A 96,448-nucleotide genomic window follows, 5' to 3' on the forward strand; every position below is an offset into this window, starting at 1 on the left:
CGCCCGCCGCGACGGCGACCGCCGCGAGCAGCCCCAGGGGGGCGAGTGACGACCGGGCCGGGTGCCGACGGCGCGGTCTGGGTACGACAGGCACTGACATTCCGCGATCCCTCGGGGTTGGGTGCGCTCGGATGTGGCGGTCATGCAACCACGGGCGATCGGCCCTGTACGCCGGGAATGCGCCGGGGCCACACGTCGGGGGGAGTTCGTACGGGAACGTGTGCGCGGCGGACGGGGCGCGTGATACAGGTCCGGGTCCTGGGCGCGCCGCCGGCCGGGTGCGCCCGCTCCTCTACCGTGTGCCTGTGCGGAAAAGCGAGAACGTGTACGCGGCGCTGACCGCCCTGGGGCGCCGCGCGGCGACGCGTGCGGTGCACCGGGGCTGGCGCTGGGTCCAGGAGGCGGGCGCCGTCACCGCCGGACACCCGGGGCGGCTGCGGTTCCGGCGGATCGGCGAGGGCACCAGGCTGGCCTTTCCGCAGGGGACGGTGTTCGGCGAGCGGTGGATCGAGCTGGGCGACTACTGCGTGGTGGGGGAGCAGGTCACGCTGACGGCGGGGCTCGTGCCCGGCCTCGACCTCGGCCCCGACCCGTATGTCACGATCGGCGACGGCGTGGTGCTGGGCCGCGGCAGCCATGTCATCGCCGACACCCGGGTGACCATCGGCAGCGACACGTACTGCGGGCCGTACGTCTACATCACGACCACCAACCACAGCTACGACGACCCCGCCACCCCCGTGGGCAAGCAGTGGCCGCGCATCGCGCCGGTCGCCATAGGCTCCGGCTGCTGGCTCGGGACCGGAGCGGTGATCCTGCCGGGCGCGGTGCTCGGCAGGAACGTGGTGGTCGCGGCGGGCTCGGTCGTACGGGGCGACGTGCCCGACCACGCCGTGGTCGCGGGCGCCCCGGCCCGGGTCGTCCGCAGCTACGACCCCGCGGGCGGCTGGCAGCCGCCGCTGCGTACGCCGCCGCCCGTACCGGTCCGGGGCGGCGCGCCGGAGGAGGGCCGGCCGCCCGCGCGCGGCACCGGGGGCTGAGCACCCGTCAGGGCACCGCGAGCAGCAGGGCGCCGGCCAGCGCGAGCCCCGCGCCCGCGGCCTGCACCGTGCGCAGCCGCTCGCCGAGGACGCCGCGCGCCGTCAGCGCGGTGACGACCGGATAGAGGGAGGCGAGCACGGCGGCGACGGTGACGGGGCCGCTGTGGGCCGCGACGCTGTACGTGCCGTTGGCCGCGACGTCCGCGAGTCCGACGACGGCGAGCGCGGGCAGTGCCGCGAGGAGGACCCGCCGCGCTCCCGCGCCCTCCGGCCCTGCGGGCAGGACGGCGGCGCCCCGGCGGCTCGCCGCCCACAGTGCGCCGCCGCCGACCGCCACGTTCGTGAGGCGCTGCGTGCACAGCGCGAGGAACAGCCCCGGCACCGTGGACGACGCCTGAGAGATCAGCGCCATCACCGCCCCGAAGCCCAGTGCCGCGAGAAGGGTGAGCGCCAGGACGCCGCGCCGCACCGGCGTGCCCCGCAGCTCGGGGCCGCCCGCGAGGACGACGCCCGCGACGGCGACGCCGGCCCCCGCGAGCTGGACGAGCCCCGGGCGCTCGCCGACCGCGATGCCGACCGCGACCGGCACGGCGACACCCACCGAGCCGAGCGGGGAGACCACGCCCATCGGGCCGAGCGCGAGGGCCCGGTAGAAGCAGAGCATGGCGGCGGGCCCGATCGCGCCGGCCGCGACCGCGTACCAGAGGCGGGCGTCGGCCGCCGTCCAGGCGCCGGTGGCCGCGACGACCGCGCCGAGTACGACGACCGTGACCGCCTGGGAGGCGACGACGACCGTGAGCGCGGGGATGCGGCGGGCGAGGAGCCCGCCGCCGAAGTCGGCGAAGCCGATGAGCAGGCTGGTGGCCAGGGCGAACAGAACACTCATCGTGCCTCGAAGTACAGTGTGGTGCACGATGAGGTGCACTGCGGACGACCGGCTGGACGCCGTCCACCATAGTGCAGTCTCCTGTCCTGTCTAGTCGAATGTATTGGACCAACTCGTCGTGGACCTCGACCAGCTCACCCAGGCGCTCGCCCGCAACCTCAAACACTGGCGCGCCGACCGGGGGCTCACCCTCGACGCCCTCGCCGAGCGCGCGTCCGTCAGCCGCGGCATGATCATCCAGATCGAGCAGGCGCGCACCAACCCCAGCGTCGGCACCACCGTCAAGCTCGCCGACGCGCTCGGCGTCAGCATCGCCACCCTGCTCGACTTCGAACACGGCCCGCAGGTCCGCGTCGTCCCCCGCGACCAGGCCGTCCGCATGTGGTCCACCCCCGCAGGCAGCCAGGCCACCCTGCTCGTCGGCGGCGAGGGCGAGGGCCCGCGCGAACTGTGGTCCTGGACCCTGATGCCCGGCGACGAGAGCACCTCGGAAGCGCACCCGCCCGCCACCACGGAGCTCCTCCACGTCACGGCCGGCGTGCTCACCCTCGTCGTCGACGGCACGGACCACACCGTGCCCGCGGGCAGTTCCGCCGCCTTCGAGGCGAACGTCCCGCACGGCTACCGCAACGACGGCGCGGAACGGGTGGAGCTGATGATGTCCGTGTCCGTCCCCGCGCTGCGCTGAGGCCCGCCGCGGGGCCACGGCGCGCGGCCTCAGCCGAGCCGGGGGATCTCGATGGCGGGGCACCGGTCCATCACCATGTCGAGGCCCGCAGCCCTGGTACGGGCGTACGCCGCCTCGTCCACCACGCCCAGCTGGAACCAGACCGCCCTGGCGCCCTTCGCGACCGCCTCGTCCGCGACCGCGCCCGCAAGCCGGCTGTTGACGAACACGTCCACCACGTCCACGGCGAAGGGCACCGCGTCGAGCGAGGCGTACCCCGGCTCGCCGAGCACCGCCTCCGCCCGCGGGTGCACCGGCACCACGCGCTTGCCGAACCGCCTGAGCACCGCGGCCACGCCGTACGCGGCCCGCGCCCGGTTGCCCGAGAGGCCCACCACGGCCCACGTGTCGCCCGTGCCGGTCAGGATCCTGCGGACCGTCGCGTCGTCCGCGTACCCGGTGGAGCGGGTGGAACCGGCTGGGGAGTCGTCCGCGTCTGCTTCCATGCTGCGGCAACGGACCCGCCCGGCCCCGGCATTCCCGCCCCCGGCCCGCCGGGCGCCCCCGCATAGGGTGGGGTGATGCCCGAGCAGTACCTGACCGTCGCACGCGCAGGCGTCCACGAGACCGAGATCAACAGGTCACGCTTCCTGTGCGCCCTCGCGCCCTGCGCCACCGAGCGCGAGGCCCAGGAGTTCGTCGCCCGCGTCCGCGCCGAGCACCCCGCGGCCCACCACAACTGCTACGCGTACGTCATCGGCGCCGACGCCTCCGTCCAGCGGGCGAGCGACGACGGCGAACCCGGCGGCACCGCCGGAGCGCCGATGCTCCAGATGCTGCTGCGCCGTGAGGTGCGCTACACCGCCGCCGTCGTCACCCGTTACTTCGGCGGGGTGAAGCTCGGCGCCGGCGGCTTGATCCGGGCCTACGGCGGCGTGGTCGGCGAGGCGCTCGACGCGGTCGGCACCCGGACGAGGAAGCGCCTGCGGCTCGCCACCGTCACCGTCGGCCACCAGCGCGCCGGACGGCTGGAGAACGACCTGCGCACCACCGGGCGCACCGTGCTCGGCGTCCGGTACACCGAGGCGGTCGCCATCGACCTCACCCTCCCCGACGCCGACGTGGCCGCCTTCCGCGGCTGGCTCGCCGACGCCACCGCGGGCACCGCCCGCCTCGAACTCGGCGGCGAGGCCTACGGCGACGCGTGACGCGGGGCGGGCGACGCGGGGCGGGCGGGGCGTACCGCGGCGCCCGGGGCGCGGAGAGCCCCTTCCGGCGCCCGTGGCGGCCGTCTTCCCCCGGGACCCCGCACATGCTGTCGCACCCCGCGGATACGCTCAGGGATCATGAGATTCCTGCACACGTCGGACTGGCACCTGGGGCGGTCGTTCCACCGGGTGAGCCTCCTCGACGCCCAGGCCGCCTTCCTCGACCACCTGGTGGCTGCGGCCCGCGAGCACGCCGTGGACGCGGTACTGGTCGCGGGCGACGTGTACGACAGGGCCGTACCGCCGCTCGCGGCCGTCGAGTTGTTCGACCGCGCCCTGCACTGGCTCGCGGACGCCGGGGTGCCCACCGTGATGATCTCCGGGAACCACGACTCGGCCCGCAGGCTCGGCGTCGGCGCGGGGCTCATCGGGCGCGCCGGCATCCACCTGCGCACCGACCCGGCGGCCTGCGGCACCCCCGTGCTGCTGTCCGACGCGCACGGCGAGGTCGCCTGCTACGGGCTGCCCTATCTCGAACCCTCCCTGGTGCGCGACGACTTCAAGGTCGCCGCCGCGCGGCACGAGGCGGTGCTCGGCGCCGCGATGGACCGGGTGCGCGCGGACCTCGCCGCCCGGCCGGCCGGCACCAGGTCCGTGGTGCTCGCACACGCCTTCGTCACGGGAGGGACGCCCAGCGACAGCGAGCGCGACATCGCCGTCGGCGGTGTGGCGTCCGTGCCCGCCGCGGTCTTCGACGGCGTCGACTACGTGGCGCTCGGGCACCTGCACGGCGCCCAGCGCCTCACCGACCGCGTCCGCTACTCGGGTTCGCCGCTCGCCTACTCGTTCTCCGAGGCCCGCCAGCGCAAGTCCACCTGGCTCGTCGACCTCGGCCCCGAGGGGGCAGTCGAGGCCGAGCGCCTCGACTGCCCCGTCCCGAGGCGACTCGCGCGGATCAGAGGCACCCTGGAGGACCTGCTCGCCGACCCGGCCCTCACCCCGCACGAGGACGCCTGGGTCGAGGCCACCCTCACCGACGCGGCACGCCCGAAGGAGCCCATGGCACGCCTCGCCGCACGGTTCCCGCACACGCTCAGCCTGGTCTTCGAGCCCGAACGCGCCGAGGAGACCGGCGCCGCCTCCTACGCCCGGCGCCTGCGCGGCCGCACCGACCAGCAGATCGCCGAGGACTTCGTCGCCCACGTGCGCCCAGGATCTGGCGCCGACGAGGCCGAACGCGCCGTGCTGCGGGACGCGTTCGAGGACGTACGGGTCGACGGGGCGGTACGCGAGGTGGCGCTGTGAGACTCCACCGCCTCACCGTCAGCGCCTTCGGCCCCTTCGCCGCCACCCAGGAGATCGACTTCGACGCCCTCTCCCGCGCGGGCCTCTTCCTGCTGCGCGGCCAGACCGGCGCGGGCAAGACCTCCGTACTCGACGCGGTCTGCTTCGCCCTCTACGGCGGGGTGCCGGGCGCCCGGCAGAAGCCGGGCGTCGTCCTGCGCAGCGACCACGCGGACCCCGGCACCCTCACCGAGGTCACCCTCGACCTCACCGTCGCGGGCCGCCGCCTCGAAGTCACCCGCAGCCCCGCCCAGCAGCGCCCGAAGAAGGGCCGCGCCGGCTTCACCACCGTCAAGGCCGCGAGCGCGCTGCGCGAGTACGACGCGCGGACGGGCGCCTGGCGCGCCCTGAGCCGCACGCACCAGGAGGTCGGCAAGGAGATCACCGAACTGCTCGGGATGAGCCGCGAGCAGTTCTGCCAGGTCGTTCTCCTACCGCAGGGCGACTTCGCCCAGTTCCTCCAGGCCGACGCGGAGCAGCGAGCACGACTGCTCGGCCGGCTGTTCGACACGCGCAGGTTCGCCGCGGTCGAGGAGCGCCTCGCCGAGCTGCGCCGCGGCGCGGAGGCGCGGGTGCGCGCGGGCGACGAGCGACTGTACGCGACGGCGCAGCGCATCGCGCAGGCCGCGGGCCCCGAAGGCGCCCCGCCCCTGCCGGAGCTGCGGCCCGGCGATCCGGGGCTCGCGACGGCCGTGCTCATCTGGGCGGCCGTCGCCCGCACCGTCGCGGCCGAGCGCCGCGACATCGCGGAGCGCGCGCTCACCGAGGCCGCCCGCAGACAGCGGACCGCCCGCGACGCGCTGGACGCCGAGACCGAACTGGCCAGACTGCAACAGCGGTTCGCGGAGACCCGCAAGCGCGCCGACGCAGTCGGGGAGGGCCGCGCCGACCGCGACCTGGCGCAGGCGCTGCTCGACGCCGACCGCAGGGCCGAGCGCGTCCAGGAGGCCCTCGCGCTGCGGGACACGGCCGCCCGGCAGGACCGCGGGGCCGCGGACGCCTGCGCCGCGGCCCGCCGCCCCCTGCCCGCCGACCTCGCGGACGCCGGTGCCGAGGCGCTCACCGCGGCGGAGCGCACCGTCAGGGAGGAGCTCGGAGCCCTCGCGTCCGCGCGCGCCGCTGAGGCGCGCGAGGCCGAGATCAGCAGTGAACGCGCCGAGCTAAAACGCCAGTTGAACGCCGACGAGGAGGCCGTAAGGGAAGCCGGGAGCTGGCTGGAGGGCTGGGAGGAGCGGCAGGCCAGGCTGCGCGAGGCGATCGAGGAGGCCCAAGCGGCGGCCACCAGGGCCGAGCGCCTCGCCGGGCTGCGGGAGCCAGCCCGGCGCAGGCTCGCGGCGGCCCGCGCCCGGGACGCGTCGGCGCGCGAGGCAGCGGAGGCCGAGACCCGCGCCCTCGCCGCGGCCCGCGCGGCGGCCACCGCCCATGAGACCTGGCTCGACCTGCGCGAGCGCAGGCTCCGGGGCATGGCGGCCGAACTCGCCGCCGCCCTGCGGCCCGGCGCCCCCTGCGCGGTCTGCGGCGCCACCGAGCACCCGGCCCCCGCGAGGCCCGCGGCGGGCCACGTCGACCCGGCCGTGGAGGACGCGGCGCAGGCCGCCCACCGGCGCGCCGAGGAGGCGCGCCGCACCGCCGACGACGCCTGCACCCGCGTCCGCGAGGCGCACGCGGTGGCCGCCGCGGAAGCGGGGGAGGCACCCGTGGCCGACCTCGCGGACGAGCTCGAACGGCTCACCCGCGAGCACGAGGCGGCACGCGCGGCAGCCGCCCGCGCCCACCCGGCCAAGGAGGCGCTCGACCGGGCCGAGCGCGAGTACAGGGACCGGCAGGACGCCAAGCGGCAGGCCGAGCGCGCCGTCGCGTCCCGCACCTCGCAGCGCGAGGCCCTCGACCGCGAACAGGCCAACCTCGCGGCTGAGTTGTCGCGCGCCCGCGGCGCGTCCTCCACCGTGGCCCAGCGCGCCGCGGACCTGGAGGGGCGGGCCGCCCTGCTCGCCGCGGCGGCCGACGCCGTACGCGCCGCCGACAGCGCGGCGAGCCGGCTCAAGGACGCCGCCGCCCGCCTGGCTGACGCCGCGTTCCGCGACGGCTTCGACACCCCGGCGGCCGCGGCGGCCGCGTTGCTCGACCCGCCGGCGCGCCGCGACCTCCAGCAGCGCATCGACGCCTGGCAGCGGGAGGCCGCCGTCGTCGCCGAGCACCTCGCCGAGCACCGCGCGGACGGCGCGGCGGCCCGCCCGCCCGCGGAGACCGCCGCCGCACGCGCCGCGCACGAGGCGGCGGAGGACGCGCTGCGGGCGGCGACCACCGCGCTCGCCGCGGCAGGTGAACGCGTCACCGCGCTCGCCGGCCTGTCCGCCCTCGCCGACGCCGAGGCCCGCTCCCTCGGCCCGCTGCGCGCCGCGTACGACCGGGTCGCGGGGCTCGCCGCGCTGACCGCCGGCACGTCGGCACAGAACGAACGGCGGATGCGCCTGGAGTCGTACGTACTGGCGGCGCGGCTCGAACAGGTCGCGGCCGCGGCCACCGCACGCCTCCAGCACATGTCGTCCGGACGGTACGCGCTGGTGCACACGGATGCCCGGGTCGGCCAGCGCCGCTCGGGCCTCGGCCTCGAAGTCGTGGACGCGTGGACGGGCAGCGCGCGTGACACCGCCACGCTCTCCGGCGGCGAGACGTTCTTCGTGTCCCTGGCGCTCGCCCTCGGCCTCGCGGACGTGGTGAGCGACGAGGCGGGCGGCGTGCGGCTCGACACCCTCTTCATCGACGAGGGGTTCGGCACCCTCGACGACCAGACCCTCGACGAGGTGCTCGACGTGCTCGACGGGCTGCGCGACCGCGACCGCAGCGTCGGCATCGTCAGCCATGTCGCGGACCTGCGCCGCCGCATCCCGGCCCAGCTCGAAGTGGTGAAGGGCCGGCAGGGCTCGACCGTACGGCTGCGCACGGCTCCCCTCGACTGAGCCCCGGCGGGCCCCGGGCACCCGCCCCCGCCGCCCAGCGGGTGCCCGGGGCGGGCGCGTGCGTCAGAGCCGCGACAGTACGTCGACCAGGTCGTCGAGGCCGAGCGAGCCCTGGGAGAGCGCCGCCATGTGCCAGGCCTTGAGGTCGAAGGCGTCGCCATGCCGCTCCCTGGCCTTCTCCCGGCCGAGCAGCCAGGCCCGTTCGCCGAGCTTGTAGCCGATGGCCTGCCCCGGCATCGAGAGGTAGCGGACCAGTTCGCTCTCCACGAAGTCCGCGGGCCGTCCGCTGTGCATGCCGAAGAACTCCTGCGCGAGCGCGGGCGTCCACCGCTCGCCCGGATGGAACGGCGACTCGGCGGGGATCTCCAGCTCCAGGTGCATGCCGATGTCGACGATGACCCGGCAGGCGCGCATCATCTGCGCGTCCAGGTAGCCGATCCTGCGCTCGGCGTCCGGCAGGAACCCCAGCTCGTCCATGAGCCGCTCCGCGTACAGCGCCCAGCCCTCGACGTTGGCGCTCACCGTGCCGACGGTCGCCTGGTAGCGGGAGAGCCGGCTCGCGACATGGGTCCACTGCGCGAGCTGGAGGTGGTGGCCCGGCACCCCCTCGTGGTACCAGGTCGAGACCAGGTCGTAGACGGGGAAGCGGGTCTCGCCCATCGTCGGCAGCCAGGTGCGGCCAGGCCGGGAGAAGTCCTCGGAGGGGGCGGTGTAGTACGGTGCCGCCGCCCCGCCGGGCGGCGCGATCATCGCCTCCACCGCGCGCACCCGCGGCGCGAGTTCGAAGTGCGTGCCGTCGAGCGCCTCGACGGCCTCGTCCATGAGCCCCTGGAGCCACTCGCGGACCTCGGCCACGCCCTCGATGTGCCTGCCGTGCACGTCGAGGTGGGCCAGCGCCTCCCACGGCGTCGCGCCGGGGAGGATCTTGGCGGCCTCCGTCTTCATCTCGCCGAGCAGCCTGTGGTACTCGGCCCAGCCGTACGCGTACGCCTCGGACAGGTCCAGGTCCGTGCCGTTGAAGTAGCGTGACCAGCGCGCGTACCGCTCGGCGCCCACGGTGTCGGGGGCGCCCGCGACGGCCGGCGCGTACACGTCCCGCATCCAGTCCCGCAGCGCCCGCACCGAGGCGGTCGCCGCCTGCGCGGCCACGGCCGCCTCCTTGCCCAGCGACTCGGGCGCCCCGGCCGCGAACTCGTCGAACCAGCCGTGTCCCTCGCCCGCCCACTCGGTGAGCTGCTCCACGAAGGTCGCGGTGGGGCGCGGCCCGCCCGTGAGCCCGCGCTCCAGACCGAGGCCGAGCGAGGCCCGATAGCCTTCGAGCGCGGCGGGCACGGCCCCCAGCCGGGCGGTCACCGCCTCCCAGTCCTCCTCGGTCGCGGTGGGCGTCAGCGTGAACGCCTCGCGGACGCTGTGCGCGGGGGAGTGGATGTTGCTCACCGCGCGCAGGTGCTCGTCGGCCTCGTACACGGCGAGCCCGGCCGTGAGCCGCTCCCGCAGCAGCCTGCCGCACAGCCGCTCGGCGTCGCCTTCCGCGCCCGGCTGCCGCTCGGCCTCGTCCAGCCGGGCGAGGGTGGCCCGGTCGAGTTCGGCCCGCGCGTCGTACCCGGCGGGTGAGAAGTCGGGCAGTCGGCTGTTGCTCTCCCGCACGCCGAGGTACGTGCCGGTGAGGGGGTCGAGTTCGATGAGTGCGTCGACGTAGGCGTCGGCGACCTGGCGGGGCAGCGCGCTGCCGGGAGTCTCTGACATGCGGACATCCTCTCCGACGAGGGTCCGTCTGTGACACCCCGCACCACCGCGCCCCGGCGGCCGCGCACCGGTCGGCAGCGGGGCCGGCCGGTGCGCGTGCGCGCCCGTGCGGCTGCGGCGGGCCTGACGGGCCGCCACGGGAAACGGGAAGGCGCGCGGGTACGGTCAGCGCTCCGGGCGGCCCGCCTCGAACAATCCGGCGTCCCCCTCGGGGGCCAGCGCCCGCACCGACTCCGGGTCCAGCGTGGCGGTGATCACCACGGTGCCGTCCTCGACCTGGTAGTCGAGGGGGAGCCCGAGCCCCCGCATGGACGCGACCATCGCCCTGTTCTGCCGGCCCGTCACCGCGTACAGGCCGGTGCAGCCGTCCCGCACCGCGAGCACCGCGAGCCGCGTGAGCAACGCGGAGCCGATGCCCCGCCGCTGCCAGGCGTCCTCGACCAGCAGGGCGGCCTCCGCCTCCTCGCCGTCCCAGAGGAGGTGGCCGAGCCCGACCAGCCGGCCGGTCGGCGTGTACGCGCCGAGGGTGCGGCCGAAGCGGGGGCTGAGGAGATGGCCGAGGTAGCCGTCCGCGTCGCCCATCGGGCCGTGGTAGCGCATCCGGAGCGTGTCCTCGGAGCAGCGGCCGTGCAGTGCGACGGCCGCCGCGTGCGCCTCTTCGCCCACCCTGCGCAGGGTGATGCCGCCGGACGACGCGGGCAGGACGACGGCGGCGTCCTGCCAGCGGGCGCCGCGCGGTCCGAGGCGCGCGTCGAGCGCGACCAGGGCCCGTGCCCTGGCGAATTCGGTGGGGGTGAACGGCAGCGACGGGCGCTCCGCGATCAGCGTGCCGCCGGTGCCGTCCCGCAGCCGCATCGACGTGCCGTCGAGCACGCCCTCCGGGGGCACCGTCTCGGTGGACGGCGCGCCCGTCAGGGAGTACGCGGGGACCGACCGCACGGAGCACCTGCCGAGCAGGGACCGCAGGGCGAGCGGGAGTTCCGCGGGGTCGAGGGCCGTGCAGGCGGCGAGGGCGAGGGCCCGCGCAGGAGCGTCCACCAGGTCGTGCGCGTCGGCCCGCTCGGCCCAGGCCTCGCCGCCGCCGCCCCTGCGCACGGTCCGCAGGAGGCCCTCGGCGTGCAGCGCGGCGGGGGCGCGGAGGAGGAACTCGTCGACCGTTCCGGTCGCCAGCGGGTGGGTCTGGAGCGTGAGGATGTCGATCCGGCACTTGGCGAGTGCGGCGCACAGCTGCGCCAGGCTGCCCGGCTTGTCCTCCACGGTCGCCCGCACACGCCACAGGGACGTTCCGTCCCCTGTGGTGCCGGGTGAGCCGTCGGTCCTGGAAAGATGCAGGAATTCGGCGATACGGCGGGGCCATGGGTGGGGTCCCCGCGCGCTCGTGCCGGACGTCGGATCACTCATGGGACCACTCTGGCCGCCAGGTGTTTCGTGATCACGAACGGAGTATGTCTGGTGGGTTAAGGATGGTTTTGATTGGCTTTGCGTCATTTTTTGGCCGTTCCTGAACAGCTCGCTGATGAACTCAGGGACGCGGGGCGGGCGGTGGGCGGTTCGCCCGGGTCGCCGTCCGGAGAGTCCCCGTTCCGCTCCCGCGTCGCGGCGGGGCCGGCCGCCCCGCCTCCGGTGCGGCCGGCCCCGCCGCGTCTCCGGCTCCGCGGGCTGCGCACCCCTGGCGTGGCAGGCGGCCACGGACAGTATCCCCTCCGCTCGCCGGAGTGACGAGGGGTCGGCGGGAATTCCCGGCAACGCACCGGCGGGCACGTCCCGTGGGGCGGCGCGCGCGCCGGTGCGCGAGGCCTGCGGCGGGCCCTTCCCGGGGTCTGGCCGTCCGTGTCCGGTCCAGTCCCTGAGACGGGGGCGCCCTCGGTATGACAACTCCATGAACAGCGCGGGGACCGTGGGTGATCGGATCGCGCGGCGCCCGCACCATGGTGCCGTGGCCCCGCGCCGGCCCCGGGAGGCCCGCCCACCTCGTGCTGTACGGCTTCCGGGCCGTGGGCGTGCGACGGTCCGTGCGGCCGTGCGGGCGCGCGAGTGCGGCCTGCGGCGTCCGTGGACGGTCTGGGAACGCTCCCAATCCCCGGGCATTGGTCTTGACCAAGTCCGGCGGGAGTCCTATCGTCGCGTTTAGTGCAGGAACCTTTAATAAACAAGGGCATGGAATCCTGCCGCAGATGGCGATCGTGGAGGCGCAGGGTGGGGACCACGCAGCTGGAGACAGTGCCGGAGCCGAAGTACTGGCACCTCAGGAACGTGCTCGGCGAAGCCCTCGACTCCGAGTTCCATGTCGGGGAGATCCTGCCCAACGAGCGCGACCTGGCCGCCCGTTTCGGGGTCGCCAGGGCCACGCTGAGGCAGGCACTTGAGCAACTGGAGCTGGAGGGCCGCCTCCAGCGCCGCCGCGGCGTCGGCACGACGGTGGCGCCGCCCCGCCTCGGCGTCGACGTCTCCACGACGCACGCCGGCGGGCCCGGCGCGTCCGACGACGCCTGGCAGCCGCTGGACTGCACGGCGGCCGTCCCGCCGGCCGCGGTCGCCCGCCTCCTCGGCGCGGACGCCTCGGCCGAGGTGCACACGATCCGCCGCGTCCGCTCCACCCAGGGGCAGTGCGTCGCCGCCGAACTGCTGTACGTCCCGGACGCGTCGGTGCCCGACCTCTCCGCCATAGACGCGCCGTCGGGCCCCGCCCGCGCCCGGAGCGTGCTGCGCGAGCTTCAGCGCTCCGGCATCGAGGGGCAGGACCGCTCGGTCGAGCTGGGTTCCGCCCGGGCCGACGACGCCAAGGAACTCGACCGGCTGCCCGGCGCGCCCGTCCTCGTGGTCACCACGCGCTACCTGGCCGCGGGCCGCACGGCGGCCGTCTCCGTCGCCACCTACCGCGCGGACACCTGCCGGCTGACCTTCGGGGACGCCGGCGAGGTCGAGATCAGCGAGGAGCCGGCGCGCGCGGCCTCCTGACACGCCGCGACCGGTTCGCGGCGCCAGGTCGTGTCTGGCGCATACCGCCTGGCTGACGGCGCCTGGCACGCGCTCTCGCCGCGTTGTCGGAGTCGGCCTGGTACGTCCGGTACACGGCCGGTCCTCCGCCGTGCGACAGCACGCACCGGACGCCGTCAGCCCCGCCCTTCGGGCGGCCGACGGTGTGTGTCGGACACTCCCCAGGATTCGCCGCCAACCCGCGTACCCGACCCGGCCCTTGACGTACCGTCACCGGCCGCCACGCTGCCGGCGGTCTCGCGGCCCGACCCCTGCGGCCCCGACCCTGTGGCCCGTCGCTCAGCGGCGGGCCGTCACCGTGCGCTCCACCGCGAAGAGTTCCTCCTCGACGTGGTCGAGCGCGAGCCGCAGCGCGCCGGTGGCCACCGCGGCCTCGCCCAGCATCGACAGCTCGACCCGTGGCGCCCGCAGGCAGAAGCGGGACAGCTCCCCGCGCAGCGGCTCCAGCACCCCGTCGAGCCCGGCGGCCCAGCCGCCGATCACCACCAGCTCCGGGTCGAGCGCGAGCGACAGCGCGGCCACGTCGTGCACCAGGCGCCGGGTGAAGCGCTCCATCGCCTCGCGGGCCCGCGCGTCGCCCTGCTTGGCCAGGGCGAAGACCTTCGCCACCGCGTGCTCGTCGAGCGGGTGCAGCGGCTCGCCCGTGGTCGAGAGCAGCGCCTCGGGCGTCGCCTCCCGCCCCAGCAGGTGCAGTGCGCCGATCTCGCCCGCGGCGCCACTGAACCCCCGGTGCAGCCGGCCCCCGATCAGGGCGCCCGCCCCCGGGCTCAGCCCCGCGAGGACGAACACGACGTCGTCGGAATCGGCCGCGACGCCCTTCCAGTGCTCGGCCACGGCCGCCGTGTTCGCGTCGTTCTCCACCACCACGGGGCACTTGAAGGACCTGCGCAGCCGCTCTCCCAGCGGTAGGCCCGTCCAGCCCGGCAGAGCCGTGCCCAGCCTGACCGTGCCGTCGGCCTCCACGATGCCAGGGCTGCCGACGCCGACCGCCCGCAGCGAGCCCCTGGCCACCCCCGTGCGGCGCAGCACGTCCGCGACCACCTGCCGCACCCGCTCGATCCGTTCGTCGGCGTCCGCCTGCTCCGAGACCTCGCGGCGGCCCGCGCCGATGATGCGGCCGTCGAGCGCGGAGATCAGCGCGGAGACGCGGTGGGCGCCGATCTCCACCCCCAGCAGATGGCCCGCCTCGACCCGGAAGCGGAACCGGCGGGCGGGGCGGCCCTGCTTGCGTGCCTCGTTGTCGTCGGGCGGCACCTCGACCACGAGGCCGCCCTCCATCAGGCCGTCCACCACGCCCTCGACGGTCGGCCGGGACAAACCGGTGATCCTGCTCATGTCGGTCAGGGTGAGCGGGGTGCTGCCCCGCAGGGCGTGCAGGACCACGGCGGAGTTGATCCGCCGCAGCAGCGAAGGGTCCCCGCCGGTCAGCCGCCCCACGATGCCCTCCCTGCCCGTACGCGTGTGAGCCGGATGCTACTCGCTGGTTGCGCACCGGGCGAGTGCCGATGGAGGCTGGAGCCCTACCCTTCTGAGATCGACACGGAGGCACATCGATGGCTCAGCAAGACGACGTGGTGGTCAGCCCGTCGGACTGGGTGGCCGACCAGGCCAGGGAGTATGCGGAGTCCGGCGGCACCCGGGGCACCGACATGAACGGCTCGCCCTGCCTGCTCCTCGACTACAAGGGGCGCAAGTCGGGTGTGTGGCGCCGCACCGTCCTGATCTACGGGCTCGACGGCGACGACCCGCTGATCGTGGCCTCCAAGGGCGGCGCGGACGAGCACCCGCTGTGGTACCTCAACCTCCAGGCCAACCCGGAGGTGCGGGTCCAGGTGGGCCCCGAGCGCTTCGAGGCGACGGCCGAGACGCTCACGCCCGAGGAGAAGGCCAGGGTCTGGCCCCACCTGCTCGACGTCTACCCGCCGTACGCCGACTACCAGGCCAAGACGGAGCGCGACATCCCCGTCGTCCGCCTCCGCCGCGCCAAGGCCTGACGGGTGGCCATGTCGGCGCCCGGGGCGGGTTTACTGGGGGCATGACCTTCCGCGCCCCGGCCGCCGACCGTGCCGCCGCCGTCGAGGAGTTGCGTACCCGGGCCTTTCCCGCGCAGCGGGTGCGGACCGGGGCGGTCGTCAGCGATCCGGTCCACCACTGGGCCGAGCTGCTTCGAACGCCCGTGTGGGAGGGCGACGTTGCCGACCGGGATGCGGCCGAGGAGCGGGCGGCGGCCGAGCGGCTCGCGCTCAGCGGCGAACTGGCCGCGCGCTGGGAGGCGGAGCCGCAGACCGTCGGCCTCGCGAGCCTGCTCCTGCGGGAGGCAGGGGGCGAGGAACTGCCGGAGCCGTGGCGCCTGCTCGGGCGGAGTGTGCCGGACGTCGACCTGTGGCAGGTGGACGGGCGGTGGATAGCGATAGGGGTGTCGGGGCTGCCCGGCGACCAGGAGCGTGTCCTGGTCGCGGTGGTCACCAGCACGGACCCGCCCTGAACAGCGCGAACCCGCCCGGCCTGCGGACGGGCCCGCGCCGGCCCGGGTCAGGGCAGGTCCGCCGCCACGCGGAGCCTCGCGAACTCCTCCGCCATGGTCTCGACCGTCCAATGGGCGTTGAGCCCACTGGGGTTGGGCAGCACCCAGATGCCGGTGCCCGCGAGGGTGCGGCCCTGGCGGCCGACCGCCGCCCTCTTGTCGCCGAAGGCGGTCCGGTAGGCGGTGATCCCGGCGACCGCGAGCCACCGCGGCCGCAGCTCCTCGACCTTGGCGCGCAGAACCTCGCCGCCCGCGCGCAGCTCGGCGTCGGTCAGCTCGTCGGCGCGGGCGGACGCCCGCGCCACGACGTTGGTGACGCCCAGGCCGTACGCGAGCAGCTCGTCCTGCTCGTCGGGGCGCAGCTGCCGCGGGGTGAAGCCCGAGCGGTGCAGCACGGGCCAGAAGCGGTTGCCCGGCCGGGCGAAGTGGTGGCCGACCGCCGCCGACAGCAGGCCGGGGTTGATGCCGCAGAACAGCACCCGCAGGCCGGGCGCCGTCACGTCGGGGACGAGGCGGCCGCGCGCGGCCTCCAGTTCGGCGGGGGTGACGCGCGGGGCGCGCTCCTTGCGGGCCACCGCGGTCAGAGGATCGAGCCGGGGGTGTATCCGGCCGCGTCCGGGTGCTGCCCCGCGATCTCCTCGACGCGTGCCACGACGGCGGCGATCTGGCTTTCGGCGGCGCCGGTGAAGGAGAGCTTGTCCGCCATCAGGGCGTCGAGCCGCGCCCGGTCGAGCGGCATGCGGTCGTCGGCGGCGAGGCGGTCGAGGAGTTCGTTGCGCTCCGCGCCCTGTTCGCGCATGGCCAGTGCGGAGGCGACCGCGTGCTCCTTGATGACCTCGTGCGCCGCCTCCCGGCCGACACCCGCGCGCACGGCGGCCATCAGGACCTTCGTGGTCGCGAGGAACGGCAGGTAGCGGTCGAGTTCCCGCGCCACCACGGCGGGGAAGGCGCCGAACTCGTCGAGCACCGTGAGGAAGGTCTCCAGCAGCCCGTCGAACGCGAAGAACGCGTCGGGCAGGGCCACCCTGCGCACCACGGAACAGGACACGTCGCCCTCGTTCCACTGGTCGCCCGCGAGCTCGCCCGTCATGGACGCGTAGCCCCGCAGGATCACCATCAGGCCGTTGACCCGCTCGCAGGAGCGGGTGTTCATCTTGTGCGGCATCGCCGACGAGCCGACCTGGCCCGGCTTGAACCCCTCGGTGACCAGCTCGTGCCCGGCCATCAGCCGGATCGTCTTGGCGAGGGAGGAGGGCGCGGCCGCCAGCTGCACCAGCGTCGAGACGACGTCGTAGTCGAGGGAGCGCGGGTAGACCTGTCCGACGGAGGTGAACTCCCGTGCGAAGCCGAGGTGTCCGGCGATCCTTCGCTCCAGGTCGGCGAGGCCCGCCGCGTCGCCGCCCAGCAAATCGAGCATGTCCTGCGAGGTGCCGACCGGGCCCTTGATCCCGCGCAGCGGGTACCGGCCGAGCAGGTCCTCCAGCCGCCCGTACGCCACGAGCAGCTCGTCCGCGGCGGTCGCGAAGCGCTTGCCGAGCGTGATGGCCTGCGCGGCGACGTTGTGCGAGCGGCCCGCCATCACCAGCGCCCCGTGCTCGGCCGCCAGCCTGCCGAGCCGCGCGAGCACCGCGACGGTGCGGTCCCGGACCAGTTCGAGCGACACCCGGACCTGGAGCTGCTCCACGTTCTCCGTGAGGTCCCTCGAGGTCATGCCCTTGTGGATCTGCTCGTGCCCCGCGAGGGCGTTGAACTCCTCGATCCGCGCCTTCACATCGTGCCGTGTGACCTTCTCGCGCTCGGCGATCGACGCCAGGTCCACCTGGTCGAGGACGCGCTCGTAGTCGGCGACCGCGGACGCCGGGACCTCGATGCCGAGGTCCCGCTGCGCCCGCAGCACGGCGAGCCACAGCTGCCGCTCCAGCCTCACCTTGTGCTCGGGGGACCAGACGACGGCCAGCTCGGTGGAGGCGTAGCGGCCGGCAAGGACATTGGGGATGCGTGGCTTCGCGGAGAGTGTCACAGTGACGATTTTACTGTGGCACCGGTCCTGCCCCGGTCCCGGCCTCGTACGGCAGCAGTTCGGGGCGCTTGGGCGGCCGTCCGTCGCCCGACGAGCGGCCGGTCGCGCGCCGTACGATCCACGGCCACAGGTACTCCTTGGCGAACCGCAGGTCGCTGCCGCGCCGCAGCAGCCAGCGCGGCGGTACGTGCGGAGGCAGCGCGGCGCGCCAGTCGTGCCGCGCCTCGTAGCCCAGGGTCTCCCACACCGCCTCGGCGATCCGGCGGTGCCCTTCGGCGGTCGGGTGGAGCCGGTCCACGCCCCACATCCGCTGGTCGCCGAGGACCGGCGTGCCGTACAGGTCGACGACGAGCGCGCCGTGCCGGGCCGCCAGCGCGTCGATGTGCGCGAACAGCTCCTCCATGCGCGGCCGCACGCGCTCCATCACAGGCCCGTTGCGGCCGGGGCTGCGCATCAGCACCAGCTGCTTGCAGGCCGGGCGCAGCCGCTCCACGGCCTCGTCGAGCAGGCCCCGCACGCGGCCCATGTCCACGGTGGGGCGCAGCACGTCGTTGAGCCCGCCGACCAGGGTGATCAGGTCGGGCGTCATCGACGCCGCGAGGCCGACCTGCTCCTCGACGATCTGGCCGATCAGCTTGCCGCGCACCGCGAGGTTCGCGTACCGGAAATCGGGGTTCCGCTCGGCGAAGCGGGCCGCGAGGAGATCGGCCCAGCCCCGGTACGAGCCGTCGGGCAGCAGATCCGACATGCCCTCGGTGAAGGAGTCCCCGACCGCCGCGAAGCTGGTGTATTCGTCCGTCGTCTCCATGACGCGGACGATCCTACCGCGCGGTAGCAAGCCGCGGAGGCTGCCCTGGCCCGGTCCGCGGGGGCCGCCGGTGCCGCCTGCGACCGGTCCGCGGGGAGGCCCCCTGGCCCGGGGGCCGGGCCACGAAAGCCTCCCCACCGGGCGGGCCCGCGCCGTCGTCAGGAGTGCCTGCCGACCAGCTCGCGCAGGACGTCCTCCATGGTGACCAGTCCCTTGAGGCGGCCGTCCTCGTCCAGGACCGCCGCCTGGTGGGTACGGCTGCGGCGCATCGCGGTGAGCACGTCGTCCATCGGGGTGGCGTCCCGCACCCGGGCGATCTGCCGCATGTCGGCCACGGCGAAGGGGCGGTCGCGGTCGACGGCGTCGAGCGCGTCCTTGACGTGCAGGTAGCCGAGGATGCGCCGGTTCGAGTCGACCACGGGGAAGCGGGAGAAGCCGGACTCGGCCGAGAGCCGTTCGAGCCCGTCGGGCGACACCCCGAGGCGCGCGGTGACCACGCGGGCCAGCGGAGTCACCACGTCGCGCACCGGCCGCCTGCCGAGTTCGAGCGCGTCGTGCAGCCGCTCGGACGCCCGGTCGTCGAGCAGCCCGGCGTGGCTGGTCTCCGTGACAAGGCGTCCCAGCTCGTCGCCGGAGAACGCCGCCGCCACCTCGTCCCTCGTGTCGACCCGCAGCAGCCGCAGCAGGCCGTTGGCGAAGGAGTTGACCGTGAAGATCACCGGTTTCAGCGCCCGCGCAAGGCCGACGAGCGGCGGCCCGAGCAGCAGCGCGGCCCGCGCGGGCTCGGCAAGGGCGACGTTCTTCGGCACCATCTCACCGAGCAGCATGTGCAGATACGTCGCCAGGACGAGTGCGATCACGAACGCGATGGTCCGGCCGGCGCCGTCCGGCAGACCCGCCGCGTGGAAGACCGGTTCCAGCAGGTGCTCGATGGCGGGCTCCGCGACGATGCCGAGTACCAGGGTGCACAGGGTGATCCCGAGCTGCGCGGCGGCCAGCAGCGCCGAGACGTGTTCGAGCCCCCACAGCACGGTGCGTGCGCGCTTGTCGCCCTCTTCGGCCAGCGGTTCGACCTGGCTGCGGCGCACGGACACGAGTGAGAACTCGGCGCCGACGAAGAAGGCGTTCACCACCAGCGTCAGCAGGCCGATGATCAGCTGGAGGGCGGTCACCGCGCTTCCCCCTCGCCGCGCCCGAGCGGGCCGTCCCCCGGCTCCCGGGGAGGCAGCGGCGCCCGCAGCGTCACCCGCGCCGCGCGCCTGCCGCGCGCGTCCGACACCTCGAAGCGCCAGCCGTCCTCCGTGTCGACCACGTCGTCCTCGGCGGGGATCCGGCCGAGAGCGGCGGCGACGAACCCGGCGAGCGTCTCGTAGGGGCCCTCCGGCACCCGCAGCCCGATCGCCTCCAGCTGGTCCGTACGGACGGCGCCGTCGGCCGACCACAGCGCGCGGCCGGCCGCGTCGTCGCCGACGCGTGCCAGGTCGGCCGTCTCGTGCGGGTCGTGCTCGTCCCGCACCTCGCCGACGACCTCCTCGACGATGTCCTCAAGCGTCACCACCCCCGCCGTGCCGCCGTACTCGTCGATCACGACGGCCATGGTGCGCCGCCCGGTGAGCCGGTCGAGCAGCCGGTCGACGGTGAGTGTCTCCGGCACGAGCAGGGGCTCGCGCATCAGTGAGGTGACGGGGCGGCGGGGCCGCTCCTCGGCGGGCACCGCGAGCACGTCCTTGATGTGGGCCGTGCCCACCACCGTGTCGAGGCCGCCGCGGTGCACGGGGAAGCGGGAGAGGCCGGTGGCCCTGGTGGCGTTCGCGACGTCCTCCGCACTGGCCTGCGCGTCGAGGGCGACGACCTGGACGCGGGGCGTCATCACGTTCTCCGCCGTCAGCTCCGCCAGGCTGAGGGTCCGTACGAACAGCTCGGCGGCGTCCGGTTCGAGCGCGCCCTCCTTCACGGAGTGCCGGGCCAGCGCGACCAGCTCCTGCGGGGAGCGCGCCGACGCCAGCTCCTCGGTCGGTTCGAGGCCGAGGCGGCGCACGATCCGGTTGGCCATCGCGTTGAGGTGCCCGATGAACGGCCGGAAGACGGTCGTGAAGTACGACTGGGGCGTCGCGACCACCTTCGCCACGGCGACCGGGGAGGAGATCGCCCAGTTCTTGGGCACGAGCTCGCCGACGACCATCAGGAAAACGGTGGACAGCGCGGTGCCGATCACCAGGGCGAGGGACGCGGCAGCGGACGGCGAGAGCCCTGCCGCCTCCACGGGCCCGCGGATCAGCCGGGCCACGGACGGCTCCGCCAGCATGCCGACGACCAGGTTGGTCACGGTGATGCCCAGCTGGGAGCCGGAGAGCTGGAAGGTCAGGCTGCGCACGGCCCGCAGCGCCCCCGCAGCGCCGCGCTCGCCGCGCTCCACGGCGCGTTCCAGGTCGCTGCGCTCCACGGTGGTCAGCGAGAACTCGGCGGCGACGAACCCGCCGCACAGCAGCGAGAGCAGCACGGCCACGGCGAGCAGGAGGACCTCGGTCATCGGTTCACCTCGGTCCCATGATCGGTCAGGAGGCCGGTGCGCGCGCGGCGCCGGGTCCTCTCCGGCATGGCTCGGCCGCGGCTGCAGAGAGGCTCGCCCATGGGCGGACGCTCACACCTTCCAGGGGTCGGGGCCTGTCGGCCCTGGGTCGGTACGGTGCCCGCGTGCCGGCCGGGCACGGCCGGTTCGTACGGACAGAGCACGCATGCCCCCTCATGGTAAAGGAAAGGCAAAGCGGCGCGGGTTGTCAGCCGGTCAGCGGCTTGACCCAGCGCGTCCACTGCGGCTCGGGCGCGTATCCGGCGGCCCGCCAGGCGCGGTGCGCCGGGCCGTTGCGGTCCAGCACCATCGCGTCGCCGCGCCGCCCGCCGAGCGCCGCGAAGCGCTGCTCGGCCGCCGCGAGCAGCGCGCCCGCCACGCCCTGCCTGCGGTGCTCCGGGTGCACGGCGAGCCGGTAGAGGTGGCACCGCCACCCGTCGAACCCGGCGATGACCGAGCCGACGAGCAGCGGCGGGCCCCCTCCCTGTTCCGCGCCGCCCGTGCGCTCGGCCAGCAGCAGGGCGCCGGGATCGCGGTCCAGCAGCCGCGCCACGCCCGCCCTGTCGTCGCTGATGCTCGTTCCCTCGCTGCGGCGCGCCAGAAGGCGAGCACGGCATCGAGGTCGGCCGCTCCTGCGGCCCGTATCCGGGGGCCGCTCATGCGGTGGCCGTCGCTTCCGGGGGCGTCCATGGGGCCATCCCAGCACCGCGCGGCCCGGCGGGCGAGCGCAATCCGGGGCGGGGCCGCGAGCGGCCGGGCCTGCCGGTACCGGCGCCCGCCCGCGGGGGCACCGGACGCGGGGGAAGCACGGGTGACCGACCGCGCGCGCCGGCCGCCGACCCGGGAAGGAACGGTTCCTTGATCGTGACGGTCCGCCATGACCGGTCGTGGACGCCTGCGGCTACGATCCGTTGCGGGGACTGCCGCCGGCGCGCGCCGGCGGTCAGGGCCGACATCAGGATGCGCACCTCGGACGGCACGGCCGTCCGCGAGACGCGGCCCCCGTGCGGGGGCACGGCCGGGCCGGAGGAGGGGACATGATCACACTGACCAAGGACGACGGCGCCGCCGACCTGACGGGCGTGACGAAGATGGGGGTCGGCGCCTCCTGGGACACCTCCTCGGGCGGCAGCGGCGGGATCGTCGGCTGGGCGAAGAAGCAGCGCGGTGTCGACCTCGACGCGATCGCCGTCCTCATGCAGGGCGCCGAGCCCGTCCGCTACGCGGGCCTCGGCTCCCTCGACCCGCTCGGCAACGGCGCGGTCGTCCACTCCGGCGACAACCAGACCGGGCGCGGCGACGGCGACGACGAGACCATCAACGTCACCTTCGCCGACGTGCCGTCCAACGTGACGTCGATCGTCTTCGTGTGCGCCGCGTTCAAGAAGGGCAGCGCACTGGAGAAGGCGGCCAACATCTCGTTGAAGATCTACGACTCGACGGGCGGCAGCACGCAGCAGGTCGCCGACATCTGGCCCTCGCTGCTCGGCGACGGCAACGCGGTGGCCGTGGCCAAGGCGTTCAGGGACGGCGCGTCGTGGAAGCTGGAGGTCGTCAACCGCCGCGGCAAGGTCAAGCAGGGCGACACCGCCTCGCTGATGCGTTTCGCCATGGGGAGCTGACCCGGGCCCCGCACCAGGGCCCCCGGGGCGTGTCCCGGCGCGCAGAACGGCGCGGTCAGGAGCCGACGAAGCAGAACTCGTTGCCCTGGGGGTCCTGGAGCACCTGGAAGCGCCCGTAGGCGTCGACCACCAGCTCGCCGAGCGCGGTCGCGCCCAGCGCCACGGCCTCCGCCGTCGCCCCGGGGATGTCGTCGGGCGCCAGGTCCAGATGGAGCCTGTTCTTCGCCGCCTTCGGCTCCTGCACCCGCTGGAAGGCGAGCCGCGGCAGGTCGGGCGGGTCCACGTACGACCAGTGCGGCTCCCGGTCCACCGGCTCCGCGCCGAGCAGCGCCGCCCAGAACCGGGCGAGCGCCGCCGGGTCGGCGCAGTCGAAGACGATCTCGTCGAGGCATGCACGCATACGCCGAGTCTACGAGCGCCCGCGGCGCCTGTCCGGCGCTCCCGGCCCCCGGCCGCTACGCGCCCTCCGCCTCCGGCGGCGCGAAGCGGGCGCGGAAGGCGTCCGCGTCCCAGGTCCCGCCGAGCCCGGGGGCCAGCCAGCCGGCCGCCGCGGCGCGGAACTCCGCGGGCGCGAGCGCCCCGACGCCCTGCGGGAGGGCGCCGAGCAGCGGCATGCCGGAGACGGCCGGCAGGTCCGCGAGGTTGCACCGCTGCGCGAGGTCCGGGGCCTTCGGCCAGCTGCCGATGACCGCGCCGAGCGCGCCGACGCCCCGGCGCTCCAGCGCCTCGGCCGTCAGCGCCGCCGCGTTGAGCGTGCCGAGCCCGGCCCGTACGACGACGAGCACCGGCGCGCCGAGCAGCCTGGCCGCGTCGGCGAGCGTGCCGCCGTCCCCGTCGAACCGTACGAGCAGCCCGCCGGCGCCCTCGACAAGGACCAGGTCGTGCCCGGCCGCCAGCTTCCGCGCCGCCTCGGCGACGTCCGCCGGTCCTACCGGCTCGGCGCCCGCCCGCCTGGCCGCCGTGTCCGGCGCCAACGGGTCGGGGAACCTGGCCAGTTCGAAGGTCGCGACCGGACCTGCGAGCCGCCCGGCGAGCGCGACGTCGCCCTCCTCGCCGGGCGCGAGCCCGGTCTGCGCGGGCTTGAGCAGCGCGACCGAGCGCCCGGCACGGGCCGCGAGCGTCGCGACCGCCGCCGTCACCATCGTCTTGCCGATCTCCGTGTCCGTGCCGGAGACCACCACCACCGGCATGTCAGCCCTCCCGAGCCGCCGCGGTCACCGCGCGGCAGATCGTCGCCAGGTCGTCGTCGCCCGTCACGTAGGGCGGCATCGTGTACACGAGGTCGCGGAACGGCCGCAGCCACACGCCCGCACGGACCGCGGCGGCCGTCGCGGCCGCCAGGTCCACCTCGTGGTCGAGCTGCACCACCCCGATGGCCCCGAGCACCCGCACGTCCCGCACGCCGGGCAGCCCGGCAGCCCCGGCGAGACCCTCGCCGAGGCCCGCCTCGACGCGCTTGACCTCACCCGCCCAGTCCTGGCCGAGCAGCAGGTCGAGGGAGGCGCAGGCGAGGGCGGAGGCGAGCGGATTCCCCATGAACGTCGGGCCGTGCGCCAGCACGGGCACGTCGCCGCGCGAGATGCCCGCGGCCACCCGCTCCGTGCACAGCGTCGCCGCCATCGTCACGTAACCACCGGTCAGGGCCTTGCCCACGCACATCACATCCGGCGCGACGGGCCCCTGGTCCGCGGCGAACAGGGTGCCCGTGCGCCCGAACCCGGTGGCGATCTCGTCGAACACCAGCAGCACGCCGTGCTCGTCGCACGCCTCCCGCAGCACCCGCAGGTAGGCGGGGGAGTGGAAGCGCATGCCGCCCGCGCCCTGCACCACGGGCTCCACCACCACGGCGGCCGCCTCGTGCGCGTGCCGCGCGACCGTCTCCCGCAGCGCGTCCGCGTACGTCTCCTCGTACGCGGCGGGCGGCGCCTCGGCGAAGACCTGCCGCGGCAGCGCACCCGACCACAGCTCGTGCATGCCGCCCTCGGGATCGCACACCGACATGGGGTGCCAGGTGTCCCCGTGGTAGCCGCCGCGCCAGGTCAGCAGGCGGTGCTTCTCCGGGCGGCCGAGCGAACGCCAGTACTGCAGGCACATCTTGAGGGCCACCTCGACCGACACCGAGCCGGAGTCGGCCAGGAAGACGTGGCGCAGCGGCTCCGGGGTGATCTCCACCAGACGGGCCGCGAGCCGCACGGCGGGCTCGTGCGTGAGCCCGCCGAACATCACATGGCTCATCCGGCCGAGCTGGTCGCGCGCCGCCTCGTTGAGCACCGGGTGGTTGTAGCCGTGGATGGCCGACCACCACGACGACATGCCGTCAATCAACTCCCCGTGGCCGTGGGCGGGTTCGGCGAGCCGCAGCCGCACCCCTGAGGCGGAGGTGACGACGAGCGGGTCCGCGCGACCGGGCATCGGTCCGTAGGGGTGCCACACATGGGCCCGGTCGAGCGCGAGGAGTTCGGGCACCGCGAGGCCGCCGGGGGCGAGCGGGTCAGGCATTCGGCGCCAGGTCCGTCCCCGCGCCCCTGCGCCGTACCGCCACCAGGTCCGAGCGCGCGGCGTCCGCCGCGGCCCCCTGCGCCGGTACGTCCTGGCCGCGGCCGGAGCCCGCGGCTCCGCGGCCGGCCGCGGCCGGCGCGCCGTCGGGTGAGCCCTCCTCCGCGCACGCGCGGCCCTCCCCGCAGGCGTGGCCCGCCGCCTGCGCGCGGTGCGCGGGCAGCGTCGTCTCGTCCGCGCCCTCGACCGTGAACCCGGCGTCCGCGATCATCTCCAGGTCCTTCCTGCCCTCCTGGCCCTCACTGGTGAGGTAGTCGCCGAGGAAGATCGAATTGACCAGGTGCAGCGCGAGCGGCTGGAGCGAGCGCAGGTGGACCTCCCGGCCGCCCGCGAGCCTGACCTCGACGTCCGGGCAGACGAACCGCACCATCGCGAGGATCCGCAGGCACCGCTGCGGCGTCAGGTTCCACTCCTCGGCGAGCGGCGTGCCCTCGAAGGGGATGAGGAAGTTCACCGGCACCGAGTCGGGGTCGAGCGCGCGCAGCGAGAACACCACGTCGACCAGGTCGGCGTCGCTCTCGCCCATGCCCGCGATCAGTCCGGAGCACGCGGAGAGCCCGGCCGCCTGCGCGCGGTGCACCGTCTCCACCCGGTCCGCGTAGGTGTGGGTGGTCGTGATGTCCCCGTACGTGGATTCCGAGGTGTTGAGGTTGTGGTTGTAGGCGTCGGCGCCCGCCGTCCTGAGGCGCTCGCCCTGCCCGGCGGAGAGCAGTCCGAGGCACGCGCACACCTCGACGCCCTCGTTCTCCTCCTTGATCGCCTCGATCGTCTTCGACACCCGGTCGATGTCGCGGTCCGTGGGACCGCGTCCGCTCGCCACCAGGCACACCCGCTTCGCGCCGCCCGCGACCCCGGCCGCCGCGGCCCGGGACGCCTCCTCGGGCTTCAGCCAGGTGTACTTGAGGATGTCCGCGGTCGACCCGAGCCGCTGCGAGCAGTACGAGCAGTCCTCCGGGCACAGCCCGGACTTGAGGTTGACGAGGTAGTTGAGCTTCACCCGCCGCCCGAACCACTGGCGGCGCACCTTCCCGGCCGCGGCCACCACGTCGAGCAGCTCGTCGTCGGAGGTCGCGAGCACCGCGAGGGCCTCCTCGCGCGTCGGCTGCTCGCGCCGCAGCCCCTTCTCCACCAGTGTCTTCAGCAGGTCCATGGACCGATCCTCGCGGACGGCCGCCGCACGGTGCCAGGGCGGAAGTCACCAAAACGACCACCGCGAAGTGTGGACATGACCACACCTCGGGCCGGTTTGCCTCCGGTTAGTGTCTGTGCACTGCCTACAAAAGGACCCGACGCCATGGCACACGACCCCTTCGCCTGGACCGAGGAAGCGGCGCGCGACCGGGAGGCCTCAGGACTCGTACGGGCCCTGCGACCGCGCCCCGAGCGGACCGACGTGCTCGACCTGGCGAGCAACGACTATCTGGGCCTCGCCCGCCGCCCCGAGGTCACCGGCGCGGCAGCCGACGCGGCACGGCGCTGGGGCGCGGGCGCCACCGGCTCGCGCCTGGTGACGGGGAGCACCGCGCTCCACGCCGAGCTGGAGCGCGAACTCGCCGCGCACTGCGGCTTCGAGGCCGCCCTCGTGTTCTCGTCCGGATACGCGGCCAACCTCGCGGCGCTCACCGCGCTCACCGCGCGCGGCTCCCTGCTGCTCTCCGACGCGGGCAACCACGCCTCGATCGTGGACGGCTGCCGCCTCTCGCGGGCACAGACCGCGGTCGTGCCGCACGCCGACCCCGACGCGGTCGACAAGGCCCTCGACACGTACGGCGCCGGGCGGGCCCTCGTCGTCACTGACGCGGTCTTCTCCGTGGACGGGGACGCGGCCCCGCTGCGCGCGCTCGCCGGTGTCTGCCGCACGCGCGGCGCCGCGCTCCTGGTGGACGAGGCGCACGGACTCGGCGTGCTCGGCCCCGGCGGGCGCGGGGCGCTGCACGCCGCGGGCCTCGCGGACGCCGGGGGGCGGCTCCCCGGAGGCGTCGTCGCCACGGTGACCCTCTCCAAGTCGCTCGGCAGCCAGGGCGGCGCGGTCCTCGGCCCCGCGGGGGTCGTCCGGCATCTGGTCAACACCGCGCGGACGTTCATCTTCGACACCGGGCTCGCGCCCGCGGCCGCCGGGGCGGCGCTCGCCGCGCTGCGCTGCCTGCGGGCCGAGCCGCACCTCGCGGACCGCGCCAGGGAAGTGGCCCGTACCCTGCACACCGGGCTGACCGAGGCCGGACTTGAAGCGGTACGCCCGGACGCGGCGGTGGTCTCCGTGCGGGCGCCCTCGCCGCGGGCGGCGGCCGGGTGGGCCGCGGACTGCCGCCGCGCGGGCCTCGCGGTGGGGTGCTTCCGGCCGCCGTCCGTACCGGACGGGATCTCCAGGATCCGGCTCACCGCCCGCGCCGACCTCACGGACGGCCAACTCGCCCGGGCCGTCCGTACGGTCGTCGAAACCGCGCCCGAACGCTGAGCGTGCGCCGCCCGGGACGGGCCCGGCCGGTGTGGCGGGTCCAAAACCGGCTGAGTATCGAACAGTTCACCGCTTCGGGCGACAGATACGGCATATCCCGGCGAATGGGCCGGCCCGGCGGCACCATGGACCGCACGCCGACGCGGGGCGGAGCAGGTCCGTCCGTCCGCCCGTGCCGCGCGTTCGACCCCGTGCCCGCTCTCGCACCCGGGCCCCGCCCGGTGGAAAAGGGACAGCCCCGCCATGGCAGACCACCAGGAAGCATCCGTCACACTGCCGAGCGAGCCCGCCTCGGTTCCGGTGGCCCGCAGATATGTCGCAGAACTCCTCACGGAGTGGGGCCTCCCGGTGGAGGCGGAGACTGCTGAAACGGTCCGCCTGGTCATCTCCGAACTCGTCACCAACGCGGTGCTGCACACCTTCGGCACCTCGCCCACCTTCACCGTGGACGTGGCCCTCGACCGCCACGAGCGCCTCAGGATCGGCGTCACCGACAGCCATCCGCGCTGGCCGAGGCGGCTGCCGGCGGCGGTGCAGCAGGACAACGGACGCGGCATGGTGATCATCCGCTGGCTGGCCGCCGAGTGCGGCGGGCGGCTCTCGGTCACCCCGACGCCCGAGGGCGGCAAGACGGTCTGGATCACCCTGCCCTGGGTGGCGGCGGCCTGAGGTCCGCCGAGCGGGCCGCCGCCACCGCGCGGGCGGCCGGTCAGGCCACGCGCCCGTACCAGACGTCCTTCGTCCAGATGTGTTCGAGCCGCACCGTGGAACCGGTCTTGGGCGCGTGCCAGATGCGGCCGCCGCCCGCGTAGATGCCCACGTGGTAGGCGTTCGACCCGCTGTGGAAGAAGACCAGGTCGCCCTTGCGCCTGGCCGCGGATGAGATGTGCTCGGTGCCGTTGTACTGCTGCTGCGTGGTGCGGGGCAGCGACTTGCCCGCCTTCTTGTACGCGTAGGCGGCGAGCCCCGAGCAGTCGAAGCTGTCGGGGCCGGCCGCGCCCCAGTGGTACGGAGATCCTGCCTTGGAGGCGGCAACGCTCACCGCCCTGACGGCGACGGCGGAGGCGGCGTGCGCGTCGGGCTGGGCGCCGGGTGCCGCCAGGGTGCCGCCGACGGCCACCAGCGTGAGGGCCGATACGGTGCCGGCCCGGGAGAACAGAGACGGGACATGAACCTGCGCAGTCATGCGCAACCCTTCGTCAGCCGCCTGTGAAGGATGGCCTGTCGGGTTCGGGCGCGAAGGTGCCCGGCCGCCGAAGCGGCTTCACCCCGAGGAGCGGTCGCGTCGCCGCGCCGTTCCGTAACGCTCGGGTCCTCCACTCCTGCCGATCCACTCGTGTCCGCACGAAGTCCGGTACGGCGGCAGGACTCGGCGTCCGCCCGGACCGCCTCGCCAGGTGACGAGGGCTTGCGACCTGTCGCAGGGATCGTGGCAAGCGGTCCGCGGATTTCCGAGCCGAAACGGCGATATGTGAAACTCGTCACAGTTGGTCTGTTTGTGTGGATCGGGCGGACGGGCGGCGGTCGGTGCGGGCCCGATCCGGGCCGCGTACCTGCGGCGCCATCGATCGCACAGGGTTCTCACCCGGTCACGTTCCGCAACCGGGGCGGGTCCCGTGCGGCCGGGGCCGACTGGTCCGAACGGGGCCGGGCCCGACCCGCGGACTGCGCCGTCCGGGGCATGCCCGTCCGGGGCGGCGGTCAGGGACCGACCGGCCGGAGCGGAGGCCGGGAGCTGATGGCCAGGGGGTGACGGTCGGAGGGGCGACGGTCGGAGGGGCGGCCGGGGTTGGCGGCGGAGCCGGTGGCCGGGGAGCCCCGGGGTCAGGCAGAGGGGTCGCGCGGCAGTGCCGCCCGCCCGGCCCGCCGCTCGCCGTCGAGCACCCGCAGCGCCCTGGCCGGCGTGCCCGCGTGCAGCTCGGACTCGCCGCGCGCGTGCATGCGCGCCAGGGCGTCGCGCAGCTCCAGAGCACGGGCGGGCAGCGCCTGGGCGGCGCGCAGCGCGGCGTACGTGTCGCCCGCCCGTGCGGGGTTGAGGCGGCCGACCAGGTCCACGACGGCGAGATAGCCGTCCACCACGTCGCACTCGGCCCGGGTCGGCGCGGGCAGCGGCGGCAGCTCGGGCGGCAGCACCGTCCGCTCACCGCCCGGCGACGGCGCCCGGCCCCGCCGCTGGGCCGGCGGCGCGGCGGTCGACGACGTGGTCCACGAGCCCGAACTCCAGTGCGCCCGCCGCGTCGAGGAAGGTGTCCCGGTCGAGGCTCGCCTCGATGTCGGCGGCGCCCCTGCCGGTGTGGTGGGCCAGTGTCCGGGTCAGGAACGCGCGCTGCCTGACCAGTTCCTCCGCGTGGATCAGCAGGTCGGACGGCTGCCCGCGGACCGGCTCGGGCATGGAGGGCTGCTGGAGCACGATCCGCGCGCCGGGGAGCGCCGTGCGCTTGCCCGGCGCGCCCGCGGCCAGCAGCGCGGCGGCGACCGACGCGACCTGGCCGAGGCAGGTCGTGCTGACGTCGCAGGAGATGGTCCGCATCGTGTCGTAGACGGACGACATCGCCGTGACCGAGCCGCCGGGGGAGTTGAGGTACAGCGCGATGTCCTGGCCGGGTGCCGCGTACTCCAGGTGCAGCAGCTGGGCGATCACGTCGTTGGCCGCGGCCTCGTCGACGGGTGTGCCCAGGAAGACGATGCGGCCTTCGAGCAGTTTCGAGTACGGGTCGAGGGTCCTGGTCCCGAGGCTGGTGCGCTCGGTGAACTCCGGCAGGACGTACCGGGCCGAGGGTGGCTGCTGCATGGCTCCTCCTGGGACGAAGAACGCAAGGAATGTACAGGATGTACAGAACTATGATGGGGACTATGGCCCACGAGATTCCGGTGACGCAAGCCCGCGCCGAGTTCGCCGAACTGATCAACCGCGTCGTCTACGGCGGGGAGCGCGTGGTGGTCACCCGGCACGGAAAGCCCCTGGTCGCCCTGGTCTCCGCCGCTGACCTGGACTTCCTCGAAAGCGCCGAGGAGGGGACGGGGGAGCGGGTGACCAGGTCCGTCTCCACGGTCCGCGAGGTGCCGTCCGCCGAAGGCGAACGCCCGCGCTTCGGCATCGCCGCCCACCACACGTCCGGGCACCGGAGGGAATGACCGCGCCCCGGACCGGCGCGTGCGCGCGGGACCGGGGCGGCGGGCATCGTCAGGGGCGCGAGGCGAGCCAGGCGTCCTCCGCCGCGTAGTCGAAAAGACCGTCGCCGTACGCCCGCGCCATCGCGGGGAAGGCGTCACGCCAGTCGGCGTGCGCGGCGAGCCGCTCGGTCAGGTGGGCCACCGTCGCAGGCAGCGAGTCCGCGTACGACGTCACCGGCCGGTAGCCCAGCGCGCGCTCGGCCGCGCCCATGTCGAGGACCACGGGGTGGGGCAGCGACCAGGGGGTGTCCCCGACCCCGCCGGCGGGCGGCGGCCCCGGCACGAGCACGGTCTCCGGCGCGCCGCCCGTCACCGCGTCCACCGCCGCCGCGATCCCGGCGACGCTCGGCGCCTCGGGATCCGCCGCGTTGAGTACCCGGGAGCCTGGGGTACGGGCGGCCAGCCTGATCAGCTCGGCCAGGTTCGACGTGTGCACCGGGTGGAAGCGGCTCTCGCCGCCGTACGCGAGGACGCGGCGGGTGCGGCCGTCCAGCGCGCGCTTCACGAAGTACAGCTCGCGCGGGGAGCGGGAGTGCGCGCCGTGCACCGCGCCCGCCCGCAGCACGGTCGCAGGCAGCACGTCCCCGGCCGCCGCGAGCCGCTGTTCGAGCCGCACCTTGCGGGTCCCGTACGAGCCGTCTCCCGGCGCCACCGTCCGCTGCGACTCGGGGACGGGCACCGGGTAGCGGGGGAAGCCGCCGGGCTCGCCCTGCGTGTCGAAGCTCCGGCCCGCGTCGTCCTCGTAGACCGCCGCGGTGGAGACCACCACGGCGGAGCCGATCCGCCCGGCCGCCGCCAGCGCGGCCAGCTGTCCGGCGTGCCCCTCGTCGTACGCCACCAGGTCGACCACCACGTCGCAGCCGCCGCCGACGGCCGCTGCGAGCGCCGCGTCGTCGGCCCGGTCGAGCGCGGCGGCGCGCACCTCCGGCGGCCATGCCGCGTCCCGGCCGCCGCCGCGCGAGGCCGCCGTCACCTGCCAGCCGTCCTCGGCGAGCACCCGCACCGCGGCGCGCCCGATCTGTCCGGCGGCGCCGATCACCACCACGTCTCCTTGTGTCATGCCGGGCACGCTAGGTGGGGCGCCGGGCCCGCGACCAGCGCCGTTCGCCCGCCGCGGATACGCTAACGGCGGCGCCGCGGCGGGAACCGCCGGGACGGTCCCGGGAGTTCCGCCTTGACGTCCGCCGCGTAGCGGTCCACGTACTCCTGGCCGGAGAGCCGCAGGACGGCGTACATGATCTCGTCGGTCACCGCGCGGATCGCGGCCTTCTCGGCGTCGAGGCCCGCGTAGCGGGAGAAGTCCAGCGGCTCGCCGAACCTGATCGTGACCCGTCCCGCGCCGAGCCGCGGCATCTTCCGCCCGGCGGGCTGGAGTTCGTACGTCCCGACCATGGCGCACGGCACCACCGGCACGCCCGCCCTGATCGCCATCACGGCGACGCCCACCTTGCCCTTGTAGAGGCGCCCGTCGTGCGAGCGGGTGCCCTCCGGGTAGATGCCGAGCAACTCGCCCCTGCCGAGCACCGCGAGGCCCTCCTCGACCGCCGCGCGGCCGGCGTCGCGGCCCGACCTGTCCACCGGGATCTGCCCTGCGCTGCGGAAGAAGAACGCGGTCAGCCGGCCTCCGGGGCCGCGGCCCGTGAAGTACTCCGCCTTGGCAAGGAAGGTGATGCGCCGGCGCAGGACCGCCGGCATCAACAGGTGGTCGGCGAAGGACAGGTGGTTGCCCGCGACGATCGCCGCGCCCCGCGCGGGCACCCGGCCGAGGCCCTCCACGCGCGGCCGGAAGACCAGCCGCAGCAGGGGGCCGAGCAGGACGTACTTGAGCACGTAGTAGAACACGATCTCTCCCTCGCTCCACGGGATCGGCTCCGCAACCGCGTTCTGTCCCGGCCGTCCTCCGGCGGCCCGTCGATCCGGCTGTGTCCTGGAGTATGGCCGCCCGCGCGCGTCCCCATGTCTGCCCGGCGAGGCTTCGCGGCCCGGAGGGCCGGGCACAGAGTGGGGGCACGCATCCACGGGACGAGCACCAGGGAGCACCCCATGCCGCAGATCGCCGTCGACTACTCCGCCGTACTGACCGACGCCTTCGACCGGCCCGCCTTCGCGTCGGCGATGCACGCCGCGGTGGTGGAGATCGCGGCCTCGGCGCTCTCCGACTGCAAGACCCGGTTCACACGGTGCGAGGAGACCGTGGCACGCGCGGGCGAGACGGGGCACGGGGTGGTGCATGTGAGCATCGGCCTCCAGCCGGGCCGCAGCGCGGAGGTCAAAGCGCGGCTCACGCGGAAGGTCGTCGAGCTGCTCGGCCGGCACGTCCGGCCGGTGGCGGGCCTCACGCTGCACGCATCGGCCGAGGTCAGGGAGCTCGACCCCTCCTACCTCAAGGTCGTCCGCTGACGGCAGGGGCGAAGACAGCGCCTTGCGATAGGCGGCGTGTGCAAGTATTGTCTATGCATGTAAAGCGCGTACGCATTTAATGTGCGCGCGGTCGGGACGGGGCCTGCGGGACAGGCCCTCCGGCACGCACACCCACCCCCCTGCGAAGGCACTGTCATGTCCCTCAAGGAAGTACTCCCCGGCCGTCTCGGCTTCGGCACCGCGCCGCTCGGCAACATGTTCCGCGCGATCCCCGACGACGAGGCGCGCGCCACCGTCGAGGCCGCCTGGGACCACGGCGTCCGCTACTACGACACCGCCCCCTTCTACGGTGCGGGCCTCGCGGAGGAGCGCCTCGGCGAGGTGCTCGCCACCAGGCCCCGCGACGGCTACGTGCTCTCCACCAAGGTCGGCCGGGTCGTCCTCGACGAGCGCGAGACCGCCGCAGCCGACTTCGGCGAGAAGGGCGGCATCTTCGCCCACGGCAACCCGAACAAGATGCTCCACGCGTGGACGGCCGACGCCACCGAGCGCTCCATCGAGGGCAGCCTCAAGCGCCTCGGCGTGGACCGCCTCGACGTCGTCTGGGTCCACGACATCGCCCAGGACTTCCACGGCGACCTGTGGGTGCGGAAGTTCGAGGAGGCACGCACCGGCGCGTTCCGCGTCCTGTCCAGGCTGCGCGACGAGGGCGTCATCAAGGCCTGGGGCCTCGGCGTGAACAAGACCGAGCCCATCGAGATGACCCTCGCGCTCGACGAGCCGCAGCCGGACGGCTTCCTCCTCGCGGGCCGCTACACCCTCCTCGACCACGGACACGCCCTCCAGCGCCTGCTGCCGCTGGCCGAGGAGCAGCACGTCGGCATGGTCGTGGGCGGCCCCTACAGCTCCGGCATCCTCGCGGGCGGCGCCCACTTCGAGTACCAGCAGGCCCCGCCGGGGATCGTCGAACGGGTCGGCAGGCTCAAGGACCTCGCCGCGCGGCACGGCGTGAGCATCAAGGCGGCGGCCCTGCAGTTCTCGCTCGCCCACCCGGTGGCCGTCGCGGCCGTGCCGGGCGCCACCCGTCCCGGCCGCATCGCCGAGGACGTCGCCGCGCTCGACGAGCGCGTCCCCGCCGCCTTCTGGCACGACCTGCGCGCCGCGGGTCTCGTCAGCCCCGCGGCGCCCCTCCCAAACGGCGCCTGACCCCGCGCCGCGGGCGGGGCACTCCTCCCGCTGTCCCGGCCGGGATTACCTCGCAGAGGTGGCGGCCGGGCCGCGGTGCCCGGCCAACCCCGGGGCCCCGCCCGCCGATCCGGCGGAAAAATGGCGGGCACACGGCTGCCACCACCCGTCCTACCGTGGGTAACGTCTGCCCCACTGCCTTCCGGGAGGAGTGGGAATGCGACGACGCACCCTCAGTCTCAGAGCCGCCGCGGCAGGTGCCGTGCTCGCCCTCGGCATCGGGCTCGCCGCCCCGGCGCCGACGCGCGCGGCGGCCGAAGAAGCGGGCGCCGACTACTGCCACGGCCAGTGCCGCGACATCCTGCCACCCGGCGAGAACGGCAACGCCACACTCGCCGACATCCTCGCCAACCGCACCCTGGGCACCCGCCCCGCGCACACCAGCGACCAACTCGGGCCCTACGCCGACCTGGCGGGCGGCTATCCGCAGCTGACGGACGCCGCGCTCGGCTCCTTCTACGACGACGCGTCCTTCGGCGTGCCGAAGGACCAGGTCGCCGCCACGGACAGCCCGCGCCCCGACGTCACCATCACCCGCGACAAGGCCACCGGGGTGCCGCACATCAAGGGCACGACCCGCTCGGGCACCGAGTTCGGCGCCGGGTACGCCGCGGCCCAGGACCGGCTGTGGCTGATGGACCTCTTCCGGCATGTGGGCCGCGGCGAGCTGACCTCCTTCGCCGGAGGCGCCGCCGCCAACCAGGGGTTGGAGCAGCAGTTCTGGCGCGCTGCCCCCTACACGGAGGCCGACCTGCAGAGCCAGGTCGACCGGCTGTCCGCCGCCGGGGCGCGGGGCGCCCAGGCGCTCGCCGACGCGCAGGACTATGTCGCGGGGATCAACGCGTACATCGCCAAGGCCAAGCCGGGACGCTACTTCCCCGGCGAGTACGACCTGACGGGGCACATCGACCCGATCACCAATGCGGGCACCATCGAGCAGTTCAAGCTGACCGACCTGATCGCGCTCGCCTCCGTGGTGGGCGCGCTGTTCGGCTCGGGCGGCGGGGGAGAGGTGCAGAACGCCCTCTCGCTCCAGGCCGCGCAGGCCAAGTACGGGGTGACGCGCGGCACCGAGGTCTGGGAGTCCTTCAGGGAGCGCGACGACCCGGAGGCCGTACGCACCCTGCACGACGGCCAGAGCTTCCCCTACGCGGTCAGGCCCGCCGAGCCCAGGGGCACGGCGCTGCCCGACCCGGGCTCGGTCACCGAGGAGCCCCTGGTGTACGACCGCACCGGGTCCGCGGCGCAGGGCGCGAAGGCGCGGCGCACCCCCGTGCGCGCGCCCGCAGGACTGAAGCCGCTCCAGGGCGTCTACGACGACGGGGTGCTGCCCGCCGACCTCCTCGCCACCCCCCGCAAGGGCATGTCCAACGCGCTCGTCGTCTCCGGTGCGCACACCGCGAGCGGCCATCCCGTCGCCGTCTTCGGCCCGCAGACCGGCTACTTCGCTCCCCAGCTGCTGATGATCGAGGAGTTGCAGGGCCCCGGCATCAGCGCCCGCGGCGCCGCCTTCGCGGGCCTGAGCCTGTACGTGGAGCTCGGCCGCGGCCAGGACTACGCCTGGAGCGCCACCTCCGCGAGCCAGGACGTCACCGACACCTACGCCGTCCAGCTGTGCGAGCCGGACGGCTCCGCGCCCACCAAGGACTCCACCTCCTACGTGTGGCACGGGAGCTGCCTGCCGATGGAGAGGCTTGAGCGGACCGACTCCTGGTCGCCGACGCTCGCCGACTCCACCGCGAAGGGCTCCTACCGGATGCGGGTGTACCGCACGAAGTACGGCCCGGTGCAGTACCGCGCGACCGTCGCGGGCAAACCCGTCGCGTACACCACGCTGCGCAGCTCCTACCAGCATGAGGCCGACTCCATCATCGGCTTCCAGATGCTCAACGACCCCGGCCACGTGCACGATCCGGCGAGCTTCCAGAGCGCGGCGCAGCACATCAACTACACGTTCAACTGGTTCTACGCCGACGACCGGCACACCGCCTACTACAACTCGGGCACCAACCCGGTGCGCGCCGGCGGCGTCGACGCCTCCCTGCCGGTGCTCGCCGAACCCGCCTACGAGTGGCGGGGGTTCGACCCCGACGACAACACCGCCGACTACACACCGCCCGCGCAGCACCCGCAGTCGGTCGACCAGGACTACTACGTGTCCTGGAACAACAAGCAGGCCGCCGGGTACGACTCGGCCTCCTTCGGCGACGGCTCCGTGCACCGGGCCGACCTGCTCGACGCCCGGGTCAAGGCGCTCGTGCGCAAGGGCGGTGTCACCCGCGCCGCCCTCACCCGGGCCATGGCCGACGCCGCGCTGACCGACCTGCGCGGCGAGGACGTGCTGCCCGACCTGCTCGCCGTGGTGCGCAGCGCGCCCCTCACCGACCCCGCGGCCGAGGAGACCGTGCAGAAGCTGGAGGACTGGGCGGCGGACGGCGGCAAGCGCCGTGAGACCACCCCCGGTTCGCACACCTACGCGGACGCCGACGCGGTCCGGATCATGGACGCCTGGTGGCCGCTGCTGGTCGAGGCCGAGTTCAAGCCGGGGCTCGGCGACGGCCTGTACACCGCGCTGACCGCGAATCTGACGGTCGACGAGTCGCCCTCGGCGGCGCACGGCCCCACCGGGGGCCACGCGGGCAGCTCCTTCCAGTACGGCTGGTGGTCCTACGTCGACAAGGACCTCAGGGCCGTGCTCGGTGAGCCGGTGAGGGGCGCCCTCGGCGCGACGTACTGCGGCGGCGGCGACCTCACCGCGTGCCGCACGGCGCTGCTCGACTCGCTGGAGCGGGCGGCGGCCGAGCCCGCCGGCCAGGTCTACCCGGGCGACGACGGCTGCGGGGCCGGCGACCAGTGGTGCGCCGACAGCATCGTGCAGAGCCCGCTCGGCGGGGTCACCGACGACCGGATCTCCTGGCAGAACCGCCCCACGTACCAGCAGGTCGTGGAGTTCCCGGCGCACCGGTAGCGCGCCGGGGCGGGCGGAGCCGGGGCGGGGGACGCGGGCGTTCCCCGCCCCCGGGGCCCGCGTGCGCGGCGGCCGGGCGGTCAGACCACGACCTGTGCGTAGCCGCCGTCCGCGAAGAGGTCCGCCCCGTTGACGTACGAGGAGTCGGGGGAGGCGAGGAAGAGGGCCGCGCCCGCGATCTCGTCGGGGTCGCCCACGCGCCCCAGGGCGACCGCGGCGGCGAACTGGTCGAGCGCCGCCTCCTCCTGACCCTCGGGCAGGACGCCGAGCAGGCCCGGCGTCCTGGTCGGGCCGGGGCTGAGCACATTGACGCGGAACTGCCGCTCCTTGGCCTGGCGCGCCCAGCTGCGCACGAGGTTGCGCAGGGCCGCCTTGGTGGCCGAGTAGACGTCGAGCCCGGGGTCGGGGCGGGTCGCGGTCGTGGAGCCCGTGACGATGACGGAGGCGCCGGGGGCGAGCAGTGGCAGCGCCTTCTGAAGGGTGAAGAGAGGGCCCTTCACATTGGTGGCGAACATCGCGTCGAAGTCCTTCTCGGTGATCTCGCCGAGCGAACCGGTCACACCGCCGCCCGCGTTGGCCACCAGGACGTCGATGCGTCCCGCCTCGGCACGCACCCGCTCGTACAGTGCGTCCAGCTCGCCGGGGTGGCCCGCGTCGGCGCGTACGGGCGTCACCCGGTCCCCGAGCTCCGCGGCTGCCGCGTCCAGCGGGCCCTGCCTGCGGCCGGTGAGGAAGACATGCGCGCCCTCCCGCACGAAGCGCCGGACGATCGCGAGACCGATGCCGCTGCCGCCTCCGGTGACCAGGGCCACCTTGTTCTCCAGTACGCCTGACATGAGGGGTGCCTCCACAACAGCTACGTTATTGACCATGCAGTCAATAACGTAGCTGTTGTGGACCGTTCGGTCAATTACTCGGGTGCGGGCCCCTGTGCGGCGCCCGCCCCCGGCCACCGCGCGCCGGTCAGCTCCACGGCGCGCTCCCACAGGCCGGCCGCGAGCCGCGGATCGCGCGCGGCGCGCGGGACCCGGGCGTGGCCGGGTGCGCCGACCGCCTCGAAGTTGCGGGAAGGGCCGAAGTAGTCGCCCGAGCGGGCGCCGGGGTCGGTGGCGGCCCGCAGCACCGGCAGGGCCCCCTGGTCGGCTCCCTGGTGCAGCCCCGGGACCCGCATGACCAGCGTGGTCGCGTTGACCGGGCGCTTCGTGGTGTCCTCGCCGAAGCGCTTGCCCGTCACCTGGAGGTTCGTGGTGCAGGACCCGGGGTGCGCGGCCGTGCTGGTGACGCCCCAGGACCCGCGCCCGCTCCTGCGGCCCAGCTCGAACGCGAAGAGCAGCGCCGCCAGCTTCGACTGCCCGTACGCCCGCATCCCCGAGTAGCGGCGCTGGAGTTGGAGGTCCGCCAGGTCCAGCCTGGTGGTCGGGAAGTTGACCGCGAGGCTTCCGAGGTTCACCACCCGGCCGCCGCCGGACGAGGCGCGCAGCGCGTCGAGGAGCCCGGCCGTCAGCGCGAAGTGTCCGAGGAAGTTGGTGGCCAGCTGGAGTTCGAAGCCGTCGGGCGTCACCTCGCGACGCGGCACGTCCATGATCCCGGCGTTGTTGACCAGGATGTCCACCGGGGCACCGGCCTCGGCGAGCCGGCGCGTGAAGTCCCGCACCGACGCGAGCGAGGCGACGTCGAGCCGCTCCTGCTCCACGGCTGCGCCCTGCACCTCGGCGCGGATCGCGTCGAGCGAGGCCCTGCCCTTGTCCGGGTTGCGCACCGCGAGGACGACCCGGGCGCCCGCGCGGGCCAGCCGCTTCGCCACCTCGAACCCGACGCCGCTGGTCGCGCCGGTCACGACCGCCGTGCGGCCGGTGCAGTCGGGGACGGTCCACTCCCGCCGGGTCTTCCGGTCGTCCTGCCGCTTCTGGGAACGCTGATCAGTCACTGTGCCGTACTTCCTGTGTGGAGGGTGCCTCGGCGGGCGCGCCCGGGCAGCGCGGTGCCGCGGAGAGTTCTGGGCGTTGCGTGCCGCGGGGTGCGGCCGGCGCCGGGAGCGGCACCTGTATTGCGGCCCGGGTCCCGTGTCCGACGCGACTCAGGCCCGGCGCTCCGGGCCCTCGGTGTTCCACTGCGCGAGGAAGCGCAGGGCGTCCTCGGAGGGGGAGTCCGCAGGCGCGGTGTAGCCGACCAGGGAGAGGCCGGGGCTGCCCTCGACGGCGTAGACCTGGGCGTCGAGCGTCATGGGGCCCGCGAGCGGATGGTGGTAGGTCTTGCGGCGGAGCTTGGGCGCGCTCACCGACTGGGCGGCCCACCAGGCCCGGAAGCGCGTGTCGCGCACGCTCAGCTCCCCGACGAGGACCTGGAGCGCGGCGTCCTCGGGGCGCCGGCCCGCCTCCATGCGCAGCGCGGCCACCGACTCCCTCGCCATGGGCTCCCAGCCGTCGCGGAACAGGGCCTGGTAGCCGGGGTCGAGGAACGCCAGCCTGACCAGGTTGCGGCCCTCCTTCGGCAGCGCGCCGAAATCCACGAGCAGCCAGGTGGCCGCCGTGTTCCAGGCCAGCACGTCCATGCGCCGGTTGAGGACGAGGGCGGGCAGCCCGGTCAGGCCGTCGAGCAGCCGCCGCACGCTGTCGGGCACCCGGTCGTCCGGCGTGTCCTGCGGGTGCGCGGCGTCCGGCGGGGAGGTCGCCGCGCCCGCGACCGCGAAGAGGTACAGCCGCTCGTCGCCGTCCAGGTCCAGTGCGTCCGCAAGGGCGGTCAGCACCGCGCGCGACACGCGCCGCTTGCGGCCCTGCTCGATCCGTACGACGTAGTCGACGCTGACGTGGGCGAGCTCCGCCAGTTCCTCCCGGCGGAGGCCGGGGACCCGGCGCGGCCTGCCGTCGTCGAACACGCCGAGCCGGGCCGGGTCGGCCCGCCCGCGCAACGCGCGCAGGAAGTCGCCGAGCGCCCGGTCGCCCGGGGCCGCGTCCGCCCCGCCCCCGCGGGGCCGCGCGGCGGCGCGGGCCTGGCCAGGGGCGTCCGGGGCGTCGTGCGGGGAATCGAGATCGGTGCGCCTCATGCCCTCCAGCATGGAACGCGGGCCGGCGACGTGCCTGGTACCCCCGGTCCCATGCGGCGGCCGGCGGCCCGGCGGCGCCGGCCGGCGGGGGGCGCTACGAGCGGCCCGAGACCTGCGTGTCGGGCAGCGGGTCCTCCGGGGCCTCCGCCCGGTTCTCGCGCCGGGTGCGGCGGGCCGCACGGGCGGTGAGGCGGCGGGCCACCGGCTCGGTGAAGCGGGCGCCCAGCGGGCCGAGGATCACCAGGATCAGCACGTACGCCGTGGCCAGCGGGCCGATCCGCGGGTCCACGCCCACGGCCAGCCCGGCGATGACGATGGAGAACTCGCCGCGGGCGACCAGCGCGCCGCCCGCCCGCCACCGGCCCGCCGTCCTGATGCCCGCCCTGCGGGCCGCGACATACCCCGTCGCCACCTTCGTCAGCGCCGTCACGGCGGCCAGCAGGAGGGCGGGCAGCAGCACCGGCGGGATGTCGGCCGGGTTGGTGCTCAGCCCGAAGAACACGAAGAACACCGCGGCGAACAGGTCGCGCAGCGGCGTGAGCAGGCTGCTCGCACCCTCCGCGACCTCCCCCGACAGGGCGATGCCCACCAGGAAGGCGCCGACCGCGGCGGAGACCTGGAGCTGCTGCGCGATGCCCGCGACGAGCAGGGCGAGGCCCAGCACGACGAGGAGCAGCATCTCGGCGTTGTCCGAGGAGACGGCCCTGCTGATCAGCCGCCCGTGGCGCAGCGCCACATAGAGGACGGCGCCGACCGTGCCCAGCGAGATGAGCAGCGTGATGCTGCCGCCCGCGAGACCCACCCCGGAGAGCAGCGCCGTGAGGATCGGCAGGTACACCGCCATGGCCAGGTCCTCCATCACGAGGACGCCGAGGATGACGGGGGTCTCGCGGTTGCCGAGCCGCCCGAGGTCGCCGAGCACCTTCGCGATGACGCCCGACGAGGAGATCCAGGTCACCCCCGCGAGGGCGACCGCGGCGACGGGCCCCCAGCCGAGCAGGAGGGCGGCTGCCGCGCCGGGCAGCGCGTTGAAGACGAAGTCGATGGCGCCCGAGGGGTACTGCGTCTTGAGGCTGCTGACCAGCTCCGACGCGCTGTACTCAAGACCGAGCAGCAGCAGGAGCAGGATGACGCCGATCTCGGCGCCGGTCGCCACGAAGTCCTCGCTGGCGTCGAGCGGCAGCAGCCCGCCCTTGCCGAAGGCGAGGCCCGCCAGCAGGTAGAGGGGGATCGGCGAGAATCCGATACGGCCCGCGAAGCGGCCCAGGATGCCGAGCGCCAGGACGATGGCTCCGAGTTCTATGAGCAGCGAGGTGTCCTGCACGCGCCTATCCTCCCGCGATGAGTGTGCCGACGGCGTTGACGCCCTCCCGGGTCCCGACGACCACCAGCACGTCGCCGATGGCGAAGCGGAAGTCGGGCGTGGGGGAGGGGAAAGCGCCGGTGCGGCGCAGCACGGCGACGATGGACGCGCCCGTGCGGGTACGCGCCTTGGTCTCGCCGAGCGGGCGGCCCGCGTACGGGGAGTTCTTGGAGACCGGGATGCGCTCCGTGACCAGGTCGATCTCCACCTGCTGCCGCACGGCGCGCAGCGAGTCGGGGGCGAGCACCTCCGCGAGCGCCGCCGCCTCGTCCGGCGCGAGGGTCACCGTCTCCTTGCAGCTCTCCTCGTCCTCCGGGTCGTGGAAGCCGACCGTGCGGCGGCCGTCGAGGTGGACGACGACGGACAGGTGCTGCCCGGTCCCGGTGTCGAGATCACACCGCGTCCCCACCCCCGGCAGTGCCGTTTTTCGCGTGCGTGCCGCACCCTTCATCGCTGGCCCCTCTGCTCCGCGTTCAAGAATCGCCCTGGGTATCCTAACGAAATGGTCAAGTGTTCGATCCGGGGCGGCGCGTGAGCAGGCGCTGCGCGGACGCGTACGGCGCGTACGGCGGTACGGGCGGGTACGCGCGGAGCCCGTACCGCCGTACGCGCGTCGGCCCACGCGGGGCGCCGGCGCGCCGGCGGGAGATCGGGAGCACCGACGCGATGTCCGCGCCGTTGGCCTGAGTGACCTTCCACGGCTCCTCCTGGGGCCCGGGCCACCGTCGTCGGGCACGGCTGCTGGCGGGCCTTGTCGCGCAGCGCGGCGGGCAGCAGTGCGCGTACCTGCTCGATGGAGCCGTGGCTGCGCAGCCCGAAGAAGTCGGCGCGCTCCACCAGCCGCGCGAGCGAGGTGCGGAACCCGTCGAAGCCGTAGCGCTGTCCGTCGAACGCGTGGAAGCCGACCGCGTACACCACGAGCGGCACGTCGATCCGGGCGAGCACGTCGTCCGTGACGTTCCACTGCCGGCCGCTGTTGCCGTTGTGCGGGGTATTGGGCACGGCGTGGGGCGGGCCCCGTCAGGGGCGCGGATCCCACAGGCCCGAGCGGCGCAGCGACTGCGGGCAGTGCCTGAACGACTCGTCGATCTCCACCAGCATCGCCAGGGAGGGGCGTTGGCCCTTCACGGCCATCAGGTCGAAGAACGGCGCGTCGGTGAGGACGCGGGCGCGCCCGTTGATCCGGAGTATCTCCTTGGAGCCGGGCACCAGATGGAGCAGGCCCACGTGCGGGTTGCGCAGGATGTTGCGGAAGCTGTCGCCGCGCCGGTTGCCCGGCCGGTCCGGTATCGCCACCCTCCCGCGGTCCACGACGTGCACGAAGCCGGGGGAGCCGCCGCGGGGCGAGGTGTCGCAGTTGCCCTCGTCGTCGGAGGTGGCCACCACGCAGAACGGCGAGGCCGCGAGCAGCGCGAGGTCGGCGTCGGTGAGGTCGGGGCGCACCTTCTCGATGACGACCGGGTGCGGCTCGCCGCCCAGCAGCTCCGTCAGCTCCTCCTCGGAGCGCAGCTCGGTCCAGGCGGGCACGGGCGGCGGCGTGCGCACGGGGGCCGGCGCCCCGACATGGTGCGGTGCCCGCGGTGGGGGAGCGGCGGCCGTGGCGGACCGCGGGGGACGGGGCATGGCGGGCGCTTCCGGGGTGGGCGTCAGGGGCAGATCGACTTTAGGTTAGCCTACCCTGATCTACCCCCACCGCGTCGGGTCTCCGTACGGAAGGCCCGGCCCCGACACGCACACGGGACCGCCGATGCCCCACGCGCTGCCCGCCGCCCCGCCCGCCCCCGTGCCGCCGCGCCCCGCGGTGCCCCGGGGCAGGGCGCGGCTCCTCGCCGCGGGGCTGCCGCTCGCGGCCGCGCTGCTCGCCATGGCCGTCTGGGCGAGCCTCTTCGTCGGTTCCGGGAGCGTCGGCGCGGCCGACGTGGTGCATGCGCTGCTGCACTCCGATGCCCTGGACCGGGGGCAGTTGGTCGTCCACGAGGTGCGCGTGCCGCGCACGGCCGCCGGGCTGCTCGCGGGCGCCGCGCTCGGCCTCGCGGGCACGGTCATGCAGGGCGTGACCCGCAACCCCCTCGCCGACCCCGGGCTGCTCGGGGTGAACGCGGGGGCCTCGGTCAGCGTGGTCTTCGCGATCAGCGTCCTCGGCCTCGCGGAACCGTCGCACTACATCTGGTTCGGCTTCCTCGGCGCGGCCCTCGCCGCCGCCCTCGTGTACGGGGTGGGGGCGATGGGCCGCGAGGGGGCGACGCCGCTCAAGCTCGCCCTCTCGGGCGCCGCGGTCAGCTCCGCCCTCACCGCGCTCACCACCTCGCTCCTGCTGGGCGACAACGACACCTTCGAGCAGTACCGCTTCTGGCAGGTCGGCTCCCTCGCGGGCCGCGAGGCACCCGTGCTCTGGCAGGCTCTGCCCTTCGTGGCCGTCGGCGGCGCCTGCGCCCTGCTGCTCGGACCCGGGCTCAACGCCCTCGCTCTCGGCGACGACGTCGCCAGGGGGCTCGGCCAGCGGGTCGGCGCGGCCCGGCTCGGCGCCGCCGCGTGCGTGGTGGTGCTGTGCGGCTCCGCCACCGTGGTGGCCGGGCCCCTCGGCTTCGTGGGCCTCGTGGTGCCGCACGCGGTGCGCCTGTTCACCGGCCCCGACCACCGCTGGATCCTGCCGTACAGCGCCCTCCTCGCGCCCGTGCTCGTCCTGCTGGCGGACGTGGTGGGGCGGGTGGTGGCCCGCCCCGGCGAGGTGCAGGCGGGCATCGTGACGGCGGCGATCGGCGCCGTGCCGTTCGTCCTGCTGGTGCGCTACCGCAAGGCGGTCGAGCTGTGAGCGGCCGGGGCCACGCCGCGGCGGCCGGCGCGGCGGACGCCGCACCTGACATCCCGTACGGCGCGGACGGGGAGCGGCTCGCGGCCGTGCGGCGGCGGGTGGTGCGCGCGCGGCGTCGCGGCCGGGCCCGCACCGCCCTGGTGTGCGCCGCGCTCGCGGTCGCCACGGCCGCCGTGTTCTGCCTCGCGCTCGCCCACGGCGACATGGCGGTGCCGCTGCGGGACGTGGTGTCCGCGCTCACCGGCGGCGGCGACACCGCCACCCGCTACGTGGTGGTCGACCTGCGCCTGCCCAGGGCGCTCACCGGCCTCGCCGTGGGGCTCGCACTCGGCATGGCGGGCGCGGTCTTCCAGGCGCTGCTGCGCAACCCGCTGGCCAGCCCCGACGTCATCGGGGTGAGCCAGGGCGCCGGCACCGCCGCCGTCCTCGCCTCCCTCGTCCTCAAGGCCGGCGGATTCGCCCTCTCGGCCGCGGCGCTCGCCGGAGCCCTGGCCACCGCGGCGGCGATGTACCTGCTGGCGCGTCGCGGCGGCGTCACCGGGAGCCGGCTCGTGCTGATCGGCATCGGGATCGGTGCGGGGCTCTCCAGCGTCACCTCGTACCTCCTGACGAACGCCCAGGTCACCGAGGCGCAGGACGCGCTGCTCTGGCTCACGGGAAGCCTCAACGGCGTCTCGCTCCACCAGCTGTGGCCGTTGCTGCTCGCCCTCGCCGTACTGCTGCCGCTGATGCTGCTCGTGGCCCGCCCCCTCGGGACGCTGCGGCTCGGCGACGACACCGCCGCCGGCCTCGGCGTCGGCGTGGAGCGCTCCCGCACCGCCCTGCTGGCCTGCGCGGTGGCGCTCGCGGGCGTGGCGACCGCCGCGGCGGGCCCGGTCGCCTTCGTGGCCTTCGTCGCCGGGCCCGTCGCGCGGCGGCTGGTGCCGGGCGGGGGAGCCGCGCTGCTGCCCGCCGCGCTGACCGGCGGCCTGCTGGTGCTGTGCGCGGACTACGCGGCGCAACACCTGCTGTGGTCGAGCCAGTTCCCCGTCGGCGTGGTGACCAGCCTGATCGGCGCGCCGTATCTGCTCTGGCTGCTGGCGCGCTCCTCGTACGGCGGCCGTCGCTGACGCGCCCCTCGTACGGCCGCCCGCCGACGCGCCGCCCCCTCTTCCCACGACGTCCGGACGCAGAAGGACCACGATGACCTCAACCCCGCTCCTCCAGGCCCGCGGCCTCACGGTGGGCTACGACCGCCGCGAGGTGGTGAGCGGGCTCGACCTCGACGTCGAGCCCGGCGCGTTCACCGTGATCGTCGGCCCCAACGCCTGCGGCAAGTCGACCCTGTTGCGGACGCTCGCCCGGCTGCTCGCCCCGTCCGCCGGCGCCGCCCTGCTCGACGGGCGCAGCATCCACGGGATGCCGACCCGGGAGGTGGCCGCGGCCCTCGGCATCCTGCCGCAGAGCCCCTCGGCGCCCGACGGGATCACCGTCGCCGACCTGGTCGGCAGGGGCCGCTACCCGCACCACGGCAGGTTCCGCCGCTGGAGCGCGCGGGACGACGACGCGGTCGCCCACGCCCTGCTGGCCACCGGCGTCTCCGAGCTGGCGCAGCGGCCGGTCGACGCGCTCTCCGGCGGCCAGCGCCAGCGCGCCTGGATCGCCATGGCGCTGTGCCAGCGCACCGGCATCCTGCTGCTGGACGAGCCGACGACCTATCTCGACGTGCGCCACCAACTCGACGTCCTTGACCTGCTGGTGGACCTGAACCGGGACGAGGGCACGACCATCGTGGCGGTCCTGCACGACCTGAACCTCGCCTGCCGCTACGCCGACCGGCTGGTCGCCATGCGGGACGGCGCGGTGGTGGCGGAGGGCGCCCCCTCGCGGATCGTCACCGAGGAGCTGGTGACCGAGGTGTTCGGCATGCCCTGCCACGTGGTGCAGGACCCGGCGTCGGGGACGCCGCTGATCGTGCCCGTGGGCCGGCACCGCGTCCGCCCGAGGGACTCCGGTACTCCCGGCGCCCCGGAGGCACGTAAAGATTAGGTTAGGCTAACCTAAAGTCATGTTCACTCGTGTGCAGCGCCCCACCGCGGGCTTCCGTGGGCGCTCCCTCCTCAGATCCCTCGTCCTCCCGCTGGCCACGGCCGCGGTGCTCGCCTCGGGGGTGACGGCCTGTTCGTCGGACGGCTCCGGCTCCGGCTCCGCTGCCGCCGCGGGTGCCCCGTCCACGGCCGGAGCGCGGGACGCGGCCTTTCCCGTCTCCATCCCCACCAAGTTCGGTGACGTGACCGTCAAGCAGAAGCCCACCCGCGTGGTGGCGCTCGGCTGGGGCGACGCCGAGACGGCGCTCGCCCTCGGCGTCCAGCCGGTCGGGGCCAGCGACTGGCTCGCGTTCGGCGGCGACGGCGTCGGCCCCTGGGCCAAGGGCCGCTATCAGAAGAAGCCCGAGATCATCGGCACCTTGGAGCCCGAGTACGAGAAGATCGCGGCGCTCAGGCCCGACTTGATCCTCGACACCAAGTCGAGCGGCGACCAGAAGCGCTACGACAACCTCAGCAAGATCGCGCCCACCGTCGACGTCCCCAAGGGCGGCGACCAGTACAAGACCACCTGGGACGTGCAGACCCGGATGGTCGCCGACGCGCTCGGACTCAAGGCCGAGGGCGCCCGACTGGTCGCCGCCGCCAAGGAGAAGTTCGCCAAGGCGGCCGCCGCGCACCCCGAGTTCCACGGCAGGACCATCACCGTCGGCGCGCTCAGCGGCGCCGGGTACGGCGCGTACGTCAGCGGCGTGGACCGGGTCGACTTCGTCCAGCGCCTCGGCTTCCGCAACAACCCCGCCATCGAGAAGCGCGCGGGCGCCGCCTTCTCCGTCAGTGTCTCCCGCGAGAACCTCAACCTGCTCGACGCCGACGTCCTGCTGATGACGCACATCGGGGTCCCGGCCTCCAAGATCACCGGGGATCGGCTCTACCGGGAGCTCCCCGCGGTGAAGGCGGGCCACAGCGTCGTCATGGACGACCAGAACGTCAGCCAGGCGTTCGCCACCGACTCGGTGCTCTCCATGGACTACGCGCTCAGCAAGGTCGTACCGCTGCTCGCGAAGGCCCTCGCCAGGTGACACCGCGCCGGGCGCGGGGCGCCCGTGGGGCCGCCGTCCTCCGAGTGGGGCGGCGGCCCCACGGGGTTCCCGCCGCCCGCCATGGCGTTCCTCACCCGGGGCGCGGGGATCGGGGCCCGCCCCGCGCACGACTTCCTCGGGGACGCCGGTGAGAGAGCCGGCGCACCTCACGGAAGGCCGAGGAACGTGACGAGTGAGCTCGGGGTGACGGCTCAGGCACCACCACCGACAACGGGCCCGCCGGACGCCGGCCGTGCCCCTGCCCCCGGCGGGCCCGCGTCCGGATGCGCGGACGCCGGGCCGGACGCCCCTGTCCCGGAGCGCGGCGGGCCGGGGTTCTGGCAGGCGGTGCGCCCGCTGCTGCTGCGCCTGCACTTCTACGCCGGGGTGTGCGTCGGCCCCTTCCTGCTGGTCGCCGCCGTCACGGGACTCGCGTACACCACCACTCCCCAACTCGAACAGGTCCTGTACCGGCACGAGTTGACGGTCAGCCCGGTACCGGGGAGCCGGCCGGTCGCCGAGCAGGTGCGCGCGGCGGCGCGCGCGGTGCCCCACGGCACACTCCAGTCCGTGGAGCCGGCCGCCACCCCTACCGCGAGCACCCGCGTGGCATTCGGCGTCCCCGGCCTGCCGGACGGATACAGCACCACCGCGTTCGTCGACCCGCACACCGGGAAGGTACTCGGCACCCTGCGCACCTACGGCGACTGGCTGCCCGTGCGCGCCTGGCTCGACAGCCTCCACCGCACCCTCCACCTCGGCGAATTCGGTCGCAACTACAGTGAACTGGCAGCCAGTTGGCTCTGGGTTGAGGTGCTCGGCGGCCTGGTGCTGTGGATCGGGTCGCCCCGGCGCGCCCGGCGGCTGCGCCGTACCCTGCTGCCCCGGCCAGGCGCCGGCCGCGGCCGTACCGCCTCCTGGCACGGCGCGCTGGGACTGTGGGTGGCCGCGGGGCTGCTCGGGCTCTCCGCGACCGGCCTGACCTGGTCGCTCCACGCGGGCACCTCCATCGGGAAGATCCAGGACGCGCTGCACGGCTCGACGCCCTCGGTGGCGACGGCCCTGCCGCACCGGGCACCGTCGCCCGGCGCGCCGGGAGCCCGGGACGCGGGCCTCGACGGCGCTCTCGCCGCGGCTCACCGGGCCGGGCTCTCGGGACCGCTCGTCGTCACACCGCCCGGGGGGCCGGGCGTGGCGTACGAGGTGAAGGAGAACAAGCGGTCGTGGCCCGAGGCCCAGGACTCCGTCGCCGTCGACCCCGTGACCGGCCGCGTCACGGCGCACCTGCGCTTCGCCGACTACCCCGTCCTGGCCAAGCTGACCCGCTGGGGCATCGACGCGCACATGGGCCTGCTGTTCGGGCTCGCCAACCAGATCGCCCTCGCCCTGCTCGCCCTGGGCCTGATCGCCATGGTCCTGCTCGGCTACCGGATGTGGTGGCGCCGCAGGCCCACCAGAGGCGAGGGGCGAAGGCTCCCCAGGCCGCCCGCGAGGGGCGCCTGGCGCAGGCTGCCCGGCCGGGTGCTCGCGCCCGCGGCCGTCGCGCTGTGCGTACTCGGGTACTACCTGCCGCTGTTCGGCATCCCGCTCGCGGTGTTCCTCGTCGCCGACGCGGCGGTGGGCGCCGTACGGCGCCGGAGGGCCGCGCTGTGATCGCGGCGGCCGGACTGAGGTGGCTGCTGACGCTCGTGTTCGCCGCGGTCGCCGGGTACGCCGGATGGCGCGCCGCCGTCCCGGTACGGGCGGGCGGCCGGAGGCAGGACACCACAGAACGCGTCGCGCACGCCCTGCACGCGGTGATGGCGGTGGCCATGGCGGTGATGGCGTGGCCCTGGGGCATGCGCCTTCCGGCCATGCCGCAAATCGTGTTCTTCGCGCTCGCCGGCGGGTGGTTCCCCGCCGTCGCGCTGGTACGGGCCCGGCGGACCGGCCTCGGCCGGGGCCTGCTGCACGCCCTGCCGCACGCCGTGATGATGGGCGCCATGGCCTGGATGCTCGCCGTGATGACGGCAGGGGACGTGCCGCACTCCGGTGGTGGCGCGGGCTCCATGGCGGACATGCCCGGGATGGACATGTCCGCGCCGGGCGCCACCGCCACGATGACGCTGCACGGCACGGACGGCACGGTGGCCGCCGTGCTCGCCGCGGCCTTCCTCGCCCTCGCGCTGCGCCGGCTCGCCAGGGGCTTCGACCTGGCGCGTGCCGCACCCCGCAGGGAGCGCGCGGCGGGGGAGGACACCGCGGACCGGGCCCGCGGGGCGGAGGACTGTGCCGTGGGCCAGGCCCGTACGGCGGCGGACACCGCGGACCGGGACCGTAGGGCGGGGGAGGACACCGCGGACCGGGCCCGTGGGGCGGGGGACCGCGTCCTGTCCGGTGCCTACGACCTCTCCTGCCACGGTGTGATGGCGCTCGGCATGGCGGTCATGCTGGCCGTGCTCGCCTGAGCCCCGCCGCGACCGCGACCGGCCACCGCCCGGGGGGCGGTGGCCGACGGCGTCACCGGGTGGCGGGCCCGCCGCCCCGGTCCTCCGCGCCCGGCGCACGGGGCGCGGGCTCGTCGAGCATGGCGGCGAGGCAGCTGCGCGCCCTGGCGACGCGCGAGCGCACCGTGCCCACAGGGCAGGCGCACACCGCGGCCGCCTCGTCGTAGGGCAGCCCGAGGACCTGTGTGAGCAGGAACGCCCTGCGCCGCTCCGCGGGGAGCGCGCCGAGCAGTTCGCGCAGCACGACCAGGTCTTCCACCTGGGTGAGCGGGCCGTCCTGGCGCTGCTCCGCGAGGAGCTGCCAGTCCTCCCGGTCCGCGAGGCGCGGCCGGGCCGCGGCGCGCCTGATGCTGTCGGCGACCACCCGCCGCGCGATGGTCAGCATCCAGGTGCGCACGGAGGAGCGCCCCTCGAAGCGGCTGAGGCTGCCGAGCGCCCGCAGGAACGTGTCCTGGGTGAGGTCGTCGGCCGCCTGCGGGTCGTCGGCGAGGTACGCGACGTACCGCCGGATGTCCCGGTGCACGGCGCGCACCAGGTGGTCGACGGCGTCGTGGTCGCCGTCGCGCGCGGCCAGGGCCCAAGCGGTCATCGACGCGTCGCTCGGCCTCGGTGGCGCGTGGAGAGCAGGAGTCATCGTGCTGCTTCCTTCGCAGGGATCCGGGCGGCGGGCGCACGGGAGCGCCGCGCCACCGCGGTGTCGGGGGACCGCCGTGCGGGCACGGCGGGATGCCGGGGCCGCGGACGCGGCGCCGGATGACTCGCTGTCAGACGACAGCCGACCGCGCGGGCGGCCCCCTCGTGATGACGCAGTGGGTGAGCAGCAGCCGCCGCGGCCGCGGTGCGGCGGACTCGTGCGGGAACGTGCCGCAGGGGTGCTCGGGCACCCGGACGCGGTGCGGCGCGGGCAGGTGGAGCGGGGCGTGCAGCCACTGGGCCACCACCCGCGCGAGGCGGAACGCCGCGCGCTCGCCGTGCGCGAGCCACAGCCCGCACACCAGGGCGGCGAGCAGGTGGGCCGCGAGCATGCCCGTGCCGGACATGCCGTGCGGCATCGGGCCCATGGGCAGGGACGGCATGGCGGCCATGCCGTCCACGGTGCCCGTCGCCATGCCGTGGTGCGCGCCGCCGGATCCCGCCATGCCGGGCATCGACCGCATCCCCGCCATCCCCGCCATCGCCCCCGCCCCGCCGGGCGGGGGAGCGGACAGGTGGCCGCCGAGCCCGGCGTCCACCACGATCCGGGTCGCCTCGCGCGGCGTCAGGGAGCGCACGTCGAGGCCGCAGGTCACGTACCGCGCCCACGGGAGGGAGAACGGCGACGGGGCCGCGGACGGCACGGTGGCCGCCTGCGCCAGGGTGAAGCAGGTGTGCAGGACCGCCTGCGCCGCCACGGTGAAACCCACCACCCAGGGCGCGGTGCGCTCCCGTCCCGCGCAGCTCCAGGCCGCGGAGGCCGTGCCGAGCGCGCCACCCGCCAGGGCCCACCAGGGCAGCGGCAGGCCGGACATCAGCACGTGGCCGAGCGCGCCGAGCAGCACGCAGACGGCCGCGAACACCGCGGCCCGCAGCGCTCGTACTCCGCTTCCGGCAGGCATGGTGGCCCTCATCGTGCCACCCGCCACCACCGCGCACGGCGTCCGGGTGGCCGCCGTCCTCCGCCGGTACGAGTGTGACCCGCGCGACAGGGAAGCGCGGGAACCCACCGGTGGCGCGGGCCGACTACTGATGCGGAACGGGCTCCGTGGGGCTGGTGGAACAGGTGCCCGCCCCCGGCTGGTGGAGCAGGCGTCCGCCGACGGCCGTTGTCCGCCGCCACGGTCCCTTCCCGCCCGGACCCCGCGACTCCCGACCCCTCCTCGACCCCTCCGACTCCCCGCCCTCTTCAACTCCCCGCCCACTTCACTCCTCAGCCCATCCCTCCTCCCGGTCAGGAACTCCTGTGGCGCTCCCACCTCCCGCCCCGGCCGCGCGGCCGGGGCGGCCCGTCCCCGGGGCCGCGCTCGCCCCGCTGCTCGGCTTCGTGGTCCTGCTGGCCGCCGTCTTCGCGGTGTCGTACGCGGCCGGCACGGCCGCGGGACCCGCCGCCCCCGGCTGGCACCGCACCGGGGGCGGCGGCCCCGGCGCGCCGGGCGGCGGCGCGGGCGACACGGGCCGGATGAGCGGGATGGACGGCTCATGACGGGGCGTGGGACGGCCGGCGCCGAGGCCCGCGCCACCACGGACCTCACCGTGACCGGGATGACCTGTGCCGCGTGCGTGGCCCGGGTCGAGAAGCGGCTCGGGCGCCTCGAAGGGGTGAGCGCCACCGTGAACCTCGCCACCGGCACCGCCCGGGTCCTGCACCCCCCGGCGACCCGCGCGGACGACCTGGTCGCGGCCGTCGAAGGCGCCGGCTACCGGGCAAAGATCCGGCGCCCCGCGCCGCCCGGGGCACCAGACGGAGGCGCCCGGGACGGCTCCCCCGAGGCCGTCGCGGCGGCGCGGCTCGCCCCGGTCGCGCTGCTCGCCCTGCCCGTGCTCGTGCTGTCCATGACGACGGCGCTCCAGTTCAGGAACTGGCAGTGGCTCTGCTTCGTCCTCACCGCGCCCGTCGCCGCCTGGGGCGCCTGGCCGTTCCACCGCGGCGCGCTGCGCGGACTGCGCCACTCGGCCGCGACCATGGACACCCTGGTGTCGCTCGGCGTCGCCGCGTCGTTCTGCTGGTCCGCCTACGCGCTGTTCCTCGGAGGCGCCGGGGCACCGGGCATGCGCATGCCCTTCTCGCTCGTCCCCTCGGCGGACCCCGGGGGCCCCGGCACCGCGCACCTCTATCTGGAGGCCGCGGCGGGCGTCCCCCTGTTCGTGCTGCTCGGGCGGGTGCTGGAGGGCCGCGCCCGGCGGGGGGCGGGGCAGGCGCTGCGGGCGCTCGCCGCGCTGACCGTGCGCGACGCCCGGCTGCTCGACGAGAAGGGCCGCGAACACCTCGTGCCCGCCTCGGAGTTGAAGGTCGGCGACAGGTTCACCGTACGGCCGGGTGAGCGGATCGCCACGGACGGAGTCGTGGTCGAGGGGCGCAGCGCCGTCGACCTGTCCCTCGTCACGGGGGAGAGCGATCCCGTCGAGACCGCCCCGGGCGACGGCGTGACCGGCGCCGCCGTCAACGCGGGCGGCCGGCTCGTGGTACGGGCGACCGCGGTCGGCGAGGACACCCGCCTCGCCAGGATCGCCCGGCTGGTCACCGAGGCCCAGGCGGGCAAGGCACGCGCCCAGCGCCTCGCGGACCGCCTCGCCGGAGTGTTCGTGCCGTGCGTCGTCGTCCTCGCCGTCACCGTCCTCGGGTTCTGGCTCGGCGCCGGGGCGTCGCCGGAGTCCGCGGTCACCTGCGCGGTCGCCGTCCTGGTGGTCGCCTGCCCGTGCGCCCTCGGGCTCGCCACGCCCACCGCACTCCTCGCGGCGAGCGGCCGGGGCGCCCAGCTCGGCGTCCTGGTCTCAGGTCCCAGGGCGCTGGAGACGCTGCGGCGGGTCGACACGGTGGTGCTCGACAAGACCGGCACCCTCACCACCGGGCTCATGGCCGTCCTTTCGGCCACCGCAGACCCGGCGGGCCTCGGCGAACAGGCCGCGACGCGTCTCGCAGGTGCGGTCGAGGACGCCTCCGAGCACCCGGTGGGCCGGGCCGTCGCGGCCCGCGCCCGCAGGCTGTCGCCCGGCCACGCGCTGCCGCACGTCACGGACTTCGCCGCCACCCCGGGCGCCGGGGTGCGCGGCACGGTGGAGGGCCGCAGCGTGGCGGTGCGCACCGCGGGCGGCGGCCTGCCGCCCGCGCTCGCGCGGGCCAGGGACGCGGCGGAGTCCCGCGCCCACACGGCCGTGGCCGTCGAGGTCGACGGCCGGCCCGAACTGGTCCTGGAACTCGGCGACGTGCTGCGACCGGGCGGCTACCGCGCGGTCGACCGGCTGCGCCGCCTCGGCCTGTCCGTGGTCCTCGCCACCGGCGACCGGGAGGGTCCGGCGCGCGACATCGCGGACCGGCTCGGCGTCACCGAGGTGCGCGCCGGGCAGAGCCCGGAGGACAAGGTCCGTCTCGTACGGGAGTTGCGCGGGCGCGGACACCGCGTCGCCATGGTCGGCGACGGCGTCAACGACACCGCGGCGCTCGCCGCGGCCGACCTCGGGATCGCCCTGGGCAGCGGCACGGACGCGGCGATCGGCGCGGCGGACGTCACGCTCGTGCGGGAGGAGGGGATTGAGGCGCTCGCCGACGCCTTCGCCCTGGCCCGCAGGACCGTGGCGGCCGTACGGGCCAACCTGCTGTGGGCTTTCGGCTACAACGCCGTCACCCTGCCGCTCGCCGCCGTGGGGCTGCTCGACCCGATGGTCGCCGCCGCGGCCATGTCGGCCAGTTCGGTCCTGGTGGTCGCGGGGAGCCTGCGCCTGCGCGCCTGGCAGCCGGGGCCCCGCCGCCCGCCCCGCGCGGCCCTCGGCCCCCGGGCCCGCACCGCGGGGTGGCCCGCATGAGGGGCGGCACGCCCCGGCGGACGGCGCCCCGCGCCCCGGGAACCGCGCGCCGGGCCGCCGGAGTGCTGCGCGCCGCGGCCGCGCCGGTGCTGTGCTGCGCGCTCGCCCTGCTCGGCCTGTCCGCCTGGTCGGCCGGGAGCCACGCGGCCAGGCCGAGCAGGGTGACCGTGTCGGAAGGGACCGTCTACCGGCCGCCGCTCGACGCCCGCACCACGGCCGCGTTCTTCCGGATCGAGAACACGGGCCCCGCGGGCGACACACTCGACGCGGTGAGCTCGTCCGCCACGGGCCCCGCAGAGCTGGCCCGGACGGCGCTCGCGGACGGCGCGGGCACCATGCGGATGGGGGAGCCCGTCCACGTCCCGGCGCACGGTTCGGTCCGCATGACCGCGTACGGCCAGGACGTCATGGTCCTCCTCCGCCGCATGCCGCGGCTCGGCGCCCGCCTGCCGTTCACCCTGCACTTCAGGTACGCGGGCGACATCAGGACCGAGGCGGTGGTGGTGCGCCCCGGCGGCTGAGCCGGCGGGCCCGTCAGGCGGCACCGTCATGAATTCGAAACGGAAGTCGTTTTCATATAGCCTTCCCTGACGACCTCAGGAGGTGCCGCATGGCCGTGCCCAAGCGCAAGATGTCCCGCAGCAACACCCGCCACCGCCGCGCGCAGTGGAAGGCGGAGACGCCCCAGCTCGTCCCCGTGACCGTCGACGGCGTGGTGCACCGGGTGCCCCAGCGCCTCGTCAAGGCGTACGAGCGCGGGCTGCTGCGCCCGGAGGACTGACGCACCCGCCCCCGGGGCGGCGCGGTGCCGCCCCGGGCGGGGCCAGGCGGCGGGTCAGCGCAGGAAGAGGGAGCCGAGGTCGTCCACGTACCAGTCGAAGCGGTCGCCCCGCAGGGCGCGCCGCAGGAACGGCCAGATGCCGGGCGCCACCCACTTCCTCGCGTCCGTGTCCTGCTCCTGGAGCCACACGTCCGTACGGTCCGAGCGGCGCGGCAGGCCGAACCGGTCCCCCTTGCCGTTGTCGCCGAAGAACAGCAGGTCGCTCCCGGCGCCGGCGCTCTCCCCGATCCCGGCGGCGGACCACACCACCGCGTGCCCGAACGGGTCGACGACCCCGTCGCTCTCCCGCAGCAGGGCGTGCAGCGACGGCGGCAGCGGCCCGCCGACGGCCTCGGCGAGCCCCGCGAGCGCCGTCTCGCCCGCCGGTGGGCCCGGCCGGGCGCCGGGGAAGCCGCCGATCATCTCACGCCATGCCGTGCCCAACCCCGCGCCGCCTTCCCTCCCCGCCGCGCACCCGCAGCGGTCCCGCCAGGTGACCGCAGCATAGCGCTGCGGGGCGGCGGCCGGACGGCCCGGTGGGGTACGCCCAACTGCCCCACGCGTCAAGCGGGTTGGCGTAGCCGGTCCAGGCCGGCCACCGACCAGGGGTCCCCGTCGAGCCCCGCGCGCAGCCGCAGCGCGATGCCCTCGCGCAGCCCCCAGGGGCACACCGGCAGCTCCTCGATCCCCGCCGCCTCCATCAGCGCCTCCGCGAGCAGCGCCCCCGCGAGGATGTGCGGGGCCCGCGACCTGGACACCCCGGGGCGCTCCGCGCGCTCCCGCCAGGTCATGGCGGCCAGCTCAGGCAGCGCCGCGCGCAGCCGCTCCCGTACCAGCACGGGCTCATCGGCCACCGCGCCCGCCTCCACGGTGGTGGCGGCGAGCTGCGCGAACACCCGCGACGCACCCACCCGCGCCGTCCCCGCGGGCAGCGGCCCCAGCCGGTCGAGCAGGGCGGGCACCTCGCGCGCCAGGCGGCGGCGCAGCCGCGCCACCTCCCCGGCGCCCGGCGGGTCGCCCGGCAGCGCCGCCAGGGTCAGGCGCCGGGCCCCGAGCGGCGCGGACACCGCGCTGCGGGCCCTGGGCCCGGTGCCGAAGGACAGCTCCAACGTCCCGCCGCCGATGTCCGCGACGAGCAGCGGCACCTCACGGCCCGGCCGTCTCCAGGCCCGCGCGCCCTCATAGGTGAGCCCCGCCTCCTGGCGCGGGCTCAGCACCCCGAGCCGCACGCCGCTGGCCGCGGCGACCCGCGCCAGCACCGCCTCGCGGTTGGGTGCGTCCCGCACCACGGAAGTGGCGAAGGCCACCATCTCCTCCGCGCCGTGCTGCGCCGCGGTCTCGGCGGCGCGGCCCACCGCCCGCACCAGACGGGCCATCGACTTCTTCCTGATCCGCCCGTCCGGGCCCACCTCACGGGAGAGCGACACCTTGTGCTTGACGGTCGCCGACTGCCTGGGGGGCTTGCTCCTGCGCAGCTCGACCACGTCCACGTGTGCCGACGTCGAGCCCACGTCCACCACCGCGACACGCATCACGCCGTACCCCCTCCAGACCGCGGAAACACCCCATTATCCGGTGCTCGGCGCCGCCTACCCGGGAATCATGTGCCGCTGTCGTACGCAAGCGTGCGATCTTCGACACACGGCGGGCAGCCTCCACCGGCCGGATCGCGCGCACCCCGCGCGCCGGTGATACTGGCCGCGCCGCCGGCCCCCGGCGCAGGCACACCCGGGCAGCACCCCGCCGCGCGGCGGTGAGACTCCGCCGAAGTCGGCGTGACCCCCGCAGAAAGGAGGAGCGCCATGCCGCTCCAGCCCGCAGACCCCGTCGTCGCCCGATTCGTCGAAGCCCTCAACTCCGGTGACCGCGAGGCCTTCTCGGCCGTGCTGACCGACGACGCGACGATGTCGGACGACGGTACGGAGCGCGACCTCGCCTCCTGGACCGAGCGCGAGATCTTCGACGCCTCCGGCCATCTTGAGGTCGCGTCGCAGTCCGACGACGGCAGGTCGCTCGTCGCCGACTACTCCAACAGCACCTACGGCCACATGCGCACCCGGTGGTCGTTCACCGTGCGCGGCGAGAGGATCAGCCGCTTCGAGACCGGGCAGGCATGACCCGCTCCCGCCCGGGCGGGCCGCGCGGCGCGGGCCGCCCGGCCCCGTAGCCCGGACGGCCCCGTCCGCTCGCCGGGCGGCGGACGGCGGGTTCCACTGGCGGCGACCACCAGGATCACCGTCACCAACAAGGACACCACCCCCCACACAGTCACCGGCACCGGCCGCGGGACGTTCGACGCCGGGCGCATCGCCCCCGGCAAGACGGCGTCGTTCACGGCGCCCGGCACGGCCGGCTCCTATCCGTTCGACTGTTCCATCCACCCCTTCATGAAGGGCACACTCACAGTCAACTGAGGGAGCAGCCATGAGAGATGACAGGAGAGCGGGACGCTTCCCGCGCGGCGCCGCCCGGGTGCTCGCCGCCGCGGGACTCGCCGTCGACGCCTATCTGCACGTCCATCTCGCCGACCGCTACGACGCCGTCGGCGAGAGCATCAGCCAGGGCACACTCTTCCGCGTCGAGGCCGCGCTCGCCGCGCTCGCCGCCCTGCTCGTCCTCGTGTGGCGGCGCGTGCCGGGCGACGTGTTCGCGTGGGCCGTCGCAGCGGGCGGCCTCGCCCTGCTGCTGATCTACCGCTACGCCGACGTGGGCACCCTCGGGCCGTTCCCCGACATGTACGAACCGGTGTGGTTCCGCGACAAGACCCTCACCGTCGTCGCGCAGGCCGTCGCCGTGCTCGCCACCGTCTTCCTGCTGCTGTACCGGCCGCGGCGGACCAGGCCGCGGGGCGGCAGGCACGCCGCGTACTGACCCCGCGCCGCGCGCGGGGGTGCGCCCGTGGCGGCGGAGCGCATGGGTCCGGTTTCGGTGCGGGCCCGTCGGGCACGGCTAGGTGTGCCCCGGGTGATCACAGGGCCGCCCCACGCGGCCGCCGCGCCCACCGAGAACCACCGCGAAGGAGCCGCCGCCGTGCGCATCGGCATCGCACTCCCCAACACCACCACCGGCACCAGCGCCCCGCTGATGCGGGACTGGGCGGTCCGCGCAGAGGAGCGCGGCTTCGCCTTCGTCTCCACCATCGGCCGCGTCCCGTACCCCTCGTACGACTCGCTCACCTCGCTCGCCGTCGTGGCGGGCGCGACCTCCCGCATCGGGCTGACCACCAACGCGGTGCTCGGCCCCACCTACCCCGACGCCGTGCTCGCCAAGATCACCGGCACCCTCGCCCAGCTCAGCGGCGACCGCCTCACCCTCGGCCTCGGCGTCGGCGCCCGCCCCTCCGACTACGCCCCCGCCGAGCGCGACTTCGGGGGCAGGGGCGCCGCCTTCGACCGCCAACTGGAGTACCTGCACGCCGCCTGGCGCGGCGAGGCCGTCGAGGACGGCGACTTCCCCGGCGAGCGCCGCGCCGTCGTGCCCGGCGGAGCCGAGGTGCCCGTGCTGATCGGCGGCCACGGCGCGCGGGCCGTGCGCAGGACCGCGCGCTGGGGCGCGGGCTGGACCGGCGCTGGCGGCGGCCCCCGCAGGGCAGAGCCCATGGTCGGCCGGATCCTCGACGCCTGGCGCGCCGCAGGACGCGCAGGCGAGCCCCGGCTGCTCGGCCTCGCCTACTTCTGCACCGACCCCGCGGACGAGGAGGCGTCCGACCGCTACGTCCGCGGCTACTACGCCTACGCCGGCGACCACGCGGGCACCATCGCGGACGGCGTGGTCCGCACCCCCGAGCGCATCCGCGGCATCGTCCGCGAGTTCGCGGACATCGGCGTCAACGAGCTGACGTTCACGCCCACGATCGCGCGCCTCGACGAGGTCGACAGGCTGGCGGACCTGCTCCTGTGACGTGGGCGTTCCGTTCCCGTTCGGTGACGTCCCGGGGACAGTGCGCGGCGGCCGGTCCGGAGTAGTGTGAAGACGTCCGGCGGCAGGGGGCCGCCGGGCAGCTCCGGTCCCGGCCGGACGGGTGGGTGGAGGTGGGACTGCGGTCGATGTCCGAGACAGATCTCTCGTCGGAGAGCCCCGTGGGGGCGGTCGGCCGCATCACGGTCCCGATCCCGCAGGACGGATTCGGCGAAGTGCTGGTGGCCGTGCGGGGCGGCTCCGAGGCGTACGCGGCCTGGGCGGACCAACCGATCGGCACACACATCAGGGTGCTGGTCACCGAGTGCATCTCGGCCCGCTCCGTGATCGTGGAGCCCCTTCCCTCCTGACCACCGACCACCACGTTTGCGACAGGAGTCCACTCATGCTGTTCTGGCGTGTTCCCGCGCCCAACGAGGCAATGCTCATCTCCGGTTCGAAGCGGCGGCGGGACGACACGCAGTTCCGTATCGTCACCGGCCACGGCAGTTTCGTCCTCCCGGTCAAGCAGCGGGCGCGCATGCTCTCGCTCGCGCTGCGCGAGGCCGAGATCGCGGAGGAGTGCGTCACCCAGCAGGGCATCAGGCTGACCGTGCGGGCGGTCGCCGTCTTCAAGGTGGGCGACGACGCGGTGTCCATCGCCAACGCCGCCCGCAGGTTCCTCACCGAGCAGCACCGCATGGAGGAGCTGGTCGGCCGGATCTTCTCGGGCCATCTGCGATCCATCATCGGCGGCCTCACGGTCGAGCAGATCATCCGCGAGCGCGACCGGGTCTCCCAGGAGGTGAAGGCGGGCAGCCACAGCGAGATGGAGAAGCTGGGCATCGTCGTGGACGCCCTCCAGATCCAGGAGATCATGGACAGCACCGGCTACGTCGACAACCTCGCGGCGCCGCACGCCGCCGCCGTCGCGAGCCAGGCGCGCATCGCCCAGGCCCGCGCCGACCAGCAGGCCGCCGAGCGCGAGCAGGAGGCCGCGGCGCTCAAGGCCGCGTACGAGCGGGACACGGCGATCAAGCGCGCCGGGTTCCAGGCCGAGACGGAGCAGGCGGCGGCCCGCGCGAGCCAGGCGGGACCGCTCGCGGAGGCCAACGCCTCGCACGAGGTCATCGAGGCGCAGACACTCCTCGCCGAGCGTCAGGCGCGGCTCGCCGCCCAGCGCCTGGAGGCCGAGGTACGGCGCCCCGCCGACGCCGAGGCGTACCGGCAGCGGACCCTCGCCGAGGCCAACCGCGACCGCGCCAAGGCGGAGGCGGACGGCAGGGCCTACGCGGAACGCGCCCTCGCGCAGGCCGAGGCCGACGCCAACGCGGCACGCGCCGAGTCCCTGAAGAACGGCAACCAGGAACTCATCGCGGCCAACCGCGTCGTCGAGGTGCTGCCCGAACTCGCCGAGGCGGCGGCCCGCGGCCTCCAGGGCTCCCAGCTGACCGTGCTCAACGGCACGGACGGACTCAACGAGATGGTGGCGGGCCTGGTCAGCCAGGGCATGGCCATCCTGAACACGCTCCGCGCACAGACCGGTCCCGTCGAGGCCGCGCAGAGCGGCCAGGGGAGCACGGGCCAGGCGGCAGGCGCCGGACTCCAGGTCCGCGAGCAGGCGGGCAGCGCCAACGGCGCCGCGACCGCGGGCCGCCGCGACGACGCCGGCTGACCGCCGCCGGCCGTACCGCCGTCCGCGGCGGTGCGGCCGCCGTGCACCGGCCCCGCCGCGCCGGGCCCGCTCCGCTCAGTGCTCCCTGCCGGTGGCGATCATGCCGAGGGTCACCAGGCCGAGCACGACCCAGCCGAACCACAGCCAGCCGCTGCTCCCGAGCCCCACGGTGTACGCGGTGACCACCACGAGTGCGACCACGGTGACGACGCCCATGGTCCTGGTGGAACCGGACATCTGTGTCCTCCTCCCGAACCCGACGGTGGCACCATCCTCGCCGAACCGGGGCTCCCGCGCTAGCGGCCCCTGGCCTGGAGCGCCGCCAGGTAGGCGTTGTACGCGGCGAGCTCCTTGTCGCCGTCGCGGTCGGCGGCCCGGTCGCTGCGGACGGCCTGCCGCTGGTCGGAGCGGTACCACTGGAAGACCAGCGCGATCAGCACCAGCACAGAGGGAACCTCGCTGAAGCCCCAGGCGATGCCGCCCGCCGCCGTCTGGTCGGAGAGCGCGTCGATGCCGAGCGAGGCCGCGGGATGCTCGTACGCGCGGATCATCGGCTGGCTCGCCATCATCAGCGCGATGCCGAAGAACGCGTGGAACGGCATGCCCGCGAACAGCTCAAGCATCCGCATCAGGTAGCCCGAGCGGTGCGGGCCCGGGTCGACGCCCATGATCGGCCAGAAGAACAGCAGGCCCACCGCGAGGAAGTGCACCATCATCGCGATGTGCCCGGCCTCCGAGCGCATCAGGAAGTCGAAGATCGGCGTGAAGTAGAGGCCGTACAGGCTCGCGATGAACACCGGGATCGTGAACGCCGGGTGTGAGACCACCCGCACGAACCGGCTGTGCAGCAGCATCAGCAGCAGCTCGCGCGGACCCTTGCGGCCCCGCCCCAGCACCGGCAGGGTACGCAGCGCCAGGGTCACCGGCGCGCCGAGCAGCAGCAGGATCGGCGCGACCATGCTGATGATCATGTGCTGCACCATGTGCACGCTGAACATGACCATGCCGTAGTCGTTGAGCGCCGTGCACATCGTCACGCCGACCATCAGCACGCCGGCGGCGAACGAGACGGTCCTGCCGGGCGACCAGGCGTCGCCCCTGCGGCGCAGCCTGACCACGCCCCAGCCGTAGAGCGCGAGCGCCAGCAGACAGCCGACCAGGAAGAACGGGTCGTTCGAGTAGGCGAAGGCGCGCCCCAGCGTGAACGGCGGCAGGTCCGTCATCATGCCGTGCATGCCGTGATCCATCCGCGTACTCCCGTGGGGGCTGGTTCGTGCCTGATGTCCGGACCCAGACTAGAACCGCCCCCGGCCGCGTCCGCGGGCGGGGGCGGACAGGGGCGCGGCGGACGCACCGTCAGGCCGACGGGCTCACAGCACGCACTCGGCCTCCGCGTACCGCTCGGCGGGCACCGTCTTGAGCGTCTCGACGGCCTCCGTCAGCGGCACCATCTCGATGTCCGTGCCGTGCAGCGCCGTCATCATGCCGAACTCGCCGCGGTGCGCCGCCTCGACGGCGTGCCAGCCGAACCGGGTCGCGAGCACCCTGTCGTACGCCGTGGGCGTGCCGCCGCGCTGGACGTGGCCGAGGATGACCGGCCTCGCCTCCTTGCCCAGCCGCTGCTCCAGCTCGACGGCGAGCTGTCCCGCGACCCCGGCGAACCGCTCGTGCCCGTAGATGTCGGTGCCGCCCTCGTCGAACTCCATCGAGTCCTCGCGTGGCTTCGCGCCCTCCGCGACCACCACGATCGCGAACCGCTTGCCCGCGGAGAACCGCCTGCCGACGACCTCGGTCAGTTCGTCGATGTCGAAGGGCCGCTCCGGCACGACGACCGCGTGGGCGCCCGCCGCCATGCCCGAGTGCAGCGCGATCCACCCGGTGTGCCTGCCCATGACCTCCACGATCAGCACGCGCTGGTGGGACTCCGCGGTGGTCTTGAGCCGGTCCAGCGCCTCCGTCGCGACCCCCACGGCCGTGTCGAAGCCGAAGGTCACGTCGGTGGAGGCGATGTCGTTGTCGATGGTCTTCGGGACGCCGACGATCGGCAGACCCGCCTCGGAGAGCAGGTTGGCCGCCTTGAGCGTGCCCTCGCCGCCGATCGGGATGATCACGTCGAGCCCCAGGTCGGCGACGTGGCCGCGGGCCCGCTCCACGCCGCCGCGCAGATGCGCGGGCTGCACGCGGGAGGAACCGAGGATCGTGCCGCCCCTGGCGAGGATGCCGCCGACGGCGTCAAGGTCGAGCTTGCGGTAGTCGCACTCCAGGAGGCCCTTCCAGCCGTCGTGGAACCCGATGACCTCGTCGCCGTGGTCGACGACGGCCCGGTGCACCACGGACCGGATCACCGCGTTGAGACCAGGGCAGTCGCCGCCGGAGGTGAGGACGCCAATTCGCATGGCCCGGACAACCTTTTCACGTGTGGGGCGAAGACCGGACCCCGTCGTCCGGTCTGATCGCCGCCACCCTACCGGCGCCCGGGGCCCGCGCCGAACCCGGCGTCCGCCTGCTGGACAGGCGTCCGCCGACCCTCCCCGCCCCCGCGCTCAGATGGTGAATCCCCTGCTCGGAAGGGGTGCGGCCGGTGCGCCCCCAGGGCCGCTCGGCTGGGCGGGAGGGGTGCTCAGGCGGGCTGTACGGCCGCGCTGATGCGCTCGTTCCTGAGGGCCTCGTACCACCGGTCGTCGACCGGCGGCAGCGCGTTCACGTCGAGGGCCAGCTTCAGCAGCAGGTCCGCGATGTGCGGGTTGCGCGCCATCACGGGACCGTGCATGTACGTGCCGAACACGGTGTCGTTGAACGCGCCCTCGGTGCCGTCGCCCGTGCCGTTGCCCCGGCCGAGCCGCACCCGGGCGAACGGCCGCGCCGTCGGACCGAGGTGGGTGACGCCCTGGTGGTTCTCGAACCCCGTCAGCTGCGGCAGGTTCAGGTTCGGGTCGATGTCCGCGAGAACGTCGCCCACGCACCGCTCGCCCTCGCCACGGGTGGAGATCACGTCGAGCAGGCCGAGGCCCGGCTCGCGCTGCCCGAGGTCGTTGACGAACTCGTGGCCCAGGATCTGGTAGCCCGCGCACACCGAGAAGACGATCGCGCCGTTGGAGACGGCGCGGTTCAGCCCGCCGTCCCTGCGCAGCCGCTCCGCGGCGAGCCGCTGCGGCCGGTCCTCGCCGCCGCCGATCAGATAGATGTCGCCCGAGGTCGGTACCGGCTGGTCGCTGCGGACGTCGACCCGGGACACGTTCAGCCTGCGCTGGTGGGCCCGGCGCTCGACGACCAGCGCGTTGCCCTGGTCCCCGTAGGTGCTCAGCAGGTCGGGGTAGATCCACACCAGCCTGAGGCTGCTCTCGCTCATGCTCGCTCGTTCCTCTCGTAAAGCTCGGCGGTGCGCTGGATCAGTTGCCGACGCGGCGGCGCAGGTCCTGGAAGGCCGTGTAGTTGGCGATCACCTCGATGCGCCCGGGGGGCGCGTACTGCACGGCCTCGTCCAGTGACTCGCAGACGCGGAAGGCGAGGCCCGCCACCTCCAGGCGGACCGCGAGGTCGAGCTTGCGGTCGCCGAGCACGCAGATCGGGTGGCCCGTGAGCCGGGTGTAGTCGACGTCCCACAGCCAGGACGTGTCCGTGCCGTCGGCGCCGCGGGCGTTCACCGAGAGGATGACCGGGGTCGGCGGCGGATCGATCAGCGAGAAGGTCTCCAGCCAGCCCGCCGGGTTCTTCGCGAGCAGCAGCCGCAGGTCGCGGTTGTTGAACGACACCACGTCGTAGCGTCCTGCGACCGCCTGCACCTGGTACATGCGCTGGAGCGCGACGCCCGGCGGCACCCCGAAGGCCGCGGCGACCGCAGCGGACGTGGTGGCGTTGGCCTTGTTGGCGCGCCCCGGCAGCTGGAGGTGGATCGGCCAGGCCGAGCCGTGCGGGTCGAGCACGTGGTCGTCGCGCAGCGCCCAGCTCGGCGCGGGCCTGCGGAAGCCGCACTCTCCGCAGAACCAGTCGTCGCCGGGGCGCTGCATCACGCCGCCGCAGGACGGGCAGGACCAGGCGTCGTCCTTCCACTCCTGGCCTGCGGCGACCCAGACCACGTTCGGGGACGAGGAGGCGGCCCAGACGATCAGCGGGTCGTCGGCGTTGGCGATCACCACGGCCTTGGTCCCGGCGAGCCCCTCGCGCCACTTCTCGGCGAGCATCCGGGTCTCCGCCGCGCGGTCCAGCTGGTCGCGGGAGAGGTTGAGCAGCGCGATCGCCTTGGGCGTGGTGTCCCGCGCGACACCCGCCAGGTACTTCTCGTCCACCTCGATCACGCCGAAGCGCGCGTCCGAGCCACCGGCGAGCGCGGAGGTGATGCCCGCGGGCATGTTGGCGCCGAGCGCGTTGGAGACCACGGGACCCGCGGCGCGCAGGGCCTCGGCGATCAGACGGGTGGTGGTCGTCTTGCCGTTGGTCGCGGACACGAGGACGACGTCGAGGTGGTGCGCGAGCCGGCCCAACAGGTCGGGGTCGAGCCGGAGCGCCACCTTCCCGCCGATCACCGATCCGCTGCCGCGTCCGGCCGCGCGCGACACCGCCGCCGCGGCCTTGCCCGCCGTCACGGCCAGCTTGGCCCGCGAAGGCAGCGGCTCCGTGTTGCCTGCCATCGTCCCTGATCCTCCTCGCCTCGGTCCTGGGTCAGCCTACCGAGATACGGCGACGGCCCAGAACCGCGGCACGGGGCCGCACTGCGCGGAACGCGCGGACCGTACCCTGGCGGTCATGCGAAGGCGTCCGATCCCCGGCAGCGGCGGGCGGGTACGAGCCGTGCGGACGCTCGGCGACCCCGTGCTGCACACGCCCTGCGCCCCGGTCACCGACTTCGGCCCCGCCCTCGCGGAGCTGGTCGAGGACCTCTTCGCGACGATGTACGCCGCGGGCGGTGTCGGCCTCGCCGCCAACCAGATCGGCGTGGCGCGCCAGGTGTTCGTCTACGACTGCCCCGACGACGACGAGGTCCGCCACGTCGGGCACCTGGTGAACCCGCGGCTGCTCGCGGTGGATGGCCCGGCCGTGCGGGGCCCGGAGGGCTGTCTCTCCCTGCCGGGCCTCGAAGCGGGCACCGAGCGCGGCGACCGGGCCGTCGTGGTGGGCGTGACCCGCGAGGGGGAGCAGGCGCGCGTCGAGGGGGAGGGGTTCTTCGCGCGCTGCCTCCAGCACGAGACGGACCACCTGGCGGGCCGGGTCTACCCGGACCGGCTCGCCGGCCGGCGCAGGGCGAGGGTGCTGCGGGCCGCGGCCAGGGCGCCGTGGGCGGTCGGCTGAGCGCGGCGCGCGGCGGCGTCAGAAACCGGGGCCCTCGGCGCGGTCCTCGACGCTCGACAGGCGGCCCCAGAGCAGGTCGGCCATGGCGGTCACCAGCTCCGCGCGGGAGCAGGGCCGCTCGCCGAGCCACCAGTCGCCCGCGCCGTGCATCATCCCGACGATCCCGTGGCCCCAGATCCTGGCGCGGCCCGCGCCGTCCTCACCCAGGTCGACGCGTTCCTCGATCACCTTGCCCAGTTCCTCGCCGAGGCGCCGCAGCAGCGGCGCGGAGTGCCGTCCCACGTCGAAGTTCCGGTCGAGCGGCGGCGGGTCCTCCGCCGGGTGCATGAGGAAGCGGTAGACCTGCGGGTTGGTCTCGATCGCCGCGAGATACGTGTCGAGCGTGCCCTCCACGCGTCTGCGGCGCTCGGCCGGCGCGTCGAGCGCGGCTCGCAGCGCGCCCAGCAGGGCGTCCGTGTGGCGCTTGGCGAGCGCCCGGTACAGGCCGCCCTTGTCGCCGAAGTGCCGGTAGAGGATGGGCTTGGTGATGCCCGCCTCCGCCGCGATCGCGTTCATGGAGGCTCCGGGGCCGTCCCTGAGCACCACCCGCTCCGCCGCCTCCAGCAGGTCCCGCCGCCGCTGCTCGGCCGCGCGCTTCTGCTCCCGCTGTGGAGTGGTCTCCATGATTTCTCCCCGCCCCTACCCGATCCGTGATGCCCGCGCAACCTAACACCCCCGTCACGGGAGTGCTGGTCAGCTGTGATTGGTTGACAGGGCCTACTGGCGAGTAACAGACTGTGGTTACCAGCAGTAACGATGGAGGGAAGATGGCCGAGTTCACTCTCGAACCCAGCGACGAGCAGAAGGAGGTCCGCGACTGGCTGCACGGATTCGCCGCGGACGTGATCCGCCCCGCCGCCGCCGAGTGGGACGAGCGCGAGGAGACCCCCTGGCCCATCATCCAGGAGGCGGCCAAGCTCGGGATCTACTCCCTCGACTTCTACGCCCAGCAGTACTTCGACCCGTCGGGCCTCGGCCTCCCCCTCGTCATGGAGGAGCTGTTCTGGGGCGACGCGGGCATCGGCCTCTCCATCGTCGGCACGGGCCTGGCCGCGGTCGGCGTCCTCGCCAACGGCACCGACGAGCAGATCGGCACCTGGATACCGCAGATGTACGGCGACGCCGACGACGTCAAGCTCGCCGCCTTCTGCTCATCGGAGCCGGACGCCGGCTCCGACGTCGCCGCCATGCGCACCCGCGCCGTCTACGACGAGGCCGCCGACGAGTGGGTGCTCAACGGCACCAAGACCTGGGCCACCAACGGCGGCATCGCCAACGTCCACGTCGTCGTCGCCGTGGTCGACCCGGAACTCGGCTCCAAGGGCCACGCCTCCTTCATCGTGCCGCCGGGCACCAGGGGCCTCTCGCAGGGCCAGAAGTTCAAGAAGCACGGCATCCGCGCCTCCCACACCGCCGAGGTCGTGCTCGACGACGTGCGCGTGCCGGGCGCCTGCCTGCTCGGCGGCAAGGAGAAGCTCGACGAGCGGCTCGCCCGCGCCCGCGAGAAGGCCCAGAAGGGCGGCGAGCGCGTCAAGAACGCCGCGATGGCCACCTTCGAGGCCTCCCGCCCCGCCGTCGGCGCGATGGCCGTCGGCACCGCGCGCGCCGCGTACGAGGTGGCCCTCGACTACGCCACCACCCGCACCCAGTTCGGCCGCCCCATCATCGACAACCAGGGCGTCGCCTTCCAGCTCGCCGACATGCGCACCCGCGTCGACGCCGCCAGGCTCCTGGTGTGGCGCGCCTCCTGGATGGCCGCGAACGGCAAGAAGTTCGAGTCGGCCGAGGGCTCCATGTCCAAGCTGTTCGCCAGCGAGACCGCCAAGCAGGTCACCGCGCAGGCCGTGCAGATCCTCGGGGGCAACGGCTACACCCGCGAGTACCCCGTCGAGCGCATGCACCGGGACGCCGCCATCTACACCATCTTCGAAGGCACGAGCGAGATCCAGCGCCTCGTCATCGCGCGGACCCTCTCGGGTGTGCCGATCCGCTGACCCCCCACGGGCGCGCGCGGCTCCGCTCCCCGCGGGGAGCGGAGCCGTTTCGCGTGCGCCGCACGTCAGGCGGGCAGCTGGGCCTCCACGGCGGAGACGACCGAGGGGTCCTCGGGCGTCGTCCCGGTGCGGAACCGCGCCACCACCTCACCCTGCGGGCTCAGCAGCCACTTCTCGAAGTTCCACGCCACATCGCCGGCCTTGCCCTCGGCGTCCGCGGCCGCGGTCAGCTCCGCGAACAGCGGGTGCCTGCCGTCACCGTTGACGTCGGTCTTCTCCAGCATCGGGAACGTGACCCCGTACGTCGTCGTGCAGAACGTCTGGATCTCCTCGGCGGTGCCGGGCTCCTGGCCGCCGAACTGGTTGCACGGCACGCCGACGACGGTGAACCCCCGGTCCCCGTACGTCTTCTGCAGCCCTTCGAGCGCCGTGTACTGCGGGGTCGCGCCGCACTTGGACGCCACGTTGACCACCAGCACGGCCTTGCCCCGGTACTCGGCGAGCGACGTGGGCTCACCGGACAGCGTGCGCAGCGGGATGTCGTACAGACTCATGAAGCGGACCTTCCTCGTTCCTGCCGGCTGTCCTCCGGCTCTCCGGGGGTTCTCCGGCCACGGTGGTGCCCGTCCATTGTGGACCCGCCGGTTCAGCCGCCGGCCGCCGCCCCGCCGCCCGGCGGGCGGAAGTCAGAGGCGGCCGACCGACGTGACCCGCACCACCGCGAGTCCCTGCTCGTCCGACGCGGCGAGGTCGACCTCGGCGCTGATGCCCCAGTCGTGGTCGCCGTTCGGGTCGTCGAAGGCCTGCCGCACCCGCCACACCCCGTGCGCCGGGTCCTCCTCGATGGACAGCAGCTTCGGTCCCCGCGCGTCCGGCCCCGTGCCCAGGTCGTCGTACTCGTCCCAGTAGCCGTCCATCGCGTCCGCCCAGGCGTCCTCGTCGAAGCCCGACTCGGCGTCCATCGCGCCCAGTTCCGCGACCTTGTCCAGGGCGGCGAGCTCCACCCTGCGGAACATCGCGTTGCGCACGAGCACCCGGAAGGCCCGCGCGTTCGCCGTGACGGGACGCACCTGGTCGGCCTTCTCCTGCGCCTCCTCCGCGCTCTCCTCCTCCGGATTGGCGAGCGCCTCCCACTCGTCCAGCAGACTGGAGTCGACCTGCCGCACCAACTCGCCGAGCCACGCGGTCAGATCCTCCAGGTCCTCCGACTTCAGATGCTCGGGAATGGTGTGTTCCAGCGCCTTGTAGGCGCTCGCCAGATAGCGCAGCACGATGCCCTCGGTCCGCGCCAGCTCGTAGAACCGGGTGAACTCCGCGAAGGACATGGCCCGTTCGTACATGTCCCGGACCACCGACTTGGGCGAGACCGGGTGGTCGCCGACCCACGGGTGGCTCCTGCGGTACACGTCGTACGCGTGCCACAGCAGCTCCTCCAGGGGCTTCGGGTACGAGACCTCCTGGAGGCGCTCCATGCGCTCCTCGTACTCGACGCCGTCCGCCTTCATCTCCGCGACCGCCTCGCCGCGCGCCTTGTTCTGCTGGGCGCCCAGGATCTGCCGCGGGTCGTCGAGCGTCGACTCCACCACCGACACCATGTCGAGCGCGTACGAGGGCGACTCGGGGTCGAGCAGCTCGAACGCGGCGAGCGCGAACGTGGAGAGCGGCTGGTTGAGCGCGAAGTCGTGCTGGAGGTCGACCGTCAGCCGGACGATCCTGCCCTCCGCGTCCGGCGTGTCGAGCCGCTCCACCACACCGCCGTCGAGCAGTGAGCGGTAGATCGCGATCGCCCGCCGGATGTGCCGCAGCTGCTGCTTGCGCGGCTCGTGGTTGTCCTCAAGCAGGTGCCGCATCGCGTCGAAGGCGTTGCCCGGCCGGGCGATCACCGAGAGCAGCATGGTGTGGGTGACCCGGAACCGCGAGGTCAGCGGCTCGGGATCGGCGGCGATCAGCTTCTCGAAGGACGCCATGGACCAGGCGACGAACCCCTCGGGCGCCTTCTTGCGCACCACCTTGCGGCGTTTCTTCGGGTCGTCGCCCGCCTTCGCGAGGGCCTTCTCGTTCTCGATCACGTGCTCCGGCGCCTGCGCCACCACCAGGCCAGCCGTGTCGAAGCCCGCGCGCCCCGCCCGGCCCGCGATCTGGTGGAACTCCCGCGCGCGCAGCGTCCGCACGCGGCTGCCGTCGTACTTCGTGAGCGCGGTGAACAGCACCGTGCGGATCGGCACGTTCACCCCGACGCCGAGCGTGTCCGTACCGCAGATGACCTTGAGCAGCCCCGCCTGCGCCAGCTTCTCCACCAGCCGCCGGTACTTGGGCAGCATCCCGGCGTGGTGCACGCCGATGCCGTGCCGCACGTACCGCGACAGATTGCGGCCGAAGGCGGTGGTGAAGCGGAAGTTGCCGATCAGGCCGGCGATCCGGTCCTTCTCCTCCCGCGAGCACATGTTGATGCTCATCAGCGACTGCGCCCGCTCCACGGCCGCCGCCTGCGTGAAGTGCACGATGTAGACGGGTGCCTGGTGCGTCTCAAGCAGCTCCGTCAGCGTCTCCGTGATGGGCGTCGTGCGGTACTCGTACGACAGCGGGACGGGCCGTGTCGCCGAGCGCACGACCGCGGTCTCGCGGCCCGTGCGGCGCGTCAGGTCCTCCTCGAACCGCGACACGTCGCCGAGCGTCGCCGACATCAGCACGAACTGCGCCTGCGGCAGTTCGAGCAGCGGGATCTGCCAGGCCCAGCCGCGGTCCGGCTCCGCGTAGAAGTGGAACTCGTCCATCACGACCTGGCCGATGTCCGCGTACTTCCCGTCACGCAGCGCGATCGCGGCCAGCACCTCGGCCGTGCAGCAGATCACCGGCGCGTCCGCGTTGACCGACGCGTCGCCGGTCAGCATGCCGACGTTCTCCGTGCCGAACAGCTTGCACAGGTCGAAGAACTTCTCCGAGACCAGCGCCTTGATCGGCGCCGTGTAGAAGGTGACCTCGTCCCGGGCGAGCGCCGCGAAGTGCGCGCCCGCGGCCACCAGGCTCTTGCCCGAGCCCGTCGGGGTGGACAGGATCACGTTGTTCCCCGACACCACCTCGATCAGGGCCTCCTCCTGCGCCGGATAGAGGGTGATGCCCCGCTCCTCGCTCCATGTCGAGAAGGCCTCGAAGAGGGCATCGGGGTCGGCGTCCTTCGGCAGCTGATCGATAAGGGTCACGCCACCATCTTGCCCGCTCCCCGTCCGGATACGGGAACCGGACGGCCCGGTGAAGATCACGGACTGTACGCTGCGGAGCCGAGCGGCATGATCGCCGGCGCCGACGACAACTCCAGAGGGAGACGCGTACCACCATGATGGGACCAGCACACTCGCTGTCGGGGGCGGCCGCATGGCTCGGAGCGGGTGCCGTCGCTTCGGCGCTCGGACACGAAATGCCCTGGCCGGTCCTGGTGGCGGGAGCGCTGATCTCCTCGGGCGCGGCGCTCGCGCCCGACCTGGACCACAAGGCCGCGACGATCTCCCGCGCCTTCGGGCCGATCTCCCGGTGGGTGTGCGCGCTGGTCGACGCGCTCTCCCACTTCGCCTACCGGAGCACCCGGCTCAAGGGCGACCCGAGCAGTCGCAGCGGCGGTCACCGCACGCTCACCCACACCTGGCTGTGGGCCGTGCTGATCGGCGCGGGCGCCTCCGCGCTCGCCGTCAAGGGCGGCCGCTGGGCGGTCCTCGGGATCCTCTTCGTCCACATGGTCCTCGCGGTGGAGGGCCTGCTGTGGCGGGCCGCGCGGGTGTCGAGCGACGTCCTCGTGTGGCTGCTGGGGGCGTTCGCCGCCTGGACGCTGGCCGGCATCCTCGACGAGCCGGGCCACGGCGCGAACTGGCTCTTCACCGACCCGGGCCAGGACTATCTGTGGCTCGGCCTGCCGATCGTCCTCGGCGCGCTGGTGCACGACCTCGGCGACGCGATCACCGTCTCCGGCTGCCCGATCCTGTGGCCCATCCCGGTCGGCCGCAAGCGCTGGTACGCCTTCGGGACGCCGAAGCCCATGCGCTTCCGCGCGGGCAGCTGGGTCGAGGTGAAGATACTGATGCCGCTGTTCATGATCCTCGGCGGCCTCGGCGGAGTGGTCGCGCTCGGCGTGCTGTGACCCCGGTCCGGGACGCGCCGCGGGCGCGGGCCACGGACCACGGCGCGCGGGTCACCCGTGCCAGGACCGCCAGAGCGCCGCGTACGCGCCGTCCGCCGCCACCAGCTCGTCGTGCGGGCCGAGTTCGCTGATCCGCCCGTCTTCCACGACCGCGATCAGGTCCGCGTCGTGGGCCGTGTGGAGCCGGTGCGCGATCGCGATGACCGTACGGCCCTCCAGCACCCGGCCGAGCGAGCGCTCCAGCTGGCGGGCCGCCCTCGGGTCGAGCAGCGAGGTCGCCTCGTCGAGCACCAGCGTGTGCGGGTCCGCGAGCACGAGCCGCGCCAGCGCGATCTGTTGGGCCTGCGCCGGGGTGAGCGCCGCGCCGCCCGCGCCGACCTCCGTGTCCAGGCCGTCCGCAAGGGACCGGGCCCAGCCGTCGGCGTCGACCGCGCAGAGCGCCGCCCACAGCGCCGCGTCGTCCGCGTCCGCCCTGGCGAGGCGGAGGTTGTCGCGCAGCGAGCCCACGAAGACGTGGTGCTCCTGGTTGACCAGTGCCACATGGCGCCGCACCGACTCCGCGGGCATCCGGGAGAGTTCGGCGCCGCCGAGCGTGACCGTGCCGCGCCGGGGCCCGTAGATCCCGGCGAGCAGCCTGCCGAGCGTCGACTTGCCCGCCCCCGAGGGCCCGACGAGCGCGAGCCGGGTGCCGGGGGCGATGCCGAGCGACACCCGGTGCAGCACGTCGACGCCCGCCGTGTAGCCGAAGCGCACACTGTCCGCGCGCACCTCGCGCCCCGCGGGGGAGAGGCCGGGGTCGCCGCCGTCCGGCTCGATGTCCCGCACGCCCACCAGCCGGGCGATCGAGACCTGGGCGACCTGGAGTTCGTCGTACCACCGCAAGATGATCTCCATCGGGTCCACGAGCATCTGCGCGAACAGCGCGCCCGTGGTGAGCTGGCCGACGTCGATCCACCCCTGCAGCACGAACACCCCGCCCAGCAGCAGCGTCGCGAGGAAGACCAGTGAGGAGGTGAGGTTGATGACCGGGAACAGCACGGTGCGCAGCCACAGCGTGTAGCGCTCCCACGCCGTCCAGCGAGCGATCCGCAGGTCGGACAGGGCGACGCGATCCCCGCCGAGCCGGTACGCCTCGACCGTGCGGCCCGCGTCGACCGTCTCCGTCAGCGACGCCGCGACCGCCGCGTACCCCGCCGCCTCCGAGCGGTACGCGGACGGCGCCCGCCGGAAGTACCAGCGGCAGCCTACGATCAAGAGCGGCGCGGCCACCAGCACGGCGAGCGCGAGGGGCGGCGCGGTCACGGTGATGGCGCCCACCAGCAGCGCCACCCACACCACGCCGATGGCGAGTTGCGGCACTGCCTCCCGCATGGCGTCGGCGAGCCGGTCGATGTCGGTGGTGATCCTGGACAGCAGGTCGCCCGTGCCCGCACGCTCCAGCACACCGGGCGGCAGCCCCACCGCCCTTACGAGGAAGTCCTCGCGCAGGTCCGCCAGCATCTCCTCGCCGAGCACGGAGCCGCGCAGCCGTACCGTGCGGGTGAACACCGTCTGCACGGCCAGCGCGACCGCGAACACCGCGGTGACCAGGGGGAGATGAAGCTCCTGCGCGCTGCGCGCCCCGTCCGCGAGCCGCTGTACGACGGTGCCGAGCAGGTACGGGCCCACCATCGACGCCACCACGGAGCCCGCGTTCACCGAGAGCAGCACCAGGAACGCGCGGCGGTGGCGCCGCAACAGGCCGGCCACGTACGCCCGTACGGTCGCGGCCGAGCCCACGGGCAGGATCGTCGCCGCGTCCTCGGGCGCCGCCGGGTCGAAGCGGGGTCTCGCGGGGGCCTTCATGTGCTCTCCTCCATCATCTCGTCGGTGAGGCCCGTTCGGTGGCCGCGGGTCCGTTCCCCGGTGTCCGCGTCGGTCTCCCGGGTGACGACGGCGCGGTACCGGTCGTCCGTGCGCAGCAGGTCGCGGTGGCGCCCGGTGGCCGCGGCCTTCCCGCCGAGCACGAGGACCACCCGGTCGGCCCGGTCGAGCAGCAGGGGCGAGGAGGCGAACACCACCGTCGTACGGCCGGTGCGCAGCCGCCGCACCCCGTCCGCGACGCGCGTCTCGGTGTGCGAGTCGACCGCAGAGGTCGGCTCGTCGAGCACCAGCACCTCGGGGTCGGCCACCAGCGAGCGGGCCAGCGCGAGCCGCTGCCGCTGCCCGCCGGAGAGCGACCTGCCGCGTTCGGTGATCCGCGCGGCCATCGGGTCGGCGTCCCCGCCGCCCCCCGGCGGCGGGGACGACCTGACCAGCGCCTCCAGCACGTCCCCGCACTGGGCCGCGGCCAGCGCGCGGGCCGGCGGGACGGCGCCGGACGAGGGCACGTCGAGCAGTTCGGCCAGGGTGCCGGAGAGCAGCACCGGGTCCTTGTCCTGGACCAGGACCCGGGCGCGGGCGCTGGCGAGCGGCATGCCGTCGAGGGGCGCGCCGCCCAGCAGGACCGAGGGCAGAGGGTCCCCCTCCGTGTCCACCGGGTCGCCGCCCGCACGCTCGGCCGCCCGGTCGGGGGCGGAGCCCTCGCCGTGCCCGCCCAGGTGTTCCGCGAGCCGCCCGGCCACGTCGGGGTCGCCGCACACCACCGCGGTCAGCAGCCCGGCGGGCGCGAGCAGCCCGCTGACCGGGTCGAAGAGGCCGCCCCCGGCTGCCGCGTCCGCCCACGGCCCGCGAACGCCTCCCGCGGCGCCCCCGGACGCGGGCGCCCTGGAGGCGGTGGCCCCGGTGGCGGTGGCCCCGGTGGCGGTGGACGCGGACCGGTCCGCGTCCACCGCCACCGGGGAGGCGGCTGCCGCGTCCCCGGGCGCCGCGTCCGCCCGTACGAGCGCCATGACACGCGCGGCGCGCCTGGCCGAGGGGCGGGAGACCGAGAAGGCGACCGCGATCTCCTCGAACCGCTGGAGCGGCACGAGCAGCAGGGTCACCGCGCTGTACACGGTCACCAGCTCGCCCGGCGTGATCCGGCCGTCCAGCGCGAGCCGCGCCCCGTACCAGACCACGGAGATCAGCATCAGCCCCGGCAGCAGCACCTGGACCGCGGAGATCAGCGACCACATGCGCGCGCTGTGCACCGCGGCCCTGCGGACCTCCTGCGACACGGCGCGGTAGCGCCCGAGGAACAGTTCCTCGCCGCCGACGCCCCGCAGCACCCGCAGTCCCGCGACGGTGTCGGAGGCCAGCTCCGTGGCCCGGCCCGCCTTCTCCCGCTGCACGTCGACCCGGCGGGTCGCGGGCGCGAGCAGCGGCAGCACGGAGAGCGCGAGCACCGGCACGCCGACGGCGACCAGCAGGCCGAGCGAGGGCACGTACAGCAGCAGGCCCACCGCGATCGCCACGACCGCGACGGCGGCGGCGAGGAAGCGTGAGGCCGCCTCCACGAACCAGCCCACCTTCTCGATGTCGCCGGTCGACACGGTCACGATCTCGCCCGCCGCGACCCGCCGGGACAGGGTGGCGCCGAGCTCGACCGCCTTGCGGGCGAGTATCTGCTGGAGCCGGGCGGCCGCGGTGATCCAGTTCGTGATGGACGCGCGGTGCAGCATCGTGTCGCCGACCGCGAGGACGACCGCGCTCAGCGCGATCAGGCCGGCCGCGAGGGCGAGCCGCCCGCCCGAGCGGTCCACCACCGCCTGCACGGCGACGCCGGAGCCCAGCGGCAGCGCGGCCATGCCGGCCTGTTCGACCAGCCCCCAGCCGAGGGAGGCGAGCTGCCCGCCGAGCTGACCGCGGAACAGCCACCAGAGGAACCGGTCGCCCGACCTGGCGTCCGGGACGCCGGGATCTGCGTAGGGAAGGTCGTGTATGCGCATGATGTCCCGTGACTCGTGGGCGGCCAAGGCGTGCAAGCTTCGCTTCGGCGACGAGCCGGGGGCAATCGCTTTTCGTGGCGGACGACCGGGTCCCGGCCGCCGCGGCCGGAAGCACGCCCGCTTCGGGGTGCGCCCGCTTCGGGAAGGGCCGCCCTCGCTGAGAGGGCGCCCGCCGAGGGAACGTGCTCGCTCCAGGGAGGGGCCCGTTCCAGGGCGCGCCCGTTCCGGCCGGGGGCGCCCTCTGCCGGAGGCGAGCGCGCCCGCTCCGGGAGCACGCCCGCTCGGGGACGGGGCCAGGGGGGCCGCCCTGGGCGGTCAGCCGCCGCGGTGCGGGCCGTAACCGGGCGCGGCCCACGCGTCCGGGGGCGCGTCGACCAGGGCGGAGAGCAGCTCGCCCAGCGTCTCGCGCTGCTCGTCGCCGAGCGGCGCGAGCACCTCCTCGGCCGCCGAGCGGCGCGCGTCGCGCAGGGCGCGGAGCGTGCCGTGGCCGGCGTCCGTCAGCTCCACCCTGATCACCCGGCGGTTCGCCGGGTCCGGCACGCGGCGAGCCCAGCCGTTCGCCTCAAGGCCGTCCACCAGGGTCGTCACCGCGCGCGGCACCACTTCGAGCAGGGCCGCGAGGTCCGCCATCCGGGGCGGCCCGTCGCGGTGCGCCACGCAGTACGCGACCGTGCGCAGCAGCCGCCCCTGCGCGGGCGTGATCCCGACGGGGCCGAGCCGGTGCTTCTGGATGCGGTGGATGCGACGGGTGAGGCGCAGCAGCTGCTCCGCGAGCTGCCCGTCGCGGTCGGACGCGTCCCGGCCCGCGGCGCTCCCGCCGGCGCGGCGCGCGTCGGGCCCGGCCTCCGTTCCCTCACCGGCCTCGCGACCCGGGGCGTGCGGGGCTGCTGGGGCGTCCGGGCGGTCGGGGGTCTCCATGCGGGAACAATATCAGGACTATGCTCATTGTGAGCATAGGTAAGAGTGAGTTACGCTCCCCAGGACCACCAGGCCGGAGCGGCCGTGGGAGCCCCGCGCCCGCCCGTCCGCCGCCCCGCTAAGGAGCCCATGAAACGCCCCCGCATCCTCCACGGCCCCTCGGCGCGCCCCGGCGGCGCCGAGGGGCCCGAGCGCCCGGCGCAGCTGCGGCGCATCTTCCGCCTGTTCCGTCCCTACCGCGCCAAGCTCACCGTGGTCGGCCTCCTGGTCGGCGCGTCGTCGCTGGTGTCGGTGGCCTCCCCGTTCCTGCTGCGGCAGATCCTCGACGTGGCGATCCCGCAGGGGCGCACGGGCCTGCTCAGCCTGCTGGCGCTCGGCATGATCCTCACGGCCGTGCTCAACAGCGTCTTCGGCGTCCTCCAGACGCTGATCTCCACCACCGTCGGCCAGCGCGTCATGCACGACCTGCGCACCGCCGTCTACGCCCAGCTCCAGCGGATGCCGCTCTCGTTCTTCACCCGTACGAGGACGGGCGAGGTGCAGTCGCGCATCGCCAACGACATCGGCGGCATGCAGGCCACCGTCACCTCCACGGCCACCTCGCTGGTGTCCAACCTGACCTCCGTGGTCGCCACGGTGGTCGCCATGGTCGCCCTCGACTGGCGGCTGACGGTCGTCTCGATGCTCCTGCTCCCGGTGTTCGTCTGGATCAGCCGCCGGGTCGGCAGGGAGCGCAAGCGGATCACCACGCAGCGGCAGAAGCAGATGGCGACCATGGCCGCCACCGTCACCGAGTCGCTCTCCGTCAGCGGCATCCTGCTCGGCCGGACCATGGGCCGGGCCGACTCGCTGACCAACGCGTTCGCCGACGAGTCCGAGCAGCTGGTGGACCTGGAGGTCCGCTCCAACATGGCGGGCAGGTGGCGGATGTCGGTCATCGGGATCGTGATGGCCGCGATGCCCGCCGTCATCTACTGGGTCGCGGGACTCGTCCTGCACAGCGGCAGCGTGGCGATCTCGATCGGCACCCTGGTCGCCTTCGTCTCCCTCCAGCAGGGCCTCTTCAGGCCCGCCGTGAGCCTGCTCGCGACCGGCGTGCAGATGCAGACCTCGCTCGCGCTGTTCGCCCGGATCTTCGAGTACCTCGACCTGCCGGTCGAGATCACAGAACCGCGCCGCCCCACCGCGCTCGCCGACCGGGCCAGGGGGGAAGTGCGTTTCGAGGGCGTCGGCTTCAGCTACGGGACCGGTACGGGCGTCTCCCTCGCCAAGGGCGCCGCCGAGCCCGCGCGGCCCACGCTGACCGGCATCGACCTCGCCGTGCCCGCGGGTGGCAGCCTCGCCGTCGTCGGCCCCACGGGATCGGGCAAGTCCACGCTGAGCTACCTGGTGCCGCGGCTGTACGACGTGACCCGCGGACGCGTCACGCTCGACGGCGTGGACGTGCGCGAGCTGAGCTTCGACACGCTGGCCCGCGCGGTCGGCGTGGTCTCCCAGGAGACCTACCTCTTCCACGCCTCCGTCGCGGACAACCTGCGCTTCGCCAAGCCCGACGCCACCGACGAGGAGATCGAGACGGCCGCGCGCGCCGCGCAGATCCACGACCACATCGCCTCGCTGCCCGACGGCTACGACACGCTGGTGGGGGAGCGCGGCTACCGCTTCTCCGGCGGTGAGAAGCAGCGCCTCGCCATCGCCCGCACCATCCTGCGCGACCCGCCCGTGCTCATCCTCGACGAGGCGACGAGCGCGCTGGACACCCGTACGGAACACGCGGTGCAGCAGGCCATCGACGCGCTCTCGACGGGCCGGACGACGATCACCATCGCACACCGGCTCTCCACCGTGCGGGACGCCGACGAGATCGTCGTCCTCGACGGCGGGCGTATCGCGGAGCGCGGCACGCACCGGGAGCTGGTCGCGCTCGGTGGCCGGTACGCGGCGCTGGTGCGCAGGGACGGCGACGGGGAACCGGCAGGCGTCGACGCGGTGGACGGCGAGGCGCGCGGTACGGCCGTGGTCCACGGGGCTGGACGGGTGGCGGGCCCCGCCGGAGCGGCGGGCGGCGGCACCCCGGCGGTGGTCGCGAACTGACGGCGGTGGTCGGCTGACGGTCGTGGCCGCGCAGACGGTGGCGGTCGGCTGACGGCCGTGGCCGCGGGGGCCGGTGGCGGGCCCTGGCGGGGCGCGGTTCCTGGGCTCCCGGGAACGGCGGCAGCGACACGTTACGGTTTCGCTATGGCAAAAGGGTCATATCGCCGTTCTGGGTCAAGGCCGGGGCCGGGGCCGACGGCAGGACGGGGGCCGAGGCCGGGTCCCGGGCGCCGGAGCACCGCCCGGCCGCGCCCGACGCGGCGCGGCAGACTCGCCCTGCTGGCGGCGGCCGCCCTCGTACTCGGGGCCGCCGTCACCGTGCCCGTCCTGCTGCTGACCGGCGGGAACGGCGGCAGCAGCGGGCGGCCCGCCACCCTGGTCGTGGCCGAGGGGCAGCGGGCCGGCGCGGTCTACGCGTCCGTCGACAAGGCCCTCGCGGTGCCGCCCGGCACCACCCGCGGGGTGGCGGCCCGTGCCCACCTCGAACTCGCGGGGCCCGCGCGCGGCAACCCCGAGGGCTACCTCTTCCCCGCGACCTATCCCGTCGACGAGCACACCACGCCGACGAGCCTGCTGACCTTCATGGTGAACACCGCCAACCGCACGCTCGACACCGACCACATCAGTGCGGGCGCGGCACGCGACGGCATGACCCCCTATCAGGCCGTCACGGTGGCCAGCATCGTGCAGGCGGAGGCGGCGACCCCGGCCGACATGGGCAAGGTGGCCCGCGTGGTGCTCAACCGGCTCGCCAGGGACATGCCCCTCCAGATGGACTCCACGCTGAACTACGCGCTCCACCGCTCCACCCTGGACACCACCACCGCCGACACCAGGACCAGCAGCCCGTACAACACGTACGCGCACAGGGGGCTGCCACCCACGCCCATCGGCAACCCGGGGGAGACGGCCCTCAAGGCGGTCGGCGAGCCGCCGCGCGGCGACTGGCTCTACTTCGTCACGGTGCGGGACGGCGACACCCGCTTCACCACGAGCTACGCCCAACAGCTGAAGAACGTACGGGAGTTCAACGCCAACCGGCGCGGTTGACGCACCGGTTGGCGTTGAACTCCCGGCACCCGTGGCCGCACTCCGGCGCGTCCGGTCCCTCAGGCGGCGGCCCCGGCCCCGTCCCGCTCGCGGGCGAGCAGCCGCCTGATGTCGTTGACCGCCGAACGGCCCGCCCGGTTCGCCCCGATCGTCGACGCCGAGGGCCCGTACCCGACGAGGTGCACCCGGGGGTCCCGTACGGCCCTGGTCCCCTCGACACGCACGCCGCCGCCCGGTTCCCGCAGCCCGAGCGGCGCGAGATGGCCGATCGAGGGCCGGAAGCCCGTGGCCCAGAGGATCACGTCCGCGTCGATGCTCCCGCCGTCGTCCCAGGCCACACCGGCCGGGGTGATCCGGTCGAACATCGGCAGCCGGTCGAGCACGCCCTCCGCCCTGGCGCGGCGCACCGCGTCGGTCAGCGGCAGCCCCGTCACGGAGACCACACTGCGCGGCGGCAGACCCCGCCGCACCCGCTCCTCCACCAGCGCCACCGCGGCCCGGCCCTGCTCCTCGCCGAACGGCCCCTCCCGGAAGACCGGTGGGGTCCTGGTGACCCAGGTCGTCGACGCGGCGAGGGGCGCGATCTCCATCAGGTGCTGCGTGCCCGAGGCGCCGCCGCCCACCACCACGACCCGCAGCCCGGCGAACTCCTCCGGGCCCGCGTACCGCGCCGTGTGCAACTGGCGGCCGAGGAAGGAGTCCTGCCCCGGGTAGCGCGGCACGAACGGCCGGTCCCAGGTGCCGGTGGCGCTGATCAGCGCGCGCGTCAGCAGCACCCCCGCGGAGGTCTCGACCCGCAGCAGGCCGCCCGGCCCCTCTCGTACCGCCGGCACGTCCACAGGGCGGTGCACCCGGATGCCGAAGCGCCGCTCATACGCGGCGAAGTACCCGGACACGACCTCGGAGGAGGACCGCAGCGCGTCGGCCGGGTCCGTCTCCAGCTCCATCCCGGGCAGCGAGTGCATGCCGTGGACCCTGCCGTACGTCAGCGAGGGCCACCGGAACTGCCAGGCGCCGCCGGGCCCCGGCGCGTGGTCCACCACGACGGTGTCGCGCTCCGGCACGAAGCCCGTACGGGCCAGGTGGTACGCGCTCGACAGGCCGGCCTGCCCGGCCCCCACCACCACGACGTCCACCGCACGCCCACCGAATCCGTCCACGCCAGGGGAACGCCGCGGCGGGCATCCCTCTTCCCCGCGGGGAAAGATGGGAACCATGCCGGACACCTTCACCACCAAGACCCTGCACATCACGAGCGGCGGCCACGAGACCGTCACCGACCTCACGGCCGACTGCGAGCGCTTCCTGCGCGAGGCCGCGGCGGGCCGCAGCGGCCTGCTGAACGTCTTCGTCCCGCACGCTACCGCGGGCATCGCCCTCATCGAGACGGGCGCGGGCAGCGACACCGACCTGCTGGCCGCGCTGCGCGACCTGCTCCCCGCCGACGACCGCTGGCGGCACCGCCACGGCACCCCGGGCCACGGCCGCGACCACGTCCTCCCGGCCTTCGTCCCGCCCCACGCCACCCTCCCCGTGATCGAGGGGCATCTGGAACTCGGCACCTGGCAGTCGGTCTGCCTCGTCGACACGAACGTCGACAACCCGGACCGGCAGGTGCGGCTGAGCTTCTTGGGCTGACCCAGGGCGACCGAGACCGTCCGGGGCCGGCCGCCGGCTCCTCTCACGCTCTGGCGTCGGGGCCGGGGAGAGGTGTGCGGTACCACCAGGATCGAGATCGGCTGTCCGTACGACGGTTGCGAGAAGTGCCTGCCCGGAGGGCGTCGGCTGTCCCGGGTCAGGGCGGCGACGACCTCGCAGGAGCGGCAGCGGGAGGACGTCCCCACGGTTACCGCTGCCGTCGGCGGTCACAGCATTGCCTGGGCCGACGAGCGGGAGGTGTCCGGCGCCACGGATCCGATGACCCGTCCGAAGTCCGGTCCGTGGCTGCGCGACGAGCGGGGAGCCTACGACGGGACACCGTCGCCGCGGTGGTCCACCGACCGGGCTGGACTGCCCTGAGGACGGCTCCGGGTGCCTCGGCGTTCAGGTAACCGGAGCTCCTGCGGACTGGGCCGCATGTTCCGGTCGCAGGGCATCGACGGGGTCGGCATCGCCGGGCTGATGAAGGAGGCCGGACTCACCCACGGCGGCTTCCACAACCACTTCGCCCCAAAGAACGACCTGGCCGTGGAGGTGTGCGGCGCCTCGTTCGCGGCCTCGCCCGCGAGCTTGGCCCGGACGATCGAGGACGGTCAGGACCGGGCAGGCTCTCCGCTGGAGCGGGTCGTGGCCGGATACCAGTCCACCGCGCACCGTGATGCCCCGGACGGAGGCTGCCCCTCCGCCTCCTTGGCCACCGACGCCGGACGGCAGAGTGAGGCCCTGCAGAGGGCGTACGCCGAAGGCGTCGAGGGATACCTTGCCGACTTCACCGCGGAGTTCCTGCGCGAAGCCGAGGAAGAGAGGCGTGAGCCAGACCCGGACGAGACCCGCCGTAGGGCCATCCCCCTGCTCGGCCAGATGGTCGGCGCGCTGATGCCCGCCCGCGCCGTACGCCACGTCGAGCCCGCTCTCTCCGACGAGATCCTGCGGGCGGGCCGCGGCCATGCCCTCGACTGACGCGGCTCAGAACCACCGCCGTACGGGTCACCGAGCCCGTTGCACCCGCCGGCGCAGGGCGAAAGGGGCTCGGCGAGGGTGGTGACGTGCGCCGCCGGTCGAGCCGGTGGAGGCCATGGTCCGGGCACCACCGGTGTCCGGCCCGGCGCCTGCGGCCCGCGTCCGGGCGGCGAACCGCCTGCCAGGGGCGGGCCGCGGCCTTCGTGGTCGCGTGGAACGCGTGCCGGCGGAGTCGGGGCCCCTCGGCGGCGACGCGTACCGGACGGCGCAACCCTGCCGGAAGCGGCACGGAGCCTCATGGCATTCGGGAATCACCTGGCGGCCGGAGGGCGCCCGCCGCCGACACGGCCGGACGCCGGCGGCAGGGCCCGCAGGGCATCAGGTCAGGGACCGGTGCGGGTGGGCTCGCCGGGGGCGGGCCCGTCGCGGTGGAGCCAGTCGAGGAAGGACTTCGGGGCCAGCTCGCCGACCCGCTTCCGGTAGTTGTCGAGATCCTCCTCCGTCAGGAAATCCCGGCTGCCGCCCGAGCGCCCGCTGCGGAAGAATTTCGAGGGATCCCTGAGTATCTCCGTGTCGGGCGCCAGCCGCTCCGCGCGGTTCCTCATCTCGTCGAAGGTCGCGGCCTTCACCAGGCCGGGCCAGAGCGACTCGTCCACCGCGATGCCCAGCCAGTCGGCCAGCGCCCTCATCTGGCCCGCGAGGTCGGCGCGCAGGTCGACGTAGTGCAGGACCTTCACGTTCGGCGCCGTCTGCCGCTGCCACGCGTCGTAGAGGTGGTGCACCGTCTGATGCAGGCTCTCGGGGACCTCGGCCCCCTGCTCGTCCGTCGGCTGGGGCAGACACCAGAACTGGAGCCATTCGCCGATCGGCGGGAGGGGCGGGGGCGGCTGCCGGGACTGCGGGTCCGAGTGGTCCTGGGCGGCGTACACCCGCTCGACGTCGATGTTGGCGGTCTGGTGGTAGACGGACAACGCACGGTCGAGAGGATGCCTGGCGACCACGATGTAGCTGACGCGTGGGTCGAGTGGGAGGCCGTCGAGGGGAGTGTGCGTCTTGATGACGCGGCGGTGCTCCTGCTGGGCCAGCCGCGCGAAGACCTCCTCCTGCGGTCGCAGCCGGTCCAGCCACGGCGGCTGGTCGAGCCACGGCGACAGGGTCTCCAGCGGCTGCGGGAGGTCGGGCGTCTGGAAGATGAGCAGGGCGCAGATCATCTGCGCCCAGGTCGTGCCGCACTTCGGCGGGGTACTCACGACGATGTCGCCGTCACGCACGGGAAAGTCGTCCCAGCGGGCGCTGTTGTGCACCGGCGACAGATACCGGCGCGGTGTCGCAGCCATCATCGTCCCCCGACCGCGCCGAGCACGTCACCCGGCGCTGACGCGTCGCGGCGGGCCGGGACGCGAGTCGCCTTCCACCCGGTGCGGTGTCCGCCACCCGGCCGGAACATGGTACGGGGCGCGGCCTGCGGGGGTGGTACTGACCGATGCTGCCTCATGACAGCGTCCTTGACCTGCATGGAGGCACCTTTCGTGCGCGTGTACGTACGGAATGGACACGGCGCCGATCCTTCCGGTGCGGGGCGGCACGGACATCCGAGGTCACCACCGTTACGGCCGCCGACGGCCCTGCGGTCAGGGCTCACGGGCGGTCGTCCACCGCGACCCGTACGGCCCGTGCGCGTATGTCGTCCACGCATTCCATGAGAGCGATCGCCTCCTCCCGCAGGTCGGCCTCCGCGCTCTCCTCCCCCCGTGCACCCCCGCGCACCGCGGCCGTGAAGTCCTGGAGACAGGTGCGCAGTTGATCCGAAGCCAGCAGGGTGAACCGCTCCTCGTGGTCTTGTTCCACCAGCACAAGCTCCGGCCGATGGGCCGGCGGCGGGGTGAACGCGCGCGTCACCGACAGCCGGCCCTTGTCCCCCCACAGCGTGTACGACGACGCGTAGGCGTGCTCGAAGCCGAACGTCACCTGGGCGAGCACCCCCGAGGGCGAGACCAGCAGTGCCTGCCCCGACAGGTCGAGCCCGTCCGACGCGCGGACGCGGAGCGTCGCGCCCGCCACCCGCGATCCGCGGCCGAGCAGCAGCGCCGCGGCGCGCAGCGGATACACGCCCACGTCCAACAGCGCCCCGCCCCCGAGGCCGGGCGCGTACCGGATGTCCTCCGCGGGCATCGGCGGAATGCAGAAGGACGCCCGGAACGCGCTCGGCGTACCGATCCGCCCGCGCCGCACCAGGTCCTCGGCGAACGCGTGCTGCGGGTGGTGGAGGAACATGAAGTTCTCCCGCAGCACCAGACCGCGTTCCCCGGCGAGCGAGCACAACCTGCGCGCCTCGTCGGCGTCGACGCCGAGCGGCTTCTCGACCAGGACGTGCTTGCCCGCCCGCAGCGCGCGGTCCGCCCAGACGTGGTGCAGCGACGTCGGCGTCGAGATGTACACCGCCTCCACGTCGGGGCGTCGCAACAGCGCCGCGCAGTCCGGCTCCGCCTCGCAGCCGAACTGCCCGGCGAATCGGCGCGCCCTGTCCACGGACCTGCCGGCGACCGCGACGAGCTCGACCTCCGGCATGCCGACCGCGGTGGGCAGCGTGCGCCTGCGGGCGATCGACGACGTGGCGAGCGCGCCCAGGCGCAGCGGTCTGACGCGGGCGTTCACAGGGTGCGCAACGCCGCTACCAGTGTCCTGGCCTGCACGTTCACCTGATGGTTGTAGCGGAGGAGTTCGTCCAGCTGGCATGGCGTCACCCAACAGAAGTCGTCCGGGGGATCAGGGAAGTCGTCGCCCACCTCGATGATCAGATAGCGGCTCTGCGCATTGCGGAACCTGCCGCCTTCCTCCGACAGGACCACGTCGAAGCCGGCGCCTTCGGCGCGGATCAATGCCTCGGCGAGATAGGGCGGTTGCCCGGCCGCGGGCAGGTGGGCGTAGTTCTCGGGCATGCACTGCACCGTCGGGCCCAACTCGACCACGTTGTGGAAGCCCGGCTCGGCCCGCGCCCGCAGCAGGGCGTGCGGCACACCGTCGACGCGGCGGACGAACAGGGCCACGACTGCCGTGCCGTACGGTTCGAGCAGGGGCTGGGTCCAGGAGGGCACCTCGCGGCGGTCGGAGGAGACGTCGACCGCCACCACCTTGAAGTACAGCGCCCGCTCATGGGCCACCTCGTCCGCGGTGCGGTGCCAGCCTGCCACCTCGGCGAGGCCGACCGGCACCACTTCGACCTCGTGCTCCGCCCGTCGTCGCGTGATCCAGCTGCGGATCTCCTGGTCCGCGTGCAGCGCGCGGCGCATGCCGTCCCGCCGCCAGTCGGGCAGGCAGGACAGGACGGTCCGCGCATCCATGTTGACCAGGTTGTCCTGCCGCAGCAGCGCGTTGACCTGGCCCAGGGTCAGCCAGGCGAAGTCCTCGCCCGCCTCGGCCTCGGGGCCGACCTCCACGATCATGTTGCGGTTGCACTTGTGCAGGAACCACGAGCCCTGTTCCGACTGGAGGACGTCCGCGACGACGGAACGGGGGTCGGAGCGGCGGAAGAGACGCAGATAGGGGACGGCCGAACCGCCGTGCACCCGGGAGTAGTTGCTCTTGGTCGCCTGCACGGTCGGCGACAACTGCACCCCGTTGACGTTCCCCGGCTCGGGCTTCGCCTGCATCAGCAGGTGAGGCACCCCGTCGAAATCCCGCAGCGCGATACCCAGCAGGCCGATCTCCGGCTGCCGGATGATCGGCTGCGACCAGGCGGGCACCGGCCCGAAGTCCGACCGCACCCGCAGCCCGTGTACCGAGAAGAACCGCCCGCTCGCGTGCCGCAGATCGCCCGTGCGCTCGTCGAAGGCCCAGTCGCGCAACGCGGCGAACGGCACCCGCTCCACGCGGTGGGCGTGTGCGCGCCGCCGGCCGTCCAGCCAGGCCAGCACCTCCTGGTTGCTCATCACCCCGCCGTCGACCGCGGCGGCAGAGGCGGCGAGTCTCGACACGCTGCGGGGCTCCGCGGCGCGGGACAGCAACGTCAGACCTGTTGCGGTCATCGACGCTCCTTCGCTGATTCCGAGTGGATACGGCCGGTTCCGGCAGACACGGATGCTCGGGGCGAGGCAGTCCGTGTGGCGGGGTGCGGCAAGGGGCCGGCGCCGCACCGCCGGCCGGCGCGTGCGCGCGAGAAGAGTGGATCCAGCGGCTGTGGCCGCGCAGCAACACTGCCACAGGAGTGTCCGCCTGGCACCGGCGCGCGGCGCGATCGGATCCGTAACTGCGGCTCTCGCGGACGCCGCCGCCCGCGCGGCGCGTGAGGATGACGGCGTTCGGGTGGGTCCTCCACCGGCAGGACGGCATGAGAGGCAGAGAGCGGCGTGAATCCCTTCGACGATCCCGAGGCCGAGTTCCTGGTGCTGGTCAACGACGAGGGCCAGCATTCGCTGTGGCCCGTGTTCGCGGACGTGCCCGGCGGCTGGCGCGTCACCCACGGCAAGGACACCCGCGAGGCGTGCCTGGCCTACATCGAGGAGAACTGGACGGACATGCGGCCCAAGAGCCTCATCGAGGCCATGGGCGGCTGAGCCGGCCGCGGCTTCCGCCGCCGACCCGTGCGGGAACGCCGGCACTGGTCGGGAAGGGGGCCCGCGACGTTGACGTACCCCTCGCGACAGGGGGCAGGGAACAGCCGAGGAAGGGACAACGAAGGCCATGGCGCCGTACGCCACCGGCGAGAGCAGGTGGTTCCGCAGGTTCCGTCCGAGCCGGGAGGCCGAGATCACCCTGGTGTGCCTGCCGCACGCCGGGGGGACCGCGAGCTTCTACCTCCCGCTCTCCGAGCTGCTGCCTCCGACCGTGGAGGTGCTGGCCGTCCAGTACCCAGGACGGCAGGACCGGCTGCGCGAGCCCTGCATCGAGAGCGTCCCCGAGATGGCACGAGCCGTCTTCGACGTGCTGGGGCCGCTCGCCGCGCGGCGCCCCGTCGCGCTGTTCGGCCACAGCATGGGCGCCAGCGTGGCATTCGAACTGGCCGCGCTGCTCGAACGGGAGCCGGGGACGCCGCCGCGGGCGCTTTTCGCGTCCGCCAGGGCCGCGCCCTCACTCCACCGCGGCGGGGACATCCACCGCCTCGACGACGCCGGGCTCGTCGCCGAACTGCACCTGCTCAGTGGCACCGACACGCAGATCCTCGACCAGCACGAGCTGCTGCAGCTGGTCCTGCCGTCGATCCGCAGCGACTACAAGGCGTCCGAGACCTACAGGGCGGAGCCCGGCGCGCCCCTGCGGTGCGACATCGTGGCGCTCACCGGCGAAGCCGACGAGCAGGTCCCGGTCGAGGAGGCGGCAGGCTGGCGGCAGCACACGACGGGCGGTTTCACCCTGCGGGTCTTCCCCGGCGGCCACTTCTACGTCACCGACCACGCGGAAGCGGTGGCCGCGGCGATCACGGACACCCTCTGTACGGCGCCGGCTCGCGGCGGACCGACGAGCGGCTGAGGAGAACCCGACGATGCGTGTGCTTTTCGTGACGCTCTCCGACAGGTCGCACCTGCTGTCCATGGTGCCGCTCGCCTGGTCCCTCGCCGTCGCGGGCCACGACGTCCAGGTCGCGAGCAGCCCCGCCCTGATGGGCGCCGTCAGGAGCGTGGGCCTGACCGGGGTCCCCGTGGGGGAGGACCACAACTTCCACGAGATGCTGGCGCGCAACCGGGGCTCCCTGGAGAACCCGCTGTCCGACTGGTCCACCCCGACCCTCGAGACGCACTCCTGGGAGCAGGCGCTGGCCAAGCTCAGGGCCGCCGTCCTCTTCTCGCACCAGGTCTACAACGACCCGATGATCCCGGACCTGGTGGCGTACGCCCGCAACTGGCGCCCCGATCTGGTCGTCTGGGAACCCCTCAGCTACGCGGGGCCGGTGGCGGCGCGCGTCGTCGGCGCCGCCCACGCCCGGCTGCTGTGGTGCTTCGACAACCACTCCGCGATGCGCGACGTCTTCCTCAGGCGTCAGGCGGAACGCCCCTGGGAGCGCCGCGAGGACCCGCTGGCCGGCTGGCTCGGCGGGCACCTCGCCCGCTACGGCAGCTCGTTCGACGAAGAGGTGCTGGTCGGCCAGTGGACCATCGACCTGGTACCCACCAGCCTGCAGTCTCCGCTCGCCGCGGAGCGGATACCGGTCCGCTGCCTCCCCTACAACGGCCCGTGCGAGATACCCGGCTGGCTGAACGAGCCGCCCGAACGGCCGCGGGTCGTCCTGACCCCCGGCATCTCCACCCGCGCCGTCGTCGGCGACAGCCTCCTCCCGATCCCCGACATGATCGACACACTGGGCGGCATGGACATCGACGTGGTGGCGACGCTGCCGGCGGACGAGGCCGCCAAGCTCGGCAAGACGCCCCGCAACACCCGCATCGTCGACTTCGTCCCCCTGCACGCCCTGCTGCCCACCGCCTCGGCCGTCATCCACTACGGCGGCTACGGCTCCTGGACCACGGCGCTCGTCAACGCCGTCCCGCAGCTCATCCCCACCATCCGCTACGCCGACTGGTGGAACAGGGCGACGAGCCTGGCCGAGGCCGGTGCGGGACTCGCCTTCCACGCCTCGGAACTGACGGCGGACGTCCTGCGCGAGGGCGTGCAACGGCTCGTGGGGGAGCCGTCGTTCAGGGAGGCAGCCGAACGCCTGCGCCAGGAGAGCCTGAGCGCACCCACCCCGCACGACCTGGTGCCCGTACTGGAAAACCTCACCGCGGAGCGTCGCCGATGAAGGTCCGAGAGCTGGCAGTGCCCGGAGCCTACGAGTTCGTCCCGGATGTCCACCGCGACCGGCGCGGTGCGTTCGTCGCCCACTACACGGAAACCGCCTTCTCCGAAGCAGTGGGCCATCAGCTGCGTCTGGGCCAGGTCCACCACAGCTTCTCCCGGCGCGGTGTCATCCGCGGTGTGCACTACGAGGACGTACCGCCGGGCCAGGCCAAACTGGTGACGTGCCCCGCCGGGGAACTGCTCGACGTGGTGGTCGACCTGCGGGTCGGCTCCCCGACGTTCGGCCACTGGGACAGCACCCGGCTCAACCCCGACACCTGCCGGGCGGTGTACCTGGAGGAAGGGCTCGGGCACGCGTTCATCGCCCTGCGGGACGACACGGTGGCCGCATATGTGACGTCGGTGGAGTACGACCCGGCCGCGGAGCACGAGATCGACGCCCTCGACCCGGCGCTCGCCCTGCCCTGGCCCACCGGCATGGAGTACGTGGTCAGCCCACGCGACCGGGACGCGCCGACGCTGGCCGAGGCCCGGCGTGCCGGGGCGCTGCCGTCGTACGACGCGTGCCTGGCGCTGCACGCGTACAGGCAGGGCGCGGCACGGTGAACGGCGTGGGCGGCCGGCCCGCGGGCCACGCCGTCGTCATCGGCGGCACGGGCTTCCTCGGACGGCACATCTGCACCGCGCTCGCGGCCCGCGGGCACGACGTCACGGCCGTGGCGAGGAAGCCGGCCGAGCCGGTTCCCGGAGCCCGTTTCCTCTCACTGGATGCGGCGTCGGCCCCGATCGGGGAGATCGCCGAAGCGCTGGGCTCCGCCGATGTCGTCGTCAACGCCGCGGGCGACATCGGGGCGGACGACGAGGAGCGGATGACGGCCGAACACGTCCTGCTCGTCGACCGGTTGGTGCGTGCCGTCGCCACGCTGAGCCGCCGGCCGCGGCTCGTGCACCTCGGCACGGTGCACGAGTACGGGCCCGTCCCCGACGGCACCGCCATCGCCGAGGACCACCCGCCGTCCCCCGTCGGCGTCTATGCGCGCACCAAGCTGGCCGGCAGCCGGATCGTCCTGGACGCCGCGGACGCGGGGGACGTGGACGGCTGCGTGCTCCGCGTCACCAACGGCTGCGGACCCGGCGCCCCGACGGGCGGCTTCCTCGGCCGGCTCGCCGCCCAACTCCGCACCACGAGCGAGGAAGCACCGCTCACCCTGACCGTCGTCGACGACCAGCGCGACTTCGTCGACGTGCGCGACATCGCCGAGGCCGTGGCGCTGGGCGCGGGCGTACGGGAGACCCGGCCCCTGATCAACATCGGTTCCGGCACCGCCACCAGCATGCGGGAACTCGCCGGCATCCTCGTCTCCGCGTCGGGCGTGCCCCCGCACCTGGTACGGAAGGGACGCGCCCCGGTGCACAGCAAGGGCGGCGCCTGGACCCAGGCCGACATCAGGCTCGCGCGCAGCGTGCTCGGCTGGTCCCCGCGGGTGCCGCTGAAGCAGTCGCTGCACGACCTGTGGGCCGCCTCGTGACGTCGTCGTCCCGAGGCGGCGGCGCCGTCGCTAGGCGGACTGCGCCCCGTCGAGGACGCGCAGGCCGACCGCCATGGGAAGGTCCGGGTGCGGCCTGAGGGAGTCGAAGGAGCGCGAGTGGTGCCCCTCGGCCACCGGTTTGCGGGTCAGGAAGGCCAGCAGGTCCCGTGTCGCGCGCTTCGACGTGTCGGCGGCGTACAGGGTCGAGACGCTGTGCTTGCTCTCGTGGTCGACGAGCAGGCACGTGTCGAGGAAGTCGCGGTGCTGCGCCCTGGCCCGGACGAGGTCGGCGTCCGTGTCGTGCCACCGGGTGCCGTTGGCCTCGCGCATGTCGTGCAGGAACGTGACGGCGCTGTCGTCCCTCATGTTCTCGCTGCCCAGATAGGTGGTCATGGTGTGGTCGACGCCGTCACTGTGCACACCTTCGAGCGCCGGCTCGCCGATCAGGTCGCCGTCGGTGATCGTCCGTACGTTGAGCAGTGTGCAGATCCACTGGTCGCTGTCGTAGTCCAGCTTCGGGCGGCGAGTGACCGGCACGCCCTCGACGACCATGTACTTGAAGACGAAAAGCGCCTGCAATGCGGTGTTGCGTTGCAGATCGTCCTGGATCTCGTCGAACATGCGCACCCGGCCGGAATCGTGCCGTACGAAGTCGTCCTCCGTGGACAGCAGGAAGGGCTGGAATTCGAGCCGCCGCACCTGCATGGACCGCGGGTCGAAACCGAAGCGCCCCGTCCTGGTCTTTCGGAACGGAAGGGTGGGGTCGCTCGTCAGCGCGTCACTGACCGTCGTGAGTTTCTCCAGGTCGTCGTCCGTGGCGCCGAGTTGCTTGACGATTCTCGTGAGCTGGGTGCCGGGGACGAAGACGAAGCGGTCGCGTAGATAGGCCGAGCGTATGTCGGAAATCTCCGAAACCACGGCGTCGTGGTTCTGCATGTCCTTTTTCCTTCCGCGCTGGTGCGGCAGATTCGTCCGGCAGGGGCCGACGGCCGCACTGGTGTGCTGCCCGCGGTCCGTGGGCGGTACGCAGGCGGGGGGCGGGGCCAGGAGGGGTACGGCGGGCCGGAGGAGGGATCGGCGGACCGGCGCCGAAAACCCCGGCGTGCGCTGACGCCACACTTATCATCCGACGGCCCGTCGGGCAATGGATCGCGAAAGCGTGCATGGAGGCCGACGAACCGAGAAGGCAATGGCGACGTGTGCGTCCTGGCGGCCGTAGGCGCACGTCACCCGCCTTCCGGAATTCCCGGGCGACTTCCCTCAGCACGCCGGGAGCAGTGCGGGGGCGGCGTTGTAACGGCGGTGATCGCGGATGCCGCAGAGGGGCCGGGCGCCGGACAGTCAGGGGCGGTTGATGTCTGACACATCGAGGGCGTGAACTCCACGCCGGGCTTCTTCGTCATTCGTTTCCGTTCGCCCGTACGTCCGGTGCTGGAGGTTTCTCTCGATGACCACTGTCGGCCTGCCGGGAGGAGCCGCCGCCCCGGACACGGCGATTGCCGTGATCGGTGTCTCCTGCCGGTTTCCTCAGGCGGAGAACCCGCGGCGGCTCTGGGAGTTGCTGGCGTCGGGCCACAGCGCCGTCACGGAGGTCCCACCGGACCGCTGGACGACCCCGGCCTCGGGCGGGGCGCCCCGGTGGGGGGCCTTCCTCGACCGGCCGGCTGACTTCGACGCGGGCTTCTTCGGCCTCTCTCCCCGCGAGGCGCCGCTCGTCGACCCGCAGCAGCGCCTCGTGCTGGAACTTGGCTGGGAGGCCCTCGAAGACGCCCGGATGGTCCCACGGGAGGTCAGCGGCAGCCGACTTGGCACGTTCGTCGGGGTGAACGCGGACGACTACGCGAAACTGCTGACCCGCCACCCCGAGGCACTCGGCGCCCACCACACCATGCCGGGCACCCAGCGCGGCGTCATCGCCAACCGCCTCTCCGCCTTCCTCGGCGCCTGCGGCCCGAGCCTCACGGTCGACTCCGCGCAGTCCTCCTCCCTGGTGGCCCTGCACCTGGCCTGCGAGAGCCTGCGCTCAGGCGAGTCGGAGCTGGCCATCGCCTGCGGCGTCAACCTGCACCTGATGCCGGAAGGCGTGCTGCTCGCCGCCAGTCTCGGAGGTCTCTCTCCCGACGGCCGCTGCTACACGTTCGACGCCAGGGCCAACGGATACGTGCCGGGCGAGGGCGGCGGCGCCGTCGTGCTCAAGCCCCTGCGCGCCGCGGTCGAGGACGGCGACCGCATCCTCTGCCTGGTGCGGGGCAGCGCGACCAACAACGACGGCAGGGGAGAGACGCTCACCACTCCGACCGCGGACTCCCAGGCCGACGTCGTCACCCGGGCCTGCGCGCGGGCAGACCTGTCCCCGGCCGACGTCCGCTACGTCGAGCTGCACGGCCCCGGGACTCCGGTGGGCGACCCGGTCGAGGCCGCCGCGCTGGGCGCGGCCATCGGCCGCATGCGCCCGGCGGGCCGGCCCCTGGCGGTCGGGTCGATCAAGACCAACATCGGCCACCTGAGCGGCGCGGGCGGCATCGCCGGGTTCATCAAGACCGTCCTGGCCCTCAGGCACCGGCTGCTGCCCGCCAGCCTCAACTTCGAGACGCCGAACCCCCGGATCCCCCTGGACGACCTCAACCTCCGGGTGCAGCGGGAACTCGGCCCGTGGCCGGACGACCCGGGGCCGGACGAGGAACTCGTCGCGGGAGTGAGCTCGTTCGGCATGGGCGGCAGCAACTGCCATGTCGTGCTCTCCGACTGGCGCCCAGAACCGGCCGGGCAGCACCCCGGCGGGCACCGGGGACCGCGTCCCCCGCTCGTGCCCTGGATCGTCTCCGGCCGCTCCGAGGAGGCGCTGCGCGGGCAGGCGCACCGCCTGGCCCGCTTCGCTGAGGGCGCCGACGGCGGGGACCCGGTGGACATCGGCTGGTCACTGGCCGCCTCGCGGTCGCCCTTCGATCACCGTGCCGTGGCGTTGGGCACGGACAGGAGCGAGCTGGCCGGGGGCCTGTCGGAGCTGGCCGAAGAGGGCGCCGGGCCCGGCGTGGTGTCGGGTTCGGTGGCGGAGGGCGACGTGGGCGCGGTGTTCTCCGGGCAGGGCGCGCAGCGCGTCGGCATGGGCAGGGGGCTGTCGGCCTTCCCGGCGTTCGCCGAGGCGCTCGACGAGGTGCTCGGGGTCTTCGACGAGGTCGCGGGCGGCGTGGCCGACGACGTCGGGCTCTCGGAAGGACTGCGGGAGTTCTTCGGCGTCTCCGACGGGTTCTCGGCCCGGATGCGGGACGTGATGTCCCAAGACGCCGACGGGCTGGACGGCACGGGCTGGGCGCAGCCCGCGCTGTTCGCGTTCGAGGTGGCTCTGTGGCGTCTGCTGGCGTCGTGGGGGGTGCGTCCCTCCGTCGTGGCGGGGCATTCGCTGGGCGAGCTGGTGGCCGCTCACGTGGCCGGTGTGTGGGCGTTGAAGGACGCGGCCCGGGTCGTCCTGGCACGCGGGTGGCTGATGTACGCGCTGCCGGCGGGCGAGGGCGTGATGGTGGCGGTGGGTGCAGGCCCCGAGGCGGTGCGCCCGGGCGGCGGCGTGGAGATCGCGGCGGTCAACGGCCCCGAGTCCGTGGTGCTCTCGGGACCTGTGGGACCGGTGCTGGCCGAGGTGGGCCGCCTGAAGGAACGGGGGGCGAGGACACGGCGCCTTGCGGTGTCCCACGCGTCCCACTCGGCGCTGATGGAGCCGATGTTCGAAGCGTACGGACGGGTGGTGCGGTCGGTGGAGTACCGCGAGCCCGCCATCCCCGTGGTGTCGAGCGTCACGGGACGGGTGGCAGCTCCGGGAGAACTGCGGGAACCGGCGTACTGGGTGCGCCAGGTCAGGAAGACGGTGCTGTTCGCCGATGCGGTCACCGCGATGCGCGAGCACGGCGTGGCGACCTTCCTGGAGATCGGCCCCGACGCCGTTCTCACCCCCATGGTCAGGGAGTCTGCCCGGCCGCGTACCGGCGACGAGCGGACGCGGCCCGTCGCCGCCGTCCCGTCCTGCCGCAGGGACCGGGACGAGGCGCGGACCGCGGCCACGGCGCTGGCCCACCTGTGGGTCCGTGGCGAGGACATCGACTGGGCGCCGTTCTTCCCGGGGGCGCGCCTCGTCGATCTGCCCACCTACGCCTTCCAGCGGGAGCGGTTCTGGATCGAGGCCGGGCCGGCACCGGAACAGCAGGCCGCCGAGGCCGCCCCGAGGGCCGCCGAGGCCCCCGCCCCCAGGGCCGCCGAGGCCGCGGCGCAGGGCCCTCGGCGCGTCGGCGGACGCCTCGGCTCCGTCCTGGCGGGCCTGTCCGGGCCCGCGCAGCGTCAGGCCGTCCTCGACGCGGTGTGCGAGCAGGCCGCGTCCGTCATGGACCACACCGGGCGGGTCGAGGCCACGCTGACCTTCAAGGACCTCGGCTTCGACTCGCTCATGGCCCAGGAACTGGCGGACGGCCTCGCCGCACGCACCGGCCTGCCCCTCGGGGGGCGCCTGGTCTTCGACTTCCCGACCCCCCGCGCCCTCGCCCGCCACCTCCACGAGGAGATCACGGGGGAGCGCCGGGCAGAGGTCGCGCACGTCGCGATGGCCACGGCGGAACCCCTGGCCATCGTGGGCATGGCCTGCCGCTACCCCGGCGGGGTGAGCACGCCGGAACAGCTGTGGCAGCTCGTCGCCGCCGAGGAGGACGCCATCTCCGAGTACCCCGCCGACCGGGGCTGGGACCTGGACGGCCTCTACCACCCGGACCCGGAGCACTGGGGGACAAGCTGTACACGCAACGGCGGCTTCCTCACCGGGGCCGGCGAGTTCGACGCGGAGTTCTTCGGTATCTCGCCGCGCGAGGCGCTGGCGATGGACCCGCAGCAGCGGCTGCTGCTCGAAACGTCCTGGGAGGCACTGGAACGGGCCGGCATCGATCCACGCTCCCGCCGCGGGTCGGCGACCGGCACCTACATCGGTGCCACCAGCCAGTACTACGGTCCACCGGCCCGCCAGGCCGCCGAGAGCTTCGCCGGCTTCCTGCTGACCGGCAACACCCCGAGCGTCATGTCGGGCCGCATCGCCTATGCGCTCGGACTCGAAGGACCGGCCGTCACGGTGGACACGGCGTGCTCGTCCTCGCTCGTGGCGCTGCACCTGGCGGGCCAGGCACTGCGGTCGGGCGAATGCGACCTCGCCCTCGCGGGCGGCGCCACGGTCATGGCGTCCCCGGACATGTTCGTCGAGTTCAGCCGGCAGCGCGGGTTGTCGGCCGACGGGCGGTGCAAGGCGTTCTCCGCGGGCGCCGACGGCACGGGATGGGCCGAGGGTGTGGGTGTGCTGGTGGTGGAGCGGTTGTCGGATGCGCGGCGTCTGGG

Annotated in this window: 89 protein-coding genes and 2 pseudogenes; 44 read left to right on the forward strand and 47 right to left on the reverse strand. The window is 74.3% G+C overall.

Annotated features, from left to right (window positions below; all coding sequences use genetic code 11):
• Positions 1-305 precede the first annotated feature (305 nt).
• On the forward strand, positions 306-1,040 hold the full coding sequence (locus ABEA77_RS17760) for an acyltransferase (RefSeq protein WP_345648093.1): 735 nt from the start codon (positions 306-308) through the stop codon (positions 1,038-1,040).
• Between the two features lie 7 nt (positions 1,041-1,047).
• Here ABEA77_RS17760 and ABEA77_RS17765 read toward each other — a convergent pair whose 3' ends face one another.
• Positions 1,048-1,926, reverse strand: coding sequence for an EamA family transporter (locus tag ABEA77_RS17765; RefSeq protein WP_345648096.1), 879 nt, complete (start codon positions 1,924-1,926; stop codon positions 1,048-1,050).
• A gap of 103 nt (positions 1,927-2,029) precedes the next feature.
• On the opposite strand from ABEA77_RS17765, the gene ABEA77_RS17770 reads away from it, so the two are divergent.
• Positions 2,030-2,614 carry a helix-turn-helix domain-containing protein gene (locus tag ABEA77_RS17770; protein WP_345648099.1) on the forward strand — a complete coding sequence of 195 codons (585 nt, stop codon included), beginning with the start codon at positions 2,030-2,032 and terminating at the stop codon, positions 2,612-2,614.
• 29 nt (positions 2,615-2,643) lie between these two features.
• Here the strand turns inward: ABEA77_RS17770 and ABEA77_RS17775 are convergent, their stop codons facing one another.
• Positions 2,644-3,099, reverse strand: a complete 456-nt coding sequence (locus tag ABEA77_RS17775; RefSeq protein ID WP_345648102.1) for a CoA-binding protein — start codon at positions 3,097-3,099, stop codon at positions 2,644-2,646.
• Positions 3,100-3,174: 75 nt separating this feature from the next.
• On the opposite strand from ABEA77_RS17775, the gene ABEA77_RS17780 reads away from it, so the two are divergent.
• The 3 genes from ABEA77_RS17780 to ABEA77_RS17790 all read left to right on the forward strand — a co-directional run bounded on the left by ABEA77_RS17780 (position 3,175) and on the right by ABEA77_RS17790 (position 8,105).
• A complete protein-coding gene (locus tag ABEA77_RS17780) occupies positions 3,175-3,801 on the forward strand; it encodes a YigZ family protein (RefSeq protein WP_345648105.1) in 627 nt (208 codons plus the stop codon).
• A 138-nt stretch (positions 3,802-3,939) separates the two neighbouring features.
• Positions 3,940-5,106: an exonuclease SbcCD subunit D gene (locus tag ABEA77_RS17785; protein WP_345648108.1), complete on the forward strand. Its 1,167-nt coding sequence runs from the start codon at positions 3,940-3,942 to the stop codon at positions 5,104-5,106.
• Entirely contained in the window at positions 5,103-8,105 is a 3,003-nt protein-coding gene (locus tag ABEA77_RS17790) for an AAA family ATPase (protein WP_345648110.1), read from the forward strand. Before ABEA77_RS17785 ends, ABEA77_RS17790 begins: the two co-directional genes overlap by 4 nt.
• 63 nt (positions 8,106-8,168) lie before the next feature.
• Here ABEA77_RS17790 and ABEA77_RS17795 read toward each other — a convergent pair whose 3' ends face one another.
• Both ABEA77_RS17795 and ABEA77_RS17800 read right to left on the reverse strand, forming a co-directional pair.
• Positions 8,169-9,851, reverse strand: a complete 1,683-nt coding sequence (locus ABEA77_RS17795) for a DUF885 domain-containing protein (RefSeq protein WP_345648113.1) — start codon at positions 9,849-9,851, stop codon at positions 8,169-8,171.
• 165 nt (positions 9,852-10,016) lie between these two features.
• Entirely contained in the window at positions 10,017-11,339 is a 1,323-nt protein-coding gene (locus ABEA77_RS17800; RefSeq protein ID WP_425588306.1) for a GNAT family N-acetyltransferase, read from the reverse strand.
• Between the two features lie 708 nt (positions 11,340-12,047).
• Here ABEA77_RS17800 and ABEA77_RS17805 point away from each other — a divergent pair.
• Positions 12,048-12,809 carry a GntR family transcriptional regulator gene (locus ABEA77_RS17805; RefSeq protein ID WP_345648119.1) on the forward strand — a complete coding sequence of 254 codons (762 nt, stop codon included), beginning with the start codon at positions 12,048-12,050 and terminating at the stop codon, positions 12,807-12,809.
• A gap of 318 nt (positions 12,810-13,127) precedes the next feature.
• On the opposite strand, the gene ABEA77_RS17810 is transcribed toward ABEA77_RS17805, so the two are convergent.
• Positions 13,128-14,285: an ROK family transcriptional regulator gene (locus tag ABEA77_RS17810; protein WP_345648122.1), complete on the reverse strand. Its 1,158-nt coding sequence runs from the start codon at positions 14,283-14,285 to the stop codon at positions 13,128-13,130.
• A gap of 116 nt (positions 14,286-14,401) precedes the next feature.
• On the opposite strand from ABEA77_RS17810, the gene ABEA77_RS17815 reads away from it, so the two are divergent.
• Both ABEA77_RS17815 and ABEA77_RS17820 read left to right on the forward strand, forming a co-directional pair.
• On the forward strand, positions 14,402-14,842 hold the full coding sequence (locus ABEA77_RS17815; RefSeq protein WP_345648125.1) for a nitroreductase family deazaflavin-dependent oxidoreductase: 441 nt from the start codon (positions 14,402-14,404) through the stop codon (positions 14,840-14,842).
• A gap of 41 nt (positions 14,843-14,883) precedes the next feature.
• A complete protein-coding gene (locus tag ABEA77_RS17820; protein WP_345648128.1) occupies positions 14,884-15,333 on the forward strand; it encodes a hypothetical protein in 450 nt (149 codons plus the stop codon).
• A 47-nt stretch (positions 15,334-15,380) separates the two neighbouring features.
• Here ABEA77_RS17820 and mug read toward each other — a convergent pair whose 3' ends face one another.
• From mug to ABEA77_RS17850, 6 genes and pseudogenes are all read right to left on the reverse strand, one after another.
• Complete coding sequence (gene mug / locus ABEA77_RS17825) at positions 15,381-15,947, reverse strand: G/U mismatch-specific DNA glycosylase (RefSeq protein WP_345648131.1); 567 nt, start codon at positions 15,945-15,947, stop codon at positions 15,381-15,383.
• A gap of 5 nt (positions 15,948-15,952) precedes the next feature.
• A complete protein-coding gene (gene purB / locus ABEA77_RS17830; protein WP_345648134.1) occupies positions 15,953-17,392 on the reverse strand; it encodes an adenylosuccinate lyase in 1,440 nt (479 codons plus the stop codon).
• Between the two features lie 10 nt (positions 17,393-17,402).
• Positions 17,403-18,200: an SGNH/GDSL hydrolase family protein gene (locus ABEA77_RS17835; RefSeq protein ID WP_345648137.1), complete on the reverse strand. Its 798-nt coding sequence runs from the start codon at positions 18,198-18,200 to the stop codon at positions 17,403-17,405.
• Positions 18,201-18,358: 158 nt separating this feature from the next.
• The gene (locus ABEA77_RS17840) at positions 18,359-19,372 is read right to left on the reverse strand and encodes a hemolysin family protein (protein WP_345648140.1); all 1,014 of its coding nucleotides are present in this window, start codon (positions 19,370-19,372) and stop codon (positions 18,359-18,361) included.
• Entirely contained in the window at positions 19,369-20,730 is a 1,362-nt protein-coding gene (locus ABEA77_RS17845) for a hemolysin family protein (protein ID WP_345648143.1), read from the reverse strand. Before ABEA77_RS17845 ends, ABEA77_RS17840 begins: the two co-directional genes overlap by 4 nt.
• Before the next feature lie 247 nt (positions 20,731-20,977).
• A pseudogene (locus ABEA77_RS17850) lies at positions 20,978-21,429 on the reverse strand (GNAT family N-acetyltransferase).
• 377 nt (positions 21,430-21,806) lie between these two features.
• Here ABEA77_RS17850 and ABEA77_RS17855 point away from each other — a divergent pair.
• Positions 21,807-22,391, forward strand: coding sequence for a TerD family protein (locus tag ABEA77_RS17855; protein WP_345648145.1), 585 nt, complete (start codon positions 21,807-21,809; stop codon positions 22,389-22,391).
• A gap of 55 nt (positions 22,392-22,446) precedes the next feature.
• Here ABEA77_RS17855 and ABEA77_RS17860 read toward each other — a convergent pair whose 3' ends face one another.
• The 4 genes from ABEA77_RS17860 to bioB are packed head-to-tail and all read right to left on the reverse strand — an operon-like array spanning position 22,447 to position 26,097.
• Positions 22,447-22,791, reverse strand: coding sequence for a VOC family protein (locus ABEA77_RS17860; protein WP_345648147.1), 345 nt, complete (start codon positions 22,789-22,791; stop codon positions 22,447-22,449).
• 55 nt (positions 22,792-22,846) lie between these two features.
• Entirely contained in the window at positions 22,847-23,581 is a 735-nt protein-coding gene (gene bioD / locus ABEA77_RS17865) for a dethiobiotin synthase (RefSeq protein ID WP_345648148.1), read from the reverse strand.
• A 1-nt stretch (position 23,582) separates the two neighbouring features.
• The gene (locus tag ABEA77_RS17870; RefSeq protein ID WP_345648151.1) at positions 23,583-24,890 is read right to left on the reverse strand and encodes an adenosylmethionine--8-amino-7-oxononanoate transaminase; all 1,308 of its coding nucleotides are present in this window, start codon (positions 24,888-24,890) and stop codon (positions 23,583-23,585) included.
• Positions 24,883-26,097 carry a biotin synthase BioB gene (bioB, locus tag ABEA77_RS17875; protein WP_345648154.1) on the reverse strand — a complete coding sequence of 405 codons (1,215 nt, stop codon included), beginning with the start codon at positions 26,095-26,097 and terminating at the stop codon, positions 24,883-24,885. Before bioB ends, ABEA77_RS17870 begins: the two co-directional genes overlap by 8 nt.
• A gap of 144 nt (positions 26,098-26,241) precedes the next feature.
• On the opposite strand from bioB, the gene ABEA77_RS17880 reads away from it, so the two are divergent.
• Together ABEA77_RS17880 and ABEA77_RS17885 are read left to right on the forward strand one after the other, a co-directional pair.
• Complete coding sequence (locus tag ABEA77_RS17880) at positions 26,242-27,402, forward strand: 8-amino-7-oxononanoate synthase (protein WP_345648156.1); 1,161 nt, start codon at positions 26,242-26,244, stop codon at positions 27,400-27,402.
• A 243-nt stretch (positions 27,403-27,645) separates the two neighbouring features.
• The gene (locus ABEA77_RS17885) at positions 27,646-28,071 is read left to right on the forward strand and encodes an ATP-binding protein (RefSeq protein ID WP_345648159.1); all 426 of its coding nucleotides are present in this window, start codon (positions 27,646-27,648) and stop codon (positions 28,069-28,071) included.
• Positions 28,072-28,111: 40 nt separating this feature from the next.
• On the opposite strand, the gene ABEA77_RS17890 is transcribed toward ABEA77_RS17885, so the two are convergent.
• The 3 genes from ABEA77_RS17890 to ABEA77_RS17900 form a co-directional block, all read right to left on the reverse strand.
• Positions 28,112-28,588 carry a C40 family peptidase gene (locus ABEA77_RS17890; protein ID WP_345648162.1) on the reverse strand — a complete coding sequence of 159 codons (477 nt, stop codon included), beginning with the start codon at positions 28,586-28,588 and terminating at the stop codon, positions 28,112-28,114.
• 638 nt (positions 28,589-29,226) lie between these two features.
• Complete coding sequence (locus ABEA77_RS17895) at positions 29,227-29,535, reverse strand: hypothetical protein (protein ID WP_345648165.1); 309 nt, start codon at positions 29,533-29,535, stop codon at positions 29,227-29,229.
• Between the two features lie 7 nt (positions 29,536-29,542).
• Entirely contained in the window at positions 29,543-30,193 is a 651-nt protein-coding gene (locus ABEA77_RS17900) for an ATP-dependent Clp protease proteolytic subunit (protein ID WP_345648168.1), read from the reverse strand.
• 62 nt (positions 30,194-30,255) lie between these two features.
• Between ABEA77_RS17900 and ABEA77_RS17905 the strand changes: the two genes are divergently transcribed.
• Complete coding sequence (locus ABEA77_RS17905) at positions 30,256-30,537, forward strand: type II toxin-antitoxin system Phd/YefM family antitoxin (protein WP_345648170.1); 282 nt, start codon at positions 30,256-30,258, stop codon at positions 30,535-30,537.
• 49 nt (positions 30,538-30,586) lie between these two features.
• Here the strand turns inward: ABEA77_RS17905 and ABEA77_RS17910 are convergent, their stop codons facing one another.
• Entirely contained in the window at positions 30,587-31,636 is a 1,050-nt protein-coding gene (locus tag ABEA77_RS17910; protein ID WP_345648173.1) for an NAD-dependent epimerase/dehydratase family protein, read from the reverse strand.
• A 62-nt stretch (positions 31,637-31,698) separates the two neighbouring features.
• Positions 31,699-32,418 carry a lysophospholipid acyltransferase family protein gene (locus ABEA77_RS17915; RefSeq protein ID WP_345648175.1) on the reverse strand — a complete coding sequence of 240 codons (720 nt, stop codon included), beginning with the start codon at positions 32,416-32,418 and terminating at the stop codon, positions 31,699-31,701.
• Positions 32,419-32,619: 201 nt separating this feature from the next.
• Between ABEA77_RS17915 and ABEA77_RS17920 the strand changes: the two genes are divergently transcribed.
• The 3 genes from ABEA77_RS17920 to ABEA77_RS17930 all read left to right on the forward strand — a co-directional run bounded on the left by ABEA77_RS17920 (position 32,620) and on the right by ABEA77_RS17930 (position 37,150).
• The gene (locus tag ABEA77_RS17920; RefSeq protein ID WP_345648178.1) at positions 32,620-32,976 is read left to right on the forward strand and encodes a 5-carboxymethyl-2-hydroxymuconate Delta-isomerase; all 357 of its coding nucleotides are present in this window, start codon (positions 32,620-32,622) and stop codon (positions 32,974-32,976) included.
• 156 nt (positions 32,977-33,132) lie between these two features.
• Positions 33,133-34,143: an aldo/keto reductase gene (locus ABEA77_RS17925; RefSeq protein ID WP_345648181.1), complete on the forward strand. Its 1,011-nt coding sequence runs from the start codon at positions 33,133-33,135 to the stop codon at positions 34,141-34,143.
• Positions 34,144-34,339: 196 nt separating this feature from the next.
• Positions 34,340-37,150, forward strand: a complete 2,811-nt coding sequence (locus ABEA77_RS17930; RefSeq protein ID WP_345648184.1) for a penicillin acylase family protein — start codon at positions 34,340-34,342, stop codon at positions 37,148-37,150.
• Positions 37,151-37,230: 80 nt separating this feature from the next.
• On the opposite strand, the gene ABEA77_RS17935 is transcribed toward ABEA77_RS17930, so the two are convergent.
• The 7 genes and pseudogenes from ABEA77_RS17935 to ABEA77_RS17965 form a co-directional block, all read right to left on the reverse strand.
• On the reverse strand, positions 37,231-37,986 hold the full coding sequence (locus tag ABEA77_RS17935; protein ID WP_345648186.1) for an SDR family NAD(P)-dependent oxidoreductase: 756 nt from the start codon (positions 37,984-37,986) through the stop codon (positions 37,231-37,233).
• A 74-nt stretch (positions 37,987-38,060) separates the two neighbouring features.
• Complete coding sequence (locus tag ABEA77_RS17940) at positions 38,061-39,077, reverse strand: SDR family oxidoreductase (RefSeq protein ID WP_345648188.1); 1,017 nt, start codon at positions 39,075-39,077, stop codon at positions 38,061-38,063.
• 150 nt (positions 39,078-39,227) lie between these two features.
• A complete protein-coding gene (locus ABEA77_RS17945; RefSeq protein WP_345648190.1) occupies positions 39,228-40,193 on the reverse strand; it encodes a helix-turn-helix transcriptional regulator in 966 nt (321 codons plus the stop codon).
• A 94-nt stretch (positions 40,194-40,287) separates the two neighbouring features.
• Positions 40,288-41,517 (reverse strand): cation:proton antiporter, encoded by a 1,230-nt coding sequence (locus ABEA77_RS17950; RefSeq protein WP_345648193.1) that lies wholly within the window; start codon positions 41,515-41,517, stop codon positions 40,288-40,290.
• Positions 41,518-41,521: 4 nt separating this feature from the next.
• Positions 41,522-42,007, reverse strand: a complete 486-nt coding sequence (locus ABEA77_RS17955; protein ID WP_345648196.1) for a cation:proton antiporter regulatory subunit — start codon at positions 42,005-42,007, stop codon at positions 41,522-41,524.
• 263 nt (positions 42,008-42,270) lie between these two features.
• A pseudogene (locus tag ABEA77_RS17960) lies at positions 42,271-42,558 on the reverse strand (polysaccharide pyruvyl transferase family protein); the annotation flags it as partial.
• Between the two features lie 18 nt (positions 42,559-42,576).
• The gene (locus ABEA77_RS17965; protein WP_425588307.1) at positions 42,577-43,179 is read right to left on the reverse strand and encodes an MSMEG_1061 family FMN-dependent PPOX-type flavoprotein; all 603 of its coding nucleotides are present in this window, start codon (positions 43,177-43,179) and stop codon (positions 42,577-42,579) included.
• A gap of 124 nt (positions 43,180-43,303) precedes the next feature.
• On the opposite strand from ABEA77_RS17965, the gene ABEA77_RS17970 reads away from it, so the two are divergent.
• The 6 genes from ABEA77_RS17970 to ABEA77_RS17995 all read left to right on the forward strand — a co-directional run bounded on the left by ABEA77_RS17970 (position 43,304) and on the right by ABEA77_RS17995 (position 49,921).
• Positions 43,304-44,368 carry a FecCD family ABC transporter permease gene (locus ABEA77_RS17970; protein WP_345648202.1) on the forward strand — a complete coding sequence of 355 codons (1,065 nt, stop codon included), beginning with the start codon at positions 43,304-43,306 and terminating at the stop codon, positions 44,366-44,368.
• 50 nt (positions 44,369-44,418) lie between these two features.
• Positions 44,419-45,477: a FecCD family ABC transporter permease gene (locus tag ABEA77_RS17975; RefSeq protein ID WP_345648326.1), complete on the forward strand. Its 1,059-nt coding sequence runs from the start codon at positions 44,419-44,421 to the stop codon at positions 45,475-45,477.
• A gap of 73 nt (positions 45,478-45,550) precedes the next feature.
• The gene (locus tag ABEA77_RS17980; protein ID WP_345648205.1) at positions 45,551-46,396 is read left to right on the forward strand and encodes an ABC transporter ATP-binding protein; all 846 of its coding nucleotides are present in this window, start codon (positions 45,551-45,553) and stop codon (positions 46,394-46,396) included.
• A gap of 19 nt (positions 46,397-46,415) precedes the next feature.
• The gene (locus ABEA77_RS17985) at positions 46,416-47,474 is read left to right on the forward strand and encodes an iron-siderophore ABC transporter substrate-binding protein (RefSeq protein ID WP_345648208.1); all 1,059 of its coding nucleotides are present in this window, start codon (positions 46,416-46,418) and stop codon (positions 47,472-47,474) included.
• A gap of 186 nt (positions 47,475-47,660) precedes the next feature.
• Positions 47,661-49,127 carry a PepSY-associated TM helix domain-containing protein gene (locus tag ABEA77_RS17990; protein ID WP_345648210.1) on the forward strand — a complete coding sequence of 489 codons (1,467 nt, stop codon included), beginning with the start codon at positions 47,661-47,663 and terminating at the stop codon, positions 49,125-49,127.
• Positions 49,124-49,921 carry a DUF5134 domain-containing protein gene (locus tag ABEA77_RS17995; protein ID WP_345648213.1) on the forward strand — a complete coding sequence of 266 codons (798 nt, stop codon included), beginning with the start codon at positions 49,124-49,126 and terminating at the stop codon, positions 49,919-49,921. Before ABEA77_RS17990 ends, ABEA77_RS17995 begins: the two co-directional genes overlap by 4 nt.
• Before the next feature lie 52 nt (positions 49,922-49,973).
• Here the strand turns inward: ABEA77_RS17995 and ABEA77_RS18000 are convergent, their stop codons facing one another.
• Together ABEA77_RS18000 and ABEA77_RS18005 are read right to left on the reverse strand one after the other, a co-directional pair.
• A complete protein-coding gene (locus ABEA77_RS18000; protein ID WP_345648216.1) occupies positions 49,974-50,594 on the reverse strand; it encodes a sigma-70 family RNA polymerase sigma factor in 621 nt (206 codons plus the stop codon).
• Positions 50,595-50,724: 130 nt separating this feature from the next.
• Positions 50,725-51,555, reverse strand: a complete 831-nt coding sequence (locus ABEA77_RS18005; RefSeq protein ID WP_345648218.1) for a hypothetical protein — start codon at positions 51,553-51,555, stop codon at positions 50,725-50,727.
• Between the two features lie 344 nt (positions 51,556-51,899).
• On the opposite strand from ABEA77_RS18005, the gene ABEA77_RS18010 reads away from it, so the two are divergent.
• The 4 genes from ABEA77_RS18010 (at position 51,900) to rpmF (ending at position 55,238) form a co-directional block, all read left to right on the forward strand.
• The gene (locus ABEA77_RS18010) at positions 51,900-52,139 is read left to right on the forward strand and encodes a hypothetical protein (protein ID WP_345648221.1); all 240 of its coding nucleotides are present in this window, start codon (positions 51,900-51,902) and stop codon (positions 52,137-52,139) included.
• The gene (locus ABEA77_RS18015; protein WP_345648223.1) at positions 52,136-54,457 is read left to right on the forward strand and encodes a heavy metal translocating P-type ATPase; all 2,322 of its coding nucleotides are present in this window, start codon (positions 52,136-52,138) and stop codon (positions 54,455-54,457) included. The genes ABEA77_RS18010 and ABEA77_RS18015 overlap by 4 nt, the downstream gene beginning before the upstream one ends.
• Positions 54,454-54,978 (forward strand): copper chaperone PCu(A)C, encoded by a 525-nt coding sequence (locus tag ABEA77_RS18020; RefSeq protein ID WP_345648226.1) that lies wholly within the window; start codon positions 54,454-54,456, stop codon positions 54,976-54,978. The genes ABEA77_RS18015 and ABEA77_RS18020 overlap by 4 nt, the downstream gene beginning before the upstream one ends.
• Before the next feature lie 89 nt (positions 54,979-55,067).
• Positions 55,068-55,238, forward strand: a complete 171-nt coding sequence (rpmF, locus tag ABEA77_RS18025; protein ID WP_345648229.1) for a 50S ribosomal protein L32 — start codon at positions 55,068-55,070, stop codon at positions 55,236-55,238.
• A 54-nt stretch (positions 55,239-55,292) separates the two neighbouring features.
• Here rpmF and ABEA77_RS18030 read toward each other — a convergent pair whose 3' ends face one another.
• Both ABEA77_RS18030 and ABEA77_RS18035 read right to left on the reverse strand, forming a co-directional pair.
• Entirely contained in the window at positions 55,293-55,721 is a 429-nt protein-coding gene (locus ABEA77_RS18030) for an SMI1/KNR4 family protein (protein ID WP_345648232.1), read from the reverse strand.
• A gap of 119 nt (positions 55,722-55,840) precedes the next feature.
• Positions 55,841-56,809 carry a Ppx/GppA phosphatase family protein gene (locus ABEA77_RS18035; RefSeq protein ID WP_345648329.1) on the reverse strand — a complete coding sequence of 323 codons (969 nt, stop codon included), beginning with the start codon at positions 56,807-56,809 and terminating at the stop codon, positions 55,841-55,843.
• Positions 56,810-57,079: 270 nt separating this feature from the next.
• On the opposite strand from ABEA77_RS18035, the gene ABEA77_RS18040 reads away from it, so the two are divergent.
• The 6 genes from ABEA77_RS18040 to ABEA77_RS18065 all read left to right on the forward strand — a co-directional run bounded on the left by ABEA77_RS18040 (position 57,080) and on the right by ABEA77_RS18065 (position 60,849).
• Complete coding sequence (locus ABEA77_RS18040; RefSeq protein ID WP_345648235.1) at positions 57,080-57,394, forward strand: nuclear transport factor 2 family protein; 315 nt, start codon at positions 57,080-57,082, stop codon at positions 57,392-57,394.
• 96 nt (positions 57,395-57,490) lie between these two features.
• Entirely contained in the window at positions 57,491-57,691 is a 201-nt protein-coding gene (locus tag ABEA77_RS18045; protein ID WP_345648332.1) for a cupredoxin domain-containing protein, read from the forward strand.
• 10 nt (positions 57,692-57,701) lie between these two features.
• Positions 57,702-58,148: a hypothetical protein gene (locus ABEA77_RS18050; RefSeq protein WP_345648237.1), complete on the forward strand. Its 447-nt coding sequence runs from the start codon at positions 57,702-57,704 to the stop codon at positions 58,146-58,148.
• Between the two features lie 159 nt (positions 58,149-58,307).
• Entirely contained in the window at positions 58,308-59,177 is an 870-nt protein-coding gene (locus ABEA77_RS18055) for an LLM class flavin-dependent oxidoreductase (RefSeq protein WP_345648240.1), read from the forward strand.
• Positions 59,178-59,323: 146 nt separating this feature from the next.
• Complete coding sequence (locus ABEA77_RS18060) at positions 59,324-59,545, forward strand: hypothetical protein (protein ID WP_345648243.1); 222 nt, start codon at positions 59,324-59,326, stop codon at positions 59,543-59,545.
• 35 nt (positions 59,546-59,580) lie between these two features.
• A complete protein-coding gene (locus tag ABEA77_RS18065) occupies positions 59,581-60,849 on the forward strand; it encodes an SPFH domain-containing protein (protein ID WP_345648245.1) in 1,269 nt (422 codons plus the stop codon).
• Positions 60,850-60,924: 75 nt separating this feature from the next.
• Here the strand turns inward: ABEA77_RS18065 and ABEA77_RS18070 are convergent, their stop codons facing one another.
• The 5 genes from ABEA77_RS18070 to ABEA77_RS18090 form a co-directional block, all read right to left on the reverse strand.
• On the reverse strand, positions 60,925-61,086 hold the full coding sequence (locus ABEA77_RS18070) for a hypothetical protein (RefSeq protein WP_345648248.1): 162 nt from the start codon (positions 61,084-61,086) through the stop codon (positions 60,925-60,927).
• A gap of 59 nt (positions 61,087-61,145) precedes the next feature.
• Complete coding sequence (locus ABEA77_RS18075) at positions 61,146-62,096, reverse strand: cytochrome c oxidase assembly protein (RefSeq protein ID WP_345648251.1); 951 nt, start codon at positions 62,094-62,096, stop codon at positions 61,146-61,148.
• A gap of 123 nt (positions 62,097-62,219) precedes the next feature.
• Entirely contained in the window at positions 62,220-63,245 is a 1,026-nt protein-coding gene (locus ABEA77_RS18080; protein WP_345648254.1) for a 6-phosphofructokinase, read from the reverse strand.
• Positions 63,246-63,469: 224 nt separating this feature from the next.
• Positions 63,470-64,198 (reverse strand): type 1 glutamine amidotransferase, encoded by a 729-nt coding sequence (locus tag ABEA77_RS18085; protein ID WP_345648256.1) that lies wholly within the window; start codon positions 64,196-64,198, stop codon positions 63,470-63,472.
• A gap of 40 nt (positions 64,199-64,238) precedes the next feature.
• The gene (locus ABEA77_RS18090) at positions 64,239-65,477 is read right to left on the reverse strand and encodes a Mur ligase family protein (protein ID WP_345648259.1); all 1,239 of its coding nucleotides are present in this window, start codon (positions 65,475-65,477) and stop codon (positions 64,239-64,241) included.
• Positions 65,478-65,592: 115 nt separating this feature from the next.
• Here ABEA77_RS18090 and def point away from each other — a divergent pair, with 115 nt between their 5' ends.
• Positions 65,593-66,135 (forward strand): peptide deformylase, encoded by a 543-nt coding sequence (gene def / locus ABEA77_RS18095; protein ID WP_345648261.1) that lies wholly within the window; start codon positions 65,593-65,595, stop codon positions 66,133-66,135.
• Between the two features lie 18 nt (positions 66,136-66,153).
• Here the strand turns inward: def and ABEA77_RS18100 are convergent, their stop codons facing one another.
• Positions 66,154-66,798: a TetR/AcrR family transcriptional regulator gene (locus ABEA77_RS18100; protein WP_345648264.1), complete on the reverse strand. Its 645-nt coding sequence runs from the start codon at positions 66,796-66,798 to the stop codon at positions 66,154-66,156.
• A 143-nt stretch (positions 66,799-66,941) separates the two neighbouring features.
• Here ABEA77_RS18100 and ABEA77_RS18105 point away from each other — a divergent pair, with 143 nt between their 5' ends.
• Positions 66,942-68,168: an acyl-CoA dehydrogenase family protein gene (locus ABEA77_RS18105; RefSeq protein ID WP_345648266.1), complete on the forward strand. Its 1,227-nt coding sequence runs from the start codon at positions 66,942-66,944 to the stop codon at positions 68,166-68,168.
• Positions 68,169-68,233: 65 nt separating this feature from the next.
• Here the strand turns inward: ABEA77_RS18105 and ABEA77_RS18110 are convergent, their stop codons facing one another.
• Both ABEA77_RS18110 and ABEA77_RS18115 read right to left on the reverse strand, forming a co-directional pair.
• The gene (locus ABEA77_RS18110) at positions 68,234-68,722 is read right to left on the reverse strand and encodes a glutathione peroxidase (protein ID WP_345648269.1); all 489 of its coding nucleotides are present in this window, start codon (positions 68,720-68,722) and stop codon (positions 68,234-68,236) included.
• Positions 68,723-68,854: 132 nt separating this feature from the next.
• The gene (locus ABEA77_RS18115; RefSeq protein ID WP_345648272.1) at positions 68,855-71,368 is read right to left on the reverse strand and encodes a DEAD/DEAH box helicase; all 2,514 of its coding nucleotides are present in this window, start codon (positions 71,366-71,368) and stop codon (positions 68,855-68,857) included.
• Between the two features lie 134 nt (positions 71,369-71,502).
• On the opposite strand from ABEA77_RS18115, the gene ABEA77_RS18120 reads away from it, so the two are divergent.
• Positions 71,503-72,297 carry a metal-dependent hydrolase gene (locus ABEA77_RS18120; RefSeq protein ID WP_345648275.1) on the forward strand — a complete coding sequence of 265 codons (795 nt, stop codon included), beginning with the start codon at positions 71,503-71,505 and terminating at the stop codon, positions 72,295-72,297.
• A gap of 51 nt (positions 72,298-72,348) precedes the next feature.
• Here ABEA77_RS18120 and ABEA77_RS18125 read toward each other — a convergent pair whose 3' ends face one another.
• From ABEA77_RS18125 to ABEA77_RS18135, 3 genes are all read right to left on the reverse strand, one after another.
• Positions 72,349-74,142, reverse strand: coding sequence for an ABC transporter ATP-binding protein (locus tag ABEA77_RS18125; protein ID WP_345648278.1), 1,794 nt, complete (start codon positions 74,140-74,142; stop codon positions 72,349-72,351).
• On the reverse strand, positions 74,139-76,145 hold the full coding sequence (locus ABEA77_RS18130; protein ID WP_345648280.1) for an ABC transporter transmembrane domain-containing protein: 2,007 nt from the start codon (positions 76,143-76,145) through the stop codon (positions 74,139-74,141). Before ABEA77_RS18130 ends, ABEA77_RS18125 begins: the two co-directional genes overlap by 4 nt.
• Before the next feature lie 315 nt (positions 76,146-76,460).
• The gene (locus ABEA77_RS18135) at positions 76,461-77,063 is read right to left on the reverse strand and encodes a MarR family winged helix-turn-helix transcriptional regulator (protein WP_345648283.1); all 603 of its coding nucleotides are present in this window, start codon (positions 77,061-77,063) and stop codon (positions 76,461-76,463) included.
• A gap of 129 nt (positions 77,064-77,192) precedes the next feature.
• Here ABEA77_RS18135 and ABEA77_RS18140 point away from each other — a divergent pair, with 129 nt between their 5' ends.
• A complete protein-coding gene (locus ABEA77_RS18140; protein WP_345648286.1) occupies positions 77,193-79,157 on the forward strand; it encodes an ABC transporter ATP-binding protein in 1,965 nt (654 codons plus the stop codon).
• Between the two features lie 318 nt (positions 79,158-79,475).
• The gene (gene mltG / locus ABEA77_RS18145; RefSeq protein WP_425588308.1) at positions 79,476-80,207 is read left to right on the forward strand and encodes an endolytic transglycosylase MltG; all 732 of its coding nucleotides are present in this window, start codon (positions 79,476-79,478) and stop codon (positions 80,205-80,207) included.
• 59 nt (positions 80,208-80,266) lie between these two features.
• Here the strand turns inward: mltG and ABEA77_RS18150 are convergent, their stop codons facing one another.
• A complete protein-coding gene (locus ABEA77_RS18150) occupies positions 80,267-81,367 on the reverse strand; it encodes an FAD-dependent oxidoreductase (protein WP_345648289.1) in 1,101 nt (366 codons plus the stop codon).
• A 55-nt stretch (positions 81,368-81,422) separates the two neighbouring features.
• Between ABEA77_RS18150 and ABEA77_RS18155 the strand changes: the two genes are divergently transcribed.
• Together ABEA77_RS18155 and ABEA77_RS18160 are read left to right on the forward strand one after the other, a co-directional pair.
• Positions 81,423-81,845: a YjbQ family protein gene (locus ABEA77_RS18155; RefSeq protein WP_345648292.1), complete on the forward strand. Its 423-nt coding sequence runs from the start codon at positions 81,423-81,425 to the stop codon at positions 81,843-81,845.
• 438 nt (positions 81,846-82,283) lie between these two features.
• Positions 82,284-82,826: a TetR/AcrR family transcriptional regulator gene (locus tag ABEA77_RS18160; RefSeq protein WP_345648295.1), complete on the forward strand. Its 543-nt coding sequence runs from the start codon at positions 82,284-82,286 to the stop codon at positions 82,824-82,826.
• Between the two features lie 383 nt (positions 82,827-83,209).
• Here ABEA77_RS18160 and ABEA77_RS18165 read toward each other — a convergent pair whose 3' ends face one another.
• The 3 genes from ABEA77_RS18165 to ABEA77_RS18175 all read right to left on the reverse strand — a co-directional run bounded on the left by ABEA77_RS18165 (position 83,210) and on the right by ABEA77_RS18175 (position 86,851).
• Complete coding sequence (locus ABEA77_RS18165; RefSeq protein ID WP_345648297.1) at positions 83,210-84,130, reverse strand: sulfotransferase domain-containing protein; 921 nt, start codon at positions 84,128-84,130, stop codon at positions 83,210-83,212.
• 334 nt (positions 84,131-84,464) lie between these two features.
• The gene (locus ABEA77_RS18170) at positions 84,465-85,481 is read right to left on the reverse strand and encodes a Gfo/Idh/MocA family protein (protein ID WP_345648300.1); all 1,017 of its coding nucleotides are present in this window, start codon (positions 85,479-85,481) and stop codon (positions 84,465-84,467) included.
• Entirely contained in the window at positions 85,478-86,851 is a 1,374-nt protein-coding gene (locus ABEA77_RS18175) for an NDP-hexose 2,3-dehydratase family protein (protein ID WP_345648303.1), read from the reverse strand. Before ABEA77_RS18175 ends, ABEA77_RS18170 begins: the two co-directional genes overlap by 4 nt.
• A 321-nt stretch (positions 86,852-87,172) precedes the next feature.
• Here ABEA77_RS18175 and ABEA77_RS18180 point away from each other — a divergent pair, with 321 nt between their 5' ends.
• The 5 genes from ABEA77_RS18180 (at position 87,173) to ABEA77_RS18200 (ending at position 91,087) form a co-directional block, all read left to right on the forward strand.
• Positions 87,173-87,379 carry an MbtH family protein gene (locus tag ABEA77_RS18180; protein ID WP_345648306.1) on the forward strand — a complete coding sequence of 69 codons (207 nt, stop codon included), beginning with the start codon at positions 87,173-87,175 and terminating at the stop codon, positions 87,377-87,379.
• A 127-nt stretch (positions 87,380-87,506) separates the two neighbouring features.
• Positions 87,507-88,292 (forward strand): thioesterase II family protein, encoded by a 786-nt coding sequence (locus tag ABEA77_RS18185; protein WP_345648309.1) that lies wholly within the window; start codon positions 87,507-87,509, stop codon positions 88,290-88,292.
• Positions 88,293-88,305: 13 nt separating this feature from the next.
• Positions 88,306-89,559 (forward strand): activator-dependent family glycosyltransferase, encoded by a 1,254-nt coding sequence (locus ABEA77_RS18190; RefSeq protein WP_345648312.1) that lies wholly within the window; start codon positions 88,306-88,308, stop codon positions 89,557-89,559.
• Positions 89,556-90,164, forward strand: coding sequence for a dTDP-4-dehydrorhamnose 3,5-epimerase family protein (locus tag ABEA77_RS18195; protein ID WP_345648315.1), 609 nt, complete (start codon positions 89,556-89,558; stop codon positions 90,162-90,164). The genes ABEA77_RS18190 and ABEA77_RS18195 overlap by 4 nt, the downstream gene beginning before the upstream one ends.
• Before the next feature lie 5 nt (positions 90,165-90,169).
• Complete coding sequence (locus ABEA77_RS18200) at positions 90,170-91,087, forward strand: NAD-dependent epimerase/dehydratase family protein (RefSeq protein ID WP_345648317.1); 918 nt, start codon at positions 90,170-90,172, stop codon at positions 91,085-91,087.
• A gap of 30 nt (positions 91,088-91,117) precedes the next feature.
• Here ABEA77_RS18200 and ABEA77_RS18205 read toward each other — a convergent pair whose 3' ends face one another.
• Entirely contained in the window at positions 91,118-92,023 is a 906-nt protein-coding gene (locus ABEA77_RS18205) for a 2OG-Fe dioxygenase family protein (protein ID WP_345648320.1), read from the reverse strand.
• A gap of 511 nt (positions 92,024-92,534) precedes the next feature.
• Here ABEA77_RS18205 and ABEA77_RS18210 point away from each other — a divergent pair.
• Positions 92,535-96,448: type I polyketide synthase (locus ABEA77_RS18210; RefSeq protein ID WP_345648323.1), on the forward strand; the 3,914-nt coding region annotated here is incomplete at its 3' end.

Source organism: Streptomyces tremellae, assembly GCF_039540215.1.
Classification (GTDB): domain Bacteria; phylum Actinomycetota; class Actinomycetes; order Streptomycetales; family Streptomycetaceae; genus Streptomyces; species Streptomyces tremellae.

What these genes read in the sequence shown, in the direction of transcription:
- ABEA77_RS18000 (WP_345648216.1), bottom strand. Translation starts at nt 50,594, where the DNA reads ATGACTCCTGCTCTCCACGCGCCACCGAGGCCGAGCGACGCGTCGATG.
- ABEA77_RS17820 (WP_345648128.1), top strand. Translation starts at nt 14,884, where the DNA reads ATGACCTTCCGCGCCCCGGCCGCCGACCGTGCCGCCGCCGTCGAGGAG.
- ABEA77_RS18110 (WP_345648269.1), bottom strand. Translation starts at nt 68,722, where the DNA reads ATGAGTCTGTACGACATCCCGCTGCGCACGCTGTCCGGTGAGCCCACG.
- ABEA77_RS17890 (WP_345648162.1), bottom strand. Translation starts at nt 28,588, where the DNA reads ATGACTGCGCAGGTTCATGTCCCGTCTCTGTTCTCCCGGGCCGGCACC.
- ABEA77_RS18005 (WP_345648218.1), bottom strand. Translation starts at nt 51,555, where the DNA reads ATGCCTGCCGGAAGCGGAGTACGAGCGCTGCGGGCCGCGGTGTTCGCG.
- ABEA77_RS17930 (WP_345648184.1), top strand. Translation starts at nt 34,340, where the DNA reads ATGCGACGACGCACCCTCAGTCTCAGAGCCGCCGCGGCAGGTGCCGTG.
- ABEA77_RS18100 (WP_345648264.1), bottom strand. Translation starts at nt 66,798, where the DNA reads ATGGAGACCACTCCACAGCGGGAGCAGAAGCGCGCGGCCGAGCAGCGG.
- ABEA77_RS17970 (WP_345648202.1), top strand. Translation starts at nt 43,304, where the DNA reads ATGCCCCACGCGCTGCCCGCCGCCCCGCCCGCCCCCGTGCCGCCGCGC.
- ABEA77_RS17765 (WP_345648096.1), bottom strand. Translation starts at nt 1,926, where the DNA reads ATGAGTGTTCTGTTCGCCCTGGCCACCAGCCTGCTCATCGGCTTCGCC.
- ABEA77_RS18060 (WP_345648243.1), top strand. Translation starts at nt 59,324, where the DNA reads ATGTCCGAGACAGATCTCTCGTCGGAGAGCCCCGTGGGGGCGGTCGGC.
- ABEA77_RS17860 (WP_345648147.1), bottom strand. Translation starts at nt 22,791, where the DNA reads ATGCGTGCATGCCTCGACGAGATCGTCTTCGACTGCGCCGACCCGGCG.
- ABEA77_RS17795 (WP_345648113.1), bottom strand. Translation starts at nt 9,851, where the DNA reads ATGTCAGAGACTCCCGGCAGCGCGCTGCCCCGCCAGGTCGCCGACGCC.
- ABEA77_RS17800 (WP_425588306.1), bottom strand. Translation starts at nt 11,339, where the DNA reads ATGACGCAAAGCCAATCAAAACCATCCTTAACCCACCAGACATACTCC.
- ABEA77_RS18135 (WP_345648283.1), bottom strand. Translation starts at nt 77,063, where the DNA reads ATGGAGACCCCCGACCGCCCGGACGCCCCAGCAGCCCCGCACGCCCCG.
- ABEA77_RS17870 (WP_345648151.1), bottom strand. Translation starts at nt 24,890, where the DNA reads ATGCCTGACCCGCTCGCCCCCGGCGGCCTCGCGGTGCCCGAACTCCTC.
- ABEA77_RS17845 (WP_345648143.1), bottom strand. Translation starts at nt 20,730, where the DNA reads ATGACCGAGGTCCTCCTGCTCGCCGTGGCCGTGCTGCTCTCGCTGCTG.
- ABEA77_RS17880 (WP_345648156.1), top strand. Translation starts at nt 26,242, where the DNA reads ATGGCACACGACCCCTTCGCCTGGACCGAGGAAGCGGCGCGCGACCGG.
- ABEA77_RS18080 (WP_345648254.1), bottom strand. Translation starts at nt 63,245, where the DNA reads ATGCGAATTGGCGTCCTCACCTCCGGCGGCGACTGCCCTGGTCTCAAC.
- ABEA77_RS17910 (WP_345648173.1), bottom strand. Translation starts at nt 31,636, where the DNA reads ATGACACAAGGAGACGTGGTGGTGATCGGCGCCGCCGGACAGATCGGG.
- ABEA77_RS18125 (WP_345648278.1), bottom strand. Translation starts at nt 74,142, where the DNA reads ATGAAGGCCCCCGCGAGACCCCGCTTCGACCCGGCGGCGCCCGAGGAC.
- ABEA77_RS18190 (WP_345648312.1), top strand. Translation starts at nt 88,306, where the DNA reads ATGCGTGTGCTTTTCGTGACGCTCTCCGACAGGTCGCACCTGCTGTCC.
- ABEA77_RS17945 (WP_345648190.1), bottom strand. Translation starts at nt 40,193, where the DNA reads ATGAGGCGCACCGATCTCGATTCCCCGCACGACGCCCCGGACGCCCCT.
- ABEA77_RS18050 (WP_345648237.1), top strand. Translation starts at nt 57,702, where the DNA reads ATGAGAGATGACAGGAGAGCGGGACGCTTCCCGCGCGGCGCCGCCCGG.
- ABEA77_RS18015 (WP_345648223.1), top strand. Translation starts at nt 52,136, where the DNA reads ATGACGGGGCGTGGGACGGCCGGCGCCGAGGCCCGCGCCACCACGGAC.
- ABEA77_RS17900 (WP_345648168.1), bottom strand. Translation starts at nt 30,193, where the DNA reads ATGCAGCAGCCACCCTCGGCCCGGTACGTCCTGCCGGAGTTCACCGAG.
- ABEA77_RS17775 (WP_345648102.1), bottom strand. Translation starts at nt 3,099, where the DNA reads ATGGAAGCAGACGCGGACGACTCCCCAGCCGGTTCCACCCGCTCCACC.
- ABEA77_RS17855 (WP_345648145.1), top strand. Translation starts at nt 21,807, where the DNA reads ATGATCACACTGACCAAGGACGACGGCGCCGCCGACCTGACGGGCGTG.
- ABEA77_RS18020 (WP_345648226.1), top strand. Translation starts at nt 54,454, where the DNA reads ATGAGGGGCGGCACGCCCCGGCGGACGGCGCCCCGCGCCCCGGGAACC.
- ABEA77_RS17925 (WP_345648181.1), top strand. Translation starts at nt 33,133, where the DNA reads ATGTCCCTCAAGGAAGTACTCCCCGGCCGTCTCGGCTTCGGCACCGCG.
- ABEA77_RS18105 (WP_345648266.1), top strand. Translation starts at nt 66,942, where the DNA reads ATGGCCGAGTTCACTCTCGAACCCAGCGACGAGCAGAAGGAGGTCCGC.
- ABEA77_RS18085 (WP_345648256.1), bottom strand. Translation starts at nt 64,198, where the DNA reads ATGAGCGAGAGCAGCCTCAGGCTGGTGTGGATCTACCCCGACCTGCTG.
- ABEA77_RS17935 (WP_345648186.1), bottom strand. Translation starts at nt 37,986, where the DNA reads ATGTCAGGCGTACTGGAGAACAAGGTGGCCCTGGTCACCGGAGGCGGC.
- ABEA77_RS18160 (WP_345648295.1), top strand. Translation starts at nt 82,284, where the DNA reads ATGTTCCGGTCGCAGGGCATCGACGGGGTCGGCATCGCCGGGCTGATG.
- ABEA77_RS18205 (WP_345648320.1), bottom strand. Translation starts at nt 92,023, where the DNA reads ATGCAGAACCACGACGCCGTGGTTTCGGAGATTTCCGACATACGCTCG.
- ABEA77_RS18185 (WP_345648309.1), top strand. Translation starts at nt 87,507, where the DNA reads ATGGCGCCGTACGCCACCGGCGAGAGCAGGTGGTTCCGCAGGTTCCGT.
- rpmF (WP_345648229.1), top strand. Translation starts at nt 55,068, where the DNA reads ATGGCCGTGCCCAAGCGCAAGATGTCCCGCAGCAACACCCGCCACCGC.
- ABEA77_RS17980 (WP_345648205.1), top strand. Translation starts at nt 45,551, where the DNA reads ATGACCTCAACCCCGCTCCTCCAGGCCCGCGGCCTCACGGTGGGCTAC.
- ABEA77_RS17905 (WP_345648170.1), top strand. Translation starts at nt 30,256, where the DNA reads ATGGCCCACGAGATTCCGGTGACGCAAGCCCGCGCCGAGTTCGCCGAA.
- ABEA77_RS17780 (WP_345648105.1), top strand. Translation starts at nt 3,175, where the DNA reads ATGCCCGAGCAGTACCTGACCGTCGCACGCGCAGGCGTCCACGAGACC.
- def (WP_345648261.1), top strand. Translation starts at nt 65,593, where the DNA reads ATGCGAAGGCGTCCGATCCCCGGCAGCGGCGGGCGGGTACGAGCCGTG.
- ABEA77_RS18175 (WP_345648303.1), bottom strand. Translation starts at nt 86,851, where the DNA reads ATGACCGCAACAGGTCTGACGTTGCTGTCCCGCGCCGCGGAGCCCCGC.
- ABEA77_RS17920 (WP_345648178.1), top strand. Translation starts at nt 32,620, where the DNA reads ATGCCGCAGATCGCCGTCGACTACTCCGCCGTACTGACCGACGCCTTC.
- ABEA77_RS17815 (WP_345648125.1), top strand. Translation starts at nt 14,402, where the DNA reads ATGGCTCAGCAAGACGACGTGGTGGTCAGCCCGTCGGACTGGGTGGCC.
- ABEA77_RS17955 (WP_345648196.1), bottom strand. Translation starts at nt 42,007, where the DNA reads ATGAAGGGTGCGGCACGCACGCGAAAAACGGCACTGCCGGGGGTGGGG.
- ABEA77_RS17985 (WP_345648208.1), top strand. Translation starts at nt 46,416, where the DNA reads ATGTTCACTCGTGTGCAGCGCCCCACCGCGGGCTTCCGTGGGCGCTCC.
- bioB (WP_345648154.1), bottom strand. Translation starts at nt 26,097, where the DNA reads ATGGACCTGCTGAAGACACTGGTGGAGAAGGGGCTGCGGCGCGAGCAG.
- ABEA77_RS18120 (WP_345648275.1), top strand. Translation starts at nt 71,503, where the DNA reads ATGATGGGACCAGCACACTCGCTGTCGGGGGCGGCCGCATGGCTCGGA.
- ABEA77_RS18035 (WP_345648329.1), bottom strand. Translation starts at nt 56,809, where the DNA reads ATGCGTGTCGCGGTGGTGGACGTGGGCTCGACGTCGGCACACGTGGAC.
- ABEA77_RS18075 (WP_345648251.1), bottom strand. Translation starts at nt 62,096, where the DNA reads ATGGATCACGGCATGCACGGCATGATGACGGACCTGCCGCCGTTCACG.
- ABEA77_RS18155 (WP_345648292.1), top strand. Translation starts at nt 81,423, where the DNA reads ATGCCGGACACCTTCACCACCAAGACCCTGCACATCACGAGCGGCGGC.
- ABEA77_RS17885 (WP_345648159.1), top strand. Translation starts at nt 27,646, where the DNA reads ATGGCAGACCACCAGGAAGCATCCGTCACACTGCCGAGCGAGCCCGCC.
- ABEA77_RS18140 (WP_345648286.1), top strand. Translation starts at nt 77,193, where the DNA reads ATGAAACGCCCCCGCATCCTCCACGGCCCCTCGGCGCGCCCCGGCGGC.
- ABEA77_RS18090 (WP_345648259.1), bottom strand. Translation starts at nt 65,477, where the DNA reads ATGGCAGGCAACACGGAGCCGCTGCCTTCGCGGGCCAAGCTGGCCGTG.
- ABEA77_RS18040 (WP_345648235.1), top strand. Translation starts at nt 57,080, where the DNA reads ATGCCGCTCCAGCCCGCAGACCCCGTCGTCGCCCGATTCGTCGAAGCC.
- ABEA77_RS17785 (WP_345648108.1), top strand. Translation starts at nt 3,940, where the DNA reads ATGAGATTCCTGCACACGTCGGACTGGCACCTGGGGCGGTCGTTCCAC.
- ABEA77_RS18065 (WP_345648245.1), top strand. Translation starts at nt 59,581, where the DNA reads ATGCTGTTCTGGCGTGTTCCCGCGCCCAACGAGGCAATGCTCATCTCC.
- ABEA77_RS18070 (WP_345648248.1), bottom strand. Translation starts at nt 61,086, where the DNA reads ATGTCCGGTTCCACCAGGACCATGGGCGTCGTCACCGTGGTCGCACTC.
- ABEA77_RS18195 (WP_345648315.1), top strand. Translation starts at nt 89,556, where the DNA reads ATGAAGGTCCGAGAGCTGGCAGTGCCCGGAGCCTACGAGTTCGTCCCG.
- ABEA77_RS17835 (WP_345648137.1), bottom strand. Translation starts at nt 18,200, where the DNA reads ATGGAGACGACGGACGAATACACCAGCTTCGCGGCGGTCGGGGACTCC.
- ABEA77_RS18130 (WP_345648280.1), bottom strand. Translation starts at nt 76,145, where the DNA reads ATGCGCATACACGACCTTCCCTACGCAGATCCCGGCGTCCCGGACGCC.
- ABEA77_RS17965 (WP_425588307.1), bottom strand. Translation starts at nt 43,179, where the DNA reads ATGCCCCGTCCCCCGCGGTCCGCCACGGCCGCCGCTCCCCCACCGCGG.
- bioD (WP_345648148.1), bottom strand. Translation starts at nt 23,581, where the DNA reads ATGCCGGTGGTGGTGGTCTCCGGCACGGACACGGAGATCGGCAAGACG.